83 protein-coding genes, 2 tRNA genes and 1 riboswitch are annotated in these 107,321 nt (G+C 57.0%); of the genes, 42 read left to right on the forward strand and 43 right to left on the reverse strand.

Annotated features, from left to right (window positions below):
- A partial coding sequence (locus tag B2A78_RS14475; RefSeq protein WP_240502543.1) for a methane monooxygenase/ammonia monooxygenase subunit B occupies positions 1-154 on the forward strand: 154 nt, incomplete at its 5' end.
- A gap of 450 nt (positions 155-604) precedes the next feature.
- Positions 605-680: transfer RNA gene (locus tag B2A78_RS14480), tRNA-Thr, on the forward strand.
- Between the two features lie 34 nt (positions 681-714).
- On the opposite strand, the gene B2A78_RS14485 is transcribed toward B2A78_RS14480, so the two are convergent.
- From B2A78_RS14485 to B2A78_RS14540, 12 genes are all read right to left on the reverse strand, one after another.
- Positions 715-2,190, reverse strand: a complete 1,476-nt coding sequence (locus B2A78_RS14485) for a RimK family protein (protein WP_077730720.1) — start codon at positions 2,188-2,190, stop codon at positions 715-717.
- 1 nt (position 2,191) lies between these two features.
- On the reverse strand, positions 2,192-3,301 hold the full coding sequence (locus B2A78_RS14490) for a GNAT family N-acetyltransferase/peptidase C39 family protein (protein ID WP_077730721.1): 1,110 nt from the start codon (positions 3,299-3,301) through the stop codon (positions 2,192-2,194).
- Between the two features lie 130 nt (positions 3,302-3,431).
- On the reverse strand, positions 3,432-4,619 hold the full coding sequence (gene metK, locus B2A78_RS14495; protein ID WP_077730722.1) for a methionine adenosyltransferase: 1,188 nt from the start codon (positions 4,617-4,619) through the stop codon (positions 3,432-3,434).
- Entirely contained in the window at positions 4,616-7,756 is a 3,141-nt protein-coding gene (locus B2A78_RS14500) for a cation-transporting P-type ATPase (RefSeq protein ID WP_077730723.1), read from the reverse strand. Before B2A78_RS14500 ends, metK begins: the two co-directional genes overlap by 4 nt.
- A 132-nt stretch (positions 7,757-7,888) precedes the next feature.
- Positions 7,889-9,190, reverse strand: coding sequence for a guanine deaminase (guaD, locus tag B2A78_RS14505; RefSeq protein ID WP_077730724.1), 1,302 nt, complete (start codon positions 9,188-9,190; stop codon positions 7,889-7,891).
- 35 nt (positions 9,191-9,225) lie between these two features.
- On the reverse strand, positions 9,226-10,032 hold the full coding sequence (locus tag B2A78_RS14510; protein ID WP_077730725.1) for a TIGR01458 family HAD-type hydrolase: 807 nt from the start codon (positions 10,030-10,032) through the stop codon (positions 9,226-9,228).
- A gap of 130 nt (positions 10,033-10,162) precedes the next feature.
- Positions 10,163-11,035 carry an HDOD domain-containing protein gene (locus B2A78_RS14515; protein WP_077730726.1) on the reverse strand — a complete coding sequence of 291 codons (873 nt, stop codon included), beginning with the start codon at positions 11,033-11,035 and terminating at the stop codon, positions 10,163-10,165.
- A 301-nt stretch (positions 11,036-11,336) separates the two neighbouring features.
- Positions 11,337-12,737: a diguanylate cyclase gene (locus B2A78_RS14520; protein WP_168175436.1), complete on the reverse strand. Its 1,401-nt coding sequence runs from the start codon at positions 12,735-12,737 to the stop codon at positions 11,337-11,339.
- A 620-nt stretch (positions 12,738-13,357) separates the two neighbouring features.
- Positions 13,358-14,698: a sigma 54-interacting transcriptional regulator gene (locus B2A78_RS14525; RefSeq protein WP_077730728.1), complete on the reverse strand. Its 1,341-nt coding sequence runs from the start codon at positions 14,696-14,698 to the stop codon at positions 13,358-13,360.
- A complete protein-coding gene (locus tag B2A78_RS14530; RefSeq protein ID WP_077730729.1) occupies positions 14,695-15,081 on the reverse strand; it encodes a response regulator in 387 nt (128 codons plus the stop codon). The genes B2A78_RS14525 and B2A78_RS14530 overlap by 4 nt, the downstream gene beginning before the upstream one ends.
- Positions 15,056-17,188 (reverse strand): ATP-binding protein, encoded by a 2,133-nt coding sequence (locus tag B2A78_RS14535; protein WP_077730730.1) that lies wholly within the window; start codon positions 17,186-17,188, stop codon positions 15,056-15,058. The genes B2A78_RS14530 and B2A78_RS14535 overlap by 26 nt, the downstream gene beginning before the upstream one ends.
- A gap of 43 nt (positions 17,189-17,231) precedes the next feature.
- On the reverse strand, positions 17,232-18,788 hold the full coding sequence (locus B2A78_RS14540; RefSeq protein WP_077730731.1) for a glucan biosynthesis protein: 1,557 nt from the start codon (positions 18,786-18,788) through the stop codon (positions 17,232-17,234).
- A gap of 223 nt (positions 18,789-19,011) precedes the next feature.
- On the opposite strand from B2A78_RS14540, the gene B2A78_RS14545 reads away from it, so the two are divergent.
- From B2A78_RS14545 to B2A78_RS14570, 6 genes are all read left to right on the forward strand, one after another.
- The gene (locus B2A78_RS14545; RefSeq protein ID WP_276205398.1) at positions 19,012-19,770 is read left to right on the forward strand and encodes a Nif3-like dinuclear metal center hexameric protein; all 759 of its coding nucleotides are present in this window, start codon (positions 19,012-19,014) and stop codon (positions 19,768-19,770) included.
- Positions 19,771-19,776: 6 nt separating this feature from the next.
- Entirely contained in the window at positions 19,777-20,151 is a 375-nt protein-coding gene (locus tag B2A78_RS14550; RefSeq protein WP_077730733.1) for a GIY-YIG nuclease family protein, read from the forward strand.
- Positions 20,145-20,645, forward strand: a complete 501-nt coding sequence (locus B2A78_RS14555; protein ID WP_168175437.1) for a GNAT family N-acetyltransferase — start codon at positions 20,145-20,147, stop codon at positions 20,643-20,645. Before B2A78_RS14550 ends, B2A78_RS14555 begins: the two co-directional genes overlap by 7 nt.
- Before the next feature lie 153 nt (positions 20,646-20,798).
- Positions 20,799-21,164, forward strand: a complete 366-nt coding sequence (locus tag B2A78_RS26105; protein WP_168175438.1) for a hypothetical protein — start codon at positions 20,799-20,801, stop codon at positions 21,162-21,164.
- Positions 21,165-21,422: 258 nt separating this feature from the next.
- Positions 21,423-21,887, forward strand: a complete 465-nt coding sequence (locus B2A78_RS14565) for a metallophosphoesterase family protein (protein WP_077730735.1) — start codon at positions 21,423-21,425, stop codon at positions 21,885-21,887.
- Between the two features lie 242 nt (positions 21,888-22,129).
- On the forward strand, positions 22,130-25,513 hold the full coding sequence (locus tag B2A78_RS14570) for an EAL domain-containing protein (RefSeq protein ID WP_143735177.1): 3,384 nt from the start codon (positions 22,130-22,132) through the stop codon (positions 25,511-25,513).
- Between the two features lie 4 nt (positions 25,514-25,517).
- On the opposite strand, the gene B2A78_RS14575 is transcribed toward B2A78_RS14570, so the two are convergent.
- Together B2A78_RS14575 and B2A78_RS14580 are read right to left on the reverse strand one after the other, a co-directional pair.
- A complete protein-coding gene (locus B2A78_RS14575; RefSeq protein ID WP_143735178.1) occupies positions 25,518-26,588 on the reverse strand; it encodes a hypothetical protein in 1,071 nt (356 codons plus the stop codon).
- Between the two features lie 186 nt (positions 26,589-26,774).
- Complete coding sequence (locus tag B2A78_RS14580) at positions 26,775-28,094, reverse strand: M18 family aminopeptidase (RefSeq protein ID WP_077730737.1); 1,320 nt, start codon at positions 28,092-28,094, stop codon at positions 26,775-26,777.
- A 96-nt stretch (positions 28,095-28,190) separates the two neighbouring features.
- Between B2A78_RS14580 and B2A78_RS14585 the strand changes: the two genes are divergently transcribed.
- The 5 genes from B2A78_RS14585 to B2A78_RS14610 all read left to right on the forward strand — a co-directional run bounded on the left by B2A78_RS14585 (position 28,191) and on the right by B2A78_RS14610 (position 33,426).
- A complete protein-coding gene (locus B2A78_RS14585) occupies positions 28,191-29,813 on the forward strand; it encodes a multiheme c-type cytochrome (RefSeq protein ID WP_143735179.1) in 1,623 nt (540 codons plus the stop codon).
- Positions 29,814-29,820: 7 nt separating this feature from the next.
- The gene (haoB, locus tag B2A78_RS14590) at positions 29,821-30,840 is read left to right on the forward strand and encodes a hydroxylamine oxidation protein HaoB (protein ID WP_077730738.1); all 1,020 of its coding nucleotides are present in this window, start codon (positions 29,821-29,823) and stop codon (positions 30,838-30,840) included.
- Positions 30,841-31,370: 530 nt separating this feature from the next.
- Positions 31,371-32,000, forward strand: a complete 630-nt coding sequence (ccmA, locus tag B2A78_RS14600; RefSeq protein WP_077730739.1) for a cytochrome c biogenesis heme-transporting ATPase CcmA — start codon at positions 31,371-31,373, stop codon at positions 31,998-32,000.
- A gap of 5 nt (positions 32,001-32,005) precedes the next feature.
- Complete coding sequence (gene ccmB / locus B2A78_RS14605; RefSeq protein WP_077730740.1) at positions 32,006-32,674, forward strand: heme exporter protein CcmB; 669 nt, start codon at positions 32,006-32,008, stop codon at positions 32,672-32,674.
- A gap of 5 nt (positions 32,675-32,679) precedes the next feature.
- The gene (locus B2A78_RS14610; RefSeq protein WP_077730741.1) at positions 32,680-33,426 is read left to right on the forward strand and encodes a heme ABC transporter permease; all 747 of its coding nucleotides are present in this window, start codon (positions 32,680-32,682) and stop codon (positions 33,424-33,426) included.
- 177 nt (positions 33,427-33,603) lie between these two features.
- On the opposite strand, the gene B2A78_RS14615 is transcribed toward B2A78_RS14610, so the two are convergent.
- Positions 33,604-33,882 carry an Lpp/OprI family alanine-zipper lipoprotein gene (locus B2A78_RS14615; protein ID WP_077730742.1) on the reverse strand — a complete coding sequence of 93 codons (279 nt, stop codon included), beginning with the start codon at positions 33,880-33,882 and terminating at the stop codon, positions 33,604-33,606.
- 122 nt (positions 33,883-34,004) lie between these two features.
- Positions 34,005-34,559: a L,D-transpeptidase gene (locus B2A78_RS14620; RefSeq protein WP_240502537.1), complete on the reverse strand. Its 555-nt coding sequence runs from the start codon at positions 34,557-34,559 to the stop codon at positions 34,005-34,007.
- Positions 34,560-34,673: 114 nt separating this feature from the next.
- On the opposite strand from B2A78_RS14620, the gene B2A78_RS14625 reads away from it, so the two are divergent.
- Positions 34,674-36,308 carry an alpha-D-glucose phosphate-specific phosphoglucomutase gene (locus B2A78_RS14625; RefSeq protein ID WP_077730744.1) on the forward strand — a complete coding sequence of 545 codons (1,635 nt, stop codon included), beginning with the start codon at positions 34,674-34,676 and terminating at the stop codon, positions 36,306-36,308.
- Positions 36,309-36,365: 57 nt separating this feature from the next.
- On the opposite strand, the gene rsmA is transcribed toward B2A78_RS14625, so the two are convergent.
- From rsmA to lptD, 4 genes are read right to left on the reverse strand one after another with little or no spacing between them, the layout of a single operon-like run.
- The gene (rsmA, locus tag B2A78_RS14630) at positions 36,366-37,148 is read right to left on the reverse strand and encodes a 16S rRNA (adenine(1518)-N(6)/adenine(1519)-N(6))-dimethyltransferase RsmA (RefSeq protein ID WP_077730745.1); all 783 of its coding nucleotides are present in this window, start codon (positions 37,146-37,148) and stop codon (positions 36,366-36,368) included.
- Positions 37,145-38,143: a 4-hydroxythreonine-4-phosphate dehydrogenase PdxA gene (gene pdxA, locus B2A78_RS14635; RefSeq protein WP_077730746.1), complete on the reverse strand. Its 999-nt coding sequence runs from the start codon at positions 38,141-38,143 to the stop codon at positions 37,145-37,147. Before pdxA ends, rsmA begins: the two co-directional genes overlap by 4 nt.
- Positions 38,140-39,489 (reverse strand): peptidylprolyl isomerase, encoded by a 1,350-nt coding sequence (locus B2A78_RS14640; protein WP_077730747.1) that lies wholly within the window; start codon positions 39,487-39,489, stop codon positions 38,140-38,142. The genes pdxA and B2A78_RS14640 overlap by 4 nt, the downstream gene beginning before the upstream one ends.
- A 16-nt stretch (positions 39,490-39,505) precedes the next feature.
- Positions 39,506-42,271 carry an LPS assembly protein LptD gene (lptD, locus tag B2A78_RS14645; protein ID WP_077730748.1) on the reverse strand — a complete coding sequence of 922 codons (2,766 nt, stop codon included), beginning with the start codon at positions 42,269-42,271 and terminating at the stop codon, positions 39,506-39,508.
- 217 nt (positions 42,272-42,488) lie between these two features.
- Between lptD and B2A78_RS14650 the strand changes: the two genes are divergently transcribed.
- From B2A78_RS14650 to B2A78_RS14660, 3 genes are read left to right on the forward strand one after another with little or no spacing between them, the layout of a single operon-like run.
- Complete coding sequence (locus tag B2A78_RS14650; RefSeq protein WP_077730749.1) at positions 42,489-43,505, forward strand: phosphotransferase; 1,017 nt, start codon at positions 42,489-42,491, stop codon at positions 43,503-43,505.
- Positions 43,502-44,203 (forward strand): N-acetylmuramate alpha-1-phosphate uridylyltransferase MurU, encoded by a 702-nt coding sequence (gene murU, locus B2A78_RS14655; protein WP_077730750.1) that lies wholly within the window; start codon positions 43,502-43,504, stop codon positions 44,201-44,203. Before B2A78_RS14650 ends, murU begins: the two co-directional genes overlap by 4 nt.
- Before the next feature lies 1 nt (position 44,204).
- Complete coding sequence (locus tag B2A78_RS14660) at positions 44,205-44,555, forward strand: hypothetical protein (RefSeq protein ID WP_205780787.1); 351 nt, start codon at positions 44,205-44,207, stop codon at positions 44,553-44,555.
- A 128-nt stretch (positions 44,556-44,683) separates the two neighbouring features.
- Here B2A78_RS14660 and cobC read toward each other — a convergent pair whose 3' ends face one another.
- Positions 44,684-45,310 (reverse strand): alpha-ribazole phosphatase family protein, encoded by a 627-nt coding sequence (gene cobC / locus B2A78_RS14665; protein ID WP_240502538.1) that lies wholly within the window; start codon positions 45,308-45,310, stop codon positions 44,684-44,686.
- Complete coding sequence (gene argH, locus B2A78_RS14670; protein WP_077730751.1) at positions 45,307-46,704, reverse strand: argininosuccinate lyase; 1,398 nt, start codon at positions 46,702-46,704, stop codon at positions 45,307-45,309. The genes cobC and argH overlap by 4 nt, the downstream gene beginning before the upstream one ends.
- A 208-nt stretch (positions 46,705-46,912) precedes the next feature.
- Between argH and B2A78_RS14675 the strand changes: the two genes are divergently transcribed.
- The 5 genes from B2A78_RS14675 to prsT all read left to right on the forward strand — a co-directional run bounded on the left by B2A78_RS14675 (position 46,913) and on the right by prsT (position 54,764).
- On the forward strand, positions 46,913-47,320 hold the full coding sequence (locus B2A78_RS14675; protein WP_077730752.1) for a bacteriohemerythrin: 408 nt from the start codon (positions 46,913-46,915) through the stop codon (positions 47,318-47,320).
- Positions 47,321-47,489: 169 nt separating this feature from the next.
- A complete protein-coding gene (gene pgi, locus B2A78_RS14680) occupies positions 47,490-49,130 on the forward strand; it encodes a glucose-6-phosphate isomerase (protein WP_077730753.1) in 1,641 nt (546 codons plus the stop codon).
- Between the two features lie 209 nt (positions 49,131-49,339).
- Complete coding sequence (locus B2A78_RS14685) at positions 49,340-50,023, forward strand: O-methyltransferase (protein WP_077730754.1); 684 nt, start codon at positions 49,340-49,342, stop codon at positions 50,021-50,023.
- A 472-nt stretch (positions 50,024-50,495) separates the two neighbouring features.
- Entirely contained in the window at positions 50,496-51,395 is a 900-nt protein-coding gene (locus tag B2A78_RS14690) for a PEP-CTERM sorting domain-containing protein (protein ID WP_077730755.1), read from the forward strand.
- 573 nt (positions 51,396-51,968) lie between these two features.
- The gene (gene prsT, locus B2A78_RS14695) at positions 51,969-54,764 is read left to right on the forward strand and encodes an XrtA/PEP-CTERM system TPR-repeat protein PrsT (protein ID WP_077730756.1); all 2,796 of its coding nucleotides are present in this window, start codon (positions 51,969-51,971) and stop codon (positions 54,762-54,764) included.
- A 203-nt stretch (positions 54,765-54,967) separates the two neighbouring features.
- Here prsT and B2A78_RS14700 read toward each other — a convergent pair whose 3' ends face one another.
- Positions 54,968-55,639 carry a DapH/DapD/GlmU-related protein gene (locus B2A78_RS14700; protein WP_168175439.1) on the reverse strand — a complete coding sequence of 224 codons (672 nt, stop codon included), beginning with the start codon at positions 55,637-55,639 and terminating at the stop codon, positions 54,968-54,970.
- Positions 55,640-55,709: 70 nt separating this feature from the next.
- Positions 55,710-56,975 (reverse strand): glycosyltransferase, encoded by a 1,266-nt coding sequence (locus B2A78_RS14705; RefSeq protein WP_077730758.1) that lies wholly within the window; start codon positions 56,973-56,975, stop codon positions 55,710-55,712.
- Between the two features lie 681 nt (positions 56,976-57,656).
- Between B2A78_RS14705 and B2A78_RS14710 the strand changes: the two genes are divergently transcribed.
- A complete protein-coding gene (locus B2A78_RS14710; protein WP_205780788.1) occupies positions 57,657-58,820 on the forward strand; it encodes an FtsX-like permease family protein in 1,164 nt (387 codons plus the stop codon).
- 32 nt (positions 58,821-58,852) lie between these two features.
- Positions 58,853-60,064, forward strand: a complete 1,212-nt coding sequence (locus B2A78_RS14715) for an ABC transporter permease (RefSeq protein ID WP_077730760.1) — start codon at positions 58,853-58,855, stop codon at positions 60,062-60,064.
- A 111-nt stretch (positions 60,065-60,175) separates the two neighbouring features.
- Here the strand turns inward: B2A78_RS14715 and B2A78_RS14720 are convergent, their stop codons facing one another.
- Positions 60,176-60,946, reverse strand: a complete 771-nt coding sequence (locus B2A78_RS14720; RefSeq protein ID WP_077730761.1) for an outer membrane lipoprotein-sorting protein — start codon at positions 60,944-60,946, stop codon at positions 60,176-60,178.
- Between the two features lie 326 nt (positions 60,947-61,272).
- Here B2A78_RS14720 and B2A78_RS14725 point away from each other — a divergent pair, with 326 nt between their 5' ends.
- Complete coding sequence (locus B2A78_RS14725) at positions 61,273-61,950, forward strand: ABC transporter ATP-binding protein (protein ID WP_077730762.1); 678 nt, start codon at positions 61,273-61,275, stop codon at positions 61,948-61,950.
- A gap of 32 nt (positions 61,951-61,982) precedes the next feature.
- Positions 61,983-63,425, forward strand: a complete 1,443-nt coding sequence (locus tag B2A78_RS14730) for a DUF1302 family protein (protein WP_077730763.1) — start codon at positions 61,983-61,985, stop codon at positions 63,423-63,425.
- Positions 63,426-63,458: 33 nt separating this feature from the next.
- Here B2A78_RS14730 and B2A78_RS14735 read toward each other — a convergent pair whose 3' ends face one another.
- Complete coding sequence (locus tag B2A78_RS14735) at positions 63,459-65,441, reverse strand: ThiF family adenylyltransferase (RefSeq protein WP_077730764.1); 1,983 nt, start codon at positions 65,439-65,441, stop codon at positions 63,459-63,461.
- Between the two features lie 108 nt (positions 65,442-65,549).
- Here B2A78_RS14735 and B2A78_RS14740 point away from each other — a divergent pair, with 108 nt between their 5' ends.
- The 6 genes from B2A78_RS14740 to B2A78_RS14765 all read left to right on the forward strand — a co-directional run bounded on the left by B2A78_RS14740 (position 65,550) and on the right by B2A78_RS14765 (position 72,241).
- Positions 65,550-66,302: a PEP-CTERM/exosortase system-associated acyltransferase gene (locus tag B2A78_RS14740; protein WP_077730765.1), complete on the forward strand. Its 753-nt coding sequence runs from the start codon at positions 65,550-65,552 to the stop codon at positions 66,300-66,302.
- Positions 66,303-66,677: 375 nt separating this feature from the next.
- Positions 66,678-67,337, forward strand: coding sequence for a GNAT family N-acyltransferase (locus B2A78_RS14745; protein WP_077730766.1), 660 nt, complete (start codon positions 66,678-66,680; stop codon positions 67,335-67,337).
- Positions 67,338-67,803: 466 nt separating this feature from the next.
- Positions 67,804-68,934, forward strand: a complete 1,131-nt coding sequence (locus B2A78_RS14750; protein WP_077730767.1) for an efflux RND transporter periplasmic adaptor subunit — start codon at positions 67,804-67,806, stop codon at positions 68,932-68,934.
- 22 nt (positions 68,935-68,956) lie between these two features.
- Positions 68,957-69,649 carry an ABC transporter ATP-binding protein gene (locus B2A78_RS14755; protein WP_077730768.1) on the forward strand — a complete coding sequence of 231 codons (693 nt, stop codon included), beginning with the start codon at positions 68,957-68,959 and terminating at the stop codon, positions 69,647-69,649.
- Positions 69,650-69,660: 11 nt separating this feature from the next.
- The gene (locus B2A78_RS14760) at positions 69,661-70,821 is read left to right on the forward strand and encodes an ABC transporter permease (protein ID WP_077730769.1); all 1,161 of its coding nucleotides are present in this window, start codon (positions 69,661-69,663) and stop codon (positions 70,819-70,821) included.
- Between the two features lie 253 nt (positions 70,822-71,074).
- Positions 71,075-72,241 carry an ABC transporter permease gene (locus B2A78_RS14765; protein ID WP_077730770.1) on the forward strand — a complete coding sequence of 389 codons (1,167 nt, stop codon included), beginning with the start codon at positions 71,075-71,077 and terminating at the stop codon, positions 72,239-72,241.
- Positions 72,242-72,324: 83 nt separating this feature from the next.
- Here the strand turns inward: B2A78_RS14765 and B2A78_RS14770 are convergent, their stop codons facing one another.
- Complete coding sequence (locus B2A78_RS14770; RefSeq protein ID WP_166642569.1) at positions 72,325-72,810, reverse strand: DUF5063 domain-containing protein; 486 nt, start codon at positions 72,808-72,810, stop codon at positions 72,325-72,327.
- A 409-nt stretch (positions 72,811-73,219) separates the two neighbouring features.
- On the opposite strand from B2A78_RS14770, the gene B2A78_RS14775 reads away from it, so the two are divergent.
- Positions 73,220-74,812, forward strand: coding sequence for a hypothetical protein (locus B2A78_RS14775; protein ID WP_077730772.1), 1,593 nt, complete (start codon positions 73,220-73,222; stop codon positions 74,810-74,812).
- Between the two features lie 17 nt (positions 74,813-74,829).
- Here B2A78_RS14775 and B2A78_RS14780 read toward each other — a convergent pair whose 3' ends face one another.
- On the reverse strand, positions 74,830-75,312 hold the full coding sequence (locus tag B2A78_RS14780; protein WP_240502539.1) for an MEKHLA domain-containing protein: 483 nt from the start codon (positions 75,310-75,312) through the stop codon (positions 74,830-74,832).
- Between the two features lie 504 nt (positions 75,313-75,816).
- Here B2A78_RS14780 and B2A78_RS14785 point away from each other — a divergent pair.
- The gene (locus B2A78_RS14785; protein ID WP_240502540.1) at positions 75,817-76,551 is read left to right on the forward strand and encodes a hypothetical protein; all 735 of its coding nucleotides are present in this window, start codon (positions 75,817-75,819) and stop codon (positions 76,549-76,551) included.
- A 29-nt stretch (positions 76,552-76,580) separates the two neighbouring features.
- On the opposite strand, the gene fusA is transcribed toward B2A78_RS14785, so the two are convergent.
- The 9 genes from fusA to B2A78_RS14830 form a co-directional block, all read right to left on the reverse strand.
- Positions 76,581-78,635 (reverse strand): elongation factor G, encoded by a 2,055-nt coding sequence (gene fusA / locus B2A78_RS14790; protein ID WP_077730773.1) that lies wholly within the window; start codon positions 78,633-78,635, stop codon positions 76,581-76,583.
- Positions 78,636-78,953: 318 nt separating this feature from the next.
- Positions 78,954-79,250, reverse strand: coding sequence for a hypothetical protein (locus tag B2A78_RS14795; protein ID WP_077730774.1), 297 nt, complete (start codon positions 79,248-79,250; stop codon positions 78,954-78,956).
- Between the two features lie 239 nt (positions 79,251-79,489).
- A complete protein-coding gene (gene atzF, locus B2A78_RS14800) occupies positions 79,490-81,292 on the reverse strand; it encodes an allophanate hydrolase (protein ID WP_077730775.1) in 1,803 nt (600 codons plus the stop codon).
- Positions 81,289-84,933: an urea carboxylase gene (gene uca / locus B2A78_RS14805; RefSeq protein ID WP_077730776.1), complete on the reverse strand. Its 3,645-nt coding sequence runs from the start codon at positions 84,931-84,933 to the stop codon at positions 81,289-81,291. The genes atzF and uca overlap by 4 nt, the downstream gene beginning before the upstream one ends.
- Positions 84,934-85,098: 165 nt before the next feature.
- Positions 85,099-85,749: an urea amidolyase associated protein UAAP2 gene (locus B2A78_RS14810; RefSeq protein WP_077730777.1), complete on the reverse strand. Its 651-nt coding sequence runs from the start codon at positions 85,747-85,749 to the stop codon at positions 85,099-85,101.
- Positions 85,750-85,759: 10 nt separating this feature from the next.
- Complete coding sequence (locus tag B2A78_RS14815) at positions 85,760-86,491, reverse strand: urea amidolyase associated protein UAAP1 (protein ID WP_077730778.1); 732 nt, start codon at positions 86,489-86,491, stop codon at positions 85,760-85,762.
- A gap of 84 nt (positions 86,492-86,575) precedes the next feature.
- Positions 86,576-87,424, reverse strand: a complete 849-nt coding sequence (locus B2A78_RS14820) for an ABC transporter ATP-binding protein (protein ID WP_077730797.1) — start codon at positions 87,422-87,424, stop codon at positions 86,576-86,578.
- Positions 87,425-87,429: 5 nt separating this feature from the next.
- Positions 87,430-88,254 carry an ABC transporter permease gene (locus B2A78_RS14825; protein WP_077730779.1) on the reverse strand — a complete coding sequence of 275 codons (825 nt, stop codon included), beginning with the start codon at positions 88,252-88,254 and terminating at the stop codon, positions 87,430-87,432.
- Between the two features lie 64 nt (positions 88,255-88,318).
- Positions 88,319-89,314: an ABC transporter substrate-binding protein gene (locus B2A78_RS14830; protein WP_077730780.1), complete on the reverse strand. Its 996-nt coding sequence runs from the start codon at positions 89,312-89,314 to the stop codon at positions 88,319-88,321.
- 63 nt (positions 89,315-89,377) lie between these two features.
- Positions 89,378-89,484: riboswitch (guanidine-I (ykkC/yxkD leader) on the reverse strand.
- Between the two features lie 352 nt (positions 89,485-89,836).
- On the opposite strand from B2A78_RS14830, the gene B2A78_RS14835 reads away from it, so the two are divergent.
- Complete coding sequence (locus B2A78_RS14835; RefSeq protein WP_077730781.1) at positions 89,837-91,138, forward strand: porin; 1,302 nt, start codon at positions 89,837-89,839, stop codon at positions 91,136-91,138.
- Positions 91,139-91,289: 151 nt separating this feature from the next.
- Here the strand turns inward: B2A78_RS14835 and B2A78_RS14840 are convergent, their stop codons facing one another.
- From B2A78_RS14840 to B2A78_RS14865, 6 genes are all read right to left on the reverse strand, one after another.
- Complete coding sequence (locus B2A78_RS14840) at positions 91,290-91,520, reverse strand: hypothetical protein (protein WP_077730782.1); 231 nt, start codon at positions 91,518-91,520, stop codon at positions 91,290-91,292.
- Between the two features lie 91 nt (positions 91,521-91,611).
- A complete protein-coding gene (locus B2A78_RS14845) occupies positions 91,612-93,396 on the reverse strand; it encodes an acyl-CoA dehydrogenase C-terminal domain-containing protein (RefSeq protein ID WP_077730783.1) in 1,785 nt (594 codons plus the stop codon).
- A 2-nt stretch (positions 93,397-93,398) separates the two neighbouring features.
- Positions 93,399-95,738 carry a 3-hydroxyacyl-CoA dehydrogenase/enoyl-CoA hydratase family protein gene (locus B2A78_RS14850; protein WP_240502541.1) on the reverse strand — a complete coding sequence of 780 codons (2,340 nt, stop codon included), beginning with the start codon at positions 95,736-95,738 and terminating at the stop codon, positions 93,399-93,401.
- Positions 95,739-95,791: 53 nt separating this feature from the next.
- Entirely contained in the window at positions 95,792-96,928 is a 1,137-nt protein-coding gene (locus B2A78_RS14855) for a thiolase family protein (RefSeq protein WP_077730784.1), read from the reverse strand.
- A 177-nt stretch (positions 96,929-97,105) separates the two neighbouring features.
- Positions 97,106-98,824: an AMP-binding protein gene (locus B2A78_RS14860; RefSeq protein WP_205780789.1), complete on the reverse strand. Its 1,719-nt coding sequence runs from the start codon at positions 98,822-98,824 to the stop codon at positions 97,106-97,108.
- Between the two features lie 42 nt (positions 98,825-98,866).
- A complete protein-coding gene (locus B2A78_RS14865; protein ID WP_168175440.1) occupies positions 98,867-101,176 on the reverse strand; it encodes an alpha/beta fold hydrolase in 2,310 nt (769 codons plus the stop codon).
- A gap of 156 nt (positions 101,177-101,332) precedes the next feature.
- Between B2A78_RS14865 and yjgA the strand changes: the two genes are divergently transcribed.
- From yjgA to B2A78_RS14900, 7 genes are all read left to right on the forward strand, one after another.
- A complete protein-coding gene (gene yjgA / locus B2A78_RS14870; protein ID WP_077730786.1) occupies positions 101,333-101,851 on the forward strand; it encodes a ribosome biogenesis factor YjgA in 519 nt (172 codons plus the stop codon).
- A 9-nt stretch (positions 101,852-101,860) separates the two neighbouring features.
- Positions 101,861-103,129, forward strand: coding sequence for a TIGR03790 family protein (locus B2A78_RS14875; protein ID WP_205780790.1), 1,269 nt, complete (start codon positions 101,861-101,863; stop codon positions 103,127-103,129).
- Between the two features lie 58 nt (positions 103,130-103,187).
- A complete protein-coding gene (locus B2A78_RS14880) occupies positions 103,188-104,213 on the forward strand; it encodes a glycosyltransferase family 4 protein (RefSeq protein ID WP_077730787.1) in 1,026 nt (341 codons plus the stop codon).
- Positions 104,214-104,216: 3 nt separating this feature from the next.
- Entirely contained in the window at positions 104,217-106,106 is a 1,890-nt protein-coding gene (locus B2A78_RS14885; RefSeq protein ID WP_240502542.1) for a nucleoside-diphosphate sugar epimerase/dehydratase, read from the forward strand.
- Between the two features lie 60 nt (positions 106,107-106,166).
- Positions 106,167-106,595: a 50S ribosomal protein L13 gene (rplM, locus tag B2A78_RS14890; RefSeq protein WP_077730788.1), complete on the forward strand. Its 429-nt coding sequence runs from the start codon at positions 106,167-106,169 to the stop codon at positions 106,593-106,595.
- A 20-nt stretch (positions 106,596-106,615) separates the two neighbouring features.
- On the forward strand, positions 106,616-107,008 hold the full coding sequence (rpsI, locus tag B2A78_RS14895) for a 30S ribosomal protein S9 (protein ID WP_077730789.1): 393 nt from the start codon (positions 106,616-106,618) through the stop codon (positions 107,006-107,008).
- Between the two features lie 38 nt (positions 107,009-107,046).
- A tRNA-Gln gene (locus B2A78_RS14900) sits at positions 107,047-107,120 on the forward strand.
- Positions 107,121-107,321 lie beyond the last annotated feature (201 nt).

Genomic DNA, 107,321 nt, shown 5'->3' on the forward strand with positions numbered 1-107,321 from the left:
TACCGCCAGCGATGCGGCGTGGGAAGTCTATCGTTTGTCCGACATCATCTACGATCCGGACAGCCGCTTTGCCGGTCTGTTGTTCTTCTTTGACGATGCGGGCGGCCGTCAGGTCACCCAGATCGACGCTCCGCTGATCCCGTCCTTCATGTAAGACCAAGGGGGCGCCGGGTCCCGGCGCCCTCGAGGCTTTACGACCGACGGTCGGCACTGAAAAGCCCTCCTTCTCTGAAGGAGGGCTTTTTTCTTTGTTTAGATCGGAGATTAATTCGGATCTCGGTGCGCTGTGTGCGGCCTAGAGAGCTTATGACGCGGAAGGTGGCTTATTTGGGCCCAGCTGATTATCCCTCTATATTATTATGAGGGCAGGGTGTTCCCCTTAAGACTATAGGTTCCTATATCTCGGTGGGTCATAGGTTTCGCATCGCTTGTGCCGGTTACCGGCTAAATGCTTCCGAATGATGCCCACGCTAGCGCCGAAAATGTACCAGCCGGTAATTTACCTAAATTTTACTCACTACAGAGCCAGAATGAACTGAAGACAACCTTCAACTCCTTTCCGGCTTCTAGTGATATAATTTATGCCGTTTTATCCATATCCATTGCTGGCGTAGCTCAGTCGGTAGAGCAGCTGATTTGTAATCAGCCGGTCGGGGGTTCGAATCCTCTCGCCAGCTCCATTTCGCTATCCATTGCCTTGAATCCGGGTATCGCTCAGCGGCTCTCGCGACGGATATCTAAGCGGCGTACGAATTCGCCGATGATGATTTGATAGAGTCTGTCACCGAGGACGTGATCCTCGATGCCGGCATCGATGTTCGGGTTATCGTTAATTTCGATCACGTAGACACCGTTCTCGGTTTGTTTGAGATCGACTCCGTAAAGACCGTCCCCGATCAGTTTGGCGATGGCCAGCGCGGTATCGACGACAGCGCTAGGGGTCTCTTCGATTGGTAAAGTCCGAAAGTTTCCCTCTACGGCCTTCCCGGACGACCGGTGCCTGACGACTTGCCAATGCGCACGAGACATGTAGTACTGGCAGGCGAACAAGGGTTGTCCATTGAGTATGCCCACTCTCCAGTCGAACGACGTATAAACGAATTCTTGGGCGAGGATCAGATCGGATTCCTTGAACAGTTTTTGCGAAAGTGTTCTAAATTCACGCTCGTCATCGGCTTTGTATACGCCCCGAGAAAACGAGCCGTCCGGGATCTTAAGGACGACGGGGTAGCCGATGTTGCCATTCATCGATTCGACGTGCCCCTTTTGGAGAATTTTGCTTTTCGGTGTGGGAATGTGGTGCGCGTCCATTAGTTCGGCCAAATAGACCTTGTTGGCGCACTTCAGGATGGAATCGGGATCATCTATGACCACCATGCCTTCAATCTGCGCTTTTCTCGCGAAGCGATAGGTGTAGTGATCAATATTGGTGGTTTCGCGAATAAATAGAGCGTCGTATTCCGCCAAGCGCTCGTAATCTCTCTTCTCGATCAGTTCGACATCGACCCCTTGTTTTTTTCCGGCTTTGACGAGCTTTTGCAAAGCGCCGGCATTGGAAGGCGGCATGTTCTCGGCGGGATTACGCAGCACCGCCAGATCATAGCGCGACGTGCTCCTGGCGCGGGGCCTCCGCCATGGTTTCGCGAGGTAGCTGTTCAGTCCGTCGATGAAAAGTTGCCGGTTCGGTTCGCACATCGAGCTCGTGAGGTGCATCGGCTTTACGGTGTCTATATGCCACTTGCCTTGATAGCGGAACTCGACTTTAAGCAACGGACATTGAAATAGATCGAAGATCTGCCGGGAAAGGTCCTGCATATTCGGATCTTCGCAGCGACCGAAAAAAATCGGAAGCTCGAAGGTCTCATCGATTTTGCTCTCGCGCTTCTTGAAGCGTTTCTGGATTATGCCGTTGAGATCCTCGATGTTAAGGCTGTAAATGGATTTACTGCTGAGGCTGGTGAGGGTTCTCACGGTTGGAATGACCCGATGGCTGCGCGGCTCCGCCAGCAAAGAGCAAAAATACCCCATGCTTAAGTAACGATAACTGCGGCACAAATTGATGACGCGGACATCCTTCGTTTTTAGGTACTCGGCCTTCGATAAATAATCGCAGGCTGCAACCACGGGCACGCGCGGATAGTCCGGCTGCCAGTCCTTTAGACTCTCGACAACGACGATGTGGACGGACATATCAGTGGCGCCGGCGCGACTTTGATTTGCGAAGGATCAGTACAGACTTTTGTCCGGTTTTTCCGTAGCGGGCCATGCGTTGAAAATCGGTCTTGAGAATGGGCATGTTGATGCAGTCGGTGGCTGTCTTTCCGGCTGAATAATCGACATAGGGATCGTGCACGTAAAAATAATGTTCGTCGAAGCCTGTCACCACGATCCAGTGGGGAAACTTTTCCTGATAAAGACGATAGGAACTGATCAGCACAACCGGTATGCCGCCTTGCTCCATTTTTTCCTGCAACTCATTGCAGTTGAGGGCGGCATACACGATCTTGACCGGTAGTCTTTTCAGTTCATCCAAAAAATCCTCCTGTACGACCTGCATCACCACCCGTTTCTCTGGATCACGTACCGAGGTAATGAAAAGCGCGCCTTCATCATTGACATAAACCTCGACATCGAACCCGCGGTGAAACGCCGAAAGCGCGAGTCCATAAGGCCCGCACCCGCCGTGCCCGGAGGTCATGAAAACAGTGGTCGATTCGCGCCATAGCCGCAACTCGAGTTTTCGGTCCAGCTCTACATCGGATTGCAGGGTCTTCATGGCCATCATCAGGGATGCCGGACCGCAGGTGAAATCGAGAGTCTGCTGGTAATACGGCACCCGAGCCAGTTCCGGATTCAAATGAGGTGCCAGCATTTTCTCGAACCGCAAGGCCGAGGCGTGGTCTTCGTAGTAGTCGGGAACGCTTTCCAGATAACGATAGCCGAGATTTTCAAACAGTTTGATCGAAGGTCGATTATCGCGCCGAACTTCGAGCCGCAAGGTCACGCATTCGCGGTCCAGGGCCAATTCTTCGGAGGCTATTACCAGAGTCCGGCCTATGCCCTGGCTGCGATACGGCGGGTCGACCGCGTAGGAATACAGGCGCGCCAGCGAGGTGCCGGTATGGAATAGCACCATCGAATATCCGCGAATCACCCCGTCATGATCATCCACGAGGGTCGCCGCATTCGCCTTGGTAAGGAGATACCGGAAGTTGCGCCGGGAAATACGGTCCGTATCGAAACATCGGTCTTCGATCCGAACGAGGGCGTCCAGATCGTCCAAGTTGGCTGCGCGAATCATCAACGGTAGTGGGGGATAGGTGTCGGAAAAGATACTAGGCAGTTGTATGCCGACATCTTACCCGAAAATAGGTGGGCATTGTGCTCGCGGGGTCAAGCGCGGGAACAAGCCTGCGCTTGTCTGATGCCGATCAGCGGAGCTTGCTCTCGATATCAATGCGTTCCCAAGGCAGTTCGGTGAATGACGCGCCCATGTGGCCGTGTGCCGGTAGCATCCGGTAAAACATCCCTTTGTATTGCGCGGGCAAGTAGCGAAGTCCGAATTTCCGGATGATCGCTCCTAGCCGGAAATCGATGCATTCTTCGAGTCTGTTCTTGATCGTATTTTCGTCGACGCTGCCGGTACCGAATGCCGACACTTGAATGCTGACCGGCCTGGACTGCCCGATCGTGTAGCTCAGCTGGACTTCGCATTCGTCGGCGAGCCCGGCCGCTACAACGTTTTTGGCGGCGTAGCGTGCGGCATAGGCGCCGACGCGGTCGATACGGCAGGGGTCTTTGCCGGACAAGGCCGATCCGGAATGCCGCGCGTAACCGCCGTAGGTATCACTCGCTGTCTTTCGTCCGGTCATGCCCGAGTGTGCGGCGGGGCCGCTTTTCGGGAAAGTGCCGCGCGGATTGATGAAGATGTCTGTCTGATCGTCCGGCCGAATCGATTCGTTCGCAAAAGCGGGATTGATAACGTGGTCGAGAAGATCGGCGCGAAGCTGGGCTGCGTCGATTTGATCGCCCCCATGAGGCCCCGCGATCAGGGTAATGCTGTGAATCCTGTTCGGTCTGCCGCTTTCGAATTCCACGCCGACCTGCGTGGTACAGTCGGGCGATAAGTAGGAAACGGTTTTGTTCTCGCGCGCCACGGTCAGTTGCCGGGCCAAGCGGTTGGCCATGGTAATCGGAAACGGCATCAGCTCGGTCGTCTGATTGCAGGCGAAACCGAACTGAGTGATTTGATTGCGGACGGTGATTCGGTCGAGCTCCTTGTCGGTCAATTCCCGCTCGTCCCATTCATACCGTTGATCGAGAGGTTGCGCCATAAGGCTGGTGACCACGGTGCATTCGGCGGCGTTGAAATCTTCCTTGCGATAACCGACCGCGCCGACAACCTGCCGCGCCAGATCCGGAATGTCCACGGTCGCTTTCGAAGCAAAGCGGGCGGCGACGAACACGATTCCTTTCGACAAGGCGCATTCGGTCACGATATGAGAGTAAGGATCCTGCTGGAGAAACCGGTCAACAATCGCGTCGCTGATGGTGTCGCATAACCGATCGGGGTGCCCTTCGGCCACCGATTCCGAAGTGAACAAAAAGCTCTTTTTCATGATCGCCGCTCCTTTTGTTGCGAGTCGGTTTTTAACCGTTTAATCCCCTCATTGATTAAAAACGGCGTGGTTGCTCCGGCCCCGATCGCGACCCAATCGAGGGCGCCGATGGGCGAAAGTCGGAGCAAATTGCGCAACGGAGGCAAAAAGGCCGCGCCGATTTGAAGAGCGGCTGAACCGAACAAAGCCGCACTCAATAGCCGGTTGGTTGGCCGTTTCTCCCTATCGAACACGCCGGTGCGCTCGGACCGGCAACTGATGGCGTGGAGCAACTGACCGAGCGTGATAGTCATAAAGGCGCCGGTGCCCGCTTTTGGCCCCAAGCCATACCGGGCAACGCTATATCCGTAAACAGCCATGGCGCCGCCGGAGAGAAGCAGTGATTCACGCATCAATCTGGCGGCATCGGCGCGGCGGATGATTGGCTCGGTTGGGCTGCGGGGCGCCTGTTTCAGCACGTCCTGCTCGGGCGGCTCGAGCGCCAATCCGAGGCCGGGCAGGATGTCGGTCAATAGGTTGATCCACAGCAGTTGGATCGGGTTCAGCACTTCGCCGGCACCAAGCGCCGTGCCGATCAGCATGATCTCGACTTCGCTCAAGTTGCTGGAAAGCAGGAAATGCAGGCTCTTTCGGATGTTCAAGTAAATCGTTCGTCCCTGCTCAACGGCAGCGATCATGGTGTGCAGATTGTCGTCTTCCAGAACGATGTCGGCGACGGACCGCGCCACCTCGGCGCCCCCACCGCCAAGCGCCACGCCCACGTCGGCTGCCTTTAAAGCAGGGCCGTCGTTGACGCCGTCGCCGGTCATCGCTACGACGTGTCCGGCCTTTTGAAGCGCCTGGACGATGCGGAGCTTGTGCGCCGGGCTGACCCGCGCGAACACTGTCGTATCATTCACGATGCCCGCGAGCAGGTCGGGGTCGAGTTTGTCCAGGCTGGTGGAGTCGATGATTTCGAGAGCCTTAACGCCGTTCAGTCCCAAGCGTTTGCCGACGGAGAAGGCTGTGGCGCTCTGATCGCCAGTAATCATTACGGTACTGATTCCGGCTCCATGGAATTTGGCCATGAGTTCGGCCATCCCGGGGCGGACCGTGTCTTCCATCCCTATCAATCCTAGCCAGACCAGGTTTTGGCTTACGGATGCGGTGCCAATATCTTCGGAATATCCGAAGGCGACGCCCAGAACCCTCAACGCGCGCCCGGCCAAGCCTTCGTTCTGTGTCATGATCGCCGCACACTGCGTTTCGTCAAGCTCTACGTACTCGCCGTCGCGGAGCCCGTGCGTGCACAGCCCGAGCACGTCGGTCGGACTGCCCTTGACCGCGACCAAGTGTTTTCCATCAGTGTTCTTGTGAACGGTGACCATATACGGACGATCCTCCGCCCGATGTACCGTCTTGACGAGCGGATGCCGCGCCCGCAATGCCTTGACGTCCTCGCCCGCGTCCAGTGCGATCTCCACCAAAGCCGACTCGGTCGGCGTTCCGTCGAGCTGGCGCCCGCTGCCGTTTTCGACCAGCTTGACTTCGCTGCACAGGCACACGATCTGAAGCAAGCGTTCGAGATCTCTCTGCTCGGCCAGATCGAACGATTCTCCGTTCATCAGCAACCTGCCGTTCGTGCGCGTGACGGAGATTGCGGGCATTTCGATCGTGACGGCCCGCATCCGGTTCTCGGTCAGCGTGCCGGTTTTATCGAGGCAAAGGGTCCTCACGGAACCGAGGCTTTCCACGGCGGGCAGCTGACGGACCAGCACGTGGTGGCGCTGCATTCGCCGTATGCCGAGGGCCAGGGTGGTGGTCGCCACCGCCGGCAAGCCTTCCGGAACGGCCGCGACGGCCAGAGATATCGAGGACTTCAACATTTGCAGCCAGGCGAACCCGCGCAGCAGGCCGAGGCCGAACATCGCCGCGCAGATACCGCCCGAAAACAGCGCGAGCTGGGTGCCCATATGGTCCAATTGGCGCTGCAACGGCGTCTCCGGCGGTTTGACCGATCCAACCAGGGATTGGATCACGCCGATTTCGGTGTGGCGGCCGGTCGACACCGCTACGGCCGTCCCGCTGCCGCCGGTGACGACGGTGCCGCGATGAACCATATTCTTGCGATCGGCCAGAGGGGCGTCCGCAGGAGCCAGATAGTTGTGGTGTTTGCCGACAGGAAGGCTTTCGCCGGTCAGCGCCGATTCGTCGACAGTCAACCGGTTGCTGGCGATCAGACGTGCGTCTGCCGCTACAAACGATCCCGGCTCGAGCACCAGAATGTCGCCGGGCACGACGTTTTCGACCGCTATTTCCGTCTTCTCCCCATCCCGAATGGCAAGCGCCCGGGTTGGTGTCAGCTTGGCCAGCGAACCGATGATTTTTTCCGCTTCACTTTCGGTGAAATAGCCGATGCCGGCATTGATCAACACGACGCTCAGGATGGCTAGAGCATCCGCGACGCCTCCGGTGGCGATGGAAATCACCGCCGACACGCCGAGCAACGCGACCGGCGGACTCATGAGTTGTCCCGCAAACATCGCCATGGCCGAGCGGGGTTTTTGCTGGCTCAAGGTATTCGGTCCGTGACGAAGAAGACGCGCCGCGGCAAGCTTTCCGGTCAAGCCGTCCGGTCCGGACCCCAGGGCCGTCAGCACCTCTTCGTCCTCGATTGCGTGCCAGACTCGCTTGCGGGAGGGGGCCTCTAAATCCGGATTCTCGACGATTTGGAGTGGCGGTTTTCCAAAAGCAGCCCGCCGGGCTTTCCAAAAGCCGATCTTGAGCGCATTGGAGTGCCTCGTGCCCTGGTGTCCGACTTTCGTCCGGGGTCCGCCGATCGCGGCATTGGTTTTCCAGTGTCTACGGGCACAAAGTTCGAGCTCGTCGATGATGAGGGCAATCGGCAGATCCAGTCTGAACCGGACCAAGGCGCTTCCGGTAAGCGGATTGGCGCTGACCGAGTCGAGCCACCGGCTCTTGGCCGGAAGTTCTTCAAGCGCCTTCTTCATGATTTCCGAGCGATAGAGTCCACGAACCTTGACCCGGATTCGCCCGGGAGCCCCGCGATGGGCAAGCGTGATCAAGATCGGTCCGACAGGGCTCGAATGGGAGGAATGATTTTGGCGGCGGGCGCTTTGATCGAACGTATCTTTCATCGGAAAAGCCGTTCCGCGACGGGGGATGACGGGCACCTGTCGCGATGAAAAGTTACTATGCTTCTGCGTATCCGGTCTCGGACGTCAAAAATGAGCTTACCTTAGCGTGGTTACCAAAATGTGACCCTGCGGCTACGATCCGTTACGGGATGCAGCCATATGCCCATGAACGTAGGTCGACGCTATGTGCCGCTCATCCGCCAGTTGCAATAGGGAGAACAGCTGCTCTACGGCGTTTTCGCAGCGACTTAGTCGGGCAGCGAGGTATTGGTCCTCTTCGTAATCGAGCACAAAAAAATCGGCGCTCTTGCCCGGCTCGAAGTTTCCCGCTTCACTCTCAAGCCCGAGTGCCTTTGCCCCGCCCAGGGTCGCGAGATAGAGCAACTGATCGGCATTCAAGCAGAAGTCCTGCAACTGCTGCACTTTATAAGTTTCGGACAGTTCCCGCCACACGGAGAACTGCGTACCGGCACCGATATCCGTGCCTACGGCTACTCGAATGCCGCGCCGTAAATGTCGCCGTAATGGAAACAAGCCGCTCCCGAGATAGGAATTGCTGGTGGGGCAGTGGCACACGGTGCAGTCCGTCTCGGCCATCCGATCCATTTCCGGTTCCGTGGTGTAGATACTGTGCGCCAGCACCGTGCGTTCGGTGATGAGCCCGAAGCTATCGTAAACGTCCAGGTAGTCCCGCCTTTGGGGGAATGCGGTACGCACTGCGGCAATTTCTTCGCGCGTTTCGTTGATGTGGGTCTGGAGGTAGCTTTCCGGGTGGCTTCTCAGCAGCGAACCGCACAGCTCCAGCAACTCGGGTGAGCACGACAGCGCGAACCTGGGCGTAACGGCATAGTGGAGCCGTGGGGCGTGCCGGCACAATCCGATGAGCTTTTCGATCGAATCGACAGACTGTTCCGCCGTTTGCAGCAGCATCGGCGGTGCGTTCCGGTCCATCAAGGTCATGCCGGCAATCAGGCGAATGCCGGATCGTTCGGCCGCCTCGAATAGTGCGAGGTTTGCGTCGTAGAACTGAGAGCCGAACACCATGGCGGTGGTCGTTCCGCAGGTTAACAGGCGCTCGATGAATTGTTCCGCCGCCGCCCTGGCAAAGGATTCGTCGGCAAAGCGAGCCTCGGCCGGATAGACGGTGTTCTCCAGCCAGTCCAGCAAACCGTTTCCGAATCCGGCGGTCGCGTAGAACTGAGGGAAATGCAGATGTGCATCGATCAGGCCGGGGATGAGCCAAGCATCGCCATGGTCGACAAGCTCGCTCTCCGGAAAGGCGTCGAGCACGGCATCGCGTTCTCCGAGCAAGGCAACTCGGCCCGATGGGTTTATCGCCAACGCGCCTCGCTCGATAATTTCGAGAGTGTTTTCTCCGGCAAACGGATTGCCCCTCAAATGGGCGACCGTGCCGGCGTGTATCGTATCGGTCATCGCTGGCGTACCGACTCTTTGCCTCGTGATGTCTATTAGAGACCCAACAGCGCCGGCAATTCGTTGACGGAATCGATGATCTTGTCGGGCCGAATCGATGAGGCGTTCACATAACTTTCCCGATACTTGCCGGTTTTGACCAATATTCCGGTCATCCCGGCTTTTTGGCCACCGCCGATATCGAAATCGACATCGTCGCCTACGATGGCTGTTTCTTCGGCTCTCAGGCCCATATCCTGCAGCGCTATCCGGTAGAAATCCGGAGACGGTTTTCCCATTACCGTGGCTTCGACGCCGCTGCAATACTCGAGCGCCGCGACGAACCCGCCGATATCCATTCTAAGTCCCGTTTCGGTTTGCCAGAATCGATTCTTGTGGACGGCGACGAGCTTGGCACCCTGCATCAGTCGGTTAAATACTCGGTTGAGCAAGTTGTAAGACCAGTTTTCGCCGATATCGCCAAGGACGATATAGTCCGCCTGCTCGATGTCCGCTTCGGCGATATCGGCGAAGTCGCGTTTTACGTCTTCGGCCAGTAACAGAGTGCAAGGCCGGGAGCCACGTTGTTTCAGGTAGCGCAGAACCGCCTGCGGGGCACTCAGAATTTCATTGAATTCGATGTCGAACCCCAGTTTCACCAGTTTGTCGTGCAGCGAAGCCAGCGACCGAGTGCTGGTATTGGTGATGACACGAAGCGGATAACCCGCTGCGCGGATACGTCTTACGGTTTCCGGAGCGCCTTCGATGGTATGTGAGCCAACGTATAGCACGCCGTCGAGATCGAGCAGGATGCCTTTGATGTTGGAGAAAATGGCGGTTGACGAGCTGCGCTGGGAATTCATGGGATATCGGAGGAGTTGTCCACGCTCGCATTTATGGTCCGGTATTGCGCGTCATTCCGCAATTGCAGAACCGGCGATCGAATGCGCTATGACAAGCGAATTCGCGAAACTACGTATCTCCGTTAGGCTGTCAATGTATGACAGCGAAACTCGGCTTGATGATTTCGAAAACCTCGAAGGTCTGGATCCAGGCATCTTGAATGATGTTAGGGACCGTGTCCAAGGACAGTTCGAGCAGTTCCCAGGCGCCCTTGTCGACTCCCGTTTTTTCGGTGCTTAACACATCTTCCAGATTCACGCTGGGTTCGATATGGCTGGCCAGGGCGCTGGCCACGTGGATGAGCGCCGCATTTTTTCGATGATCCGCCGGAGCCTTGTTGGGCTCTAAATAGTGTGCCACGGCCCTTTGCAGGCGTTCGGGAAGTCTCCAGTTTCTCAATAGTTCGGCGCCGAGCTCGGCATGAGTAAAGCCGAAAATTCGCTGTTCCGCCTCGTTGATGGCATCTTCGCCGCGTTCGCTGAGTTCCAGAACGCTCCGGTATTGATCGGGACGGCAGGAGTAGAAGACCAGTCTGCCTACCTTGTGCAGCAGTCCGGCTATGAATAGGGGTTCATTTTCGAAGATCCGGCAGCGGAAGGCCAAGGAGCGCGCAATGACGCCGCAGGCGATGCTATTGAGCCAGAACCGTTCCATGTCCACCCAGTGCGGCGGAATTCCCCTGAACGTACTCGCCACGGACGTCGCCAGCACCAGATCCCGGACGGCATCTCTACCGAGTAATGAAATCGCCTGGGAAACCGTTTCGACCTTGTGCGGCACGCCGGCAAAAGCGCTGTTCGCCAATCTCAACAATCTTGCGGTCAAGGCCGGATCGTTGACGATCACTTCACCGATCGCGCCATTGGTCGAATCGGGAGACTCCATGAGCTGAGTCACTCTCAGAGTCACTTCGGGCAGGGATGCGAGCGTCTTTACTTCTTTGACGAGCGTTTGGGCAGTCATCGGTTTAACCTGATGTTCTTGGCGCTGGTGCGTCACTATTTTTTTACCGGAAATGCGGCGTTCGAGCGGACTCTCCGCTCGAATAGCGCAACCCCTAGGGCTAGAAAGATCTGATTTATCTTGTGGGGCGGCACTGTAGAAGTGTAGTCGTCCTGAGAAAACCGTCTTGCTCGTTGAGATAAGCGGAAGGGAAGGACTTATGGAGGCTGGAATGAACGCCAGCCGTGAAAAATCGACATCAAATCAGTCCCGGACGAATCGACATGTCCGAGGCTCTGGCGTCGGTCGGCAGAGGCGACCCTTAATAATGCCGATAAAGCTTTTTGGTCGAATCGCTTAGCGGTGCAGTCTCGCGCTTCAGATGATAACGGTTCTTGCCGGTCCGTTTGGCGTAATACATGGCCTCGTCGGCGGCTTTGACCAGGCTGTGGTTGTCGGTGCCGTGAATGGGGAAAATCGCGATGCCTATGCTGGAGCAGACGGCGATCTCCGAGCCGTTCACCTCGATCGGACGAGCGACCGCGCTCAGAATTTTTTCCGCGACGATGCAGGCTTCCTCGGCTCCGGAAATTCCCGGAAGCAGCACGAGAAATTCATCTCCGCCGATGCGGGCGACCGTGTCGCTCTCGCGGAGCGATTGAGATATCCGAAGCGCGGCTTGCTGTAGGACGAGGTCTCCCACATTATGTCCGTGCGTATCGTTGATTTCCTTGAAACAGTCCAAATCGACGAATAGGACGGCAAACTGCTGCCCATATCGGCTGGCGAAGGACAGGGCATGGCTGATTCGGTCGTTGAACAGAATCCGGTTCGGGAGACTGGTAAGCGCGTCATAGTGCGCCAGGTAGTAAATCTGCTCCTCGGCGGTTTTGCGCGAGGTGATGTCGAGGCCTACACCCAGAAGGCAATCGCTCTGTCCCAGTTTGGCTTTTGTGCTGGTGAAGAAAAACGGGATTCGCTGCCGGTCCTTGGTCAGGAAATACGATTCGGCGAGGGACCGTCCCGAGGTGAACATTTCGATGATATTGTCCCCGACAAAAGCGTGTTTGTCGTCTTCGGGAACGAAATCCAGCGGGTGTGCACGTTTCAGTTCGCCCGCCGAATAACCGGACATCTCTTCAAAATTAGCGTTCCAGCGTAGAAATCGCCCATCCTTGTCCGCCAGATAGAAGATGCCGGGCAAACTTCTTATCAGATCGTCGGCGAATCGGACTTCATTCCGGAGTGTCTCCTCGGTGTTTTTCTGTTCCGTGATATCGGCGAAAGACCACACGAACTTTCCGTCGTCGATCGTCCGGACGCTGACATCGACCGTTAAGATGTTTCCGTTTTTGTGCCTCACTTTCAGCGTGCTTCGCGCGATATCGCCGGACGTCAGCGCGTCCAGGCGTAACAGTTGAGCGGAGCAGTCCTCTACAATCACGGCTTCGACATCGATTTCACTGTGCTCTCCGAACCGGTGGCCGAGTAAGTCGCAAGCGGCGCGATTGGCATAGACGCAACGTAGGCTGGTCTTTTCAGTCACGCAGATGGCGGCAGGTGACAATTCCAGAATCGTTTCGAGATCTTCCCGGGAAGGTGGGGGAATTTGTCTTGTTTTTGTGAAGCGTTTGCCAAGAATGGCAAGCAATGCGATGAGCGACAGCGGCCCGACGAAGCCCAAAAGCTGAAAATTTTCGAAAGCGCCTCCGTCAAGACGCAAAAATCCTTCGTTTCCGAGTATTGGAAGCGAAGGAGCAATAAGCACAAAAAGGCCCGCCATCCAAGGAAGCCAGCTTAGTACGGGAAATGATAGTCCTTTCATCCCTACGATCCAGTATCCGTAAAAGATTACGCGGAGCGAACTGCATTCGTCCCAGCGATATTCCGATTTCCGTAGTATGGGATGACGAGTACGAAACACCATAAGTATTTCTACTCATACAGAGGTATGAATCGCGGTCGAGATGGCGGCGGTTTCCGCCGGTTTGAGATGGCTGTGATTACCTACAGGAGTTCGGTATTTCGAGCAGTGTTGGGTTGGCCGGTGTCGATATCTGCGTATTCGCAGAACGATGGATGAGGCTTTGATTCGAAGCTTCGGTTGTTGGGCTGGGGTGGGTGAAAATTCCGTGCGGGGTCCGAGGCAGCGGACAAACCGTGTTGCTTGCGATGCCCGTCTGTTTGGCTGAAAGCACGGGAAATTCTCGTCGGCAGTGGAGTAGCAAAAAAGTAGGGGCTCGGGGCGGGAGCAGGCTCAGCCCGCGATGAACGGACGTGAGCAGACCGTTCCTGAAAAGGCGCAATTCCTTTGGCGCCTCTTTCTTCAGGACAGGGAAACGGTCACTCGGAATCTTCCTTGAACTGTCCCGGCTCCAGATTGTGCCGGCGCAGCAGCGAATAGAATTCGCTGCGGTTGCGCTTCGCGAGCCTCGCGGCATGGGTGATATTGCCGTGGGTCACTCTGAGCAGGCGGATGAGGTAATCCCGCTCGAAGCTCTTCTTGGCGTCATCCAGAGACACCATCTCGCCGGCCTGTCGCTGCAAGGCCCGTTGGACCAGGGAAGCCGGTACGATCTCGACGGTGGCGAGGGCGACGATTTTTTCGATGACGTTCAGGAGTTGCCGGATATTGCCCGGCCAGGGGCAGGTCAGCAGCAGGTCCATGGCCTCCGGGGCGTAGCCGTTGATGGTCTTGCCGTATTTCCGAGCGAGTTGCGCCGTGAAATGCCGGGTGAGCAGCGGAATGTCGTCGACCCGCTCCTGTAGCGAAGGAAGACAGAGATTCACCACGTTCAGTCGGTAGTACAGATCCTCCCGGAACCGCCCTTCGGCGATTTCCTTTTCCAGATTGCGATGGGTTGCGGAGACGATCCGCACGTCCACCGGCACGCTTTGCAAGGCCCCGACCGGCCGCACCGTGCGCTCTTGAAGAACGCGGAGGAGCTTCACTTGCAGCGGCAGCGGCATGTCTCCGATCTCATCCAGGAAGACCGTCCCGCCCTGAGCCGCTAGGAACAGCCCCTTGTGATCGCGGACGGCGCCGGTGAAGGCACCTTTGACATGACCGAACAGTTCCGATTCCAGGAGATTTTCCGGGATCGCGCCGCAATTGACGGCGATGAACGGTTTCTGCGCTCTGGGACTGGCGCGGTGTATGGCCTCTGCCATCAGTTCCTTGCCGGTGCCGGAGGCACCGGTGATCAGTACGCTGGCATCCTGAGCGGCGACCATGCGCGCTTCGGTGAGCACGGCTTCCATCCCGGCATTGCGGGTGATGATGGTGTCCGACCAGTCGAATTCGGGGGGCGCCCCGCTCTGCTCCAAGGCTCGCTCCACTTCGGCCAGCAAGGCCTCGGCCTCGAACGGTTTGGACAAATAGCCGAACACGCCCCGCCGTACGGCGTCCACCGCATGGGAAACGGAACCGTGGGCGGTGAGAATGATGACCGGCAGGGCCGGATGGATGTGCTTCAGGGAGTCGAACAGGGTCAGGCCATCCATGCCGCCCATCTGGACATCGGTAATCACCAGCTTCGGCCGATGGGTGGCCGTTTTCGCCAGGGCCTCCTCGCCGCTGCCGGCCTCGATGACGGCAAAGCCTTCGAGGTCAAGGCGCATGGCCAGGAGCTTGAGCAGCGCAGGGTCGTCATCCACGATCAGGATTTCCGGCCTTTGTCTCATGGCTGCGACTCCGCGGGGCCGACCAGGAGACTGCGGATCGTCTGCAGCAGTTCGGCGTGTTGAAATGGCTTGATGATGAAGCCGGAGGCGCCTTCGCTCAAACAGGCTTCCCGTTCGCTGGGCGCGGCGCTGGCCGTCAGGAAAACCAGGGGAATGGTGGCCGTTTCGGGACTCTGCATCAACTGTCGCAGGACCTCCCAACCGTTCAATTCGGGCATCAGAAGATCGCACAGCACCAGGTCCGGCGGTTCGGCCGCAATGGCCTCCAGTGCGAGCCGGCCGTTTTCCGCCTGGATTACCTTATAGCCTTCCAGTTCCAGCAACTGCGACGTCAGCATCCTCAGTGCCGGATCGTTTTCAACCACCAGGATTGTTTTCATCATGCTCCCCCCTTAACGGTATCCGCACCAGAAACCGGGTTCCTTTTCCCAATTCGCTGGTGTAGGTGATGTCGCCGCCGTGCAGCTCTATGCATTTCTTGACGATGGCGAGTCCCAACCCCGTACCCTGGATATTGTTGACATTGCGGGCACGGTGAAAGGTATTGAAAAGATTCGCCCGGTCTTCCGGCGGGATGCCGACCCCCCGGTCGGCTACTTCGAAAACGAGTCCGGCGGCGTCGCGGGTGCAGACCAGACTGACGGTGGACCCCTTGGGTGAAAATTTGACGCCGTTGCTGATCAGATTCAGGATGATTTGGCGCAAGATGTGGGTGTCAACCAAGGCCGGCGCGGGATGCCCGGTCGCGGTGAACTCGATGTCGTGTTCCCGGCCGACCCCGGTTCTTACCTCCTTGAGCAATTGCTCGCAGAAGTCGTCCACATCGGTCGGCTGCGGATTGAATTGCAGATGGCCGGTATCGGACTTGCCTATGAACAACACCTCTTCCAGCATTCGGGTCATATTCTTGACGGCCGTTTTGATCATACCGAGCAATTCGGCCTTCTTATCCGAGGCGAGGCGCTCGCCATAGGCTTCCAGCAGTTCGGTGGAGGACAGAATGGCGGTCAGGGGCGTGCGGAATTCGTGGGAGGTCATGGACACGAAGCGGGATTTGAGTTCGTTGAGTTCCTGCTCCCGCGCCAACGCTTTCCGCACTTCGGCCTCGGCCTGGCGAAGGTCCGCTTCCGCCTGGGTCCGGTTTGCGGCTTCGAGGGTGAGCGCCACCAAATTGCCGATGGACAGGGCAAAACCGACTTCCTCGGCGGTCCATGTACGCGCAGTTCCCATGTGCTCGTGGCAAACCACCGCCACGACCCGCCCGTCCAGCCATACCGGGACGTCGAGCATGGAGGTGATCCCCAGGGGTGCGAGGTAATGGTCGCGGAATTCGACGGTTGCCGGATCGGTCCAGGCGTCATTGGCCACCACCGGCCGGTTGGAAATGATGGCGGCATAGTACTGCGGATATCCGCTCATCCCGAAACCGCCGAGTTCCGATTCCGGTACGGTATCGTCGGACTCGGCGCGGTAGATGATTTCCGGCCGCAGAGCCACGTCGTCCTCGCGCTCTTCGAAGCGGCCGAATACCATTCGCCCCAGACCCAAGGTGTAGGCCGCGGTTCTGAGGATGCGCAGGAGCGACCCCTTGTAATCGGTCTTATCCATGCGGGCCAGTTCGAACAGCACCGTGCGGAAGCGGAGCGCCCGCTCCGCCGTTTCCGCAGCGCCCTGCATGGCCCGCTTGCGCTCGGTGATGTCGCGCAGGAAGGCGCTGAAGCGATACCCTTCCGCGCAGCGTACCGGCCACACCGAGAGTTCGATGGGGAATTCCTCGCCGGCGCTATTGAGAGCCGAGAGCTCGATGGTCCGGTTGAGTACGGTGCCTTGTCCCGTGGCGAGGAAGCGCTTCAAACCGGCCTCGTGAGCCTCCCGGTAGCGATGCGGAATAATGAATTCGGACAGTCGGCCGCCGATCATTTGATCGCGTGGCCAACCGAAAATGCGTTCGGCCGCTCCGTTCCATTCCTTGATGATGCCATGCCGGTCAATGGTGACTACCGCTTCCGCGGAGGACTCGATCATCAACCGCATCAGCTCGGTGCGCTCGGCGATGCGCTCTTCCAGCTCCCGATTGAGCCGGTACAGTTCGTCCTGGGCGGCGCGGCTGTCGTAACCGCCGGCTGCCTCGGCCAAGATCCAGTCCACCCGGCCGGTATCGTCCCGCACCGGCCGCAGTGACAGATCGACCTGTAGCCAATGGTTTCCAGCACTGCGTACCGTGGTAATGAGCCGTATGGTTTCACCTGCGGCGGTTCGGGCGATGGCTTCCCGGATTTCCTGCTGTTTGGCGGGATCGTCGTACCACCAGGGGCCCTGCCAGAACGGCTTGCCTACAGCCGCTCCCCGACCGACCGGAACGGATTCGAAGGCTGCGCGGTTCACTTCCGCGACCACGCCGTTTGGCCGCAACACGGCGGTCAGCACGAAACCGGCCTCGAAAAAGCCGCCCGGCGCGGGTTGATTTTCAAGTTCAATACGTTTGTGCAAGTTCGGTATGGATTTGGATCAGGATTTAGTGCGCCGCCGATTTTTATGCCGCCGGCGTCCATTGATAAAGCCAGGTTTCGGTCAGCGCGCCCAGTTCGTCCCGAAGATAGCAACGTAAGTCGACCGGCTCGCTGCCGTCGCTTATCAAGTCGAAATTGCAGCGCCAGGCGTTGGTGCCCCTCAGCGGACGTGCCGCCGGCTCCTTGATTTGTCCACGGGAGGTCGTGATGATCGGCTCGACCTTGGCGGTTTCCGGCAGGTCGCTCAGCCGGCCGCCTTCGAAGTCAATGACGAACTTGCGAGATGGAATGCGGTTCTTTTGTCCGGGAATGCCGCCTGCTCCGATACGGGTGGCAACCACCTTGGCCGCACGGGAACTGACCGGCGGTTCGCCCCAGTGCAATCGATATTTGAATACTCGCTCCTGGCCCGGCTGGAATAGTTCCTCCGGACTCCAAAAAACGACGATGTTGTCGAAGGTCTCGTCAGCCGTCGGGATCTCCACCAACTGCACGGCACCTCGACCCCACCCGTCGAGCGGTTCCACCCAAGCGGAAGGACGTAGATGATAGTTGGCGCCATCGTCCAGATAATGGTCGAAGTTGCGATCCCGCTGCAACAGACCAAATCCTTTTGGGTTGTTGTCCACGAACGAATTGACGCGCACCACAGGGCTGTTGACCAGGGGGCGCCAAATCCATTCGTCGGTGCCGGCCCATAAGGCCAACCCGTCGCTATCGTGGATTTCCGGGCGGAAGTCGTCGGACACCCGGCGGTCGTTCTCGCCGTGCTGATACATGGATGTCAGCGGGGCTATGCCGATCCGCTCTATCGATTTACGCGGGAACAGATGGGCTTCGATTTCCATGACTGTCGTATCCCCCGGATTGACTTCGAAGGTATACGCGCCGGTGACGCTGGGGCTGTCGAGCAGCGCGTGGATGGTTACGAACTCGGCCTTGGGCGACGGCCTCTCCAGCCAGAAACGGCGGAATTCGGGAAATTCTTCGGGGCGCGGCAGCCCAGTGTCGACGGCCAATCCGCGCGCCGACAGGCCGTACTGCTTGGTGCCGCCGACGGCGCGGAAATAGCTCGCCCCGAGGAAGGCGAACATATCGCGTTCGAAGTCCGGCTCGGCATTGACGCGGAATCCGGCAAAACCGATGTCGCCGACTTTTCGGGGCCTTTCGAGTTTCGACCCGAACTCGAACAGGTCGGTCGAATACTCGATGGGTTCAGCCACGCCGTGGACGACCTCGTAGATCTCGACGGGGTGTTTGAAGAACAAGCCAAGGTGGAAAAGTCTTGCTTGGAACGGCAGATCTTGCTTGGCCCAGATCGAATGCTTGGTTTTGAAGCGGATCGATTGGTAGTCATCCCAATCCAGATTGGCGATCCAGGCCGGCAATTTTTCTTTGGGCGGATCGAAAGGTTTCCGGGAAAGCCGCTTGGCTTCCTCGATAAGCCATGCCTTGCTGAATGGCTTGGGTCCTGCTTTGCCTTTAGCTTCCGCGAGAGGCGTATAAAGCGCCGCCGGGCTGAGCACCCCCCATGCCGCCAGAGTCAGCAAACGCGCCAATAGGTCTCTTCGAGTCATCATGCTGTTACATCAATGAGAAATGAAGGTACGCAATCTAACGATCTTCCGACCTTACGTCCAGAGCCCAGAAAGCCCGTATGCGCCTGATGAAGAATGCGGTAGCTTCCCTCGGGCTGAGCTAATAGCGCTATCATGGGGAGCACGGCCGCTGCTGACAGCGGCAACGGTTTGCAGAATCGAGAACGCAGGAGGGCCAGTCAAAGATGGGGTCGTGCCAATGGTGATGCGAGATGATTTGGAAGCATTCTTGAAAGAACTCTTAAAACCGCAGGATTTCGCGGACTACGGCCCCAATGGCCTGCAAATCGAAGGGAGCGAGCGGATCGAGCGTATCGCGTTTGCCGTTTCGGCTACGGCGCACTCGGCATTCGCTGCGGTGGAACGAGGCGCTCAAGCGCTGATCGTGCACCACGGACTCTTCTGGAAGTTCCATGGCCCGAAAACCCTGACCGGCCCTTTCGCCCGGCGCGTTTTCCCGCTGGTGCGCAACCATGTCAGCCTGTTCGCTTATCATCTCCCGCTCGATGCCCATCCGGAAGTGGGCAATGCCGCCAGCCTGGGGCGGGCCATCGGTCTGGGCGAGCAGCAATCTTTCGGTGATTACCAACGCTGCCCGACCGGCATCAAGGGAGTGTTTGCCGAGCCGCTAAGCGCCGCCGCATTGCGGGACAGATTGGGCGCGGTGCTCGACCATCCGGTGCTGTTCGCAACCCCCGATGAAAGAGCGATTGTTCGGTCGTGCGGGATCATTACGGGCGGTGCGAACCGGGATTGGCCCTTGGCCTTGCAAGACGGGCTCGATGCCTACGTCACCGGCGAGATGAGCGAACACGACTGGCACGAGGCGCAAGAGGCCGGAATGCACATGTACGCGGGCGGCCACAACGCTACCGAACGCTTCGGCGTTCAAGCCTTGATGGAAAGGGTGCAGGATACTTTCGATGTCGAGTGTTTCTTCATTCCCAGCGACAATCCGGCATGATCGATCATGGCGTTTTCGACCTACCAGTTACTGATTCACGTCTCCGAAAACCTCCGAATCCGGATAGGGCAACTCGGCACCTTCGATTTTCCCACAGGCCGTTACATTTATACCGGGAGCGCGAAACGTAACTTCGAAGCGAGAATCACGCGGCATTTGGCCAAGAGCAAACGGCTGCGCTGGCATATCGACTATTTATTGGCCGCTTCCGGCGTCGATGTCGTGGACGTGCTAAGGTTTGACGCGTCCGAATGCGAGGTCAATCGTCGCACCGCAGGTCGCGTTATCGTCAACCGCTTCGGAGCCGGCGATTGCCGATCGGGTTGCGGCAGTCACCTCAAGTATCGAGCGGCCGGAGAGACTGTTGGGGAGCCATGCTGAGCATCGTTTCTGCCCAACCCGAAGATGCCGAAGCCATCGCCGAAATGGCTCTCGATATATGGCGACGCCATTATTATCCGGACGTGCTGACCCAGGATGAGATCGAGCATTTTTGGAATCGCATGTATCGGCCTGAAGCGATACGAAGCGAGATGGAGCGCGGAGTCGTTTACGAACGGATCGTGCTGGACGGTGAAATGGTCGGTTTTCTCGCTTATCACCACCATCTGGAGCAGATGCGTATGCGGCTCAACAAGCTTTATCTTTTGCCGCAATTTCACGGGCGGGGATACGGCGCGTCCGCGCTGGCGCACGTCAAGGCCGTCGCGGCACGCTTAGGGGCCCGCGAGATTTATCTTTACGTGTTCAGGAAGAACGATAGGGCAGTCCGTGCCTATCTTCGGGCCGGTTTCGTCATCGTCCGCGCAGAAATAGCCGAAGGCGGCGATGGTTTCTATTACGATGACTACGTGATGTGCTGTACGCTTGATTGAAGCGGGCGGTCCGCGGCTAAGCAACTGGGCATCCAGAGCACCGAGATGTGAGCTGGGCCGACGCCATCCTTGGCTTTTGGATTCCGAATCACAAACGGTTGCTTTAGCTGCAACCCTATTGTCTTCAGCCGCTCGTTATTGCGCGGGCGTTCCATGCTGCATCTGTTGGCCGCCCTGCATCGGTCCGCCGTGCTGCATTTGACCGCCGCCATGCTGTCTCATCTGCTGCATGTGCTGCTGCATCATTTGCTGATGCTGCGCGTGGTGTTCTCGCATGAGTTTCCGTTGTTCTTCTTTCAGTCGCTCCCGTTCTTTGTCGTCTTTGGCGGCGATGATCTGGTTCATGAGTTCGTGCATTTTCAGCATGTGATCCTGGGCTTGCCGAATGTGCTGTTCTCGTTGTTCCTCGGTCATGTTTCCCATCATGCCGCCCATCATTCCACCCATACCCCCCATGCCACCCATTTGGTGCTGACCGGTAGACTGTTGAGACGCGTGTTGTTCGGCGAAGCCGGTTGAACAAATCGGAGAAATCAACAATGCGGCAGCGATGCATTTCAAAGTTGTTTTCATAATGATCTCCTCCTAACGATGAGCTGATTAAACTGTCGACTCTGGTCCGCCGTCTTACGTGACATACGTTCCATCTTTTCAAAGTAGCAGCTAATGGACGGATGCACCATAGGCGGGAGCGGTTCGGAAACCGTCGTCCCCAAATAACATGAGGACATCATCTGAGCCGGCCGAGTTCAAGTCTGGAACCTATTTGGAACCCTAATGCGTTTTATCGGCGTTATTTCGGATACTCATGGTTTGATGCGACCTGAAGCGATAACCGCGCTTGGAGGCTGCGATCTGATTCTTCATGCCGGCGACATCGGTCGTCCCGAAGTGCTCGATACATTGCGATCCATTGCGCCGGTCGTCGCCGTTCGTGGAAACGTCGATAAGGGGGCATGGGCGGAGCCGCTTCCGGAACGGGAAGTTGTTCGTATCGATGGCCGTTGCATCTATCTCTTGCACAACCTGAAAGAGTTGAATCTGAACCCGGCGGCAGCCGGATTCGCCGCCGTGGTTTCAGGGCATTCCCATCAGCCGAAGATCCGTAAAGAAGGCGGGGTTTGTTATCTGAACCCCGGGAGTGCGGGACCGCGGCGGTTCAAATTGCCGGTTTCGATCGGGCGTTTGGTGCTCTCGGACGGAGAACTGTGCGGTGAGATCGTTGAACTCGATGTTTATTAATCAGGCCCGTAAATACCAGGAGGGTATTTACGGGCCGCTGCCAAGGCCGGTGTACAGGCCCGGCCTTGGCTCACTCGGCTTGCCGCCGCGCCGGGGTATCCGTGTCCCGGATTAACCCGGCCTATGTTTATAGGCCGGGTTAATAAGACGGTTTTTATCCGTCCATGACAGCTTTTGCTATCTTCTACCTGCCGGAGTAACTATTATGTCGCCGTTGCCCGACAACAACAAGAAACAACCCGATGGCAGAGCTTACTTATATTTCCCCCCTCCGGCTCATAGATCTTTATATTTTCTATGGCTTTTCTTTCCTGACTCTGTCGATTGTCGTCTTTTTGCAGCCCAGAAGCGATCGTGTTCTTCCTTTTGCCTCGGAGTTTTGGCTGTTGGGGATATTCGGTTTTCTCCACGGCATCAAGGAATGGCTGGATGCCTGGATGTTGCTCAATCGAGCGGACGGCGCGGGGCTGCGTTGGTTGAATGCTTCCATATTGGTGTTTTCCTATCTGGCGTTGTTCGAGTTCGGGCGCCGATTGGTGCTGCTCTGCGCGGCTTCCCGGAATGAACGGCAACCGGTTTGGCAACCATGGCTCGGCGCCTGGATTTATCTTCCCTTCTTGACTGGCGTGTTCGCACTGACTTGGATCGCCGATGATGCCATTCGTGGGGTAAGTGCCGGCGGAAGGATTTTTTTCGGTTTCAGCGGCAGTTTGATAAGCGGTGCGTTGTTGGTGGTGAAGCGGGGCCGCGTATGCGGGTGGCCAACCTTTCCCGAGACCAGACCTTATTTCTATGTCGCCGCGGGGGCGCTGTTCGCCTATGGAGTCGTCGCCGGATTGCTGACCGAGGGCGATGCTGCATTTCCCGACTGGATACCTACCGCGAACTCGTTCCTCGCCTCTACGGGCATTCCCATATATGTCCTCAGAGGGTCTTGCGCGTTCGTGCTGGCTCTGGCTTTGGCAGTCATTACGCGAGCGGCAAACATTGCCGCGCGAAAACACGAGGAGGCAGCGCGCGCCGAGGCGGCGGCGCTCAATATCGGTCTTGCGCGACGGGTGCGGGAAAGTACGGTTTCGCTCGAAGAGGCTAACTGCAAACTTCAGGAGGAAGTCGACGAAAGAAAACTCATCGAGCAGGGACTGCGGGAGCGTGAGGCCGATTTGCGGCGTGCGCAGTCGGTCGCCCACGTCGGCAGTTGGCATTTGGACGTTCGGAATAATGCGCTCCGCTGGTCTGCCGAAACTCACCGAATCTTCGGTGTTCCCGAGGCTGAGCCCCTCGCGCTCGAAAATTTTTTGAGATTGATTCACCCGGAAGACCGTGACTTTGTCGAAAATTCCTGGCAGGCCGCCTTGCGCGGCGAGCCCTATGACATCGAGCATCGAATCGTGGTCTCGGGGCAGGTGAAATGGGTACGGGAAAGGGCCAAACTCGAATTCGATCCCAGCGGCCGCCCGGTTTCCGGTACCGGCATCGTTCAGGACATTACTCAGCGAAAGCAGGCCGAAGAGGAACTGAGGCATGCCAAGGAGCTGATCCAGTTGGTGGTGGATTCGATACCGGCGTATGTATCGTTGGTGGATCGAGAGCACCGCTATGTCTTGGTCAATCGAGGTTATGAAGAGTGGTTTCAAAAATCGCGCGGCGAGATCATCGGCAAGCATATGTCCGACCTCATGGAACCGGACATTTATGAACAGGCGAAGCCCCATGCCGATAAGGCTTTGTCCGGCGAGGTCGCGCGCTTCGAATTGCCGGCCAGGAATCAAAAAGGCGTGCAGCGCTGGCTGGATATTCAGTATCTGCCACGAATCGGTGGGAACGGTTTGGTATCGGGATTCTTTGCGCTTTGCTTCGACGTTACACACCGCAAGCATACGGAGCAGCGGTTAAGACGGGTACTGGAGCGATTGCGGCTTTCCGAGAATCGGCAGCGCGAGCTGGCGAGACTCGCGCAGCAAGAGCATAGGCGAATGGGTGCGTTGTTGTCGGCCATGAGCATCGGCATTTTGTTCGAAGATCGAGGGGGGCTGATCGAGTATGTCAATCCGGCTTTCCACCGCATGTGGGCGATAGACGAAGATTTTCAACTGGTGGGGCGCACTACCCGTGATGTCCTGGAGCATTCGACACACCGGTTCGCCCGGCCGGATCACGCGTCCAAATACGTGTTGCATGTGCTCGACACTCACGAAATCAGCGAGCGATTCGAGCTCGATCTATACGACGGCAGGGTTCTGACGCAAATATCCTATCCGGTGACCGATGACGACGGGCGGACCATCGGGCGCTTGTGGATTTATGAGGACATCACCTACGAACGTCAAACTGCCCAGCAACTCCTTTATCTGGCCGAGCGCGATCCCTTGACCGGCCTGTTCAATCGTCACCGCTTCCAAGATCAGCTGGAACGCCTGATCGCCACTTCGGTGCGTACCGGCAGCCGATTTTGCCTGATCTATTTCGACCTGGACGAATTCAAGTACATCAACGACACCTTCGGCCACAAAGCCGGCGACACGGTGCTCGTGCGCATCGCCGGTGAAATATCGACTTTGGTGCGCCATGAGGAAACCTTCGCCCGGCTTGGCGGCGACGAGTTCGCCATTTTGAGCACGATAACCCCGAGCAGCGACCTCGAGGCTCTCCCTGGGCGTATCGCAAACGCGATTTCGGCGATCCCGTTCCGGTTCCGCGGCACCAATATGCGCGTTACCGGGAGCGTGGGCGTGGCGGTCTTTCCCGACCACGGGGAAAACGCGGAGGATTTGGTGGCGCATGCCGACGCCGCGATGTATCAGGCTAAAGGGCAGGGCAAGAACACTTGGGCGATTTACGACCCGACACGCGACAGCTCGGAAGCCATGATGCAGCGCCTGTCGTGGAACCGGCGCATCGCGGAGGCGCTTCAGAAAGATTTATTCGAACTCCATTTCCAGGGGGTTTACTCCGTTGACGGCGGCGCATTGAGTCATTTGGAGGTTTTGGTGCGCATGCGAAATCCTGTCGATCCCGCATGTCTCATCATGCCGGGGCAATTCATTTCCATCGCGGAGAAGAGCGGCCAAATCACCGAGATCGACCGCTGGGTGTTACGGCACGGAATCGAACTGTTGGCGCGGAATCCGTCGATTCCGCCGCTCGCCATCAATATTTCCGGCCGTACATTCGACGACCCGTCCCTGCCGCATTTCATTCGCAGTCAACTGAAGCAGAACGGCGTCGATCCTGCACGGCTCATCATCGAGCTGACGGAAACGGCGGCGGTTTCGGATATTCAGGATGCGCAACGGTTCATCGAGGCCATCCAACAGGCTGGTTGCCTGGTTTGTTTGGACGATTTCGGGAGCGGATTTTCGACTTTCGGCTATCTCAAATACTTGGGTGTCGAAGTGCTCAAAATCGACGGGTTGTTTATCCGGGACCTGCCGAACAATCGCGATAATCAAGTTTTTGTCAAAGCGATGGTCGACGTGGCGCGCGGACTGCAAAAAATCACTGTCGCCGAATATGTCGAGGACGCCGCGACGCTGGAGATGATCCGTGGTCTCGGCGTCACCCTGGCTCAAGGATACTATCTCGACCGGCCAGTAGCCGACCATCCGGCCCTACTGGAGAAATGAGGCTTTAAACTACGTAATCGACTTGCTGAACCGTGCCGGCGCTTCCGTTCTCAAGAAAGAACAGGCCGGTGGCCGTTACATCGCCGAGATGGTTGTTCAGCTTATCCGCTAATCGAAATGGACTGCTTAGTTGGCCCAGGTAAATGGCGCCCAGGCCCATCTGCTTCAGGCCGACGAGCTTCTGCGCTCCGGAAGCGTCCCACAGCCAGATGCGTAGCTTTTCATAGATTTTGTCGCCTTCATCGATAAAACCGTTGCGGTCATCGTCGTAAATCGACAATTCGGCAAATCCATTGCCGGTTGTCGGACCGAACAGTTCCCTGCCGTCATTCACGATACCATCTTCATTACTATCCAAGGCCAAGAAACCGCTGCCGCTTCGGAGTTGAGCGATTTGTTCGCTGATGCCGTCGGCGTTCAGGTCGAATGCGAAGCGGGTTTTTTCCAATTCTGCACCGGTTCCATCGAAATTCAGGACCAGAGGGTCGATCTTGGCTGCCTCTCCTAGGCGAAGGCTCGCACTGTGCTCGACGTAAAATTCGCGAGTCATGCTGAGTTGTACGGAAAACCGAAATTCTTGGCCATCCTTCGTCAGAATTACACCTTCCGCGGAAAAAGACATCGATTCATATTCGCGGTAAGAGGCAGTGTAATCGTAAGCCAAACCAAAACCAGCCGGCGCCTGCTGGGTTATCCGGCTTGCCTCGGGCGGCGTGTAACCGATTTCCGTCGATAGTTTCCTCGTTCCCTCGAGCTTCCTGTACAACTCTTCCGGAGACCGGATTACCGCATCGTGACCGGTAACGGCCTTAACCATGCGGCGGACGATATCGGCGATCAGGCGGTCCTTGGGACTGAGTCGGATATCAACGGGCCGATCGGCTTTTTCGGTGCCTCGGACCGACGCGGCGTCGGATGTGAGCGATACCCGGTCCATTTTGGTTAGCGGTTCGGTGGATCGACGGGACTCGCCTGTCCGCTTTCCAGTCCGAAGATGGAGCGACTCACGGCGGGCTAATACCTGTGAGGACTCGCGGTAGGCATTCATGCCGGCGGAAAATGACGCTATTCGCATGCTAAACGCTCCTCTTGCGGGAAAGAACCGTCGGCATTGCTCGGATGGCCGGACGGGAATTCCACGGCTATAAGAGTTGTATCGGCTCGGCATGCAAAAACCGGAGCCCTCGGGTGTTTCTCTCGGGAAACGGGTGCAGGTAATCGGCTGTCGTGTAGTTTGGGAGGATAAGAACAGGTTCAGGCGTCACGCATATCGAACCGCAGGCTCGGCAAAGAACGTTTTCAGGACGGCCGCCAAGTATGGTTGATCGAGAACGCCCGCGCTTTCCCGAATGCTGTGCATCGCCCATAAGGGGCAACCCACGTCGACTGTAGGGATGCCCAGCCGAGCGGCGGTCATCGGGCCTATCGTGGAGCCACACGCGAGATCGGTCCGGTGGGAATATTTCTGGTAGGGTACATCCGCCTGCCGGCACAGCTCGATGAACTTTGCTTCCGTCATGCTGTCGGTAGCGTAACGCTGGTTCGCGTTGACCTTGATCGCGGGTCCCAGGTTGACCGCGATGCGGTGCAGCGGCTCGTAAGCGTTGGGGAAATTGGGATGATAGGCGTGAGCCGCGTCGGCGCTGATCATAAAACTGCGGGACAGGGCTTGCTTGTAGCCGGATACGTCCGCATCGGCGGCGTAGGCGATGCGTTCCAGAACATCCGAAATGAAGCTTCCCATCGCACCCCTGTTGCTTTCGCTGCCGATTTCCTCATGGTCGAAAAAAGCGCCTACGCAGGTGCTTTCCGATGCTTCGGTTTCCAAAAGCGCTACCAAGCCGGCATAGCAAGAGCTGAGATTATCGAGTTGGCTGTCGGCGACGAACTCGAGCTGAGGTCCCCAGAAAGAGCCTTTTTGGGTATCGTAGACGTTCAAGTCCCAACTGAGAATGTCGCTGGGCTTACACTCAGCCTTATCCGCCACAAGATTGAGAAATTTATGCTCCGGCGTTTCGGCGTCGCAAAGGCCGCTGAACAACAACGGCAACTCGTTTTGTTTATTGAGCTTCAATCCGTCTTCGTTCACGGAGCGGTTCATGTGAATGGCCAGATTGGCCAACCGCACCAAAGGCTGTTCGAAATGAATCAGCCGGCTCTGCAGCATCGAGTCGCTTCTGACGCAGATTCGTCCAGCGAGGCTCAGGTCCCGGTCGCTGAAGGTGGCTAGGATTGGCCCGCCGTACACTTCGACGGCGAGACGCATCATGGTTTCCGTCTGGTGCGGGGCCTTGGGTTTAAGGCGCAAACCGGGCGAGTCCGTATGAGCGCCGACAATGCGAAAGCCGCTTTCGATCATGGGCCTGGAGCCGACAATAAAAGCAATCAGCGAAGACCCGCCGCGGATGACGTAGTGTCGCCCTTCCGGACGCAAACTCCAGGTTTGACTTTCCTCCAGGCGTGTGAAGCCCTTCTCGCGCAAGCGTCTTTCCATCGTGGCGACGGCATGCCACGGGCTGGGGCTGGCATCGATGAAGTCGAGCAGTCCTTGAGCGTGTCTAGCAATTTCGGGAGGGATCATGCTGAAGAACCTCAATAAAACGTTTGACGAGACTTGGTTCTGAATCGATACTATGTGGTGGGCGTCCGTTACAGACGGGGCCCTAACGGAGGAGTGATGATGCTAACAAAGATTCTAAAAAGCGTGATTTTCTTGCTTGTCGTGCAAGCGCTTACGGCAGTCGCCTACGCGAAGCAGGAAGACATCAGCTTTCAACAACTAAAAGACAAATACTATCAAGATCACCCCGGAAAGGGAAAATTCGGGGACCTTTGGGAGCCGATTCCCATCCAGAAATATTGGAATCCGAAGGACTTTTATAAGCCGCCTACAACCGTGACCGGCGAAGTTACGCGCGAGCAATGCGTTGTCTGCCACCAGTCCGTAACGCCCGGTGCGTTCCATGCCTGGCAAAATAGCAGCCATGCGAACTTGGACAAGATTCGCAACATGCCCAATGCTCAGGACCCGCGCTTCTATAAGAAAGCGAAGCTAGCCGAAGTCGAGCAGCAACTGGTCAAGCAAGGGCTGCTCAAAGACGGCGAACAGCTCAAAGATGTTGGCTGTATCGACTGTCACGGCAGTGTCGGCGCCAGCTCCATTCAGCACGACAAAGATTTGGTGATGCCGGATCGGGCCAAGTGCGGAACCTGCCACACGACCGAATTTGCCGAGGCCGAGTCCGAAAAGGATCAGGAGTGGCCGCAAGGCCAGTGGCCTAAAGGCCATCCGTCCCACGCGATGGACTGGAAGGCTAACGTGGAGACCGCGATTTGGGCGGGAATGGCGGAGCGCGAAATCGCCCAAGGCTGCGATATGTGCCATTACCAGCAGAACAAATGCGACGGCTGCCACACGCGGCATACGTTTTCTGCGGCCGAGGCGCGCCAGCCGGAAGCCTGTTCGACCTGCCACAACGGCGTGGACCACAACGAATGGGAAAATTATCTGCTCTCAAAGCACGGCACGGTTTATCTGACCCAGGGCAAGCAGAAATGGAATTTCGAGGTTCCGTTGAAAGACGCCATCACCAAGGGCGGTTATACGGCGCCGACTTGCCAGACTTGTCACTTCGAGTTCGAGGGTGAATATTCGCACAACCTGGTACGCAAAGTGCGTTGGGCATTCAACCCGACCCCGGCGATCGCGGATAATCTGAATCACCCCTGGTTCGAGCAGCGGAAGGATGCTTGGCAGCAAACCTGTGCGAACTGCCATTCGCCAAGCTTTGCCGAGAGTTATCTCACCGCGGCGGACAAGGGCACGATCGCTGGCCTGAAAGTCGAGCAGGAGGCCAAGAAAGTCGTCGAAGCTTTGCATAAAGACGGTCTGTTGCCCGGACAAAAGACCAATCGGCCGGAGCCGCCGAAACCGGAGAAGGATGCTGCCGGCGGGTTCTTCCAGCTGTTCTGGGCCAAGGGAAACAACCCGTCTCACGTGGAGCGCGTATACGCCGACATGTGGGAGCACGACGTGATCAAGCTCTACAAAGGGCTGTTCCACGCCAATCCGGGCGGTTTCACCTACACCGAAGGCTGGTCGGAACTGATGCGTGATTACGCCATCATCATGGATGAGAACACCAAGCTTCGGGAAGCAGCCGGGAAAACCGCGCAAAACGGCGAGTCGTCGACCCGGGTGGCATTGCGGGAGTTCAAGGATGCCGCCACCAGCCGATACGTGCTAGGTTCACTCCTAGTCGCCGCCGGCATCGTGGTGATCCGTTCCCGCAAACGCTAGGAGCGGCATGACGCAGCTTAACGAAGACGCCCGGCGGATCAGCAAACCGAGACTGTTTCTAGGTCTTGGATTGCTGCTTGCCGGGATAGCCATCTTCTTTTTGGGATTGCCGCACTTCTTTTCCAAGGAATTGCGGTTCGAAAAGATCAAGGAGATGAAACCCGGCGATCCGGGTTTCCCCACGCTGGACGGGCAGTTTCAGCCCGAGAGCCTGGGGGAATACGAGATCGGCCGGGCGGATCAGGTGATGGTCTCTTTGCACGCCGTAAGCTACAGCGACAAAAGCGGCGCATTGCGGCGTGCCATTGTTTTTCCGCCTTCCGATCATGGTTCATCGGCACCGCAGGGTATCAGGGACGGAAATCAGGTACGGCATGATCTTTGGGCGAACGCCGCGAAAGCGATTCGCCAACACACGGATGAGAATGCCTTGTTCGTGTCGTGGTGGGATAATGCTCAACGAATTCACTTTTTTTCCGGGCGCGACGCCTGGGCGGCGCAGCCGGTGGCCGATGCGTTTCCTGAACCGCGATCAAGAGACTTTTGGGGTGAAATCGCCGGTGGTTTTGCCGAAGACGAGCAGCCGCTGCGCCAATTGGCACGCTGGCTGACCATGGATGCCGACCAAGCACTTGCCGAGCTTTCAGAGCGTCTACCGAAAGACAGGCCGGTTTTCTGGGCCGTTTGTTTGGACGATCTGGCAAGGCTTTCGGAGATCGAAGCCTTGAGCGGCGTTAGCCTTCCCTTAGAGGCAAGGTTCTTTCCGGCCGAAGCGAATATCCACGCCCAGATTTCAGCGGTAAAACGCTGGGCTGAAGAAAAAGGCCGCGCCAGTTATCTGGTTCATCCGCTTCCTGGCGGCGGCATTCGTGCCTGGCGCATTACTTCGGAAGAGGGTGGAAAAACTCTTTTAGCCCGACTATTGCCTTTCGTCGGCTCCGTGGGGCGTACTCCCGAGCAACTGCAGCTGGTCTACCAATCAGAGCAAGGCGCTTACCTAAGTATTTTTAAGTGGATTGCGCCATAACCGAGCAAACATTGCAACGCGGAAAGCGGACGTTTTTTGAGCGTTGGGATTGACTGTCATTCGTTGAAATTATCGCTTCGATGTCGCATGCCTCTATTATTCTGCAATAATTTGACCTCGACTTTGTGGCAGAATGGGGGAGGGATGAACGATCAACGAAAATACTTGCGGACGCCACTCAACGCTAAAATATCGATCATGCATGAGTCGCTCGGTACAATCGAACTGACCACAGCCGATATCTCGGACGGTGGGTTATTTGTCCAAACGGCGGGTCGTCCGCGATTTGTTGCCGGAGACGAGGTAACAGTCCAGGTTTGCGGGATGGAGGACGCACCCATTATTCGAGCGGTTGTAGTAAGACTGACGACTAACGGAGCGGGGCTCCGGTTTCTCGACGATCCCGAAGCTTTCTAGTGCTTTCAACTTAATGTCCCGCTGGTCAGCGAGATCATCATACGGCGCCGTTGCCGCTTCGTCCGATCTCCCTTTAACGCATTGAGCATTCAAAACGCATTCCCGACCGATAAATGAACGATCCAGAGCCTACGCTTCAAGCGCGGGGATTGGAGTGCGTGCGCTCCGATAGCCTTTTGTTCAGTGACCTGAACCTCAGCGTCAGAGCCGGGCAAGTTCTTCAAATCGAAGGCCCTAATGGTAGCGGCAAGACCAGTCTGCTGCGGATACTCGCTGGCCTTACTCCGCCCAGCGATGGTGAAGTGCTCTGGCGCGGCGAAAATATCGCACGGCGGCGCTCCGCGTTTCTTTCCGAAGTCGCTTATTTGGGGCATCAATTGGGACTGAAAGCGGAACTGTCCGTAGAGGAGAATCTGCGTCTTTCTCTCGCCCTTAATGGCCTGTCTTTTTTACACGAAAGTTTGGCTGAGGCTTTGCGAACAGTAGGGCTGACGGGCCGAGAGGATACTCCCGCCCGCGCGCTCTCGGCGGGGCAGCGGCAACGCATTGCTTTAGCTCGATTGATCATGTCGTCCGCGAAGCTTTGGATTCTCGATGAACCTTTTACGGCCCTTGATGTCGGCGGCGTTTCCTTGGTGGAGACATTGCTGGAGGCTCATTTGAGCTGTGGCGGGTTGGCTGTTCTCACGTCTCATCAAACCGTGCGGATCGACCGTAGGCTCGTTAAGCTGCCTTTGGCGTGAGACAGATGATCGGTCCTTTCTTGGCACTACTTAAGCGCGATCTATTATTGGCCTTTCGGCATCGGGGCGAACTTGCGAATCCGTTGTTGTTTTTCTTGATCGTGGTGACGCTTTATCCGCTCGGGGTTAGCCCGGAAGAGGCTCTCCTCCGGAAGATTGCGCCGGGAGTGATCTGGATCGCGGCTTTGTTGGCTGCGTTGTATTCCCTGGAAAATATGTTCCGCTCCGACTTTGACGATGGTTCGCTGGAACAGATGGCCTTAAGCCCTTATCCTCTTTCGCTGCTGGTGCTCGCGAAAGTGCTGGCGCACTGGCTGGTGAGCGGATTGCCGATGCTGTTGCTGGCGCCATTGCTGGCTTTGTTTCTGGCTATGCCTACGCCGGCCCTGACCGTACTCGAATTAACTCTGCTGATCGGCACGCCGCTCTTGAGCTTGATCGGGTCCATCGGGGTGGCGTTGACCGTCGGGCTTAGGCGCGGGGGTATCCTGCTGACGTTATTGGTCCTGCCTTTGTATATTCCCGTCTTGATTTTTGCCACTAATGCCGTTTCGGCCGCTGCCGCAGGAATGGCTGTTACCGGCCAGTTATATTTTTTAGCCGCTATGCTGGTTCTGGCGCTAACCCTAGTCCCGCTGGCAACGGCTGCCGCTTTGCGAATTAGCTTGAGTTGACCCTTATGTGGACGTTCTTCCATAAACTGGCTTCGCCGAAACATTTTTACCGCATTTCCGGATATTTGATTTCATGGCTAGGATTGATAACGGCGCTGTTGTTATTGGCCGGTCTATACCTGGGCTTATTCGTTGCTCCCCCTGATTATCAACAGGGGGAAAGCTATCGAATTATGTTCGTGCACGTGCCTAGCGCGTGGATGTCTCTTTTTATTTACGTCTTTATGGCCGTGCTTAGTGCCATTTACTTGATTTGGAATATCAAGCTGGCCGATGTGATGGCGAGCAGTTCGGCGGCCCTCGGCGCGTCCTTTACATTTCTTGCGCTGGCCACGGGGTCTCTCTGGGGCAAGCCAATGTGGGGTGCTTGGTGGGTATGGGATGCGAGGCTCACATCCGAGCTGATTTTGCTCTTCCTCTATCTGGGCTATATCGCTCTGGTTTCCGCGATCGAAGATCAGCGCTCGGCGGCTCGGGCGGGCGGTGTTTTGATTTTGGTCGGGGTGGTCAATATTCCGATCATCCATTACTCGGTCGAATGGTGGAGTACCCTTCATCAGGGGCCTACGGTAACCAAATTCGACAAGCCCTCCATTCATATCAGCATGCTGCTGCCTTTGCTGCTCATGGCCGCAGCGTTTCAGCTCTATTACTTCACGGTGCTTCTAATCCGCGCCCGCGCCGAAGTTCTCGATCGTGAAAGGCGCAGTGCCTGGGTGCAGGAAGCATTCTCGGGCACTGAACCCCGTTAGGTGCCGGCTTCTTAGCTCGTCATTCCGTATACCGCCTGCTGGTAAGGTTCCCGTTTGTCTCGGCGCTCTAACCGCTCGTCAAACCAGCTTATGTCGTTCTTTCGCCCATAAAAAACCCCGGACGACTTGCGTCGACCGGGGTCTCGTAAACTGTTCGCGACTTTGAGAGACGCGAGATTACTTCATCATCGATTTTCTGAACATGCGATCCAATTTGCTGTTCACTTCCTCAGAAGAGGCAGCGGCTCTGCGAGCAGCAGATTCAGCGCTGGCAGCTTTCGATTCAGCAGCCTGAGCAGCAGACAACGCTTCGTCGGCGGTGCTCTTAACAGAGGAAACCTCCGCTTTCAAACCGTCAACCTGAGTCTGCAGGTTGTTGAGGTCGGATTTGCTGGCGCAGCCTACGGTCAAACCAGCAGACAACAGTAATACGCCCAATTTGGTTGCTTTCATCATCGTTTCTTTCCTTTTTTATTGACTGAAATGCTTGGCGAGATCATCCGTCCCGAAGAACAAATGGGTGACATTTTAAGTGTGCCCCGGAATGGATAATCTTTCCAGTATTATTTTGGCACAAATTACCGAATTACCACTAGGGTGCCTTTTTTCACCCAGGTGCTGAGTCTATCGATTTGCTCGTTAGTCATGGCTATGCATCCTTGAGTCCAGTCAAAAAACTCGTGAACGGCGAGACTGGCTCGCCCCAAACCGTGAATTCCGATTTGTCCGCCGAGCACTGTGTTTTGAGGGGGAATGGCCGCGCCGATGCTGGTGCGCAAAATCGTGCGATAGGTATCCGGCCCGATTAAGCCCGTCGTAAAGGCACGCTCAGCGTTCTCCCGATTGGGATATGTAAAGCCGAAAAACTTATGGTATCGGCTGTTTTCGTTGATCCAGCCGATATGATATTCACCCAGCGGGGTTTTGTAGTCTCCCCGTTCTTTGAATAGGCCGACGCCTCTGCGCCCGAGTGCAATTCTTTCGAAAACTTCCAAATCGTGGTCGCCTTCCATTACCTTCAATACATGCGGTGCGGTTTCGACCAGCAGCCATATGCTGTCGTCTTTCATACTTGCTTCCGTGTTCAGTGAGAGCAGCGCCGGAAGTAGGCCGAGAACAGATCGCAGTTTCACGTGTTGTCTCCTAGGTTTTTGTATCGTAAAGCTTACGCCAAAAAAATTTGCTCGACTGTTAAGTGGACTGAGTAGAATAAATAGACGATTTCAGCCATCTTGAAAATATTAGCCATGCCAATTGAAACCCGAAAGACAACTCCGTATTCCGATCAAAAGCCAGGAACCTCTGGATTGCGCAAGAAGGTGAAGGTTTTCTTGCAAAAGAACTATTTGGAGAATTTTGTCCAATCGGTTTTCGATACCTTGGGCGATACGGCCGGGAAAACGCTGGTCCTGGGCGGCGACGGACGCTATCTCAACCGCCAGGCGATCCAGACTATCGTCAAAATGTCTGCGGCCAACGGCGTGGGGCGGTTGTTGATCGGGCAGGGCGGCTTGCTGTCGACGCCGGCCGCATCCTGCGTGATCCGCAAGCACAAGGCGCTGGGCGGTTTCGTTCTTTCCGCCAGCCACAATCCCGGCGGGCCGGAGGAAGACTTCGGGATTAAATACAATGTAACCAACGGCGGGCCCGCGCCCGAGAGCTTTACCGATGCGGTCTTTGCGCGCAGTCGAGTCATCGATCAGTACAGGATCGTCCGTGCTGACGACATCGATATCGACAAGATCGGCGAAACACGGCTGGGCGACATGACGGTTCAGATCATCGATCCCGTGAGCGACTATGCTCAGTTGATGGAGCATCTGTTCGATTTCAGTTTGATCGAATCGGGGCTGAAATCCGGAGCGATCACCCTGAGCTACGATGCGATGCATGCCGTCACCGGACCGTACGCTAAGCGTATTTTGGAGGAAAGGCTGGGTGCCGCGATCGGTTCCGTGATGAACGGGATTCCCTTGGAAGATTTCGGCGGCGGCCATCCCGACCCCAATTTGACCCATGCACGGGAGCTGGCGGACCTCATGTTCGGGGCGCGGTCTCCTACGCTAGGCGCAGCGTCCGACGGCGACGGCGATCGCAACATGATCATGGGCAGCCAGTTTTTCGTTACACCGAGCGATAGCCTTGCCGTCTTGGCGGCGAATGCGCATCTTCTTCCGGGTTATAAGGACGGCTTGCGAGGTGTGGCGCGTTCGATGCCGACCAGTCAAGCGGTCGATCGGGTGGCACATGCGATGGGTATCGAGTGTTACGAGACGCCCACCGGCTGGAAGTTTTTCGGCAATTTACTCGATGCTCGCAAGATCACGTTGTGCGGAGAGGAAAGTTTCGGGACCAGCTCCGATCACGTCCGCGAGAAGGATGGTTTATGGGCGGTGCTGTTCTGGCTCAACCTGATCGCCGTTCGCAAACAGTCGGTAGCCGAAATCGTCCGCGAGCACTGGCGCCGGTTCGGTCGCGACTATTATTCGCGCCATGACTACGAAGGCATGCCGGCGGAGATCGGCGACTCGATCATATCTCGCCTCCGCGCACAGTTGCCCGGTTTGGTTGGGAAGACTTTCGGTCCTTACCAAGTCAGCGTCGCGGACGATTTCAGCTACCATGATCCGGTGGATGGAAGTGTCAGCGAAAAACAAGGGATTCGGATCATCTTCGAAAACGGGGCGCGGATCGTATTCAGGCTGTCGGGCACGGGAACGGACGGTGCAACCTTAAGAATCTATATCGAGCGTTATGAGCGCGATCCCGCGGAGCATAACCAAGATCCGCAGGAGGCGCTCAAAGACCTGATCGAGTTGGCCGAGAGTCTTTCTGAAGTGAAAACGCGAACCGGCATGTCCGGGCCGACGGTGATCACCTGAGCGGCAAGCGATTTCCGCGGCCGCCGAGTTGCCGGCGGCCGTTTTCGATCGGTCGCCTTATCCTGCTTTTCCTGTAAGCGCGCGGGCCAAGCGAGCATAAGCCTCCAAGCCCAGCGTTTCCGCCCGAGCCTGTGGATCTATCCCGAGATCCTGGATTTCTCCCTCTTCAAACAGGTGCTTGAGAGCGTTTCGGAGCGTCTTGCGGCGTTGCGAGAAGGCCGCGGCAACGACCTGCCCCAAAGGCCCCGGATCGACATCCACGGGCCTGGTTTCGTGCGGTACCAGACGGACGACGGCGGACATGACTTGCGGTCGAGGAAAGAAGCTCTCGGGAGGAACCTCGAAAAGACCGTCCGCGCGACAATAGTATCGAGCCATGATGCCGAGCCGCCCATAACTCTTGTCGCCGGGAACGGCGCACAGCCTGTCGACGACTTCCTTCTGCAGCATGAAGTGCATGTCCGCTATGCATTCCGTCTGCGCGAAAAGATGAAAAAGCAGCGGCGTAGAAATGTTGTAAGGCAAATTGCCGACGACGCGAAGCTTTTTTCCGGAGCTTAACTCGCAGAACCGGAATTTGAGTGCATCTGCACGATGCAGGCGGAACTTGGTGTTACCCGAAAATTTTGTTTCCAGCGAGGCAGCCAAATCTCGGTCGATTTCAATCGCGTCCAAGCGTCCGCAGAGCGGCAACAACGCTTCGGTCAGGACGCCTTGGCCGGGACCGATCTCCACGAGGTGATCTTCGGGATCTGGGGCTATTCCGAGGACGATACTCCGCACGACGGTACTATCGCGCAGAAAATTCTGGCCAAACCGCTTGCGGGGCTGGTGATTCATGACATCTCACCGAGTCTGCAACGCATTCTGGACGCCATGCCGATAGCCTCATCGATTGCGGCCGCCAAGCTTCCCGCATCGGCTTTTCCTGTTCCGGCCAAATCCAAGGCCGTGCCATGGTCAACCGATGTGCGGATGACGGGTAGCCCCAATGTGATGTTCACCGCGCGCCCGAAGCCCGCGTATTTCAGTACCGGCAGTCCCTGATCATGGTACATGGCGAGTACGGCGTCGGCACGCTCGAGATATTTCGGAAGAAAAAGAGTGTCCGCCGGCAGCGGGCCGACCACATTCATTCCTCGTTGTCTGAGCGACTCCAGCACGGGCTCGATAATCTCGATTTCCTCGCGCCCCAGATGACCGCTCTCGCCGGCATGAGGGTTGAGGCCGCAGACGAGGATGCGCGGTGCGGCAACGCCGAAGCGGGCGATCAAGTCCCGATCGAGGGTGGTGAGTACTGCGGACAACCGTTCGCGCGTGATGCTGCGGCTGACTTCGGCCAGCGGCAAATGTGTCGTTGCCAATGCGACGCGAAGACCCGGTGCGGCGAGCATCATGACCGGATGGCCTCCGCTGATGTTCGCGATGAACTCGGTATGGCCGGTGAAGGCGACGCCGGCCTCGTTGATGATTCCCTTGTGTACGGGGGCGGTGACCAAGGCATCGAAGCGCCTTTCCAGGCACGCGGTAACGCCGCTGGATATGGTTTCGAGAACATAGGGAGCATTGGCGGCATTCAATCGTCCGCAAGCCCGGTCGACGGCGTTGGCCGTAGGCCACACTTTGAGTGATCCGGCTCGGTGCGGCTGGACCTCGTCGGTGCCCGGCGTTCGAATTTCGAGATTAAGTCCCAGCCGCTGCGCTCGTTCCGCCAACAGCCGGGGATCGCCGATTACCGTGAGATCGCAGGCAAGTTCCCGCTGCGCGATCTGCACGCACAAATCCGGGCCGATGCCGGCGGGTTCTCCTGTAGTCAACAGTATTCTGGTGATCATTGGAATGATGGCATGAAGGAAGTCGTTTCCGGTTCGTTCAAGCGAATTTCGACATAGGCCTCGTCGCGAATCCGGCGCAGCCAAAGCTCGGTTTCCTCTTCCGCTTTACGTTTGAAGATTTCTTCGCGGGCTTTGTTCTTCAACAATTCGTCGGTGTCGCTGGACTCTTGCCGTTCCAGAACTTGAAGGAGATGCCAGCCGAATTGGGTTTGCACCGGATCGCTGAGCTGGTTGACCGCTAACCGGTTCATGGCTTCCTCGAAGGGTGGAACCAAGGCGCCCGGCTGGACGAAGCCGAGATCGCCGCCCTTGATCGCCGAACCTTTATCGTCGGAGTGGCCCCGCGCCAGTGTGGCAAAGTCTTCGCCGCCTTCAATGCGCGTTTTCAAATTCAATAGCTTTTGCTTGGCGTCCTCGTCGGACAGTACTTCGTTGGGCTTGATCAGGATGTGACGCACGTGAGTTTTGGTCATGCGCTCGTCCTCGCCGCCTTTGACTCCGAGCAGTTTGATGATATGAAATCCGCTCGGGCTTCGAATAGGACCCTCGATGCCGCCTTCCTTCATCGCGGGCACCAAATCGGCAAATAGGGACGGCACCTGGCTCAACTTGCGCCAGCCGAGATCACCCCCGCTCAGGGCTTGCGGCGAATCGGAAGAGCTCAGGGCGGCTTGCTTGAAATCCAAGCCTTGTCTGAGCTCGTCGACCAATCTCTCGGCTTTTTCTTTGGCCTTTTGCACCTCGGACGGCGACGCCGCTTGAGGGGTCGCGATCAGAATATGGCCCAGCAGATATTCGCTATCGCGCGTGACGTCCGATTTTCCATGAGTTTCCAGATAGTGTTGCACTTCGTGATCGCTGACCTTGATCTGGCTGTTGACCTGACTGCTTCTCAGACGCCCGACGGTGATTTCGTTGCGGATCTGTTCGATGAATGCGGCGTAGTCGATCCCTTCTTGCCGCAAAGAGCGGCGAAATTCCTCCAGGCTCATGTTGTTGCGCTGAGCGATTTGCTGGACCGCCTGCCTGAGGGTTTCGTCATCGACGCGGATGCCTGCTTTTTCGGCCAAATGCACTTGAATTTTGTCGACGATCAGGCGCTCGAGGACTTGGCGGGTCAAAATTTCGTCAGGCGGAAGCTGTGTGTTGTTTTGCAGTAGGCTGGCTTTGATGGATTCGACTTTTTGCCGCAATTCGCTTTCCAGAATCACGCCGTCCTCTACGACGGCCACGATGCGATCGATCGGTCCATCGGCGAGTACCGCCGACGGCAATAGGAAAAGCGACAGAAAAAAGACCCTGCCGAACCGGGTGCTTCTGGAAAGAAAAAATGAGATCTTGAACATAGTCGGTCGTATTCGATCAATCGTTCTCAAGCCGGTAACCGCTGATGCTGCGTTGCAAGAACCGGTCTACCTGGTCGCCGAAACGGGTCAAGCCTTTCAACTCAAGCTGAACGAAGACCCCGTTGTTGGCGACATTGCCGCCGTTTACGCCAGTCCGTACGTCGTTGATGTAATGCCGTCCAATGAGACTGAAACGCCAGCAACAGGTTTCGCGCTCGATTCCCAAAAAGCTTTCCAGCGTTACCTGATCCAGCAGCGAGTATTGCCAGCGGCCGATAGCATTCCACCCTTTTGCGAAGGGCAATCGGAAAGACACATCGGTCAGGTCCAGGCGGACGAAGTCGAAGTTTTGATCGCGGCGAAACCGATAGGCGATGTTGAGCAGATGATTGTCTCGGTCGTCGTACTGCAGGGCCACTTGGCCGCGGTCGATCGTGCCGCCCTCCGGATTCCACTGTCCGCCGGTACGAAGTGACCAGGTATTGGTCAATCTGGAATAGACTTCGGCCACGAAGTTGGATTTGTCCCCGGTTTTTGCGGGGATATTGGGCAACGTCACATCGTGATCGTCGAAATAGAAAATTTCACCGATGCTGGCCCGGAGGCGCTCCATCCCAGACACCTGGTCGATCAGTCGGGAGGTAAGCGCCAACGTGACCTGATTGGCGTCGCCTAGCCGATCGGCACCGGTAAACCGGTTCTCGCGAAACAATTGATAAAAAGTGAAGTCATATTCGCCGGTATCGAATACGGGAAGGTTTTCTTGGTTCTTGTCCGGAATGTAAAGGTAGAAGAGTCGAGGCTCCAAAGTCTGAAGCAGCGGCGTTTCGGCCAGCTCGAATTCGCGCTCGAAGAACAGTCCGCTGTCCAGGGAGAAGATCGGCGCGGTTCGGCTCAGGCTGTCATTGAGGCCGGGGGTTTGATCCTGCAGCCAGTATTGGGTGTGCTGCAAGCTCAGGCTCGGAACGACGAAACCGGCGGCGGTTCGCCAGGGGTACGAGATCCGCGGTATTACATTCAGCCGTTGGCCGGTGACTCGGCCGCCGGTGTGATTGAAATTGGCGATCTCACTAAAGCCGTTGAAGACTAAGCCGGTATTGCCCAGCCCTTGCCCGTAGTTGAAACTCACCTGCGGAAGCCGGTAATACGGTCTCCCTTCCGGGGGAATCGTGGGGTCGATCGTTTGATAGTAATCGGCCAGCGTCGAAATGCTGTAGTTCGAACCGACGTAATTCAGCTGGCCATAGCTGCGGATATGCCGCCGGTCGACGATATTCAGCGTGTTGCCCAACTCGTTCAGATAGCGATCGTCGGACACATAGTGCGCATCCACGCGGGAATACAAGTTTTCGGTGAACCGTGTATCGTTCAAGAAACCGACCTGGCCTCGGCTATCGCCTCGCACATCATCTTGGGGCATGTACTCGGCCAGCACGCGGCCCCGAGTCATTTCGGTCAGATACCGGAAATCGCCGCGCAGCAGCAGGCCGCGCTTGGTGAGGAGTCGTGGCGTGAAGGTGGCGTCATAATTGGGCGCTAGATTGAAGTAATACGGCGCCGTAAAGTCGAAGCCCCCCACCTTGGTGTTGCCGAAAGAGGGCGTAAGGAAACCGGTCATCCGGCGGTCGTCGACCGGGAAGCTCATGTACGGCGTGTAAAGTAAGGGTACGCCTTTGAATTCCAGCCAAGCGTGTTTCGCCGATCCACGGCCGGTTTCCTTATTGATCTTTACATTGCGGGCGTGAAGCATCCAATCCTGGTCGCCGGGCGGGCAAGTGGTGTAGGTGAATTTCTCGTAGCGCGATAAAGTATCGCTGTCGAAATGAGTTAAACGCGAGGTGCCTCGCGCCGGGATTGTCTCCAAAATGAACTGGGCGTTACGAAGAACGCCACGGTTCGTATCGAGCTCCAGGAAGCCGGTATCGCTGGAGAAGGTGAGTCCTTTCTCTTGATAGATGACATTGCCCTGTGCGTTCAAGGTTTCTGAAACGGTATTGTGGGTGACGAAATCCCCCCACAGCTTTTGATCCGCACGTGTCAGTTCGGCCGAACCGGTAAAGGTTGCGATTTCGTCGTCCACCATTTCGGCATAGTCGGACCGAATTTCCAACGGTTGCTGTTCACGCGCCAGCCTGTCTTGAGGAGTCAGCAGAAATTCGGTCATAGGCGCCGATTCGGACTTGCCGGCGCACGCTTGAGCCCAGGGATTGGCCGGCAGTAAGGCGGTCAAGTTGCGGAAGCGCTGTTCGTCTTCCTCGGTAATCGTGGTCGTTTCCGCCCAATTTTCGACCTTTTGGCTCTCTTCCGAGACCACGTGGGGAAGACCTTTGGGGTCGGGGCCGACTAAGGAGCAGTCCCACTCCTTGCCGGTTTCGCCAGGGCGGCAGTTCCAGCCGGGAGGTTTGGCCGCCGCGACCGATTTCGGTGGTAATGGCTGCACGGGTTGGTCCACAGGTTTCTGCTCCGCGTCTCTTTGAGACCGCGCGGGCTTGGCGGCCAGCGCCGGTTCTCGGGTCTTCGGTGGACGGACCGGTTCCGGCTCGGCAGTGGCGGGTGCCGATTCCCTCTCCTGTGTCGGCCCGGCCTTTTCAATCTCTGGCTCGTCAGGAGTCGTGGCGGCGGTATCGGGTTTGGATTTCTTGGTGATACAGACCCACTCCTTATCGTCCTTGCTGCGCTGGCAATCCCAGTCGGACGTGGCTCCCAGCAGATAGGAAGGGCTCAGTCCAAGGCACAGGATAAACACCCATCGACCACGATTGAGATGAATCAGAAACACCATGCTGCGGCTGAGGTACTTTATAACTGAGAGGCGAGTCGCAAAGTGGCTGCCACACAATTTAAGCTTGTGAACGGAGCGGCAAGAGTGGCGACAGGGGCGGAATCGCGGAAGGCATTATCTTCAGGCTGTTCTTTATGGTGAAATATCCGGTCCAATCGCCGCATTCTACCGTAAGATCCACGTTATTCGAGTACTTTTCGACACAGGGACCGTCAATATGACAATACAGAAAGATGAACGGCTCGAGGCGCTTTCCGACTGGTTGTCGAAAACCCTCAAACTTGGGGTCAGGGCTATAGAGCCCGCCTCGAGCGATGCCAGTTTTCGTCGTTATTTTCGCGCCTATTTCGATGGGGCTTCGCGCATTGTGATGGATGCGCCGCCGCCCAAGGAGAACGTGCGCCCTTTCGTCAGGGTGGCCGCGCTCCTGCGAAGTGCCGGCGTTCAAGCGCCCGAGGTGATCGCGGCCGATGTAGACCAGGGTTTCTTGTTGCTCACCGATTTAGGAACCCGATCGTATCTGGACTGCTTGAACCCTGCATCCGTTGATCGTCTCTATGAAGACGCTCTGGACGCTCTGCTGCGCTTGCAGTATGGCGTGGAACCCGAAACTTCCGGATTGCCTCCGTATGACGAACGCCTGCTCGGGGTCGAGCTGGATTTGTTCCGCGATTGGTTCCTCGGCCAACTTTTGGGGGTGGCGCTGGATCCCGAGGAATCCGTCGTCTTCGATGAGCTGAAGCGGCTTCTGATCGCATCCGCGCTGGAACAACCCCGGGTCTGCGTGCATCGGGATTATCATTCCCGCAATCTCATGGTCACCGAACGCCTCAATCCGGGCATTCTGGATTTTCAGGATGCGGTCGTCGGTCCCATCACCTATGACCTGGTCTCGCTGCTGCGGGATTGTTATGTTTCATGGCCGATTTCCATGGTGGAGGTTTGGGTGATCGATCATTACACGCGCCTTGCCGAAGCCGGATTCCTCTCTTCGGTCGGTCCGGACCTATTCCGGCGGTGGTTTGATCTCATGGGAATGCAGCGTCACCTCAAGGCGATCGGCATTTTTTCCCGGCTCAAGTTGCGCGATGGCAAGTCCGGCTATCTCAAGGATATCCCGCGTACCATGAGCTATGTGATCGAGGTCTGTAAGCAATATCCGGAACTTACCGGCTTCCTGCACTTTTTGGAAAATCGGGTCTTGCCCCGAATGACTTTGGATAAGGTGACATGAAAGCCATGATTTTGGCGGCCGGGCGCGGCGAGCGGATGCGGCCCCTCACCGACCGGACACCGAAGCCGCTGTTGACGGCAGGCGGTCGGCCACTGATCGAGCATACGATCGAATCTTTGGTCCGGAGCGGGTTCGTCGATATCGTCGTCAACACCGCCTATCTCGGAGATCAGATCGAAGCCCACTTGGGACACGGGGCCTCATTAGGGGCGAGGATAGCCTATTCTGCCGAAGGCGAGGCGCTCGAGACCGGTGGCGGTATTTACCGGGCATTGCCGCTATTGGGCGAGGATCCGTTTTTGGTGGTCAATGGCGACGTCGCTACCGATTATCCTTTCGGGCGGTTGCGGAGCCAGCCGTCCGGGTTGGCTCATCTGGTGCTGGTCCCCAATCCGTCTCACCATCCGCGGGGCGACTTCGCTTTGCATGACGGGATGGTTTTGGATTCCGTGGATTGCCGCTTTACCTTCAGCGGCGTCGGTGTTTATCGTCCCGAGTTGTTCGCGGGCTGCTCGCCCGGCAAGTTTCCCCTGGCGCCCTTGCTGAGACGAGCAATGGCGGACGGGCTGGTAAGCGGAGAAGTGTATGCGGGCTTTTGGATGGATATCGGCACCATCGATCGGCTCCAAGCATTCGATGAGTACTTGAGGTCTAACCGAAAAATGAATGCCTCGATTGGTCTGAACCTGGAGGTTTGAGATGCAGGGCAAAATGTTCCCGGAATCAGATGCAAGAGATCTCAGCAAAGAGAAACGGCTTACCCAAGTTATTTATGCCTTGCAGGCCGCGTCTTTTTTGGTTGGGATCACCTACATCGTCGCAGCGGTGATTAATTATGTGAAATGGCCGGACGTGGCGGGGACTTGGCTGGAGACCCATTTCCGTTGGCAAATCAGGACCTTTTGGTACGGCATCCTGTGGGGAATCGTGGGTGGGCTGACTTTGTTCGCTTTCGTAGGCTACGTTATTCTTACGGCCAATACGATCTGGATTGTTTACCGTATCGCCGTGGGGTGGATGGCGCTAAGCGAAGATCGGCCGGTGAGCTGACGAAATTGTGAAAAAACCTACTGCGCGGCCCGCCTCTACCTCTGCGATGCTCAACGTACTCCTTTGTACGCTGCGCTTTTCATAGCGAATATGGGCCGCTCGCGACGGGTTTTTCACAACCTCAAAGGTTAAAGTGCGTGCAGCGAACCGCTGTGAAAAACCAGTTGCCCCAGAAACTCTTCTCCCTGCTCCAGGCATTCGATCCGTGTGATTCCTGCGGTGGCGACCTTGATTCGAAATAGGTTCGACAAAGGGATGTCCAAAATATGGGCGAGCACCATGCGAATGGTGCCGGCGTGGCAAATAATGAGAATATGCTTTCCGGCGTGGCGGTTCAGAATGTCGTTCCAAGCCGAAACGATGCGGCTTCTGAATTCTGCGAGCCCCTCGGCATCGTCCGGGCGATTGGTCATCGGATCGCGATAAAAACGCTGGATCAGGCCGGGATCGTACTGAGTAATTTCCTCCCGCGTCTTCCCTTGCCATACACCGAAACCGATTTCCTTCAATCGCGGTTCGATTTCCAGTGGAATGCGGCTTCGCTCGCTCATTTCTTCGGCAAAGGCTTGGCAGCGGGCGAGAGGGGAGGTGACGATGACCTCCCATGGGTGATGCTGACCGACGGCTGCGCGCATCTGCGACCAGCCCTTGTCGCTTAGGGGATCGTCCATCTGTCCGCGGTAACGGCTTCCGCCCACGGGCTCGCCGTGGCGCATCAAGTCGATGAGAGTTGAGACGCGCTCGTCGGTAATCAAGTCTTAGCCACCTCCTCGAGACGCTGCCGAGCTCGCTTTACGGCCGCCCTGACCTGTTCAGGAGCGGTTCCGCCGAAGTGTTTGCGTGCGCTGACGGAACCTTCCAGCGTCAGTATTTCGAAAACATCGGGTCCGATCGTAACAGACAATTGTTGCAATTCGGTCAATGACAACTGGGAAAGATCGCGTCCGGTTTCGATGCCCAAGCGCACGGCTTTGCCGACGATCTCGTGGGCATCTCGGAACGGAACCCCTTTCCGAACCAGGTAATCCGCCAAATCCGTGGCCGTTGCGTAGCCCTTCTGCGCTGATTTGTACATGCCGTCACGATTCGGTCGAACGTGGGGCATCATGTCGGCAAAAGCCCGCAGGCAATTTCGTAAGGTGTCCACCGTATCGAACAGAGGTTCCTTGTCCTCCTGATTGTCCTTATTGTATGCCAAGGGCTGACTTTTCATCAGTATCAGCAGGCTCATGAGGTGTCCGAAGACGCGCCCCGATTTGCCCCGGACGAGTTCCGGTACGTCCGGGTTTTTCTTCTGCGGCATGATGGATGAGCCGGTGCAAAAGGCATCCGGCAAATCGATGAAACCGAACTGGGCCGATGTCCATAGAATCAGTTCTTCGGAGAATCGCGACAAGTGCATCATGATGAGGCTGGCACAGGCCGTGAATTCGATGGCGAAATCGCGATCGCTGACCGCGTCCAAAGAATTCGCAGCCGGTCGGTCGAAGCCGAGCAGTTCGGCGGTATAGAATCGATCAAGCGGAAAGGTTGTGCCGGCCAGGGCTGCCGCGCCCAAAGGCATGACGTTGACGCGCTTTCGACAGTCGAGCAGGCGCTCGTAATCTCTCGCCAACATTTCGCACCAAGCCAATAAATGATGGCCGAAGGTTACCGGCTGGGCCACCTGGAGATGGGTGAATCCCGGCATGATGGTATCCGCTTCGCGTTCCGCCAAATCGAGCAAGGCCTGCTGAAACCGAAGGATTTCGCCGGTGATCCGGTCGATTTCGTGGCGCAGATACAGTCGGACGTCCGTGGCTACCTGGTCGTTGCGGGATCGGCCGGTGTGCAGCTTCTTCCCCGCTTCGCCGATACGCTCGGTAAGGCGGGCCTCGATATTCATGTGGACGTCTTCGAGCTTAACAGACCAGGAAAATTCGCCGCGTTCGATTTCCGCAAGGATTTGTTCCAATCCGTCCGTAATGGTTTCGCATTCCTCTTCGTTTAAGACGCCGATCCGTTTCAGCATCGAGGCGTGGGCAATGGAGCCTCGAATATCGTACGGGGCCAGACGTTTGTCGAAGTCAACGGATGCGGTAAAAGCTTCTACGAAGGCGTCGGTGGCTTCGGTAAAGCGGCCTGCCCAAGGTTTTGGTTCGCTGCTCATCGGGATCTTGTTAAAAGAGAACGGCTTTTGTTCCAGTCATTATAACCGGAGTGGTTATTCTTCGAAGATTTTCAGTTGACTGATACGGAAAGTAAATCGCCAAGACTTGACTTAAGTCAAAAGTACGTCTACGCGGCCGTTATACAGTTCTTCGGCCTATTCGGCATACAGATCACTGAACAAATTCAATATTCAGGAGACAAATCCGATGGCCCTAATAGAGTGGACTAAAGAAGCATTTGGAACAAACGTCAGTGAAGCCGACCATCAACATCAGGAAATTTTCGCCATGTTGAACGGCTTGCACGATACCGTCGCATCGGGTGATCGGCAGGCAGTCGGGCGTCAACTCGATGCACTGATCGATTATGTAGCCATGCATTTCAAGACCGAAGAAGATTTGATGCAGGCTCACGGATACCCGGATTACGCTGCGCATAAAGCCAAGCATGACGAGCTGGTGCAGACTTGTCTCGACGTTCAGAAGAAATTCCACGCCGGAGCGCTCGACATTACCCCGGAAACGACCACGTTCGTCAAAGACTGGCTCGTCAACCACATTCCGAACATCGATAAGCATTACGGTCCGTTTTTTAACGGCAAGGGCGTTGCCTGACGCCGGCAGACAGACTTAAGGGCTGCGTTTTTCCTCATTTCGCAGCTTAAGGCTCGTCATCCTAAAGATTGCCGGCCTCGATGCCGGCAATCTTCGTTATTCATGATTTATTCACTTCGTTGCCTGTAGTAGCATTTTGGGGAGAAAATAACGAACTCGGATCTTGTAGATGACCCAATCTTCCTGCCTTCCGGCTTGGCAGTCGCTCAATCGACATTACCGTGAAATCAGCGATCTCCATCTGCGGGATCTGTTCGCTGAAGACCCTCACCGTTTCGAGCGTTTTTCGCTGCGCCTTGACGACCTGCTGTTTGACTATTCTAAGAATCGAATCGCGGAACAAACCGTGATGCTATTGCTCGATCTGGCCAGGCAAGCCGGATTGAAAGAAAAAATTGCCGCCATGTTCCGTGGCGACAAGATCAATGTCACCGAAAACCGTGCCGTATTGCACGTGGCCTTGCGCAACCGCTCCAACCGACCGATTTTCGTCGACGGCAAGGATGTCATGCCCGATGTCAATCGGGTTTTGACGCAGATGCGTCGGTTCAGCGACTTGGTGCGTTCCGGTGAATGGCGGGGATGTACGGGCAAAGCCATCACCGATGTGGTCAACATCGGCATCGGCGGGTCCGATTTGGGGCCGAAAATGGTGGTGAAGGCGCTGTTGCCCTATATGCAGCCCCGGCTGCGCGTTCGCTTCGTATCCAATGTGGACGAAGCGGATCTTGTCGAGAACCTGAAGGACCTCGACCCCGAAACCACACTGTTCTGCGTTTCATCCAAAACCTTTACCACGCAGGAAACCATGACGAATGCCCGATCGGCGCGGGAATGGTTTCTGGCCAAAATCAACGATGAAGCCGCTATTGCGAAGCATTTCGTGGCGGTCTCCACCAATGCCGAAAAAGTGGCCGAATTCGGCATCGATACCGCCAATATGTTCGAATTCTGGGACTGGGTGGGCGGCCGGTATTCGCTGTGGTCGGCCATCGGCCTGCCGATCGCCTTGGCCGTCGGCATGGATGCTTTCGAAGCACTGTTGGCCGGCGCCCACAAGGTGGACGAGCATTTCCGAACGGAGCCCTTCGAGCGGAATATTCCGGTGATCATGGGGTTGCTCGGCATCTGGTACGCCAATTTTTTCGGCGCCGAATCATATGCCATTCTGCCCTACGATCAATATCTGGAAGATTTGCCGGCCCATCTTCAGCAGGTCGATATGGAAAGCAACGGCAAGATGGTGGATATCGAAGGCCATCTGATCGCCTACAGCACCGGCCCGATTATCTTCGGCCAACCGGGCACCAATGGACAGCATGCCTTTTATCAGTTGATCCATCAAAGCCGAAAGCTGGTTCCTTGCGATTTTATTGCTGCGGCGCAAAGCCATCACGGTCTCGGCCGGCACCATGAGACACTGATTTCGAATTTCCTCGCTCAACCGGAGGCGTTGATGCGTGGCAAGACCACCGAGGAAGCGACGGCCGAGCTCGAAGCAGGGGGCGTTACCGGTGAGCAACTGACGGAACTCGCTGCTGCGAAAACTTTCCCCGGCAACAAACCATCCAATTCAATTCTTTATCGAAAACTGACCCCGGAAACTCTGGGATCGCTGATCGCCTTGTACGAGCACAAGATATTCACTCAGGGCGCGATCTGGAACATCAACTCCTTCGATCAGATGGGGGTCGAGTTGGGCAAACGGCTGGCGAGAACCATTCTTTCGGAACTGACCGACGACAGTGCGGTTTCGTCTCATGACGCTTCCACCAACGGTCTGATCAATTACTACAAGCAATTACGCTAGGGTGACGGTCATGAACCCATCCACGCGATGTATTCCCGTCAAGAGAAAACGACCCATTCGTCCTTTCTCTTGACGGAGAGCGGACCGTGCCGGTTCCGAAAATAAGGGTCTACTCTCAGGAACTACGCGTAAGTCTGATCTGATCGAATAAACAATGGACTGCACCAGGGGGCGGCGACTCTCTTCAGCGTGTTTAAAGGAGTTACGGCATGACCGACCTCAATGATCCTACGGCAAGCAATCCAAGCGTGCTAACGCCGGTACATCCGGACATCGAACGTTACTTGACCACTCTCGCCGGTTCGGCCGACACCCCGGTTCTCGTGGAGATGGAAGAGTTGGCTCGTCAGCAGAACTTTCCCATCGTCGGGCGTCTGGTCGGATTGTTTCTGAAGGTCCTCGCCAAAAGTATCGGAGCGAAGCGCATTTTCGAATTCGGCAGCGGTTACGGTTATTCCGCCTACTGGTTCGCAGAGGCCGTCGGGCCGGACGGGCGGGTGATCTGTAGCGATGGCGATCCGAACAATCTCTCCAAGGCGGAACATTTTCTCAGCCAAGCCGGGCTGTGGGACCGCGTCGATTTCCGAACCGGCTTTGCCCAGACCGTCTTCCAGGCTACCGAGGGCGAGTTCGATATCTGCTACAACGACGTGGACAAGGGCGACTATCCCGAAGTGTGGCGCCTTGCCCGCGAGCGTATCCGGCCAGGCGGGCTTTATATTGCGGACAATGTCTTGTGGCACGGCCGTGTTGCTGCCGAAAACCCCGTCGACATCGTTCCCGGCTGGACCGACGCTATCCGCGAACATAACCGACTTATCTTCAACGATCCGGAATTCGATGCGTCCATCAACCCGACCCGAGATGGCGTGGTCGTTGCCCGAAGAAAATAGAAGGCAAAACTCTTGGGAGCGGTCAGATCGCGTGTGGAACTATCCATACCGACTGAGACCGATTTGGCCAACGTTTATTGCTGGTTGCATTGGTCCCTGATAAGCGTTCTGGCGCGCGTCACTTTCTGGTGGCGATATCGTAAAGTACATTGACACTAGGTTTCCTCGCTGCGAGATGTCCATCCGAGTCTTAAGCCTTGATAGTGAATACAGAGCCGTTTGTTGGACTTGAGGCATTCCTTCTGTCGCGCTTTGTGTCGGTAGATCACTATATCTGTCAGTAATTTTTACACTTCTAGCGGAAAATGTTACGTGGGCGTTGCTCGTTGCGTATAGGTGATTGATTATAAATAATCTTTATGCCTTGGCACAAAAATCGCAGATACGTCGGTGCGATTAGGCCGACGTTGTTAAGTCAGACTTCGGCATAACATTAACTTAATACTCTGATGCTATCTGGGAGCGACATATCATGAAGATTTATTTGAAGCATATCGTAGGCGCGGCCGCGCCCCTGCTGTTTGCGCTGAGTACGTCGGCTTACGGCGGCACGGTCGATCTTTTTAGTGAGGGAGATCAGTCCGCTATTGATAATACTAACGGGGCGGCGTGGAACGGCGATTCCACGACTCTTCCCGGCACCGGGGTGGCTAGCAGCACGGGCACCGGCTTGTCGACTGTGCTGGGCGGTCAGCGTGACATTTGGGCAAACTGTATTACTGGTTGCGGCGGCGCTACGGCGGTCTCAGCTGCCGAGGTATTCGGCGGGCAGTTTAAGTTCAGCAATGCATCGGGAGTGACAGGCGAAGCTATTGTCCAGTGGGACGGCAACGATCAGGATATCGCGCTTAATACCACAGGTTTAGGCGGGTTCGATTTAACTTCGGGCGGCACCATTCATGCCTTTCAATTAACCACGATCGAATCGGATCTCGGATGGTTCTTCCGCATCGAAGCTTTCACGGATGATGATGAATGGACCAAAATTACGCTGGCCGCTACCTGTGTGGACGCTAGCGGTCCGGTCGATCCCGGTTGCGAACCTTCTCCGCATGTGTCTACCATTCCCTTTGCGGCCTTCATGGATGGTTCTCTATGCGGATCTACCGGAACGTCGCCCTATGTAGATGGCGTAGTCGCCATCGAATGCGGCTCCGGCGGTACGGCAAATCTTGCTAAGCTTGGTGCACTACAGGTGGCACTGAATACCGGTGATGACGTTGCTGGCGGCTCGGCTCCTAGAACCGCAAACCTGGATCTACGTTTGGATAGCGTCGAAACGATTCCTGAGCCCATGACGCTGGGACTGCTTGGTATCGGCCTGGTTGCGGCAGGACTCTCTCGCCGGAACGGCAGGGTTGTCGCAGTATAACACCAACCGGTAAATGCCCGGCGTTATCGGCTGGGCTCTGGTGATAAGTTAAGCGGTTCTGTCATTGCGGCAGAACCGCTTTTTTTTGTGCTTGCGGTCTGTGGACATGCTGGCTTTTTTCGGCTTTCGGCCTGGCTAAGCATTCGATAAAGGGATTGCATTCTCAATGGTTTCTTTTCTTGTTTACCGCCTACTAAACACCACCATTCGGATTGTGCTTGAACGGGACGAAGCATCTTCCGACTTCGGAAGAGTTCTGTGCTGAGTCAGCGAACGCTCCGTGCGAGATTTGGCGCCAATCTCTTTTCTCAATATTGCTGTTTGAGCCCTAATTGCTCCGATTGCCCAAAAGATGCCTTACAATCATGTGACGAATCGGATTGGGGTTAATCCGGGGCAGGGATGCCCCGGCGCGGCGACAAGCCGCGTGAGCCCAGGCCGGGCGTGTACCGGCCTGGGAGGCGGCCCGAAATACCAGGAGGGTATTTACGGGCCTGATTAATAATTTCAGTCATTTTCCCAATAGGTCTTTAGCCTCTAGGTCATTTGTAAACCGAACATTGGAGATGCTTCATGACTCTTATTTCTCTCGGACGAAGATTGAAAATCCCGGTCTTTTCGATTTTGCTGCTGTTGTCTGCCTGCGGCGATATTTCTCCGGCACAGCGTCTGAAGCAGGCTGACGAGGCGCTCGCAAAAGGCGATGTGCGGTTGGCGGTTATCGAGCTGAAGACCGTCCTTCAATCCGAACCGAACAACATGCAAGCTCGGCTGTTACTAGGGCGTGCCTACGTACAGGCTGGAGATTGGGCAGGCGCCGAAAAGGAATTGCTGCGTGCCCGAGAAATGGGAGCCGGTGAAGTTGACTTGGAGCCTTGGCTGGCGACGAGCTTACTCGAGCAAGGGCGGCTTGGCGATGTCCAAGTGCTTGAAATTCCTGAAAGCGCGTCGAATGAGCTCCGAGGCAATCTGCTCGCGATCAAAGCCGAGGCATGGCTGCGCAGCGGAGAAAACTCCGAATCTGAAAAGCTCGCGCGTGAAGCCTTGGACGCAGTACCTAATTTCGCCCCTGCGCTGCTGACGATGGCTCGTCTGCATGGGAGGCAGGGGCAAATTCCCGAGACACGGGAATGGATTTCCAAAGCGCTCGCCGCCGACCTGAAATACGGGCCGGCCTGGGAGCTTCTCGGTTACATCGAAACCCAGGAGAGTCACTTTGAAGCCGCCGAGGAGGCGTATTCCAAAGCGGCGGAGGACCGCATTCTGCGTGCCCCGGCTCTCGTCGCCCGAGCCATAGCGCGTATTCATTTAAAAAAATACGATGAGGCCGCGGCGGATCTCGACGAAGTCGGCAAACGGCTTAAGGATTCTGCGGCACTTCATTTCGCCAGGGGGCTGCTGAATTTCGAACAAAAGCGCGTCGCCGAGGCGCAGGAAGCTTTCGATGCGGCTTTGGCCGTGGATTCTTCCCATTTCCCGTCTTTGCTTTACGGCGGCGCGGCTCACGGCCTGCTGGGGAATAGAGCCCGGGCAGAAGATTATCTAAGAAAATATTTGAGCCATGATCCGAGCAACGTAAAGGCTCAGTCTCTATTGGTGCACTTGGAAGTACAGAATAGCGATCCTGCCAGCGCCGAAAAGCTGGCCAGAGAGGCGCTGAAACAAGCGCCAAACGATGTCCAGGTGATGAATTTGCTGTCGGACGCTTTGAAGGCGCAAGGCAAGCAAGGTGAAAGTATTGAGTACCTGAAACAGATCGTCTCCGCGCAGCCGGAATCGGCCGAGGCACGTACACGCCTGGCCGGGGGGCTTGTTCAGGAGGACGACCTTCAGGGCGCCATGACCGAGTTGAAAAAGGCGCTGGAGCTTGATCCGGAGTTCGAGGGTGCCGTACGCGGCGTCGTGACCTTGCACCTTCACAAGGGGGAACTCGATCAGGCGCTGGATGTCGCGACCGAATATCTCAGTCGCCATTCTGATTCAACAGGGGCAAATACGCTGGTGGGTTTGGTGCATCTGGTCAGACGAGAGACCGACAAGGCGTCTGCCGCTCTGCGGCGCGCGATTGAATTGGACCCGGCTAATGTGCCGGCTACCAATGCGCTGGCGGCAATCGCCGTTCAAGAGAAAGATTTCGAAAAGGCGAGGCGATATTTCCGGCAAGCGTTGAAACATCATCCGGATGATGTGGGTGTGTTAACGAATCTGGCTAAACTGGAAGCAACCCAAGGAAACATCGAGGCCATGGCCGCGGCTCTGGAGGAAGCGGTCAAACGCGATCCAAAGGCGCTGCTGCCGCGACTGTACCTTGGACGCCACTATCTCAAAGCTAAGAATCCCAAGAAAACACTTGAACTCTTATCGGAAGTTCGGTCGACGTATCCGAAAAGCAAGGAGCTTCTGGGCATGCTGGCCGAGGCCGAACTAGCAACCGGCCGCTGGTCCGATGCCGTGTCGAGCCTGAAGAGCCTTGAGAGTCTCGGGCATAAGAAACCCGAAGTGCATTTCCTTATGGCGCAGGCCTATGACCGTCTCGGTGATCGAAAAATGGCACGCGATGCTTTGGAAAAGACTGAAGCTCAGGATCCTTCCTTTGTCCCTGCGCGCATTGCCTTGGCCCGTATGGCTATTCAGGAAAAACGCACCAAAGATGCCGAGACACGGGTAAAGGAACTGAAAAAACGTTTTGGTGGAGATGTTCCGGAGATCATTCTGGTGGAAGCAGAACTGGCCGAGTTGGCAGGGCGCTATTCCGAAGCAGCTTCTGCATATCAGCGGTTGTTTGAGCTTGCACCGGCTAACAAAACCAGTATTAATCTTTTGCGGCTGTCGCGCGCGCGCTGGCAGGCGGGGGAAAAGGAGGCGGCCCTTCAAGAAGTGGTACAGTGGGTTGAAGAGCATCCCGATGACACAGTATCCCTAGCTGAGTTAGGACAGCTTTACATGAAGTTGCAACGCTCTCAGGATGCTGTCGCCAAATTCAAAATGTTGGCGGAAAAATACCCCAATAATTCATTATTGTTGAACAATATTGCTTATCTCATGCGTGAGACTGACCCCGCAGAAGCGTTGAAGCATGCAGAAAAAGCGCATTCTTTAGCACCCGAGGATCCGGAGGTGCTGGACACGCTTGCAATGACCCTGTTGAGCAACAAGGACACCAAACGGGCTATGGCCAATATTGATCGGGCCTTGGCTAAGCAGCCGGAAAATGTTTCTTTTCTCTTCCATCGGGCTCAAATATTAAGTGCTGATGGACAGCGTCAAGAGGCAGCGAAAATCCTGGACAAGATTCTGCAAAAGGAAGACAAATTTGCGGAGCGTTCGGATGCCGAGGCTATGCGCAGGCGCTTGGCCTCGAACCCGTAGCCGAGTAGATGTTTATTGATCGGAGGTCTGTCACTTTGTTGTAGCGTCGGCGAGGATAGAGGGCTCAAACAAGTTGAGTATCCATATGAGCCTCGTCACGGTTACGGCTCTTCGGATTACTTCATAGCAGAGATGCAGGAGAGGATTATCGGGCACCGACGAATCTGTACCGGCGTTGTAGTACGGCAATGAGGGAATTGGAGTTATAGTGAAGGATCGATGTTTTTGATCTTTTTGGCAGGAATGCCTCCCCAAAGCTCGTATTTCGGAATTTTTGTATTCAGTGTCACAACTGAACCGGCTGCGATCGTTGAACCTTCGCCTATTTCGGTCCCGGACATTATTACTGCGTTGACCCCTACGGTAGCTCCGTTTTCGATCCTGACCTCGCCCAGGATTAGCTTGCCGCTGGTTATCGTGTGTGCCGTGATCACGGAATCTTGCCCGATAATAACCTCGTCGCCGATCGAGATGAGCTGGGGATCGACTAATCGGCCTCCCAGCGCGATATCCTTGCCGATTTTTGCTCCGAACCAGGCGGCAATCAGCGGCTTAGCGAATACCACCGAAAACGGCAAGCAGGCGCCCCGGCCGAATTCGCACACTACGGTGAACAGCTTCCAGTAAGTGAAGATCGGGTCATCCATTGAATAGCAGCCGGGCTGGAACGGCTTGATTCGCAGCATCAATCGAGCCGTCAAACCGGACAAAAAGCCGTAGGCCAGAAGAAACAGAAAAAAATCGGTGAGGACGTTATAGGGGGCCAATTCCCGGGTCAGAGGCGCGAACAGCTTGGCAACGGAGAAAAGGCTTACGGAGAAGAGCAAGGTAAGGATAAGGCCGGATAAGACGAAATCGATCGGTCGTGTTTTCATGCGAATTACCCCCGTTGGCATGAAGCGCTACGCGGCAAATTTACAAGGTCGCGATAGCAAGGTTGGAAAATTATCTCAGCAGCTCGTCCGTAAAGGCGGCGAATCTAGCAGAGGCATCGTATTCTCGGTATGCCCGTCCGAGTTTCTCTGCTGCTGTTTTGTACGATAGATTTGTCAGTATTTCTCTGACCACTTTGACGATCTCGATGCCGGAGATCGTTCCCGCACGCAATAGGCGTCCTGCTCCATTTTGTTGCACCGCCTGCATGTTAAGGTATTGATCTAGGTTCGCGCATATGCCGAGTATCGGGACGCCTGCGCTCAATGCCTGATTGGTTGTCGGGCTTCCGCCGTTACAGATCACCAAATCGGCAATCGCTGCTGCGTCGTCGCCGGGTAAGTAATCGCTGCACAATACATTAGGTGGTAGATTCTTCAGCTGAAACCGGCCTGCCGTCGCGACAAGCAGCGTTACCGGTAGGCTCGAGAGCTCCGCAACGAGCTCCGGCAATCGGCGAGTTTCGCCGGAGCTTCCGAGCGTCAGGTAAATTATGGGTTGGTGTCTTTCTAGCCGTGACCACCAATCGGGTTTAAAGGTCTCGGGCGACCATAGGATAGGTCCGAGATAGTAGTGGTTGGGCGGTAGTTCGGTCGTTTTGACTAGCCCAGGTATATCCGCGTAAAGAACATAATCCCCGTCTGTGTACGTCACTCGGAGATCCGATCCGAGCGATGTTAGCCCGAACTCCTTTCGAATCCGATTGAGAGGTAAGGTGTGGGAGGCGAATACGAGCGGCCGCATAAAATCGAAAAGGGGTTGAGCGAGCGCTGGACCGAGCAGGCGCACCATAACATGCTCGGGCACAGGGTATGTCTGGACTGCGTAGGGGCTCCAATAAATATTGGTTATGTTGGCGTAAGGGACTTTTGCGAGGCGGGCGCTTACAGTCAGTGAAAGACGAAAATCGCCGACGATAAGATCGGGGTTGACGTGCTCGATGAGCCTTAGATCGTCTTTAACATATTGCCGTAGCGTAGGTGTATCGTAAACCGGTTTACCTTTGGCAAGTGCATCGAGAAAGTCGGGGGGAGAAATTGACCGTATAGACACCTTGGCAAGCTTAGAATCTGAGAAAAGAGCATCAAAGCGGCCGTCGCAGGCGAAGTGAACATCATAGTCCCCAGAATCCAAGCTGCTGGCGAGAACATAGGGACGGGCGACGTGGGCGAGCGTCACAGCCTCGGCAATAAAGAGAATGCGTTTTTTTGGCTTGAGGTGCTGTTGAGCGCTTCTAAAAGAATCGGATTTGTCAAAAATCTTTACAGTCTTTTTCATCGATTCGGTCAGGTCACTGGACTTAGGGCGAACTGACGGTGGCTCGGGTTGGAAGCGCGGTCGGGATAGCGACAGTTCAAACCGGCTATCTCGATTCAACCTTCAGTCGAAAACAGTATTGCAGATTATCCATGGATCGCTGTGTTGTTTATTCGCCCTCAATCACTTCTCATGGATTAACATTAACCGAGAAGCGAAACTAAATTTTTGGCCAATTGGCTATTGATGCGTCGATTGTCCTGTTGTAAGGCGGCGAATTAAGGAAGGACAGCGCAATGTTAACGCCTTTGAGCGCACCCCCAGGTCTGTGGTGTCGTCCAATAGGCTCGTTCTAGAGCCTGCATTTCGGCAATGTTCGCCGTAAGGGATTTTGCGGGCGAGGATGAAATGGAAAGGGTAAGCCAAGCCATCACGCGGCATTCCCTTGCCTTATACACTAAAATAGTCGCGACAGGCAGTTACTATCGACCATCCGCCCATCTTGGTTCGTTAGGGAACCTCTGATTTATTCCAAGGTGTAGTGATTATTGTCATCCTAAAAACGCTCCTCATTGTGTGTTTTTGCGATTGGATCAGAGCTTCCTTAGAAATCTTTTTTGCAAAAAGAGCTTCTCGCCCATGAAATCAAGTCTAGAGTTGCCGTTACGTAGCCTTTGGAGGCAACCGAGACGGACCTCGATCATGCTCTCGGGGATTGGTGTAGGCATCATTGCTCTGCTGCTTGCGGGAGGATTTATCGAATGGATTTTCTGGGCAATGCGGGAATCAACGATTCTTTTTCGGCTCGGCCATATCCAAGTCGTCAGGCCTGGCTATTTGGATCGGGGCGCGGCGGATCCGTACAGGTTTCTGTTGCCGCATTCCGTCGATGAGCTTGAAGTGCTGGCGAAACTGCCCGGCATAAAGGTGGTGGCGCCACGGCTTAGTTTCAATGGGCTGCTTAGTCATGGGGATACAACGATTGGTTTTATTGGAGAAGGTATAGATCCCGAGAAAGAGAAAGCATTTAAACCGGATCTTTCCATTCAAGAGGGCGTGGGGCTCGATCCGAATCAACCCTTAAGCGCAGTTATCGGGAACGGTCTCGCCGCTAATTTGGGCATAAAATCGGGCGACAAAGTGGTTTTGCTGGCAAATACCGTTTCCGGAGGGATAAATGCGGTGGAGCTTAATGTCGTTGGGGTCTTCTCGACGGCGAATAAGGCGTTCGACGATTCCGCTTTGCGCATACCTTTGATTACGGCAGAGAAACTTCTTAGAGTGTCGGGGGCTCACCGATGGACCGTCTTGCTTGACGACACATCAGATACTAAAAAAATACTCAAGCGAATTCAGCAGCTTTTCATCGAAAAGACCGGAGAGTTCCAGCTCATTCCTTGGTACGATCTCGCCGATTTCTACAATAAGACCGTGAGGCTTTTTTCCCAGCAAATGAATGTGTTGGGAGGCATTATTGGATTCATGATTTTGCTGGGTATATCGAATGTGCTGATCATGAATGTAATGGACCGTACAAGCGAAATCGGCACATTGATGGCCTTGGGGCTCAAACGATTGGAAATCGTCAGGCTTTTTCTCGCTGAAGCGCTTATGTTGGGAGTTATCGGTAGCGTGTTGGGCGTTTCGATCGGTTGGGGTTTGGCTGCGATCATATCGGCAATTGGTATTCCCATGCCGCCGGCTCCAGGCACGAGCACCGGTTATACAGCTGAAATATTTATCACCGGGCCGTTGATCGCCAAGGCCGTGCTAGTCGCCCTGATATCCACTTTTCTGGCCAGTGTATTTCCGGCGTGGAAGGCCTCCCGGCTTGTCATAGTCGAGGCATTGAGAAAGTCACGTTAACCGGATGGCGCCTCATCTCGCTGATTTAATCCATGCTGACATTCGCGCTTAGAAATCTATTTCGACAGACCGTAAGATCTATTCTGACGCTGACGGTAATTGCCTTAGGCGTCGCGGGTATCTCATTAGTCGGCGGATTTATCGAAGACATTTTTGTTCAGCTGCGCGAGTCGACGATACATTCTCAGCTGGGACATTTGCAGATATACAGAAGTGGGTTCTCGACCATCGGCCGCCGCGATCCTTATAAATTCCTGATGGAGGATGTTGACGGGCTCGTTGACCGATTCCGCACGTGGCCGGAAGTTGCCGAGGTTATGAAACGTCTAAGTTTTTCGGGCCTTGTGAATAACGGACACTCCGATTACCCGATTTTGGGGGAGGGCGTCGAGCCAACCAAAGAGAAACAGGTTGGAAGTATGTTGTCGATTGTGGAGGGGGAGCCGCTGAGCGACTCGGACCCGATGGCCATTTTGGTAGGAAAAGGTCTTGCCCATGCACTCAAGGTCAAACCGGGGGATCCACTGACACTCCTCGTCAATACGCCGGAGGGTGCTCTAAACAGCCTTGAATTTACCGTCGTTGGAGTATTTCAAAGTTTTTCGAAGGATTTCGATGATCGCGCCGTTCGGATTTCCCTAGGTTCTGCCCAGGATCTTTTAGCAACCCCGGGAATCCACGCACTGGTGTTCGCATTGAATGATACGGCGGATACTGATCGTGTTGTCAAAAGGTTAATGGCAGAGTTATCGTCAGAGCAATACGAGGTAAAACCTTGGTTCGTGCTCGCGGATTTCTATCAAAAAACGGTCGATATGTATCAGCGACAGTTCACCGTTTTGGAAATCATTATTTTGATCATGGTATTTTTAAGCGTGGCCAATAGCGTAAACATGGCGCTTCACGAACGCATAGGTGAGTTTGGTACGCTTATGGCTCTCGGTAATAGACCTTTCGATGTTTTTAAGTTAATTGTTCTGGAATATTCCATTCTTGGGCTTATAGGTGCGGCGGTCGGAGTCTTTGTCGGCGTTTTACTGGCTGGGGGAATATCTGCTTTCGGTATCCCAATGCCGCCGCCGCCCAACTCGGATATGGGATACACGGCTATCGTACGCGTTGTTCCGAATGTGCTTGGCGTAGCCTTTGTGGTTGGGTTTTTGGCGACGGCTCTTGCTGTCGTGGTGCCTGCGCGAAGGGTTATTCATACGCCTATAGTAGAGGCTTTACGGAGCAATATTTAGAACCTATCCCGGTAGGTCATAAAACCCTTCGACTCGGCTCAGGGCGAATGGCCTACGGAGACAGGGCTCTTAATGGATTTATAGAGGCTACAGTGTGGGGTTGGATGGCGATCACTCCTGAACTTTCTTTAAATAGTCCTTTGTGAAAACCTTGTCGGGCAAATCTCTGAGCTTCATTTTTCTGTAATCCAAGATCGATCGTTCATCCTTTTTCAGAGCATTTTCCATTACTAGCTGAGTAGGGCGTACTTCTCCCTCCATTGATTCGAATTTTTGAAATCGGCAGGTTTTAAATAGCCGGTTTGACAAGGTGTAGAATTCTGCTTTGTATGGGTTGTAGTTTTTCTTATCAACCCAATACAGCACCCTCGGATAGGTGACGCCTCTATCTACGGCGCTAAGTTCAAGCACATAATATTCTCGGCCGTTGATTTCTTCGATTCTTGAAAGTTTTGGATTATAGTCGCCGGTAAAATTCGCTCTGGCCAAATCGCCATTTGCCACCTGGCCTGTCAACTTTTGTGATAAGGGGAGACGAATCGGTTGCGATACGGAGGGCATGAAAGCCCAAAAGTCGCGCCCCCGCATGAGCATGATTTGCCCGCGGTCGGCGGCCGGTGCGGTCGTTAAAATCACGGTGTTTTCGTTACCCTTCGATAAAACACGATATTCGCGCACATCGGGTTCGCTGTCCGAGGTAGTCGTGGTGATGGAGATATCGACCTGAAATCCTTCTTGAGGGAAGCGAATGCGATCTGCCGCTGCCACAATCTCGGCCGGGTCCGGTACGTCGTCGGCTCGAAGCGAGCCGGACAATATTATGTTTGACAATAGGGTAACGGCTGCGGCAAAAGCGAATCGTCGGGCGATAGAGGTTTGCATGTTGTTTCCTAGATGTTGCTAAGCTCGGCTATGCTTTATGAACGGTGACGGTCTAAGCTGGTCGCTTCGGAAGCGTTAGGATATCGGGGTGTTCCCCCGTCGGATTTACGCTTGTCGCCATCCGTCCCGGAGAAATCTGGGAAATAATCTCACTACTTCTATTGATAAGAATTTTTGAAGGATATCCGCATTTTTTTACCTAATTCGAGTACCTTCTACTAGCGCTAGGGGTGCCTTTTCAAAAAGCTTGTTGTTTGACCTTATCGGACAATGTTCGGATACGATAAATATAGTAGGGTAACTTCACACAGACTATAACAGCTAACATGACTAAGGTTCGCGTGGAACACGTATGGAAGGAGTATAAGTTAGGAAAACAGACGGTCGAAGCTCTTAGGGACGTCTCCATGGGGGTTGGGGAAGGCGAGTTCATGGCGATAGCCGGGCCGTCCGGGAGCGGAAAATCTACCTTGCTAAACTTAATCGGTTGCATCGATACCCCGACGCGGGGAGAAATTTACATCGGCAATGAAGAGGTGAGCAAGAAAACACCTAACCAATTGGCCGATCTTCGAGCTCGAACCCTCGGTTTCATCTTTCAGACCTTCAATTTACTACCGGTTCTCTCCGCGTGGGAGAACGTCGAATATCCTCTCTTGTATAGAAAGGATATCCCGCCCAAGGAGCGGCGCCGGCGTGTAGCCCATTACCTGGTCGTGGTGGGGCTTGCTGATTTCGCTAAGCACAAACCTTCGGAACTTAGCGGTGGCCAGCGCCAGCGGGTCGCGATTGCACGAGCCCTGGCCGGGCATCCTGTCATCGTGCTGGCGGACGAGCCGACCGCTAATCTTGATTCCAAGACCGGTGAAGGCATCTTGCAGTTGATGAAGCAACTCAATCGGGACGAAAAAACGACCTTCATTTTTTCGACCCACGACCATCGAGTTATGGAAATGGCGGACAGGGTCGTGAGAATCAGTGACGGCCGGATAATAGTTCCATAAACGCGTGCTTTCCCGATTTGGAGAATTCCCTCGTGCAGTACCCGCGATCATCTCGTCTCTGTCTGTACGGCATCTTGGCTCTTACTTGGCTTTTCAACTCGACAGACGGCGTTTCTGCTGATCTGGAGAACGAAGCGCCGGTTTCCGTAGACGAGCTATTTGATCTAAAAGACGAAAAAACAGAAAACAAAGAACCGGCATCGGTTGATGAGTTGTTTGAGGTTGAGCGGAAGACGGGTGATGATGCGCGCCCGCTCCGTTGGCCGGATTTGAACGGCTTTTTTCAGAGTGAACTCGCTTACACCTATGCGTCGCCCGACCATTGGTCGAAGTTTCGTAACCTCCTGGAACTGGGAGCTCACGGTAGCTGGGGTGCCAGTCTGAAGTGGAAGGCGAGCGGCCGGCTTATGTATGACGCGATTTACGATTTGACCGATTTTTATCCTGAATCGGTGCGTCACGACCAACGTTTCGAGCCGATGTTTCGTGAAACCTATCTCGATTATTCCGCCGGGGATTGGGATTTCCGCTTCGGACGTCAGCACATCATCTGGGGCGAAATGGTGGGATTGTTTTTCGCCGATGTCGTCTCTGCGAAGGATCTGCGCCAGTTCGTGCTTCCCGATTTTGATTTACTACGAATTCCTCAGTGGGCCATGCGGGCCGAGTATTTCAAAGGAGGATTCCATGGCGAAGCGATATGGATTCCTTATATGACCTACAACGATATCGGCAAAGTCGGTTCGGAATTCTTCCCTTTTAATCCACCTCCGACGCCGGGATTCACGACGGTAATCGAGAACGACCAGCGGCCCAACAATACCTTTGAAAATACCGCTTACGGATTAAGGCTATCTTATCTTCAATCTGGCTGGGATACTTCGCTTTTCTATTACAGCGGTCTGGATCTTTCTCCTGCCTTCGCGCGTAACATCGTGCTGGCTCCTGCGCCGACGATTACCTATCGCTCCGTTCACAAGAGAATTCATCAGGTCGGTAGCACGCTTGCCAAAGACTTTGGTCCTTTTGTATTGAAAGGCGAGGCTGTTTATACGGTGGATCAGCCTTTTTTGACGACTCGGCTCATGGATTCGGATGGACTGGTGTCTCAGGATTTTCTCGATTACATCCTCGGGCTCGATTTCAGCTTTTTGGAAGATACGCGCCTCAACCTGCAGTTTTTTCAACGCTGGTTCAGCCACCACGATCAGCACATGATTCCTGACGAGTTAGAGAGCGGTGTATCCGCATTGGTCAGCACGCGGTATTTTCATCCGAAAGTGGAGCCGGAGGTGCTTTTCATACACAGTCTCAATCGGTCCGATTGGAATGTGCAGGCTAAGGTGACTTGGGAGTTTCTGAGGAACTGGCGAATGGTAGTCGGCGCCGATATTTTCGGCGGCCAACCTACCGGACTGTTCGGGCAGTTCGATGCCAAAGACAGGGTATACGGCGAGTTTCGGTATTCGTTTTAATCTCTTGGCGCTGCGACTTGCCCGATCGATCAATCACGCTACCAATCGCGTGTTGATATTCCCTGTCACCAGAAGCTCGGACAAGGGTTTGCGGATCGAGCGTGCTTTTGGCGGTTTTCCTTCTCCAATCCGGCCCATAAATACCGCTCTTTCGACACACTCATCTCCCAAAAGAGCAGTTAGCTCGTTTGCCAATAGTTTTGCCTTTTTCTCGACAGCGTCCACACGAGTGAACTTGATCGATTCTCGGATGTAGCCGGCAAAGATCAAGGGAGTCATTTCCGGCTGTAGCTGCAAACCAAGTTGCGTGGCCGTCAACCAAAAGCGCTGCAAAGCGCGACCTGCGGAAAGATAGTCCCCGACTGAAGTTGGCGGCTTATCCGCAATGAGAGCGAAATGCCCGGCGCTAAAGATTCCGGGGATCAAGTCCAATTCCAGCCTCGGCAGAACGGTTCCGGCGAAATAGGTGTTAAGGAAATTGACCGTCGACCAGCTCCTCATGGCCCATCTCATGAGTCCGAGAGCTAGCGGGTTTAATCCTACGGCCCGGTCGGGAATTCGATCTTCGCTATACTGAGTGTTCCATTCAATGACGTTCTTATGAACCTCATACGCCTCCGGCATCGTAAGCCGAACTTTTCCGTTTCGAAACATCAGTCGCGCAGTCCGTAGCCGATCTTCAGGTTTATCCAGCCACAAGACCGTGTAATCGTTACCTAGGCTTTCGACTAGCCGCATCTTTTCTTGGGGATAAAGTGGCCGCCGTTTCATCGCCCTGCGTTGAGTGGCGCGAATGGGAATATAAGCAGCAAGAGGACTTGGCTTGAGCTCTGGATCGGGCGAAAAATGAACGTCGATCGTCGGCGCTGTTTCGCTGGACTCTGGACGTAGAGACCAGTTGGCGGCTAACCCGTGGCTGCTGGCGGCGATGAAGAGATTTTCAAGAAGAGCGCCGATCGCAATTTGGCTGGCCCGGCCCTTAAGGTCGTAAACACAATGATCGCGGGTATCAAACCCATGGATGACGACGCGGTTATCCGAGACTATCTCGAACCGCCAGGGCTGAGTGTTGTCGCCGCTGGGCGCCCACCGGGCAAGTTCGAGAATGCGTTCGAGAGAGGAACGTTGTGGTTCGGTTTGCGCTGAAGGGCACTCGGACAGCTTCGCCATAAATTTTTTTCTCGCAATCCTTAATCCGATTCGTTGCAAGGGGTTTCGGTTTCCTCCGGGTCTCCAGGTACGTACCAGTTTGTTGCGGTACGCGTCGAAATGAACGCCCCATGGTGCGGAGAATACTTTGCCTCTTCGGAGTAGGATTTTCAAAGCTTCTGTCGCTGCAACTCCGGCACACAGTTCGCATCCCATGGCGGTTGAGGGCCCACGATGCAGGGCTAGATTGACGGCGTCGGGGGCGACCAAATACGGTGTCTGCAACATCGCCGGCGACAGCCCCATCAGGAAGCGAACGGTTTTTTCGTTTTCCGGCTGGTTTTCCAGTCCGAAATACTCTTCGAACGTCATTTGGCCGGGAAGGAAATTGAGCAGCGCTACGCCCATTCCGAGCGGCGCTGCCGTGATCGCGGGGATACCCCGTGTTGCGCAAGCGGCAAAGACTTTGGCTCGCATATCTAGCGCGAAAAAGTCCAGCCCGTCGATGTAAAGGTCAGCGTCGTCCAAGAAAGACGTTAAGTTGGATTCGGTAACACCTTCGGGAAATGATCGCAGATCGAGGGTCGGATTGATTTCACGCGCCTTTGCCGCCATCACTTCGGCTTTCGACAGCCCGATCGCATTGAGATCGGCGCCGGCCTGTCGATTGAAGTTTGCCAATTCGAAAGTGTCCATATCGGCGATACTGAAGCCGCCAACGCCGAGGCGCGTTAACGTCAACAGGTGGCTTCCGCCGACACCGCCGAGTCCCGCTATGGCGACGCGTTTGGACCGTAAAATCTGCTGTTCTTCCCAAGTTATCCAGCCGATATTTCTAGAGAACGCGGACAAATAATCGAAGTTCATAAGAGCCTGTGTGATCCGAAGCGCAATTTCACTTAATGTAAAGCCAGTCCGTTCTATTCAGCTAAGCTTATTCTAGACTGAAATTATTAGGCTAATTAGGAACCGGCCATGACAAAAGAAAACTGGTTTGATAGCTTTAATCGGCATTTCGAGGTTATTCCGGCAAATACAGATGAACTGATCAAACAGGTTAAGGCTTTACGGTTCCAGATATATTGCGTAGAGCATCCCTTTGAAGATAAAACTACTTTTAAGGACGGTCTGGAACAAGACCAATACGATCAAAGGGCCGTTCATTCCCTGGTTCGGCATCTAAAGTCAAAACCTGATGAGGCGGCAGTGGCCACAGTAAGGCTGGTTCTTTCCGATAACCAGAACCCACAAAACGGCTTTCCGATCGAGGACCATTGTTCGATTTCTCCGGAAGACAGATCAAGCATCTCACTTAAATTCGAGCGAAAGCAGATAGCCGAAATCTCCCGCTTTGCCGTATCGAAGCAATTTCGGCGCCGCGTTGGGGAGTCCGAGACCATCCATGGTATTGCTGAGCACAAAGTTCCCGTCATCGAGAAGGACGACCGGAGATTGGTTCCTCACATCACTTTGGGGCTGTTTCAAGCGATAGTGCAGATGAGTGCCGAAAACAATATCAAACTTTGGTATGCGGTTATGGAAACGCAGCTGCTGAGATTGTTAAAACGGTTCGGAATTCGGTTTACTCAAATTGGCGAGCCGGTTAATTATCATGGCTTGCGAGTCCCATGCATTGGTCCGGTGGATGAAGTGATGTCCGGCATCAAGCGCGACTGCCCTGCAGTCTGGGAATTCATTACCCAGAAAGGCAGGCTATGGCCGTATTGAGGAATGCTTTTGTAGCGGTAGCGTACCGATCAACCCTGACGCCGATAAGAGACACCGAGATGCGAGATTTTTCAAGGGAATACAGTGAGTCACCGAATTGTGTCGCGATTCGGCGACACCTCGCTGTGAGGAATTTCTGAGTTTACTCCAAGAACTTTCAGTCGAAGCTATTAATTCCGGGTTATTCCGCCATTGGCGTTTTTCTTGCTTATACGCATCCTGGTGTTTCGCATGTTCATTTTGCTGAGCGTCGTCTCAGCGAAGAGCTGCGTACTCTCAGGGCGCGATGAGTCGCGGTAAGGCACCTGAGATCAAATCTGTTCGTTCGATAGGCCGACTCTGCTTGACTTAAGTTGGATTTAAGGAGAACGCGTGATGTTTGATGCTCGCTACGAGGTCGTATTGGCGGATACCCCGGAAAGTAAAGAGATTCACTTCAATCTGAGGTACAAGGTATTTTGCTTGGAAAAGGGATTTGAAGATGCGAGTAGATTCACTTCCGAAATGGAAAAAGATCAGTACGACGACCGGGCGATTCATTTCTTGGTCAGGGAGCCGCTGACAAACAGATGGATTGGCGCTGCGCGCTTAGTGATAGATAAGGTCTCCGCTTTGCCGATTAATCACATTGCTGATATCGAGGTTCCGTCGAACGAAAAAGATGCCGTAGTCGCAGAGTTTTCGCGGCTTCTGGTACTCGACAACTTTCGCCAAGCCCAAACGAAATTGGCTGCGGAACCCGAAATATTATTAGGGCTTATCCGTGCTGCCCGAGACTATTGCCTCCGACAGGATATAAAAAGCGTACTGTTTTTGTGCCGCCGCTCTATTCACAGAATCTTGGGGAACGCAGGCGTCGACATGCTTCAAATCGGCGCCCCCTGTATTCACCGCGGCGTGAGAGCGCCTTATCTTGTGGACTTGGAAAGAGGATTTGATCGGGTTTTTCGTCCGTATAGCCGGGCTTATCAGATGTTTTCCAGGGCACACAGCTACTATTACTACTCGGATCTCTATAGTCGCCAAGTAGCATAAGCCATTCACGATGACCCGGCGATGGAATTCGCGATCATTGTGGAGCTATTTGGAATCGCTAGATCCGTCTTTTCTTCGAAATTCATCCTTTCCATTATGTCGGCTTAAACGTTTACGGCTGCCGCGCAAGCCGTTGACGCTCCGGGAGCGTCGTACCGTTTGAAACGATGACGCTTTCAGGCGCAAGCGCGCTTTGGTGTTTTTGCGTCGCAATCGACATTCAATATGACGCGGTAAGCATGCGTTTGGAGTATGCTAACGGCATTCGGCAATTGCTAGCTTCATTCCGTTAAATCCTCATTTCGTCGGGCGTAATGGCTTCCGATCGAAATAGTGCTCTTAGCTGTCAATCAGTCATATCGTGACAACGAATAACCTTTCTAAACTACGGATCGATCGGCCGGCGCGAGAGATTTCGGCTCCCCCTCGCATCGGGGCCCTTCGCAAGCGCATTGGACTGCTTGCGATGCTGATTGCGATCGCTGTGGGAGCTCTGGTTTATTCGAAACTTCGTAGCGCCGGCATCGAGACCGAGGTCGCCACTGTTTCAAAAGTTTTTCCTTCTCAAGCGTTTACCTTGCTGAACGCAACCGGCTATGTGGTGCCGCAAACCAAGGCGGATGTGGCGTCCAAGGCAACCGGGCAGTTGGAAAAGCTCGACGTTGAGGAAGGAAGCTACGTCAAAAAGGATCAGATCATCGCACAGCTCGAAAATCGCGATCTGATGGCGAGTCTTAACCAGGCTGCGGCCAATGTCGCGGTCGCAAGAACGGATCTGCTGAAAGCGGAAGCGGAGTTGAAGGAATCCACCCTGGCTCTGAACCGTGCCCGCACGCTTGTGCAGAAAAAATTCGTTTCGCAGGAAATCTATGATGCCGAGGTTGCCCGGCACGAAAAGGCCGTGGCCGCCGTGGAAAGCGCAAAATCGGCGATCGCCGCGGCCGACGCGGCATATCAGGGGGCGCGAGTGTCCTTGGATTACACCTTCATTCGGGCGCCTTTCGACGGCATTATCCTAAGCAAGAATGCGGATATCGGCGACATTCTGGCGCCCTTCTCCTCGACGATGCTGTCGAAGGGGACCGTGGTCTCCATGGCCGATATGAATACCTTGGAAGTCGAGGTCGATGTGGCTGAGTCGAATCTTAATCAGGTACGTGTCGGTCAGCCGTGCGAAATCCAGCTCGATGCGTTTCCGGATGATCGATTCCGTTGCTCGGTCGATCGCATCGTGCCCACAGTGGACCGCACGAAGGCAACCGTGCTGGTCAAGGTGCGCTTTATCGATAAGGACGAGCGCATCCTGCCGGATATGAGCGCCAAAGTGGCGTTTCTGTCGCGAGAGCTTGCCGCCGATCAGCGGAAGCCCATTTCCGGCGTACCTCCCGCGGCGATCGTGACGCGCGGTCCGGATAGCGTCGCCTTCGTGCTGGACGGCAATCGGGTCAAGGAAGTCCCGGTCGATACCGGAGAACGTATCGGCGAGTGGGTGGTGGTGAAGAACGGGCTCAAGGCCGGCGACCGAGTGGTACTCAGTCCGTCCGAAAAAATCAAGGACGGTACGGAGATCCGTGTCCGCGAAGCCGAAAGATCTTAGGGCTGCCGGCCCGGTTCGTTACATGAACCCGATCGTCGAAATCGAGAATCTCACCAAACACTATTGGAAGGGCGATCAGATCGTCCCGGTACTCGCCGATATCAATTTGGTCATCCGGGAGGGGGACTTTCTCGCTCTCATGGGGCCGTCCGGCTCCGGCAAAAGCACGCTGCTCAATCTGATCGCGGGCCTGGACCGGCCGACCGGCGGCGTTCTCAGGGTTGGCGGAATCAATATCGCCGAGTTGCCGGAATCCAGTCTCACCGATTGGCGCTCGGAGCATGTCGGATTCATCTTCCAGTTTTACAATTTGATGCCGGTTTTGACGGCGTTCGAAAATGTCGAGCTTCCGCTATTGCTGACCGGCTTGTCGAAGCGGGAACGACGCGAGCACGTGGAACTGGTCCTGGAACTGGTCGGTCTGACGGATCGCATGGATCATTATCCGTCCCAACTATCCGGCGGACAGCAGCAACGCGTCGCAATCGCCCGCGCTCTAGTTGTCGATCCCGCCTTGATCGTGGCGGACGAACCCACCGGCGATTTGGACCGCGTATCGGCGGAAGAGGTACTGGAGCTCATGGAGCATCTCAATCTGAACCTGGGCAAGACCATCATCATGGTGACTCACGACCAACGCGCCGCTGCAAAGGCGCATGCCATCCGGCACTTGGATAAAGGGGTCCTGACCGACGATCCATCGGGCACGGACTAAGTCTCCGATCGATGCTGTTTTTCCTGCGTCTCGCACTCCGAAATCTTTTTCGGCACAAACTCAGGACCAGTCTGACCGCGCTTGGCATCGTCATCGCCATCGTCGCTTTCGCTCTCCTCCGAACCGTGGTCGACGCCTGGTATGCGGGTGCGGAGGCGACCTCGGCCAATCGCCTCATTACCCGAAACGCCATCTCCCTGATATTTCCGCTGCCGATCAGCTATGCCAACCGCATCCGGCAAATAGACGGGATTACCGGTCTGAGCTATTCGAATTGGTTCGGGGGCGTGTATATCGACGAGCGGAATTTTTTCCCCCAGTTCGCCATAGAGCCGAAAAGCTATCTCGAGCTTTACCCCGAATTCATTCTATCGGAAACGGAGAAAACGGCTTTCATAAAGGACCGGAAAGGCGCAATTGCGGGCCGAAAGCTGGCGGAAGAGTACGGTTGGAAGATCGGCGATGTGATTCCGTTGCGCGGAACCATCTATTCGGGGAGTTGGAGTTTCGTCTTGCGAGGCATTTATCGCGGGGCGGAAAGAAAGACCGACGAGACCTTATTCCTGTTTCATTGGGACAACCTCAACGAAACCCTAAAGAAAACGGATCCGAGCCGGGCCGAGCGTGTAGGCGTCTTTGTTCTCCGGATCGATAGAGGCGGTCGCGCGGCGGAACTTTCCGATGCGGTCGACCGGCTTTTCGAGAATTCGCTCGCGGAGACTTTGACCGAAACCGAGGAGGCATTCCAGCTCGGCTTCGTCGCCATGACGGAAGCTATCTTGGTCGCCATCAAGATAGTTTCCTTCGTGGTCATCGCCATCATCATGGCGGTGATGGCGAACACCATGGCGATGAGTACCCGAGAGCGCCGGCGCGAGTACGCAACGCTGAAGGCAGTCGGGTTCGGATCGCGCTATTTGCTCGCCCTTATTTTGGGCGAATCTCTGGCTCTGTCGATCGGTTCCGGAATTCTCGGCATCCTGGCCGCTTTCCCGGCGGCCGGCATCTTGGCGGCCAAGTTCGGCACGCTGTTTCCGGTGTTCGAAATATCCTCGCGAACCATACAATTCGGCTTGTTCGCTTCGTGCCTGATCGGGCTGACGGCGGCGGTATTCCCCGCCTGGCGCGTCATTACCTTCCCGGTCAGCGAAGGACTGCGCAGCATCGGCTAGCGAGAGCGCGACCATGAACCTAGAAACGGCAGTTGACCGCTTAGAAGGAACAGAAAAGCCATATGAATTCTGACCGTCTTATCTTCTATCGATCTCACCGTTTAGGTGAAGCCGCTACGCACCCGATTGCACGGCTGACGGGCCACCTGGCGGCGTTGCTCCTTCTTGTGGGGGGCGGCCCCACGGCGTCGTCGCGCCTAGCCATCCGGCCCGTCAGCCGCACACTCGGACGCGTCCAACTGCCGTTTCTAGGATGAAGATACCGTTCTCTTATTCGTGGAAGAGCTTGTGGGCGCGCAAGGCTACGTCCGTCTTGACGGCGGCGGGGATGGCTCTGGTCGTCTATGTATTTGCAACCGTGCTGATGCTCACCGAGGGTCTCAGGCAGACCTTGGTGGCGACCGGAAGCGATGACAACGTGGTGTTGATCCGGCAGGGGGCGGAGACGGAAGTTCAAAGCTCGATCGAGCGGGAGCAGGCTGCGATCATCGAGAGCGCGCCGGAAATCGCCTATGCGCCGAACGGAACGAAGCTTGCCTCCAAGGAGGTCATGGTTTTGATGACGCTGCCGAAACGGGGCAGCGACAAACCCTCCAATGTGACCATTCGGGGGCTGTCCGAGAAAGGGCTGACGCTAAGACCGCAGGTGCGTTTGGCCGAGGGACGGATGTTTCGTCCCGGATCGTCCGAAATCGTTGCCGGCAGGAAAATCGCAGAGAATTTCAAAGGTGCCGGCATCGGGGAAACGATACGCTTCGGCCTGCGCGATTGGACCGTCGTCGGCGTGATGGACGCCGGAAACACCGGCTTCAGCTCCGAAATCTGGGGCGATGCCGATCAGTTGATGCAGGCTTTTCGGCGGACGGCTTATTCCGCGGTCGTCGCCAAGCTCGCCGATGTTTCGTTGTTGGAGCGCTTCAGGGTCCGTATCGAGGCCGACCCGCGGATGAAGGTGGAAGCCAAGCGGGAAACGGTTTTTTACGCCGAGCAATCGGAAATGCTGGCGAATTTCCTGAAGATACTCGGCATGACCCTGAGCGTGATTTTTTCGCTGGGTGCAATCATCGGAGCGGTTATCACGATGTACGGCGCGGTGGCGAGCCGGACCCGCGAAATCGGAACGTTGCGAGCGCTGGGTTTTCGGCGTGGCGGTATATTGAGCGCCTTTCTTTTCGAATCAGCGCTTTTGGGATTGATCGGCGGTCTCGCCGGTGTCGCGCTGGCTTCCACCATGCAACTTTTGACGGTTTCCACCCTCAATTGGCAGACGTTTTCCGAACTGGCATTCACGTTTACCCTGACGCCGACGATCGCGTTTCAGTCACTCGTGTTTTCGCTGTTCATGGGCCTGCTGGGCGGCTTGCTCCCCGCCTTTCGAGCCGCCAGGATGGATTTGATCGATGCCTTGCGATCTGTCTGAGAGGCTTTTTTACAACCTCTGAAGGAGCATGCCGATGACCGTGAATCGATATGCGAATTTCGAAATGGCGGCGCTTTGGCCGCTCATCCGGCTAAACGGATAAGGTTGAGACGTTTCCGCGCCTCTTTCAGATGTTGCTGCCAATAATTGCGATAGCCGTTCGACCAGATCCGCTGTGCCGACTGTTCCCCGATGGTTCCGGCTTCGTACGAGGCCAGTCCTCGTCTGACTTCGAAATAGATATCGGTCAGGTTTTCCGAAAGATTTCCGAAGCTCAGGTCATAGAATTCGGCAGGGTCCGGCCCCGGTGAGAGTTCGTCGTAGTGGTCCAGGTAACGTTTAAGGCGAAGATAGGACTCGAAACGCGCATCCAAATCGTGGGCCAGTTTGTACGCGTGGTAGGGTTCTTGAGAGGCGAGTCGCCTGACGGCGGTATCCAATTTCAGTAATGAGCTTTGCACGCAGCTCAGCCAGTCCGCCAGCTGATTGGCTCTCACGTGCTCGATCAAGCGGCAATAGTCATGTGCGGCTTCGGCTACCGCTTCGAGCGGGGTTTTATCGTCAATCACGTTTTTTGATCGGTTAAAGTCCAATTGACTCCAAATCGTACCAGCATCTTCAGCGATCAATCGTGCCGCTCCGAAGTCATTGCGTTAGAGGTTCGAAAGCCGATCGCTCGCTGCAAGCCAAAGCGCATCGTGAACAAGTCTAGTCAATCCGGGGCGATTCGCTCGCGGCGGCGGTGTCCTCGTAGCGCATGGAACGTCCATCGCTATGCCGGAAAGGAGTTCCGGAATGGCTGTTCAAGGCCAGAATTCCCTCGGCTGAGGAATGCCTGCGCGATCCTTTGAAGTGCTCGATTTTGAGATCAAGATCTCAAACATATCGTAACGGGTGAATATACTCTCTACAGCCGAATTGTAAGAAGCCGACTTAGGGCTAAACTCAGGTAAAGTCACAAGTCCTATCTCTCGATTTATGGATCACGATCCGGCTCTGCCTTTCAAGCTCGATATCGAAGCGGCCTCGGTTTGGCTGGATGGATTGCCCGTGGCCAATATCCGTGAAAGCTGCCGTGTACTTTATCCGGTATTGCGGGCGTTGAACGCTTCCGCCATCGAGCCGCGCCTTCGTTTTGCGATCCTCGAGAAATGCCGAGCGACAGTGACGGGGCTTGATAAGGGGCTCCTGTCATATTTCCTTGACAAGCCTTTTCCATTGGATGGGAAGACACGGAAAATCGCCAGTCTCTGCTCCAGATTTCATAGCGAGCTGGCCGCGGGTTATAGGCAACTCGTGGAAGCGGAGACATCTACCGGCGTTTTTAATCCATCAGAGCAGGCTTTGATCATCGGGCGCGCATTCGAGTACTACGCCAACAGCCTTCTAAGATCTGCTCAGATTTATGAGGCGCAGCCCTCGGCTTTTTGGTCGTTCGTCTTCGGGCTTTTCCGGCTGGCGGAAGAGCGGGGACTCTGTCATTCGTCCCCGGACGACAAAGCCTTGGGAACGGTTTCCGTCCCCCTGTTCTTTAAGGTCATACTCTTGTTCGGGATAGCCGCTCCAAGTAGGCTCAGCCAGCAGGACATGCAGCGGCTGTTCGATTTTTTGGTGGCTCATGCGGATCTCGTGAGAATCGAGTCGACGCCCGTCAGTAATGGGGCGCGTGCCGTCTTGTGTTTCGATTTGTCGGTCGGTGTACCTATCATGCCGGTGCCCGCGCCTGCCCCGGTCGACAAGCCGGGTCTTAGGTTTTTGTTCATGGAACGCTTGCTCAATGAATTTCGCAACGAGATTCGGACGGACGGCAAGCCAGAGGAAAATCCGCTGGCCTTGGTTCTCCCCAGACTCGGCGATCGTCTGCCGAATCAGCCGGAACTGACCGCGCGGCGTGCCGCTGCCAGTTTGGGAGTCGAGGCAATCGCCGCAACAGTGGGCCGTATCGAGTCACGCCGAATCAGCGGCGCCTCCCAATCCCTTTGGTCGAACCTGGACCAACTCGAATTGGCGCCCCTGAGTTCGGATATGCGACCGGAGATTCTCGGCTCAAAGTCCACAGGCACTTTTGCCGCCGCGCTGGTTTCGGGTTCGGGAGCCAAGGACGAGAGCCTAGGCATTGGTTTCGGGGACATGCGTTCCGTAAAGGTCTACCGTAGCGAGCTTCCTGGTTTTTATATCATCGATTCCGGTGGGCAGGTCTTTCGCATAGGCGATCTGCTCGCATTAAACACCGACGATGAGATTATCCAGGTGGGGGTCGTGCGGGGCGGACAAATATACAACGGCCAGTTTTGCTACAACGTCGAACTGTTTGGAAATCGTCCGTGCTTTGTCCGATTTTTCGCCGACTCGCCCGGAAGCCGTGCGCATAAAGGTTTGTTGTTCAAAATGGGCACGGATGTGCCGGATAGTTTAGTCATTCCGCCTGTCAAGCTACGTTGCGGCGATACCGTCCTCGTGGAGGAGCAGGGAGAGAAAAACACCTTCCGAGTAGCCCGGCTTATCGAAGCCAATTCGAATTTCTGCCAAATAGCGCTTACGACACCCGAAGCGCCAGCATCTTCCGTTTGAATACGCCTCGCTCGCGCTCAGACGAAACTCCAATCGGAGAACCTCGCCGCTTGGCCGCAGTAGACGCCTCTGGCATCGAGCAGATTCCAGATGGTTGTGTGCTCGATCAAAAAGCGACGCCCGTGTTTCGAGATGCGAATCCCCCGATAATCCTCGATATAGCCGCGAGCGGCGACTTCGGCTAGAAGGCGTTCCCGATTTTCCTGGTTCTGGCGCTCGGCGGAAAGGCGCGAGGGAAACGCGGTAAATTCCTCCCACTCCATGCCGAACAAGCTCATCGCGGTTTGATTGGCGTAGTTGAAAACCGGGTCCTTGGCCGTATCATGAGAAAGCACCACGAACGGGGCGGAAAACAGATACCGCGCCGCTTCGTAGTGATTCATTCTCGGATCGACCAGCTCGCGCCCCGTCCAATGTCTATAGCTATCCCGCAAAATGGCTACGTGATCGGCCAAGAAACAGTTCTCTTCGCTGGGTTTGGGAAAAGCGGTCATGGACATGTACGGCTCTCAGGACGTAAATTAAGCCGCGCTTTGTAGGCGTAACCCGATTATAGCCCGTACCGAAGGCATTCCCGAATGACCGATAGCATCACTATTGCGACGGTGCCCGCTGGCACTGCCTGAATCGGCCGTTCGTCAAAAAAGAAGGACACCAGAGTAACAGGGGGAAATGGCTTTTGCGGTTAACGGAGGGATACAGTAGGCAGTTATGGAGAATATGTCAGCTGTCCCCTGGTGTCCGAAAGAAGAGGTTATGCAAAGATGTTAACGCAATGGGCGTGCCACGATTGAAAAATCAGTTAAAACAACGATATGCTCGTTTCGTCTGTGGGGTTGCAATCGGATTCGGGGCATCTGCCTCAATCCTGTGCGGGAAAACGCGCACCATACCTGTTCCGCCCGATCGGACATGCCTCGCGTTTCCACTGGAATTTGGCTCGGTCTGAAGTCATTGCGATGCGGAAGTACGGCGGTACCCTTGTCCATTGCTGCAGAGATGAAATGGGCCTCATCGAGGTTGTCGAAACCTGCGGCGTTCGCTCTCTTCATTTCGGCACCCATCCCAAACAGAGCGCCATGTCGCTCGCCGAACCCGATAAATTGGAGCTTTCTTATGCGAGGGCGATGCTCGCGGGACTTCTGTTCAAACCCGAGCCGCGCAAAATTCTTCTGCTGGGATTGGGGGGCGGTACGCTCGCGAGATTCCTGTTCAATCACTTCCCCGAATGCCGAATCGATGCAGTCGAGTGCCGACCGGCGGTCGCCGAGATCGCTTACGAATATTTCGGTCTTCCGAAGCATGCGCGACTCACCGTTCATGTTTCGGACGGAAACGAATTCGTCTGTGCCGAAGCCGACCGTCGGGAGGCGGAGTACGATCATATTCTGGTGGATGTCTTCGATCATCAAGGCCTTGCGGAGGCCGTAAATCAACAGGATTTCTTTTCGGCAAGCCGCCGGCTTTTGCACCCGGAGGGCATTCTCGCCATAAATCTGTGGGGAACGGAGACCCAGTCGCTGCGGCAGTCCATGGGACTGCTCAATCTTTATTTCGAAAGACGCACGATGCGCCTGCAGGTTCCCGGCCGGGGCAATGTGATCGGATTCGGTTTCGGAGAGCGACTCGAACACGCCGAGATCGCCGATCTGAAGCAGCAGGCGAAGACAATGGAGTTGCTCATGGGCGTCGAGTTTCCGCGTTTCTTGCGTCTGCTGTCCTATTCCGGCTGGCGGTGACGCGGCTTGTCTCGGTAGGTCAAGGGTTCTCAGTCTTCCGGACGAGGCTTGTATTGCCCCATGAGCTGTTGCTGAATCTGCGGCGATACCGGTTCATAGTGGCTGAATTCCAGCGTATAGGAACCCTGGCCGGCCGTAAGCGATTTGAGCCGTGAATGATAGCTGCTCAGTTCGGCCAGAGGCGCGCGGGCGGCGACCGTCGTCATCCCGCTTCGCGATGGCGCCGTGCCGGTAACCTGGCCGCGTCGCGACGAGAGATCTCCGGTGACATCGCCGATCGTCGATTCCGGAATACTGATTTCCACGTTGACCACCGGTTCCAGCACGATGGGTCGCGCTTTCGCCACGGCATCCTGGAAGGCCTTCTTGCCGGCCGCGACGAACGCCACTTCCTTGCTGTCCACCGGGTGCGCCTTGCCGTCGTAAACCACGACGCGGACATCCTGTATCGGGTAGCCCGCCACGGCGCCGGTTTCCAATGCTTGTCGCACGCCTTTTTCGACCGCCGGGATAAATTGTCCGGGAATCGCGCCGCCTTTGACCTCGTCGACGAACTCGAAACCCGCCCCCCTCGGCAGCGGTTCGATACGCAGGAAAACTTCGCCGAATTGGCCGGCGCCGCCGGTTTGTTTCTTGTGTCGGTGGTGCCCCTCGGCCGGCGAGGTGATCGTTTCGCGGTAAGGAATTTTGGGCGGATGAGTGTCCACTTCCAGCTTGTACTGCTGTTGCATTTTTTCCAGCACCCTTTGCAAGTGGAGTTCGCCCAGACCGTGCATCACTTCCTCATGAGTCGTGGCATCGTATTCCACGTCCAGGGCGGGATCTTCCGCTTCAAGCTTGTGCAGGACCTCGGATAACTTGTGTTCGTCGCCCCGGCGCTTCGGAGTGATCGCCAGACCAAACACTGCATGGGGAAAGTCGAGAGGTTTCAAGTGGATATGGTCGTCCTCGGGCGCATCGTGCAGCACCGCATCGAACTCGATTTCATCCACCTTGGCCACGGCGCAAATGTCGCCCGGTATGCACCGCATCGCGGGAACGTGCTGCTTGCCCTGGAGCATGAACAGATGCCCTGCTTTGAAGGGCTTGCGGGACTCGCCGATGAACAGTTGCGTATCGGGGACGACGGTGCCTTGATGGATGCGGAATACCGAGATCTTGCCGACATACGGATCCATTTCCACCTTGAATACATGAACCAGCGCATGCTTGGACGCATCGGGTTCCGACCGGAACGGCACGGCGTTCTTGCGCTCGGTGCTGGATGGCCAGCGTTCGAACAGGGGCGGGTTGCCTTCCTTGGGATTCGGCAGCAGTTTTACGAATGCGTCCGCCAATTCCGGAACACCGACGCCGGTGCGGGCGGAAACGAAACAAATGGGAACCAGGTGGCCGTTGCGTAGCGCCTCTTCGAAAGGGGCGTGCAAGGTTTCGGGAGCGATCTCCCCCTGTTCGAGGTATTGCGTCATGAGCTCTTCATCGACTTCCACCACCTGATCGATCAGCGCGCGATGGGCTTCGGTCGGTGACGAAAAATCGGTCCTGCCGTCCCCGTTGAAGAAGCAATCGATGACCCGTGTACCTTTGTCGGCAGGCAAGTTGATCGGGAGGCATTCCTTGCCGAAGGCATCGCGAATCTCATTTACGAGTTCCGGCAGGTTCAGATTGTCGCCGTCGATTTTGTTTACGACGATCATTCGACACAATCCTCTTGCCTGGGCCCATTGCATCATCCGGCCGGTGGTGAATTCGATGCCGTTGGCGGCGTTGATGACCACGGCCGCGGTTTCGACCGCATCCAGCGCGCACAAGGCTTGGCCCATGAAATCGGGATATCCCGGAGTATCCAAAAGGTGAATGCGGGTAGCTTTGTGGTCGATGTGGGTGACGGCGAGTTTCTGGGAATGCTGATGGGCTTTTTCGAGCGGATCGTAGTCGCAAACAGTGGTTCCTTTCTCCACACTGCCCGGCGTATTGATCATTCCCGTCTTGTAGAGCAGTGCTTCGACCAGCGTCGTCTTTCCCGCGCCCGCGTGTCCGACCAGTGCGATAGTCCTGATGTCTTCGGTCGAGTATGCGTTCATATCCGTCCTCACTCTCGCGATTTGGGGGTTGAGTTCGAGTGTAGGGGAGTAGGAGGGGTGAGTTCAAGTTAGCTTATGTTCTCAAAATGGACCTGAGTTTCGCCGATTCGACCTTGAGAACTCGGCGGTTTCTCGTACGGCAGAAATATGCTGTTCACGGCGGCGCTGATCCGATCTCCTTGAAATCTATCGGTTGGTGCGGATGCTTGATTACAGCGCGCAAGGAAAAAATGTCTGTGTTACCTGTCCTTTCTTGCCGGCATTGATTCTTCCGTCGTTCCTCATATCGGTTTCAGTGCAAGAATTGCCGATCGATTGCTAATCACACCGATAAGCAGCGCCATCGGCTACGCCATTGAGCACTCCGAGCTCCTTGAAGCTTTTCCAGACCACATGTGTGGCGCTGATCCCGTCGGCCTTCTTCAAGGCCCGAACCTTTGCCGCTTGCCGCCAATTCATGTCCTTTCCGTATCCCGAAGTGCCTTTTACATTGGCGATAAATCGGCAATCCTCCACGTCCGGTTGGAAAAGCTCTTTCGGTTCGGCATTTGAATCGCCCGTGGAAATTCCAACGACAACGAGTGCCGCGATGACGCGGAAAGCGATAGACATCATGACGACCTCCTCCGGCAAAGAATGGCAGCGGTTGACTCCCGATCTTCAAAGCATGTGCGTAAAACGCTAATGAAGAACTCTTGACGCATCAAGCTGCAACTTAGATTTAAAGGGCGATGCAGGGTTCGCTTGATGTTTGCCGAATGGGGCACCGGCAGCGTTATGCCGCATGCATTGGGAGCAAGTCGTCGTTGTTGAAACTGCGGTAAGAAAACAATAGGAGCCCGTTTGGCTCGTGCCTAAGCCGGGTCACGACTTCTCAAGTAGCTTTTCCACCCGCCGTGCCCGGTGATGTCAAGCGCGTCTGCCACCGCATAGGCTTCGCAGAGGAAGCCTTGCACGCATTCGCCGTCCGCGAGTTCCAGAGAGCCTATCCCTAAGGGGGCCGGGATTTCCGCGACAAAGCCACCGAATTCCGCCACCGGCAGCTCCCAGACCTCGACTTCGATGGCGGCACCGGGCGCTTGCCGCAGCAGCCCGGGACGCTTGCCGTCCGGAAGGGCGTAGAGGCGATAGCTGCTTGCCGTGCGGGCGCTTTTGACTAGCTGCCCGCCCCGGCGGCTCAGTTGTCCGTTGAGCGGGAGCCCGGACAAATGGGCGCCGCAGACGGCGATCCGGACATGGCCCGGTTTTTCCCGCTCGGGTTGAGAAGAAGGCGCCGGCAAGGGCTGGCCGGTGGCGCCCATCGGCAGTCCAGCGGCGTAATGCAGCCGTTCGGCCAGATTCAGAAGGGCGTGATCGCTGCCGGCCGGAGCGAACAGCGTGACGCCGAACGGCAGGCCGCCCGGCTTGAACCCGGCCGGCACGGCGACGGCGGCGAGGCCCAGGAGGTTCATGAAGTTGGTGTAATAGCCGAGATTGCTGTTGAGCCGAACGGGATCGGCCTCGACCTCGGCAGTCCGGTAGATCGTTCCCGTGGTCGGCGTCAGGATGATGTCCGCTTGCGTCCAAACCTCCTCCGCGGCCCGCTTTAGGGCCATGAGGCGATGGAAGGCGGCGAAGGTATCGCTCGCCGAGTAGTGCTTGCCGCGCTCGATGATCGTGCGTGTGACCGGGTAGACGGCATCCGTGTCTCTTTCCAGCAGATCGCGTATGGCCAGATAGCGCTCCGCGACCCAGGGACCTTCGTACAACAGGCGGGCCGCTTCGAGAAACGGGGCAAAATCGATCTCGGCTCTTTGTCCTCCAAGGGCTTCCAGCCGTTCCGCGGCGGCCGCGAACAGCCGCTCAGCGTCCTTGTCGCCGAAGAATTCGAGTTGATCGGGCCGCGGCACTCCGAAACGGAAGCGCTCGGCAAACTGCGGCCGTGCCGTTCGATCGCTTCGGGCGTAAGGATCGGACGGGTCGAATGTCGCCGCCACCCGGAACACCCGCCGCGCATCGCCTGCCGTCAAGGCGAATATGGAGATGCAATCCAGCGAACGGCAGGCCGGCACGACGCCCGAGGTACTGATGAGGCCGGGCGTTGGTTTGAGCCCGACGAGATTGTTGAATGCCGCCGGCACCCGCCCGGACCCGGCGGTATCGGTACCCAGGGCGAAGCTCACCCATCCCTTGGCCACGGCCACCGCCGAGCCCGAACTCGAGCCTCCCGAGATATAGTCCGGATCGAAGGCGTTCGGGCAGGCGCCATAGGGCGAACGAGTGCCGGTGAGGCCGGTCGCGAACTGGTCCAGGTTGGTCTTGCCGATGGGAATCGCGCCCGCCTCGATCAGCTTCCGGACGGCGAAGGCCGATTGCTCCGGACGGTAGGCGTAGGCGGGGCAGGCGGCGGTGGTCGGGGTTCCCGCCAGGTCGATGTTGTCCTTGATGGCGAAGGGAATGCCGTACAGGGGCAATTCGGCCGGCGAGCGCTGCTCCAGCGCATGGGCATATCGCAGGACTTCATCCGCCGGCAGACGGTAGATCCAGACGGGCTGCCCGTGTTCGGCGTCCATCCGGGCGAGCAGGCCTTCGATCAATCGGACCGGCGTGATACGGCGCTGGCGGTAGGCCGCCGACAAGGTTTCGATATCGAGACTCGCCGGAAAATTATCGGTCATTGCTTATCCTCCGTTTGCAGCACGAGCAGGTCTTGCCCGGCGGCCACCGGGCCGCCTTCGGTGCAGAAAACGCCCCAGACGGTGCCGGCGGCCGGGGCGTGAATGTGAATCTCGGTTTTCATGGATTCGACGATCACCAGGAGATCGCCGGCCTCCACCCGGTCGCCCGTCCCCACCGCGATTTTCCAGACGCTGCCGGCCACATGGGACGCGACGGCCCGGGCGTCGGGCGGAAGATCGAGTTCGGTATCCGCCGCCGCTTCGGCCACGGCATGATCGTCGGCAAAACTCCGTTCCGAACCGGCCCAGCGTTCCCGTTCCGCCTCGAATGCCGCCTGCTGTTTCGCCTTGAATGCGGCGATTTCCTCCCGATGGGTCTCCAGAAACCGGTTGTACTCCGTGAGGCTGAAGGTTTCTTCGCGGATGTCCAGCTTCAGGCGTCCCCGGATGAAATCCTCGCGGTAGCGCGTCAGTTCGTCCGCCGTGACCGGGAAGAAGCGGATCTGATCGAAGAAGCGCAGCAGCCAGGGTTTGCCGTCCCGGAAATCGGCGGTTTGACGATAGCGGTTCCACATTTGCACGGTGCGCCCCACGAACTGGTAACCGCCCGGACCTTCCATGCCGTACACGCACAGGTAGGCTCCGCCGATGCCGACCGCGTTTTCCGGCGTCCAGGTGCGGGCCGGGTTGTACTTGGTCGTCACCAGCCTGTGGCGCGGGTCGACCGGCGTCGCCACCGGCGCGCCCAGATAAACGTCGCCCAGTCCCAGGACCAGATAGCTGGCGTCGAACACGATCCGCTTGACCTCGTCGATGCTGTCGAGGCCGTTGATGCGGCGGATGAATTCGATGTTGCTGGGGCACCAGGGCGCATCCTTGCGCACCGATTGCATGTACTTTTCGACGGCGAGCTCAGTGGACGGATCGTCCCAGGAGAGCGGCAAATGGACGATGCGGGTCGGCGTTTCCATGTCGTCTATGGCCGGCAATTCGCTCTCCGCGGCTATGAGCACATCGAGCAGCCGTTCCTGCGGGATCGCGCGATCATCGAAATGGACCTGGAGCGAGCGGATGCCCGGTGTGAGGTCGACGATGCCGGCGATGCTCCGCTCCTTCAGCCACTCCATCAGGGCGTGAACCCGGAACCGGAGATTCAAGTCGAGAACCGGCGGACCGTATTCGATGAGCAGGTTGCAATCGCCGGACCGGCGATAGACCGCCGTGGGACAGGAGTCCTCGCCGGACCTTTCGTAAAGCACCGGGCTGCAGAGTGCGCGCGGATTGTCCCCGTGAAGTGTCGTCTGTCTTCGCGGTTCCGCCCGCGTAACAGTGCCGCCGTCGCCGATGCGGGACAGGGAAGCGTCGATCTCGTCCGCCAGTGCGCGGGCCTGGTCCGGGGTGACCGGCCGGAAGCGCACCGTATTGCCGGGGCGGAGTTGCCCCAGCTTCCACAGCTCGGCCTGGACGATCGTGACCGGACAAACGAAGCCGCCGAGGCTGGGGCCGTCGGGGCCCAGGATGACCGGCATGTCGCCGGTAAAGTCGACGGCGCCGACGGCGTAAGCGTTGTCGTGAATGTTCGACGGATGCAGCCCCGCTTCGCCGCCGTCCTGCCGGGCCCATTCGGGTTTTGGGCCGATCAGACGGATTCCGGTGCGGCTGGAGTTGTAGTGTACCTCCCAATCCGTGGCGAAGAAGGTTTTGATGTCGCGATGGGTAAAGAAATCCGGTGCGCCGTGGGGCCCGTAAAGCACACCGATTTCCCAGGCGTCGGTATAACTCGGGATCAGGTCCGTCGGCGGCCGAATGCCCGTCTGCGTCGTTGCGGCCGGCTTTTCTAGATGCAGCACATCGCCGGTGCGGAGTGCGCGTCCGGCATGGCCGCCGAAGCATCCAAGCGTGAAGGTCGATTTGGAGCCCAGATAATCGGGCAGGTCGAAGCCTCCGGCGACCGCGAGATAGGCGCGGCAGCCGTGGCCGTCGACCGGGCCGATATGGAGGACTTGCCCCGCTCTGACCGAATGCGCGGTCCACAGGGGCAGCGGTTCGCCATCCAGTTCTGCGCGCATCGCGGCGCCGCACAGCGATATCAGCACGTCGCAGTTGAACCGCAGGGTCGGCCCGGTGACGGTCAATTCGAGCGCCGCCGTTCCTTCGGCGTTCCCGACCAGCCGATTGGCGATTCGGAAGGCGAGGGCGTCCATGGGGCCCGACGGCGGCACCCCGACGTCCCAGTAACCGAGCCGGCCAGGATAGTCCTGTATCATGCTTTGGGTACCCGGTTCCAGCACTTCGAGCGTGCGCCGGCGATATTCGAAACCGGCGAGATAACCCGTGGTCTGGCTGCCTTCCCGGAATACCCGGTCGTCCGCGATCTGGCGAAGATAATCGAGGTTGGTTTCGATCCCGGCGAGCCGGGTTTCGGCCAAGGCTTGTTTTAAGATTGCGATGGTGCGGTCGCGATCGGCGGCGTGCACGATCAGCTTGGCCAGCAGGGGATCGTAGAACGCGGGCACCTCGAGTCCGCGTGTTAACCAGTGATCCGTCCGCACGCCTTCCGGAAACGATACTTCGGTGAGGAGCCCGGAAGACGGCTGAAAATTCTTGCCGGGGTCCTCGGCATAAATCCGAACCTGTATCGACGAGCCTTCGGGCCGGTGCCGATAGCGCTCGAAAAACGCCCGTTCGCCCGCGGCCAGTCGAATCATCCATTCCACCAGATCGACACCGGCGACCGCTTCGGTGACGCCGTGCTCCACCTGCAGGCGGGTATTGACCTCGAGGAAATAGAATTGGCCCGTCGCCGCGTCGTATACGAATTCCACCGTGCCCGCCGAGCGGTAATTCACGGCGCGCCCCATGGCCAGGGCATGCGCATAAAGCCGTTCCCGCACCTCGGGACTCAAACCCGGCGCCGGCGTTTCCTCGACCACCTTCTGGTTGCGGCGTTGCAGCGAGCAGTCCCGTTCGCCGAGATGCAGAACGCCCCCTTGTCCATCGCCGAAAATTTGCACTTCGATATGGCGGGCGCGTTCGACGAATTTTTCCAGATAGAGCCCGGTGTCCTTGAAATTGGCGGCGCCGAGGCGCTGAACCGAGTCGTAGGCATCCACGAGTTCGGATTCGCTCCGGCACAATCGCATGCCAATCCCTCCGCCGCCCGCGGTGCTTTTCAGCATCACCGGAAAGCCGATGCGTTGAGTCTCGGCCAGAGCGTGCCGCACATCGGACAGGAGTCCGGTTCCGGGCAGCAGCGGAACGCCGTTCGCCTCGGCGATTTCGCGCGCCGTGTGCTTGAGTCCGAATCTTCGGATTTGCTCAGGCGTCGGGCCGATGAAGGCGAGCCCGCGTTCGGCGCATGCCTCGGCGAAAGCGGCGTTTTCGCTCAAGAAGCCGTAACCGGGATGGATGGCCTCCGCGCCGCTGCTTCGCGCCGCATCGAGGATGCGGTCGATGCGGAGATAACTCTCGGCGGCGGGCGGCGGGCCGATGCAGACGGCTTCATCGGCTTCTTCCACGTGACGGGCGTGGGCGTCGGCCTCCGAATAAACCGCCACGCTGCGGATTCCCAAGCGGCGCAGGGTACGTTGAATACGGCAGGCGATCTCGCCGCGATTGGCGATCAATACCTTGTCGAACATCGGTGTTCTTGCTCTTTCAGGATGGGGCGGGTCGTCCCGCCGTTTTCGCGAGCCACGGGTCGTCCCGCGGCGAATCGGATCACGGTTGATGGCATGCCCTGAGGCTGGCTGCCTCGTGGCTGGCGCGGTGCTTCGGCAACATGGGAAACGTCCCGGCGAGGTCGCTCATCCGTTCCACACCAGCAGCCGGATCGGTGTCGGGTTGTAGGCGTTGCACGGGTTGTTGAGTTGCGGACAGTTGGAAATCAGCACCATCACGTCCATCTCGGCGCGCAGCTCGACATATTTGCCGGGTGCCGAAATGCCGTCCGCGAAGCTCAGGCCGCCTTCGGGAGTTACCGGCACGTTCATGAAGAAATTGATGTTGGCGGTGATGTCGCGCTTGGTCATGACGAGCTGACGGGCGCGATCGCTGTGGGCCAGAGCATGCAGGAAGTTGTCGCGGCAGCTGTGCATGGGGCGCTTGTCGAGAGCATAGCGCACAGTGTTGCTCTCCGCGGCACAGGCGCCGCCCAGCGTGTCGTGGCGGCCGCAGGTGTCGGCGACGATGGTCAGCATGGGCCGCCCCTCGCTGGAATACAAAACCGAACCGACCCCGAGATAAAGATTGCCCTGGCGGCGTATGGTATCCACCGCACTGTAGCGCTCTTCCCGATCATCGGCGCTGTAGAAGAGGGTATCCACCGCCTGGTTGCCCTCCAGGTCGAGGATGCGAAAGATCTGGCCTTTCTTCACCAACCCCGTCCACGGTTCTCCGACCGGGCAGGTTTCGTCGAGAACGGCGTTTTCCGGAGCGAGTGTGCTTTCGATCAACATGGGTGTCCTCCTAGCAGGCGTAGAAACGCTCGGTATTGATGAAACCGCGCCGGTTCTGTTCGCACGAGGTGCGGCAGAGGTCGCTTTCACCGGCGGGCCCCGCATGCCAGGCGGTCAGCTTTACCGCCGCCGGCCGGTATTCCGGGTTCGGGTCCAGCGGGTGCGGTGCGGTCGAAAACACCACCAGCACGTTCATGTCGAAGCGCAGATCGACCACGTCGCCGGCCCGGCTGTGCCCGGAATGGAAGCGAAGTCCGCCGTCCGCATCCGCCGTCACCTTGCTGAAGAAATTGACGTTGGCGGCCAGATCGCGCTTGCCCAGGCCCCATTTGCCGAGTTCGATCAGGAGGCCGTCCCGGCCGCTGCGGTACATGTCGTTGCGGTGGGTCTGAAACGTGGCGGTGCCGTATTTGTCCAGAATCGATGCGTTGTCGCTGGTGCCGCACACGGTGTCGTGCCAGCCGACCGAATCGTGGATGATCGAGCACAGCACTCGGCCCATGTCGGAGTAGCACACGTGGCCGGCGGTGAGGAAGGCGGTGTGCTGGGCCTTTAGCGTATCCGGCATGTTGTAGCGTTCCAGCTTCTCCTCCTGGTTGTAGAACAGCGCCGAGACGTTGGCGCCGCCCTCCAGGTCGGTGAGGCGCAGCGCCGAACCGCGCCGCAGCAGGCCGGACCAGTGATTGCCGCCGGGAACCGTCTCCTCCCAGAGGATTCGGTCAGGGGTGAAGGTGATCGTCATGCTTGACCTCTCATCATCGAAAAATGAACACAAAAGAAGCGCCGCCGTTCTTGGCCGCAGAGCTCGCATCGGAACCGGTCGTGGTCATGCGGCAGCCCCCGGCTGTGCGGTGGCCGTGAGCTTGTCCAGCATTCCGCGATCGGTTTGCATCCCCGAGGTGGCGCGGATGCGGGACAGGATTTCCCGTTTCAGCTCGGTGAATTCGGGAGATAGCTTCATGTCCTGCTCGCGTTCCGGTGGCAGCGGAACCTCGTAGATCGAGTCGATCCGTCCGGGACGGGGCGCCATCAGGACCACCCGGTCGCCGAGATAGATCGCCTCTTCCACGTCATGGGTGACGAACACGATGGTGGGCCTTTCCAGCGCGAACACATGCAGGATGAGATCGTGCATCACCTCGCGCGTCTGCGCGTCGAGCGCGCCGAACGGTTCGTCCATCAACAGGATGTCGGGCCGGTTCATCAGTGCGCGGGCGATGGCCACGCGCTGCTGCATGCCCCCGGAAAGCTGGTTGGGATAGGCGTTTTCGACCGGGGCGAGCCCCATCAGCCCTATCAGGGCGTCGGTACGCCCGGAAGCGATTTCCACGTCGGCCGAAGTGATCTCTTCGCGCTTGATCTTGAGCGAGCGGCAGAAGCGGATGTTTTCGCGCACCGTGAGCCACGGGTACAGGCTGTAATGCTGGAACACCATGGCGCGCTCGGCTCCGGGACCGGACACCGGCCGGCCGTCCACCCGGATTTCGCCCGAGCTGAGGTCCTCCAGGCCGCCGATGCTGCGCAGCAGGGTGGATTTGCCGCAGCCCGAAGCGCCCACCAGGGTGACGAATTGGTTGGCGCGAATATCGAGGTCGACGTTCTCGAGCGCGGCGATGTGCCGTCCCCCGGTGTCGAACAGCTTGTTGGCTCGTCTGATTTCGATCTTGGCCGTCATGTTGATCACTTGAAGTAAAGCCAGGGGAAACGCTTGCGGTGCAGCCAGCGGAACGACTGGTCCATCAGCAGCCCGAACAGCCCGATCAGAAGAATGCCGGCAAAGATCTTGTCGGTTTGCAGGAAGCGCTGCGCCTTGAGAATGGCGAAGCCCAGTCCTGAATTGGCCGCCACCAGCTCGGCCACGACCAGGTAGGTCCAGGCCCAGCCCATGGTGACGCGCAGCGTATCCAGCAGCGCCGGTTTGGCGGACGGCAGTATCACCAGCCGGGTCAGTTCGCCGCGCGTCGCGCCCATGGTCTGCGCCGCCTCGATCTGGGCCATGGGCACGCGGCGGATGTCTTCGGCCATCATCAGCACCATCTGGAAAAAAGTGCCGATGAAGATGATGGCGATCTTGGCGCTCTCCTCGATGCCGACCCACAGCATCACCAGCGGAATGAAGGCCACCGCGGGCATGTAGCGGATGAAATCGGTGAGCGGTTCGAACAGCGCCTGCAGCGGCCGATAAGTGCCGATCAGCAGCGCCAGCGGCAAGGCCAGCACGGCGGAGATGGCGAAGCCGGCGGTCACCCGGTAGACGCTGATCCAGATGTCGCCCAGCAGGTCGTCCTCGGCGAACCAGCCGTAGATCCGGGTAACCACTTCTTCCGGCGCCGGCATGAACACCTTGTCCACCCAGCCGCTATGGGCCAGTCCCCACCAGGCCGCCAGCGGCGCCAAGAGGCCCAGCAGCGCGAGAACCAGATATTCGCGGCGGCCGATCTGTCCCCGTATCACCCACCATCGCTGGCGCGGGTTCGGGATGCCGCTGTCGCATTGAGCTGCCATTCTCTTTCCTCGATTGAAGCCGTTAAGAAAATGTGGAGCCTCCCCGGCGGAGGCGGGCCGCTGCCTATTTCTTGTCCGCAACTTCTTTTATCAGCGAGCCGTCCACGCCCTGGGCAAAATCCACGGTGCCTTCCATCAGTCGGTTGTCGAGCAGGAAGTCGGAAATGGCGGGCGCTACGTTCAGCAGCGACCGGGATTGGTCGGGCGGGCCGAAAGCTTCGAGGTTATCGGCCTCGGCGAAGAACTTGGTGCCGGGCAGAAAAATCTTGTACTCGTCGGTCTTGAGGCCGACGACCTTGGACATGATCTTGACCGCCTGGTCCGGGTGTTCGCGAATGAACTTCTCGGCGTCGTACCAGGCCTCGATCATGCCCAGGAAATCCTTGCGGTGGACGGCGAGGGATTTTTCCTGCACGACCAGGAGGTCGGGAATCAGTCCGGGGATGTCCTTGGAGCTGAACAGCGCCTTGCCCTTGCCCGACAGCTCGATCTTGTTGACCCAGGGGTTCCATACCACGGTGGCGTCGACACGACCGCTCAGGAAGGCCGCCGCAGCGTCGCCGGCGGACAGGTTGACGATCTCGACGTCCGCCTGCGTCATGCCGTTCTTGGCCAGCGCGGTCACCAGCAGGAAATGGGAGACGCTGAACTGCTCCAGCGCGATCTTCTTGCCCTTGAGGTCGGCGAAGCTCTTGATCTTGGGGCTGACCATCAGAGCGTCGTTGCCGGCCGAGTTGTCGTTGACCAGTATGGCCTTGAGCGGAATGCCCTTGGCCAAAGGGGCCATGGTGTCGGACCAGGTCTGGCAATTGCCGTCCAGCTGGCCGGCCGACAACGCGGAAATGGAATCGGTGTAGTTGGCGAACCAAACCAGTTTGACTTTGGCGCCGTGCTTTTTGAAATAGCCGTTTTTTTCGGCCACGTACCAGGCGACCCAGCCCGGCCAGTCGCTGACGCCGATCTTGACCTCGGCGGGAGACGGCAGGGGAAGCAGAAGAAGGCCGATCAAGGCCGGGAAAGCGAGAAAACGGCGCAAGGCATGAGCGAATAGGGACGACATCACGGGGCTCCTTTTCGGAAATTACACGGCGAGAGGGCGAACCGGTTCTTACGAACCGTCACGACCTCCCGGGCTTTTATCCCGCCGTGTAACCCCGCGAGCCACGGGGCCGGAAACTCTCGGACCAGACGCCCCCGAGCGGAGGGGCCGGAACCCTAGTCGCCATTTGTGAACGGTGCCGCCGAATGGCGCACCTCTCGTTACGGATGAGACCGAGCAGGATGCGTGCCAGCCTCGAATTCAGCGGCTTCGGCAAGATTCGGAACTGAATTGCGCGCGATTTGGACCGATTTCGGGGCGAGAGGTCGGTCTTGTGCTCCGAAATGGTGCAGAAAAACCGGATTCGACTATCGCCTAGAGTCTTTTATTGCTGCCGGAAGCAGATGTCCGTTCAGCCGATCCGGGAAGACCAACGCTGCTTATTGTTTTTTAAGAGGCATGGCGCGCTTTGTGCTTTTGTAGTCTTTCGACGACTCACAGGGCTCCGCTGTTTAAGCGCAAGAAACACAGGAGCCTGAACTCATGAAAAACATCAAATCGAAGCGTCATCTGGCACTCATCGCGGGCGGGCTGATGAGTATCGGTGACCCGAGCCGGGCAGAAGAGACATCCGGTTTATTGGGGGGATTAAAGGTCATCAACGAATCGGCCTGGATGAAATCCCTGGGGCTGACCCTGACCGGCTGGATAGACGCGGGTATTACCTACAACGCCAACGATCCGGCGGACAACTACAACGGTCCCGTGATCTTCAACGATCGGGCCGGCGAGTTTCAGCTCAATCAGTTGGTGGTGGATTTGTCCCGAACCGTGAACGTCGAGGGCGGCGATTGGGACGTGGGCGGAAAGCTGACTTTCATGTTCGGTACCGACGCCCGGACCAACACCATCAACGCCTATGGCGACGGTCATTGGGACAACGACTTGATCGGCGACGACACGCGTTTCTACAAAATCGCGCTTCCCAACGCTTATATCGACGTGTTCGCACCGTTCGGCAACGGAATCACGGCACGGCTGGGCCGTTTCTATACCATCATGGGTTATGAAACGGGTCTGTCTCCGGACAACTTCTTTTATTCCCACCCGTATACCTTCCAGTACGGCGAACCCTTTACCCATACCGGGGCCATGTTCACCTACCCGGTCGTCAGCAATCTGTTGGTCACCCTCGGGGCCGTCACCGGAGGACACAATCAGTTCGGCGGATCGCTGGACGGCAATGCGGGCTGGGACGGTTTCGACAAGAATATGGAGAACTGGAATTTTCTGGGCGGCGTTTTCTGGAATACCGACGATAAGGCTACGTCGGTCGGACTCTCGATCATCACCGGGGATGTCAACGCCGATAACGACCTCGACGATTTTCGCCGGGAAACGGGCATCGACAAAAAGGACAATCGCACCTTCTACAGTTTCGTTTTCAAACAGAATTTCACCGATCACGTGCACTATGTCTTCCAGCACGATCACGGTATAGAGCAACAGCATCCTTTGAACAATTTCAAGGACGCTCAGTGGTACGGCATTCAGCAGCAGCTGATCTACGATGTCACCGATACCGTGGGCGTGGGATTGAGGGGCGAGTGGTTCCGCGATGACGACGGCGTGCGGGTTGCACAAATGTGTCCCGGCTGCGCCGTTCTTGCTTCCGGACCCGCCAGCTATTACGGCGTTACCCTTGGCTTGAACTGGAAACCGCTGGACTGGGTCGCTGTTCGCCCTGAGGTCCGATACGACTGGGCTGACGGAATAGACAACTACGACGCGCGCAAGAAAAGCGATCAGCTTTTATTCGCTATCGACGCAGTCATCAAGTTCTGAGGAGTTCCATTCTCCGCCGCGGATCGAGAGCATTGATCGTAGGGTGGGTTAGCGGAGCGTAACCCACCGATTCAAGGTGGTTCGGCGGGTTACGGCCTCGCGGCCTAACCCACCATCTACAAACAGTGGCGCTGTCGGCAGCATTTTCTACTTAGTGCAGCAAAGTCAGTTCCCACCGGCTGTCGCGATCGTTCTGGCGGATGGTGTAGATGTGGCAATCGTCGCCGAGCACCTTGAAGTAGCGGTACTCCGGCGTGGTCCAGCGGTTGAGGATTTCCACCTTGACTTTGCGGTCGTCGATCAACATCCGCCGCGGTTCTTCGTCGCCGCGATAGCCGGCATAACAGAACACCCTGATTTCGGAAAAAGATTCACGTTTCATGCGCCTTAGAACTGTCCAAAGGGTAACCGTTCTTAGACAGTTCCAGGGCGTTTGTATCGTCAAAGTGACGTGGAGTGGTTCCGGATTCGGTCTAAAACGCCTCGTCCTTGAAATCCATGATGCTCCCGCTGCCGGAAAGAATGGCGGAAAAGAGCCCCGAGGTTCTGGGCAAGATGCGCTCCATGAAGAAGCGGGCTGTATCGAGCTTGGCCTGATAAAAGCCGGTCGTATCGTCCTTGATTTTTTCCTGGGCGATTTCCGCCATGCGCGCCCAGCAATAGGCCATGGTGGTCAAGCCGAACAGATGCAGGTAGTCGTAGGCCGCGGCACCGGCCTCGTTGGGATCGGCGAGACTGCGCTCGGCGATGAAGGCCGTCGCGCGTTGCAGCCGGCCGAACGCTTTGGCCAGCGGTTCGGTGACGAAGGCCAGTTGAGCTTGTCCGGCGCGTTCGTCGAGATAACGCTGGACTGGGTGGAAGAAGCTGCGCAAATACCGTCCGGCGTGCGCGGGTAGCTTGCGTCCGACCAGATCCAGGGCCTGGATGCCGTTGGCGCCCTCGTAGATCTGGGCGATGCGCGCATCGCGCACGAACTGTTCGATGCCGTGTTCTCGAATATAGCCGTGCCCGCCGTATACCTGCATGGCCAGATTGGCGGTTTCGAACCCGAGATCCGTGAAGAAGGCCTTCACCACGGGCGTCAGCAGGGCGACGAAGTCCTCCGCCTGCTGGCGGATTCCGGGGTCCGGGTGCCGGTTTTCCTTGTCCAATTGAGCGCCAACCCAGGCCGACATCGCCCGCATCCCTTCGGTATAGGCGCGCATGGTCAAGAGCATGCGCCGCACGTCCGGATGGACGATGAGCGGATCGGCCGGCTTGTCGGGATTTTTCGGGCCGGTCAGGGCGCGGCCTTGCAAGCGCTCCTTGGCATAGGCCGCGGCATTTTGATAGGCCACTTCGCCGAGCCCCAGCCCCTGCAATCCGACTTCGAGGCGGGCGCTGTTCATCATCACGAACATGGCGCGGAGTCCTTTATGGAGATCTCCGATCAGATAGCCGGCGGCGTCTTCGAGGCTCAGGCTGCACGTGCTCGAGCCCTTGATGCCCATCTTGTGCTCGATGGCCGTGCAGAAGATGCGGTTGCGAGGTCCGAGGCTTCCGTCCGGGTTGACCAGGAACTTCGGCACCAGAAACAGGCTTATGCCCTTGACCCCAGGCGGGGCGTCGGGTGCGCGCGCCAGGACCATCTGGATGATGTTTTCGCTGAGATCCTGCTCGCCGCCCGAAATGAAAATCTTGTTGCCGGTGAGCCGATAAGTGCCGTCCGGTTGCGGAACTGCCTTGGTGCGGAGCAGGCCGAGATCGGTGCCGCATTGCGGCTCGGTCAGGCACATGGTGCCGGTCCAGCGTCCTTCCACCATGTTCGGAAGATAAAGATTCTTGATCTCCTCCGAGGCCGTCTTGAGCAGCAGCTGATAGGCGCCGTGGGTCAGCTTGGTGTAGATGGCGAAGGACAGATTGCTGGCCGACATCATTTCCGAGGTCAGCACGTAGACCGTTTCCGGAAGTCCCTGCCCGCCGTATTCGGGGCGGCTGGTCAACCCCGGCCAGCCGCCTTCCCGGTAGCGCTGATACGCGTCCTTGAAGCCGCGCGGAGTGTGCACCTCGCCGTTCTCGAGCCGGCAGCCTTCCTCGTCGCCGCTCCGGTTGAGGGGGAACAGAATGTTTTCGGCCACCTTGGCCATTTCCTCCAGGACCGCATCCACCAGCTCGGGCGGCACGTCCTCCATGCCGGGCATGTCCTCCAAGTGCTGGTCGGCCAGGAACTCGTGGTAGATGAAGCGCATGTCGCGCAAGGGTGCTTTGTAGGTGGCCATGGCTAGTTCCTCAAAGGCTTGCCGGTTTCCAGCATGTGTTCCATGCGGGCGATCGTTTCTTTTCGCTTGACCAGATCCATGAAGGCGCGCCGCTCCAATGCGAGGAGATCGTCCTCGGACAAGGGTTTGCTGATGTCGGTATCGCCACCCGTGAGCACATCGGCGAGAGCGCCTGCGACCACGGCGTCGTGGGCGGTCGCCTTGCCGAGCCGCCGGTACTGGCCGATGGCCATGTCCAGCGCGGCCTTGCCCGAAGGCCCTGGGAGATAAAAGACCGGCGGCTCGGGCGGCGCGTAGCTTTCGCTCAGCGCCAGCGCCTTTTCCTTGGCGTCGAACAGCAGCCGGTCGCGGTTCATGGTGATGCCGTCGGTGGGGCGCAGGAACAGAAGGTCTTTCGCTTCCTGGGCCGATTTCGACACAGTGGCGACGCTGACGGTTTCGAAGACGCGGGCGACCGGCGCCATCGGGCCTTGGGGAGATTTCTTGTCGGCGAAGGCGCGCAGCAGCATCTCCTTGCAGCCGCCCCAGCCGGGAATCACGCCGACGCCGGCTTCCACCAGCCCCATGTACAATTCGGCATGAGCCTGGACGGCATCGCAATGGAGCAGAATTTCGCATCCGCCGCCGAGGGCCATTCCCGACGGCGCGCCGACCACGGGGAAGGGGGCGTATTCGAGTGCCTTGAACGCCTCCTGGCCCTGTTTGACCATGTTCTCCACTTCCGGCCACAGCGCGATGTTGACGCCGAACAGCAGCACCCCGAGATTGGCTCCGGCGGAGAAATTGTCGGCTTCGTTGTAAATCACCAGCGCGCGGTAATCGCTCCGCACGATGTCGACAGCCTTGTGGACCAGCTTGAGCACCAGAGGATCGAAGGTGTTCATCTTGCTCTGGAATTCCAGGCAGACGACGCCGTCGCCCACGTCCCAAAGGCTCGCCGAAGGATTCTTCGTCAGAGGCTTGCTGCGCCGCTTGACGTCGGCCAGCAGCAAGACGCCGGGTGGCCGGTTCACCGCTCGTAGAGTGGGCTTGGTCCCGCCCGTGCCGGTGAATGCAAGCCCGTGCAGCCGCCCGTCGACGACTTGGTAAAGCGGTCCGTCGTGTCGGAGCAGATCTGGCACGGGCTTGCCCATGGCTTCGAGCATCCGGACCAGGTTTTCGTCGCCGATCCGGTCGATCAGTTCGAACGGGCCGTACTGCCAGTTGTAGCCCAGCCGCATGGCGCGGTCGACCGATTCCAGATCGTCGGCGACGTGCGGCGCCACCTCGGCGGCGTAAGCCAGGGTCTGGGCCATGACGCTCCGGGCGTATTCGGCGGTCTTGTCGTGGAATTGCAGCAGCCCGGCCAAGCCGCCCGCTTTCATCGCCGCGATGCTGGCGAGTTCCGGTTTGGTGCTGACCCGGTACGCGCCGGTTTGAAGGTCCAGCGCTTCCTTGATCCGCTCGCCGCGGTTCCGGTTCAAACGATAAAACCCGCCCTTGCCTTTGCGTCCGGTATAGCCTTCCGCGATCATCCGCGTTACCAGGTCCGGCACTTGGCTGATGGCGTGGAACGGATCGTTCGGCGGAAGCGCCCGATCCATGCCGGGAACGATGTGGGGGACGAGATCGAGACCGACCAGGTCGAGCAGGCCGAATATGCCGGTTTTCGGGATGCCGAACGGACGGCTGATGACGGTGTCGGCTTCCTCGACGGTGAGCCCTAGGCGCAAGGCTTCCAGGAGCCCCAGCTGCAGCCAGAAGATGCCGATGCGGTTGGCGATGAAGCCCGGCGTATCGTTGGAATGCACGATGCTCTTGCCGAGCCGCCGGTCGCCGAAGTCGACCAGCGCGGCTAGCGCATCGGGCCGGGTTTCGGGGCCGTAAACGATTTCCAGCAGCCGCATGTAGCGCGGCGGATTGAAGAAGTGAGTGATCAGGAAGTCGCGCCGGAAATTCTCCGGCATGTCCCGCGTGAGCTCGGCGAGTGGGAGGGTGGAGGTGTTGGAGGAAACGACGGAACCGGATTTGCGGACACTGTCCAGGTTGCGGTAGAGCCTGTGCTTGATGTCCGGTTTTTCGATTACCGCCTCGATGATCCAATCGGCCTCGGCGAGTTTTTCGAGATCGTCCTCGATGTTGCCGGGCGTGATCCGCGCGAGATTCTTGCGGTGCATCAACGGGGGCGGATCGGTTTCCTGAAGCTTCTTCAAGGCGTTCTTGGCAACCATGTTCCGATCCGTTGCGCCTTCGGGCACGATGTCCAGCAACAAAACCGGGACGCCGGCGTTGGCGGCCTGGGCCGCGATAGCCGATCCCATGACTCCTGCGCCGATGACAGCCATTTTTTCTATTTTCATCATGTCGGCCTCACTTGACTTGGAGACGGGCCATCCGAGGCCCGCCTTTTCAAAGTTCAAACCGCTTCCAGAATCGTCGCGATGCCTTGTCCGCCGCCTATGCACTGCGTCGCCAGGGCGTAGCGCTTCTTTTCCTTTTTCAGCAGCGACGCCGCTTTTCCGGTGATGCGGGCTCCGCTCGCGCCCAGCGGATGGCCCAGGGCGATGGCGCCGCCGTGGAGATTGAGCTTGCTCTCGTCGATGCCGAGTTCACGGATGCACGCCAGCGCCTGGACCGCGAAGGCTTCGTTCAATTCGATGATGTCGATGTCCTCGAGAGCGAGCCCTGCGCGTTGCAGCGCCTTGCGGCTCGCGGCGACCGGACCTATGCCCATGATCTCTGGGGCGCAGCCGGCCACCGCGATGCTCTTGACGTGCGCCAGGGGTTCGAGTCCGTGGCGTTCCGCGTAATCCTCGGAACAGACCAGGACCGCGGCGGCGCCGTCGGTGAGGGGCGACGAGGTTCCGGCCGTGACCACGCCGTTCTCCCGGAAGGCAGGTCTAAGACCGGCCAAGCCCTCCGGAGTGGTCTCGGGACGCGGGCAGCCGTCCTGCGTCACCGTGCCGTCGGGTGTTTCGATGGGGACCAGCTCGTCGTCGAATTGGCCTGCCTCTCCGGCTTCCCGCGTTTTGCGCTGGCTGTCGAAGGCGAAGCGCTCCTGGTCGGCGCGGCTGATGCCGTACCGCTCGACCAGGTTTTCCGCGGTTTCGCCCATGCTCATGTAGGCTTGCGGATATTCCTGGTAAAGCTTGGGGTGAGGCATCGGATTGAAGCCCGTCATCGGCACCCGGCTCATGGATTCGACGCCGGCGCAGATGAACGCCTCGCCGGCATTCAGTTGAATGGCGCCCGCCGCCTGGTGTATGGCCTGCATGGACGAGCCGCAGAACCGGTTGATGGTGGTGCCTGCGACCGAGTGCGGGAGACCGGCCAGGAATACCACGAGACGGCCCAAATTGAAGCCTTGCTCGGCTTCCGGAAAGGCGCAGCCGAGGATCAAATCCTCGATGTCTTCGGGTTTGGCGCCGGTTTTGCGCAACAAGGCTTTCACCACTTGCGCGGCCAATTCGTCGGGGCGGATGCCGCTGAGCTGCCCTTTCTTGGCCGGGGTAAACGGCGAGCGGCAGTAGCCGGCGATGACAACATTTTTCATGGTCTGCCTCCTGACAGGAAACGCCACAAAGGACAGGAGATCGCTCGATCTCCGAAACGGAAACAACAATTAAATACAGAAATGGCGGCGTATCGCCTGTGGCCGCCTAAATCGGCCGTGTCATCCGAAATTCTTCGACGCAGCGGGAATTAAAGGAACGTGCTGCGTGTCGTATTGTTAAGTCAGTTTCCGCAACTCGCGGCGAAGAATCTTGCCTACGGCGCTCTTCGGGAGTTCGTCGCGGAATTCTATATACTTAGGCACCTTGTAGGCCGCCAAGTTCATACGGCAGTAGCGGCGGACGGTGTCCGCATCCAGGCTCTCGTCCTTGCGCACGATAAAAACCTTGACCGTTTCTCCGGTCTTGTCGTCCGGCACGCCTATCGCGGCACACTCCCGAACAGCCGGGTGGGTACTTAAGACGGCCTCGAGTTCATTGGGATAAACGTTGAAGCCCGAGACGAGAATCATGTCCTTCTTGCGGTCCACGATATAGAAGAATCCGTTTTCGTCCATCCGGGCGATGTCCCCGGTACGCAGCCACCCGTCCGGCGTCATGACGTTTTCGGTTTCGTCCGGGCTGTTCCAATAACCCTTCATGACCTGAGGTCCGCGCACGTACAGCTCGCCAGCCGTCCCGACCGGCAGCGGACGTCCGTCGTCGTCCCGAACGCTGCATTCGGTGGATGGCACGGGAAGCCCGATGCTGCCGTTGAATTCCGTCAATCCGGGCGGATTGACGGAAACCACGGGAGAGGTTTCGGTCAAGCCATAACCTTCGGTGATCGGGCAGCCGGTCACTTGCTGCCAGCGGTTCGCCACGGCTTCCTCGGTCGGCATGCCGCCGCTGATGACGAACTTGAGCGAGCTGAAATCCAGTTCGTCGAAGCCGGGCGTGTTGAGCAATCCCTTGAAGAGCGTGTTGACGCCGGTTATGACGCTGAAACGCACCTTGCCGAGCATCTTAATGAGACCTTGCAGGTCTCGCGGATTGGTAATGAGATAGTTCAACCCACCCAGTTCGGTGAAGCACAGCAAATCCACGGTCAGGGCAAAGATGTGGTAGAGCGGCAGCGCGGTGATCACGACTTCCTCGCCTTTGACCATCGCTCGTTCCGGGGGAAGTCCGCCGACAATCCACTGGGTGCACTGCTCCACGTTCGCAAGCAGATTGCGGTGCGTCAGCATGGCCCCTTTGGCGATGCCGGTGGTGCCTCCGGTGTATTGGAGAAAGGCGACGTCTTCCAGTTTCAGATCATGCCTTTCGAAAGAAAGCAGGCTGCCTTCCTGCAGGGCCGTATTGAAGGAGACGGCCTCGCTGATGTGGGTGCCGGGGTTTCCCGTTTTGAACAGGCGCACGTACCAGTTGATCAGATAGGAGCGGGGAAACCGCAGCAGGTCGCCGAGTCCGGAAATGATGATCGCCTTGAGCTTTAATCTTGGAAGCGCAGCCGCTACTGCCGGGACGAAATTCTCGAGCATCACCAGGGCTGCTGCCCCCGAGTCTTGGAGTTGATGTTCCAATTCGCGGGCGGAGTAGAGGGGATTCGTGTTGACGACGATCAGCCCGGCGCGCAGCGCGCCCCATAAGGCGACAGGTTGCTGCGAGACATTCGGCAGCATGATGGCGATCCGTTCACCTCGTTCCAGGCCTAGGCGTCGGTTCAGGAAACTGGCGAAATGCCGGCTCAGCTCCTCGAGTTCGGCATAGCAAAGAGTCCGCCCCAAATTGGAAAGTGCCGGCCGTTCCCGATAGCGGGCGGCCATTTCTTCGAAAAAATGCGCCAGCGAAGAGTATTGCGGTTCGCCGATGGTTTCCGGGACGCCCGGCGGATAGCTCTTCAACCAGGGCTTTTCCATGACGTATTGCGACAAGGTGCTTTGAAGGTTTCGCATGGCGCTCTCCGCTGCACGATAAATCACTTGAACGGGTTCGACTCAACCCGCCGGGGCGTCCCTGGTCAAAAAGCGAATCACGATGTCCCTTATACCACCAATATCCTCCGCGAGCATATTGTGACGATCGGCATGCACGGACCGGAGAATCCTGTTCTTCGAGCTCAGGGCCTTATAGATCATCCGCGCGCTTTCCGGATCGAGAATCGGATCGTGATCGGCCTGTGCCAATAATACCGGACACTGCACGTCCGCGAGACTTTCCTCCAGTTCCTGGATCAAGCGGCGCAGTTCGTAGAGCGTACGCAGAGGCACTTCCCGATAGGCGTATTGCGGATATTCCGGCGTTCTTTCCACGAACGGCCGGCTGTTTCGCCGAGACATCCAGCGAACCAGAATGTTTGGGCTGCGGAGCAGCGGAGCCATGGGACCCGACGCGCTGAACTTGAAGGGCGGCGAAATCGCGGCTATCCCTGCCAAGCGCTCAGGCTGTTCGCTGGCCAGTTGCAGCGCCAACAGACCGCCGATTCCGGTGCCGACGATGTAAATGTGAGACGCATAAGCCTTCATGATCTCGTACCCGCGGCGCAAGGATTCGAGCCAGTCCTCCCAGCGTCGGTCTTTGAGGTCGTAGGGCGAAGTTCCGTGGCCTTTCAAACGGACGCCGAGGGCGTGAAAACCGAGATCGGCCAAGCGTCCGCCGAAGTCGCGCATTTCGGCCGGCGAAGACAAAAGTTCGTGGATCAGAATCACGCCGGCACCATTGCTCGATCGCGCCTTCAGAAAGAAGGGGCGAGGGCTCGCGGCCGCGGTTATCGCAGGAGACGTCAAACTTGGAGCGTGTTTGGCATAGTGTTTCGAATCCCATCGCCATGACCTGACCTCATCGTCGAACTGAAGATTTGCCAGTTCGAGAGCGCTTAGCTTCTTTTCCACCGATAGGGCGCGCTTGACTGCCTCCGTAATGCCGGAAATGGGTTCGATCTCGTTGGCATAAACCGAGATTACGTTTTCGATGCGAATTTCATCGAATTCGTGTTCGTGAAGCAGCTTGGGCAGCAACCGATAACGATCCGGATGAACTTCGATCAGCCCGCTGGCTTTCGCGGTATCGATCAATTCTTGCAGACCGGAATGTTCGCCTTCCAGCAGGTTTCGATATTCCTCGGGGTCTTGCAGGCTGCGGTGAAGATGCACGTGCGGCAATCGCTGGGTGTATTTGATGGCCAAATACAGGCTGCGGAAAAATTCGGCCCGGTCGATCTCGATCCGGTTACGTCTTGCGCGATACAAAATCAGTGTCGAGGCGAGGTGGCTGAGATTCACCGTCACCGCCTGATACATCTCGCGCATATATTTGTTGCGCACGATCTGGGCACGCTGGCGCAGCCGGCCGGCCAGGAGCCGCTCTTTCGTGTTGGCGGGTTTCCGGGTGACGGCGAAGACATCGTCGATTGTCCCGATGCGCGGCGCTACCCATTTTGCCAGCCAGGTTTCCCAGTGGTGCCAGGACTCCGACGCGATAATCGGATGTCCGAACTGGATATCCATATCGGTGTTGCGCAGCAGGATATTCCCCTCGATCAGGATTTCTTCCGCAGCCCGCCGGCTCAGCCCACGGCTCAACAGTTCGGCGGCGCTGCTCAAAATATGTTCGTTGATGCGTATGGGATAGAAGGTAATGTTCGCCGGAACCACGATGGTGGGTTGGTGCGCGGCGGCCAGCAGGGCTTCGCGGCTCTCCATCCCGAGCGCCTCGGCCCATGATGTCAGACGCTCCTGCTGCCCTTGGTGCTCGGCGCGGCGCACGGCCATTTTGAAGATTTCAAGACCCATCGCCAGAACGGCGGCCCCGGTATGGTGTTTGCGCCTATCCATGCTGACTCGGGAGTAAATGCTGTAGCGGCCTCTTTTGTCGAGAACCCGGCGGTCCTTCACCATGCCCCCTTCGGGAAAGATGACGACCTTGCGGCCGAGCAGGATTTGTTCGGCGAGCCAGGGCAGAAGTCTCGGGTAGTTGTTCGGGATGACGCCGACGTCGCGCAGGAATCCCGCCAGGACACTGTCTTCCTCCTCGAAGAATTCCGCCGAGGCCACCGAGCAGCAGTAGACCTTTCTGGCCTCGTACATCAGGTATTGGGGGATGAAGGTCTCGAATCGGGCGAAGTGGTTGAAAAGGAAGATATGGCCGCGATCAATGATGTCCGGGCTGCCGTGCAAGGTGATGCGGACCTTGAGCAGCTTCTTGATCTGCCGGAAAACGCGCACCGACCAGTCATAAGTCGAGGTGTTGATGCCATATTCCGGATCTGCGTTCGGATGGCCTTCCATGTGGCGTTGTTTGAGAAACATACTTTTTCTGTCGGGTAGCGTACTCTCTCTTTTCATTTAGATCCATCTGTGCCGATTGATTGCTCAATCGGCCGTCACCACCGTTTTGGTGGGACGAGTGGTATAGTAGGCCGAAAATTCAGTGCCGTTATCTGGCCTTTTTGTAGTCGCTTTCTCATGACGTGGACGGAAGATCCCGAAATTTCGCCGGATGAGTATCCGGAGCGAATCAGTAAATCCCAGTTGAAGCGCGAAAGCGCAGCCTTGCAGGATCTTGGAGAAGAGTTGATCGGCTTATCCCGCGAACAGCTCGAGCGGCTGGACTTGCCTGTAGAGCTGATGGAAGCGGTGCGGCTCGGACAGTCCATCACCGAGCGCGGCGCCCTCAAGCGGCAGCGCAAGTATATCGGCAAAGTGCTGCGCCATATCGACGCTGAACCCATTCGGGCAGGGCTCGCGGCCCTCAGGAACGAGAGCGCTGAAGCGGTGCACCGGCAGCATGTCATCGAACGTTGGCGCGATCGCATGATAGCCGAAGGCGATGCCGCGATTAACGAATTCTTGGCAGCCCATCCGGGAGCCGACCGGCAGAAGTTGCGGCAGCTGTCCCGAGACGCGCGCCGGGAGCGCGATGCGGCGGCTGCCCCCAAGTCTGCTCGCTTGCTGTTTCGGTACTTGCGGGAAGTTCTGGAGTGAGGTTGACCCGTGAAGTATCGGATTAGGTCGGTTTTTCTGCCGATCCTTTTCGCAGTCTTTGCCGCCGTATTTCAGGTTGCAAAGGCCGAAGAGAGTATCGATCGGCTGCTGTTTTCGCGGAGGTCGCTAGGGCCGGCGGAGTTGGCGGTCATCGTGAACGAGGCCGACCCGTCGAGCGTCGCCATCGGCAATTACTACCAAAAACGGCGAGGCATACCCGAGGAGAACATGATACGGGTGAGTTTTCCGCCGGGTACCGACAACCTGCCGCGCGCCCAGTTCGAATCCGTCAAGCAGGCGGTGGACAGTCGGACGCCGCCGGGGGTTCAAGCCTATGCGCTCGCATGGATGGCGCCGTTCAGGGTCGATTGCATGTCGATCACCTCCGCTTTCGCGCTAGGTTTCGACCAAGCCTATTGTTCGAGCAAATGCGGCGAAACCAAGCCCAGCGGATACTTTCATTCCGCCAGCCGCGCGCCTTATACCGATCACGGCATTCGGCCCGCGATGATGCTGGCCGGGCGCACGGTCCGGGATGTCCGCAAACTGATCGATCGCGGCATCGCCTCCGACCGGACCTATCCGGCCGGTACCGGTTACTTGCTGAACACCTCCGACAAGCACCGAAGCGTTCGGGCTGTCACGTTCGACAAGACGGTCGATATGCTCGGCGCGGCGATCCGGCTGCATCGGGTTGAAGCGGACTTCATCAGCGGCAAGCAGGATGTGCTGTTCTACTTTACCGGACTGGCGAAGGTGCCGGATCTCGACACCTTGGGTTTCGTGCCCGGGGCGATGGCGGATCACCTGACCTCGTTCGGCGGGAGGCTGACCGAAAATGCCCAGATGAGCAGCGTGCGCTGGCTGGAGGCGGGGGCTACGGCGAGCTACGGCACGGTGACGGAACCCTGCAATATCCTGAGCAAGTTTCCTCATCCGGCCGTGGCTATGTGGCACTATCTGGAAGGCGATACGGTACTCGAAGCCTATTGGAAAAGCGTCGCCCGGCCAGGGGAGGGCGTTTTCATCGGCGAGCCTTTGGCGGCGCCCTTCGCGCCTCAATTGATCCAGCATAAAGGCCTGATCACCGTCAAGCTGTTTTCCCCGAGGTCGCATATGCTGGCGTTGCAAGCCGCGACCAGCGCTATCGGACCCTACCGTTCGGCGGTCAAAACCTATGTCCTCATACCCGGCTATAATGAACTGTCCTTCCAATTGCCGGATACCGCCGCATTTTATCGATTGGCCTATCCGGGCAGCGAACAAACCAAGAAATAGTTCAAAAGAATTCGTGCCGGTTTTCTTTCGGCTGCCGAGCGGCGCAGCAAAATAACTGATGAGTCTTTTTTCGTTAGGGTTTTTGGTCATCTCCGTGCTGCTGGTTTCCGGCATCCTGACGGGAGCGGTGCGCGGTTACGCGACCAAACGCTTGCTGGATCTGCCCAATGCCCGCAGTTCCCACCAGGTGCCGACGCCCCGCGGCGGCGGTTTGGCGGTCGTGCTGTCTTTCACGCTCGTCGCGGCCGGTCTCCACTGGCTGGGACAAATCTCATTCGAGCTTTTTATGCTCGTGCTCGGGGCACTGCCGATAGCTGCCATCGGTTTCTGGGACGATCACGGACACGTACCTGCAAGATGGCGTCTGATCGTGCAGATCGCTTGCGCCGGCTGGGCGCTTTATTGGCTGGGCGGCTTCGAATCGATCCGGTTCGCCGCCGAAATTTACGAATTGGGCTGGCTCGGCCCCGTTCTCGCCGGTTTGCTGGCGGTCTGGCTGTTGAACCTGTTCAACTTCATGGACGGCATAGACGGCATCGCGGGAATCGAGGTTGTTTCGGTGGCGATATCCGCGTACGGGCTTCTGACCTATCAGTCGCCGCTGTTCCCAGGGGATGCAAATGTTTTATTGTTAGCCCTGGCGGCAGCGGCGGGCGGCTTCTTATGTTGGAACTGGCCTCCCGCGAAAATCTTCATGGGGGATGTTGGGAGCGCGTTCGTCGGGTTCGTTCTGGCCGTTTTCGCGCTGCGTACCTCCGTCGAAGGTACGCTGTCCCTGGCGGTCTGGCTGATTCTGTTCGGCGTGTTTTTCGTGGATGCGAGCGTGACGCTGGTGAGGCGTATGCTCAGCGGGCAGCGCTGGTACGAGGCGCACCGCAGCCATGCGTATCAGCGTGCGGCGCGGCGCTGGGCCAGTCACAAGCGGATCAGCCTGTCGGTCTTGGCCATCAATCTGTGCTGGTTATTGCCTTGGGCCTTCGCGGCGGTGCGCTGGCCGCAGCTGGAGCCGGTCTTTCTGGCGTGCGCCTATGCGCCTTTGATAGGCTTGGCGCTATGGCTGGAGGCAGGAAAACAGGGGGGGTAAGCGATGCAGGACATGCTTTCGAAAATGCGCTCGGGAACGATCATATTCATTCATGATTTGATCATGGTGGCGCTCGCCTGGCTGGGCGCTTATTGGCTGCGGTTCAATTTGTCGTTGCCGCCCGAACTCGAAACGCGGACTTCGCTGCACTGGCTGCCCCTGGTCCTCGTCGTCCAAGCCGTGTTTTTCCGCCGCTTGGGACTGTATCGCGGCATCTGGCGGTTCGCGTCCATTCCCGACCTGGTTCGTATCGCCAAGGCGTCTTGCCTCGGGATTGCCACGATCGCCATCATCCTGTTTTCCGTCAATCGGCTGGAAGGCGTGCCCCGTTCCGTCATTCCGCTCTATGCGGTGCTGCTGCTATTTCTGTTGTCCACGCCGCGGCTGATCTACCGCATCTGGAAAGATCGCGGCGCGCCGATGTCGGCCGGGCGGCGCGCGCTGATCGTCGGTGCGGGCAAGGCCGGCGAAATGCTGGTGAGGGACCTGCTTCGCGCCGCCGGGACCGAGTTCGCCCCGATCGCGTTCGTGGATGACGATCCGAAGAAGAAAGGAAGCGAGATTCACGGCGTGAGAGTGAGGGGACGTTGCGAACAGATTCCGCGGCTCGTCGAGAAATTGGAGATCGAGACGATTCTGATCGCGGTGCCATCCGCCACGGACAAGGAGATGCGGCGTCTCGTCGAAATTTGCGAAGGAACCGGCGTCCCATTTCTGACCTTGCCGTCGATGCAGGAAATGCTGTCGGGCCAAATGTCGGGGCACCTGCGCGAAGTCTCCATCGAGGATTTGCTCGGACGCGCGCCGATCAAGCTCGACCGGCAGGGCATTCAGGCCCATCTCGGCGGAAAGCGGGTTCTGGTTACCGGCGGAGGCGGCTCGATCGGCTCGGAGCTCTGCAAGCAAATCGCACAATTTTCCGTTGCCGAGCTGATCGTTTTCGAGCGCTCCGAATTCAATCTCTACCAGATCGAACGGGCGTTGAGGCGCAGCTTCCCCGGATTGCGCCTGTCCGCGATACTCGGCGATGTCACCGACAAGCTCGCCGTCGAGCAGGTGATTTCGCAATATCGGCCGGAAGTCATCTTCCATGCGGCGGCGTACAAGCACGTCCCGTTGCTGGAATATCAGGTCCGCCAGGCAGTTCAGAATAATGTTCTGGGTACTTATACGGTGGCGGAAGCGGCAATCGCGGGCGGCGTCGACGAATTCGTGCTGATCTCCACCGACAAGGCCGTAGCCCCCGAAAACGTCATGGGAGCGACCAAGCGGGCGGCGGAAGTCTTGGTGCAGAGCATGAACGGCGTCGCCGGGACTCGTTTCATCAACGTGCGTTTCGGCAACGTGCTGGATTCCGCGGGCAGCGTGGTGCCTCTGTTCCGCGAGCAAATCAGGGCCGGCGGGCCGGTCACCGTGACTCATCCCGATGTCACCCGCTATTTCATGACGATACCCGAGGCCTGCCAATTGATCATGCAGGCCGCGACCATCGGAAAAGGCGGAGAAGTCTTCGTGCTGGACATGGGCGACCCGGTCAAGATCAGCTACCTGGCCGAACAGATGATCCGCTTGAGCGGCAAACGCCCCGGACAGGATATCCGGATCGAATATGTCGGACTCCGGCCCGGCGAAAAAATCAGCGAGGAATTGTTCAACGATCATGAGGGGCCCACGCCGACCGAGCACAGCAAGCTCTTGCTGGCCCATCCCCTGACCGTCGACTATCGGATGGCCAAGAAAGCCGTGATCGAGCTGGCCGAGGCTTGCCGGTCTTTCGACGAGGCCGCGATCCTGCACAAGCTCAAGTGGCTGGTTCCGGAATACGTCCAGCGTACCGCCGCCGAGTATGGAGAAGACGATCGGTCCGCCATTCAGCGATCGCTTGTTTTATAATGTGTTGTCGGGTACCATACCCGCTTTTTCGAACAACGCCAGAGTTTGGAGCGTGCAGTAATGAAGACCTTTAGCGCAAAACCGGCCGAAGTAAAACGCGACTGGTACGTCATCGACGCGGAAGGAAAGACGCTGGGGCGCCTTTCGACGGAGATCGCGCGTCGTCTGCGCGGCAAACACAAAGCGGAATACACGCCTCATGTCGACACCGGCGACTACATCATCGTCGTCAACGCGGAAAAAGTGCGTGTTACCGGCAATAAAGAGCAAGACAAGATCTATTACAAGCACACCGGTTACATCGGCAACATGAAGTCCGTGGCCCTGGGCAAGCTGCGCGGAACTCATCCGGAGCGCATCATCCAGACCGCCGTAAAAGGCATGTTGCCCCGCAATCCTTTGGGCCGCGCCATGTTCAGCAAGCTGAAAGTCTATGCAGGGCCCACGCACAATCACCAGGCTCAACAGCCCAAATTGTTGGAAATCTAATTTAAGAAGCTGAATCAACCATGGCACAAGCGCAGTATTACGGAACAGGTCGCCGCAAAAGCGCGGTCGCACGCGTCTACGCAAAATCCGGAACCGGTCGTATTGTCGTTAACGACAAACAACTGGAAGAGTACTTCGGCAGAAAGACCGACCAGATGGTCGTGCGCCAGCCGCTCGAACTCGTGGCTCTGGGAGAGAAGATGGACGTGTTCGTCAAGGTCGCAGGCGGCGGTCCCACCGGCCAGGCCGGAGCCATCCGCCATGGATTGACCCGCGCCCTCATGAGCTTCGACGAAACCCTGCGCCAGCCGCTGCGCAGAGCCGGCTACGTCACCCGCGACGCGCGCGAAGTCGAACGTAAGAAAGTCGGCCTGCACAAAGCAAGACGCCGTCCGCAGTACTCCAAGCGTTAATGCAAGGCACGCCGGCTTCCCCGGCGTGCTTTACTTACTGGGGGATCGTCTAGCGGTAGGACTACGGACTCTGACTCCGTCAACCCTGGTTCGAATCCAGGTCCCCCAGCCAACAATTCAAAGGGCCATACTTCGGTATGGCCCTTTTTTGTTGCCTGACGCCAACAGAGCTTTGAACGGGTGCTTAGAGCGGCTGTCGGATTGGTTTACGGCTCGTGGGAGCGGGCTTTAGAGCACTTTCTGATTCGGTGTAAGGGAGCCCCATATGTAGGTCGGCAATCCCTTGCCGACGTACCGGCTCGGCAAAGGGCTT

The organism is Methylocaldum sp. 14B, from assembly GCF_002005105.1.
Classification (GTDB): domain Bacteria; phylum Pseudomonadota; class Gammaproteobacteria; order Methylococcales; family Methylococcaceae; genus Methylocaldum.

Bases quoted from the DNA above. Each gene is read 5' to 3' on its own strand.
- B2A78_RS14485 (WP_077730720.1), bottom strand. From the start codon at position 2,190: ATGTCCGTCCACATCGTCGTTGTCGAGAGTCTAAAGGACTGGCAGCCG.
- B2A78_RS14490 (WP_077730721.1), bottom strand. From the start codon at position 3,301: ATGATTCGCGCAGCCAACTTGGACGATCTGGACGCCCTCGTTCGGATC.
- metK (WP_077730722.1), bottom strand. From the start codon at position 4,619: ATGAAAAAGAGCTTTTTGTTCACTTCGGAATCGGTGGCCGAAGGGCAC.
- B2A78_RS14500 (WP_077730723.1), bottom strand. From the start codon at position 7,756: ATGAAAGATACGTTCGATCAAAGCGCCCGCCGCCAAAATCATTCCTCC.
- guaD (WP_077730724.1), bottom strand. From the start codon at position 9,190: ATGACCGATACGATACACGCCGGCACGGTCGCCCATTTGAGGGGCAAT.
- B2A78_RS14510 (WP_077730725.1), bottom strand. From the start codon at position 10,032: ATGAATTCCCAGCGCAGCTCGTCAACCGCCATTTTCTCCAACATCAAA.
- B2A78_RS14515 (WP_077730726.1), bottom strand. From the start codon at position 11,035: ATGACTGCCCAAACGCTCGTCAAAGAAGTAAAGACGCTCGCATCCCTG.
- B2A78_RS14525 (WP_077730728.1), bottom strand. From the start codon at position 14,698: ATGAGACAAAGGCCGGAAATCCTGATCGTGGATGACGACCCTGCGCTG.
- B2A78_RS14530 (WP_077730729.1), bottom strand. From the start codon at position 15,081: ATGATGAAAACAATCCTGGTGGTTGAAAACGATCCGGCACTGAGGATG.
- B2A78_RS14540 (WP_077730731.1), bottom strand. From the start codon at position 18,788: ATGATGACTCGAAGAGACCTATTGGCGCGTTTGCTGACTCTGGCGGCA.
- B2A78_RS14545 (WP_276205398.1), top strand. From the start codon at position 19,012: ATGCGAGATGATTTGGAAGCATTCTTGAAAGAACTCTTAAAACCGCAG.
- B2A78_RS14550 (WP_077730733.1), top strand. From the start codon at position 19,777: ATGGCGTTTTCGACCTACCAGTTACTGATTCACGTCTCCGAAAACCTC.
- B2A78_RS14555 (WP_168175437.1), top strand. From the start codon at position 20,145: ATGCTGAGCATCGTTTCTGCCCAACCCGAAGATGCCGAAGCCATCGCC.
- B2A78_RS26105 (WP_168175438.1), top strand. From the start codon at position 20,799: ATGCTGCATCTGTTGGCCGCCCTGCATCGGTCCGCCGTGCTGCATTTG.
- B2A78_RS14565 (WP_077730735.1), top strand. From the start codon at position 21,423: ATGCGTTTTATCGGCGTTATTTCGGATACTCATGGTTTGATGCGACCT.
- B2A78_RS14570 (WP_143735177.1), top strand. From the start codon at position 22,130: ATGGCAGAGCTTACTTATATTTCCCCCCTCCGGCTCATAGATCTTTAT.
- B2A78_RS14575 (WP_143735178.1), bottom strand. From the start codon at position 26,588: ATGCGAATAGCGTCATTTTCCGCCGGCATGAATGCCTACCGCGAGTCC.
- B2A78_RS14580 (WP_077730737.1), bottom strand. From the start codon at position 28,094: ATGATCCCTCCCGAAATTGCTAGACACGCTCAAGGACTGCTCGACTTC.
- B2A78_RS14585 (WP_143735179.1), top strand. From the start codon at position 28,191: ATGATGCTAACAAAGATTCTAAAAAGCGTGATTTTCTTGCTTGTCGTG.
- haoB (WP_077730738.1), top strand. From the start codon at position 29,821: ATGACGCAGCTTAACGAAGACGCCCGGCGGATCAGCAAACCGAGACTG.
- ccmA (WP_077730739.1), top strand. From the start codon at position 31,371: ATGAACGATCCAGAGCCTACGCTTCAAGCGCGGGGATTGGAGTGCGTG.
- ccmB (WP_077730740.1), top strand. From the start codon at position 32,006: ATGATCGGTCCTTTCTTGGCACTACTTAAGCGCGATCTATTATTGGCC.
- B2A78_RS14610 (WP_077730741.1), top strand. From the start codon at position 32,680: ATGTGGACGTTCTTCCATAAACTGGCTTCGCCGAAACATTTTTACCGC.
- B2A78_RS14615 (WP_077730742.1), bottom strand. From the start codon at position 33,882: ATGATGAAAGCAACCAAATTGGGCGTATTACTGTTGTCTGCTGGTTTG.
- B2A78_RS14625 (WP_077730744.1), top strand. From the start codon at position 34,674: ATGCCAATTGAAACCCGAAAGACAACTCCGTATTCCGATCAAAAGCCA.
- rsmA (WP_077730745.1), bottom strand. From the start codon at position 37,148: ATGAATCACCAGCCCCGCAAGCGGTTTGGCCAGAATTTTCTGCGCGAT.
- pdxA (WP_077730746.1), bottom strand. From the start codon at position 38,143: ATGATCACCAGAATACTGTTGACTACAGGAGAACCCGCCGGCATCGGC.
- B2A78_RS14640 (WP_077730747.1), bottom strand. From the start codon at position 39,489: ATGTTCAAGATCTCATTTTTTCTTTCCAGAAGCACCCGGTTCGGCAGG.
- lptD (WP_077730748.1), bottom strand. From the start codon at position 42,271: ATGGTGTTTCTGATTCATCTCAATCGTGGTCGATGGGTGTTTATCCTG.
- B2A78_RS14650 (WP_077730749.1), top strand. From the start codon at position 42,489: ATGACAATACAGAAAGATGAACGGCTCGAGGCGCTTTCCGACTGGTTG.
- murU (WP_077730750.1), top strand. From the start codon at position 43,502: ATGAAAGCCATGATTTTGGCGGCCGGGCGCGGCGAGCGGATGCGGCCC.
- B2A78_RS14660 (WP_205780787.1), top strand. From the start codon at position 44,205: ATGCAGGGCAAAATGTTCCCGGAATCAGATGCAAGAGATCTCAGCAAA.
- argH (WP_077730751.1), bottom strand. From the start codon at position 46,704: ATGAGCAGCGAACCAAAACCTTGGGCAGGCCGCTTTACCGAAGCCACC.
- B2A78_RS14675 (WP_077730752.1), top strand. From the start codon at position 46,913: ATGGCCCTAATAGAGTGGACTAAAGAAGCATTTGGAACAAACGTCAGT.
- pgi (WP_077730753.1), top strand. From the start codon at position 47,490: ATGACCCAATCTTCCTGCCTTCCGGCTTGGCAGTCGCTCAATCGACAT.
- B2A78_RS14685 (WP_077730754.1), top strand. From the start codon at position 49,340: ATGACCGACCTCAATGATCCTACGGCAAGCAATCCAAGCGTGCTAACG.
- B2A78_RS14690 (WP_077730755.1), top strand. From the start codon at position 50,496: ATGAAGATTTATTTGAAGCATATCGTAGGCGCGGCCGCGCCCCTGCTG.
- prsT (WP_077730756.1), top strand. From the start codon at position 51,969: ATGACTCTTATTTCTCTCGGACGAAGATTGAAAATCCCGGTCTTTTCG.
- B2A78_RS14700 (WP_168175439.1), bottom strand. From the start codon at position 55,639: ATGAAAACACGACCGATCGATTTCGTCTTATCCGGCCTTATCCTTACC.
- B2A78_RS14705 (WP_077730758.1), bottom strand. From the start codon at position 56,975: ATGAAAAAGACTGTAAAGATTTTTGACAAATCCGATTCTTTTAGAAGC.
- B2A78_RS14710 (WP_205780788.1), top strand. From the start codon at position 57,657: ATGCTCTCGGGGATTGGTGTAGGCATCATTGCTCTGCTGCTTGCGGGA.
- B2A78_RS14715 (WP_077730760.1), top strand. From the start codon at position 58,853: ATGCTGACATTCGCGCTTAGAAATCTATTTCGACAGACCGTAAGATCT.
- B2A78_RS14720 (WP_077730761.1), bottom strand. From the start codon at position 60,946: ATGCAAACCTCTATCGCCCGACGATTCGCTTTTGCCGCAGCCGTTACC.
- B2A78_RS14725 (WP_077730762.1), top strand. From the start codon at position 61,273: ATGACTAAGGTTCGCGTGGAACACGTATGGAAGGAGTATAAGTTAGGA.
- B2A78_RS14735 (WP_077730764.1), bottom strand. From the start codon at position 65,441: ATGAACTTCGATTATTTGTCCGCGTTCTCTAGAAATATCGGCTGGATA.
- B2A78_RS14740 (WP_077730765.1), top strand. From the start codon at position 65,550: ATGACAAAAGAAAACTGGTTTGATAGCTTTAATCGGCATTTCGAGGTT.
- B2A78_RS14745 (WP_077730766.1), top strand. From the start codon at position 66,678: ATGTTTGATGCTCGCTACGAGGTCGTATTGGCGGATACCCCGGAAAGT.
- B2A78_RS14750 (WP_077730767.1), top strand. From the start codon at position 67,804: ATGCTGATTGCGATCGCTGTGGGAGCTCTGGTTTATTCGAAACTTCGT.
- B2A78_RS14755 (WP_077730768.1), top strand. From the start codon at position 68,957: ATGAACCCGATCGTCGAAATCGAGAATCTCACCAAACACTATTGGAAG.
- B2A78_RS14760 (WP_077730769.1), top strand. From the start codon at position 69,661: ATGCTGTTTTTCCTGCGTCTCGCACTCCGAAATCTTTTTCGGCACAAA.
- B2A78_RS14765 (WP_077730770.1), top strand. From the start codon at position 71,075: ATGAAGATACCGTTCTCTTATTCGTGGAAGAGCTTGTGGGCGCGCAAG.
- B2A78_RS14775 (WP_077730772.1), top strand. From the start codon at position 73,220: ATGGATCACGATCCGGCTCTGCCTTTCAAGCTCGATATCGAAGCGGCC.
- B2A78_RS14780 (WP_240502539.1), bottom strand. From the start codon at position 75,312: ATGTCCATGACCGCTTTTCCCAAACCCAGCGAAGAGAACTGTTTCTTG.
- B2A78_RS14785 (WP_240502540.1), top strand. From the start codon at position 75,817: ATGGGCCTCATCGAGGTTGTCGAAACCTGCGGCGTTCGCTCTCTTCAT.
- fusA (WP_077730773.1), bottom strand. From the start codon at position 78,635: ATGAACGCATACTCGACCGAAGACATCAGGACTATCGCACTGGTCGGA.
- B2A78_RS14795 (WP_077730774.1), bottom strand. From the start codon at position 79,250: ATGATGTCTATCGCTTTCCGCGTCATCGCGGCACTCGTTGTCGTTGGA.
- atzF (WP_077730775.1), bottom strand. From the start codon at position 81,292: ATGACCGATAATTTTCCGGCGAGTCTCGATATCGAAACCTTGTCGGCG.
- uca (WP_077730776.1), bottom strand. From the start codon at position 84,933: ATGTTCGACAAGGTATTGATCGCCAATCGCGGCGAGATCGCCTGCCGT.
- B2A78_RS14810 (WP_077730777.1), bottom strand. From the start codon at position 85,749: ATGTTGATCGAAAGCACACTCGCTCCGGAAAACGCCGTTCTCGACGAA.
- B2A78_RS14815 (WP_077730778.1), bottom strand. From the start codon at position 86,491: ATGACGATCACCTTCACCCCTGACCGAATCCTCTGGGAGGAGACGGTT.
- B2A78_RS14820 (WP_077730797.1), bottom strand. From the start codon at position 87,424: ATGACGGCCAAGATCGAAATCAGACGAGCCAACAAGCTGTTCGACACC.
- B2A78_RS14825 (WP_077730779.1), bottom strand. From the start codon at position 88,254: ATGGCAGCTCAATGCGACAGCGGCATCCCGAACCCGCGCCAGCGATGG.
- B2A78_RS14830 (WP_077730780.1), bottom strand. From the start codon at position 89,314: ATGTCGTCCCTATTCGCTCATGCCTTGCGCCGTTTTCTCGCTTTCCCG.
- B2A78_RS14835 (WP_077730781.1), top strand. From the start codon at position 89,837: ATGAAAAACATCAAATCGAAGCGTCATCTGGCACTCATCGCGGGCGGG.
- B2A78_RS14840 (WP_077730782.1), bottom strand. From the start codon at position 91,520: ATGAAACGTGAATCTTTTTCCGAAATCAGGGTGTTCTGTTATGCCGGC.
- B2A78_RS14845 (WP_077730783.1), bottom strand. From the start codon at position 93,396: ATGGCCACCTACAAAGCACCCTTGCGCGACATGCGCTTCATCTACCAC.
- B2A78_RS14850 (WP_240502541.1), bottom strand. From the start codon at position 95,738: ATGATGAAAATAGAAAAAATGGCTGTCATCGGCGCAGGAGTCATGGGA.
- B2A78_RS14855 (WP_077730784.1), bottom strand. From the start codon at position 96,928: ATGAAAAATGTTGTCATCGCCGGCTACTGCCGCTCGCCGTTTACCCCG.
- B2A78_RS14860 (WP_205780789.1), bottom strand. From the start codon at position 98,824: ATGCGAAACCTTCAAAGCACCTTGTCGCAATACGTCATGGAAAAGCCC.
- B2A78_RS14865 (WP_168175440.1), bottom strand. From the start codon at position 101,176: ATGTTTCTCAAACAACGCCACATGGAAGGCCATCCGAACGCAGATCCG.
- yjgA (WP_077730786.1), top strand. From the start codon at position 101,333: ATGACGTGGACGGAAGATCCCGAAATTTCGCCGGATGAGTATCCGGAG.
- B2A78_RS14880 (WP_077730787.1), top strand. From the start codon at position 103,188: ATGAGTCTTTTTTCGTTAGGGTTTTTGGTCATCTCCGTGCTGCTGGTT.
- B2A78_RS14885 (WP_240502542.1), top strand. From the start codon at position 104,217: ATGCAGGACATGCTTTCGAAAATGCGCTCGGGAACGATCATATTCATT.
- rplM (WP_077730788.1), top strand. From the start codon at position 106,167: ATGAAGACCTTTAGCGCAAAACCGGCCGAAGTAAAACGCGACTGGTAC.
- rpsI (WP_077730789.1), top strand. From the start codon at position 106,616: ATGGCACAAGCGCAGTATTACGGAACAGGTCGCCGCAAAAGCGCGGTC.